At 62.6% G+C, this 115,343-nt stretch carries 70 protein-coding genes, 1 tRNA gene and 5 pseudogenes (2 of these 76 cut by a window edge); 31 read left to right on the top strand and 45 right to left on the bottom strand.

The window, feature by feature from the left end; all coding sequences use genetic code 11:
* The 4 genes from ON753_RS26495 to ON753_RS26480 form a co-directional block, all read left to right on the top strand.
* Positions 1-418: the 3' end of an NAD-dependent epimerase/dehydratase family protein gene (locus tag ON753_RS26495; protein WP_265967021.1), read on the top strand. It extends 482 nt beyond the left edge of the window; only the last 418 of its 900 coding nucleotides appear in the window; its start codon lies off the left edge, out of view; the stop codon is at positions 416-418.
* Between the two features lie 437 nt (positions 419-855).
* Positions 856-1,218 carry a hypothetical protein gene (locus tag ON753_RS26490; RefSeq protein WP_265967020.1) on the top strand — a complete coding sequence of 121 codons (363 nt, stop codon included), beginning with the start codon at positions 856-858 and terminating at the stop codon, positions 1,216-1,218.
* Between the two features lie 72 nt (positions 1,219-1,290).
* Positions 1,291-1,749 carry a MaoC family dehydratase gene (locus ON753_RS26485; protein ID WP_265967019.1) on the top strand — a complete coding sequence of 153 codons (459 nt, stop codon included), beginning with the start codon at positions 1,291-1,293 and terminating at the stop codon, positions 1,747-1,749.
* Positions 1,746-2,225: a MaoC family dehydratase gene (locus ON753_RS26480; protein ID WP_265967017.1), complete on the top strand. Its 480-nt coding sequence runs from the start codon at positions 1,746-1,748 to the stop codon at positions 2,223-2,225. The genes ON753_RS26485 and ON753_RS26480 overlap by 4 nt, the downstream gene beginning before the upstream one ends.
* A gap of 341 nt (positions 2,226-2,566) precedes the next feature.
* Here ON753_RS26480 and ON753_RS26475 read toward each other — a convergent pair whose 3' ends face one another.
* The 14 genes from ON753_RS26475 to ON753_RS26410 all read right to left on the bottom strand — a co-directional run bounded on the left by ON753_RS26475 (position 2,567) and on the right by ON753_RS26410 (position 18,151).
* On the bottom strand, positions 2,567-3,046 hold the full coding sequence (locus tag ON753_RS26475; protein WP_265967015.1) for a GNAT family N-acetyltransferase: 480 nt from the start codon (positions 3,044-3,046) through the stop codon (positions 2,567-2,569).
* A 52-nt stretch (positions 3,047-3,098) separates the two neighbouring features.
* A complete protein-coding gene (gene bluB / locus ON753_RS26470; protein ID WP_265967014.1) occupies positions 3,099-3,761 on the bottom strand; it encodes a 5,6-dimethylbenzimidazole synthase in 663 nt (220 codons plus the stop codon).
* A 5-nt stretch (positions 3,762-3,766) separates the two neighbouring features.
* Entirely contained in the window at positions 3,767-4,315 is a 549-nt protein-coding gene (locus ON753_RS26465) for an adenine phosphoribosyltransferase (protein ID WP_265967012.1), read from the bottom strand.
* 201 nt (positions 4,316-4,516) lie between these two features.
* Positions 4,517-5,392, bottom strand: coding sequence for an S-methyl-5'-thioadenosine phosphorylase (locus tag ON753_RS26460; protein WP_265967010.1), 876 nt, complete (start codon positions 5,390-5,392; stop codon positions 4,517-4,519).
* A gap of 37 nt (positions 5,393-5,429) precedes the next feature.
* A complete protein-coding gene (locus ON753_RS26455; RefSeq protein WP_265967008.1) occupies positions 5,430-5,921 on the bottom strand; it encodes a heme-binding protein in 492 nt (163 codons plus the stop codon).
* Positions 5,922-5,991: 70 nt separating this feature from the next.
* Positions 5,992-6,831 (bottom strand): cytochrome c1, encoded by an 840-nt coding sequence (locus ON753_RS26450; protein ID WP_265967007.1) that lies wholly within the window; start codon positions 6,829-6,831, stop codon positions 5,992-5,994.
* Between the two features lie 29 nt (positions 6,832-6,860).
* A complete protein-coding gene (locus tag ON753_RS26445; protein ID WP_265967006.1) occupies positions 6,861-8,126 on the bottom strand; it encodes a cytochrome b in 1,266 nt (421 codons plus the stop codon).
* Positions 8,127-8,151: 25 nt separating this feature from the next.
* Positions 8,152-8,712: a ubiquinol-cytochrome c reductase iron-sulfur subunit gene (gene petA, locus ON753_RS26440; RefSeq protein WP_265967005.1), complete on the bottom strand. Its 561-nt coding sequence runs from the start codon at positions 8,710-8,712 to the stop codon at positions 8,152-8,154.
* 316 nt (positions 8,713-9,028) lie between these two features.
* The gene (locus tag ON753_RS26435; protein ID WP_265967003.1) at positions 9,029-10,867 is read right to left on the bottom strand and encodes an ABC transporter ATP-binding protein; all 1,839 of its coding nucleotides are present in this window, start codon (positions 10,865-10,867) and stop codon (positions 9,029-9,031) included.
* A gap of 2 nt (positions 10,868-10,869) precedes the next feature.
* Positions 10,870-11,298 carry a hypothetical protein gene (locus tag ON753_RS26430; protein ID WP_265967001.1) on the bottom strand — a complete coding sequence of 143 codons (429 nt, stop codon included), beginning with the start codon at positions 11,296-11,298 and terminating at the stop codon, positions 10,870-10,872.
* A gap of 434 nt (positions 11,299-11,732) precedes the next feature.
* The gene (locus ON753_RS26425) at positions 11,733-13,589 is read right to left on the bottom strand and encodes a putative bifunctional diguanylate cyclase/phosphodiesterase (RefSeq protein ID WP_265966999.1); all 1,857 of its coding nucleotides are present in this window, start codon (positions 13,587-13,589) and stop codon (positions 11,733-11,735) included.
* A 462-nt stretch (positions 13,590-14,051) separates the two neighbouring features.
* The gene (locus tag ON753_RS26420; protein WP_265966998.1) at positions 14,052-15,371 is read right to left on the bottom strand and encodes a methyl-accepting chemotaxis protein; all 1,320 of its coding nucleotides are present in this window, start codon (positions 15,369-15,371) and stop codon (positions 14,052-14,054) included.
* A 192-nt stretch (positions 15,372-15,563) separates the two neighbouring features.
* Positions 15,564-17,351, bottom strand: coding sequence for an ABC transporter ATP-binding protein (locus ON753_RS26415; protein ID WP_377047270.1), 1,788 nt, complete (start codon positions 17,349-17,351; stop codon positions 15,564-15,566).
* Between the two features lie 206 nt (positions 17,352-17,557).
* Positions 17,558-18,151 carry a hypothetical protein gene (locus ON753_RS26410; protein WP_265966996.1) on the bottom strand — a complete coding sequence of 198 codons (594 nt, stop codon included), beginning with the start codon at positions 18,149-18,151 and terminating at the stop codon, positions 17,558-17,560.
* Positions 18,152-18,449: 298 nt separating this feature from the next.
* Here ON753_RS26410 and ON753_RS26405 point away from each other — a divergent pair, with 298 nt between their 5' ends.
* Positions 18,450-18,920 carry a tRNA (cytidine(34)-2'-O)-methyltransferase gene (locus ON753_RS26405; RefSeq protein ID WP_265966994.1) on the top strand — a complete coding sequence of 157 codons (471 nt, stop codon included), beginning with the start codon at positions 18,450-18,452 and terminating at the stop codon, positions 18,918-18,920.
* A 61-nt stretch (positions 18,921-18,981) separates the two neighbouring features.
* The gene (gene hemF / locus ON753_RS26400) at positions 18,982-19,908 is read left to right on the top strand and encodes an oxygen-dependent coproporphyrinogen oxidase (RefSeq protein WP_265966993.1); all 927 of its coding nucleotides are present in this window, start codon (positions 18,982-18,984) and stop codon (positions 19,906-19,908) included.
* Here the strand turns inward: hemF and ON753_RS26395 are convergent.
* The 5 genes from ON753_RS26395 to ON753_RS26375 form a co-directional block, all read right to left on the bottom strand.
* Positions 19,905-20,936 (bottom strand): HD-GYP domain-containing protein, encoded by a 1,032-nt coding sequence (locus ON753_RS26395; RefSeq protein ID WP_265966992.1) that lies wholly within the window; start codon positions 20,934-20,936, stop codon positions 19,905-19,907. The two genes, hemF and ON753_RS26395, sit on opposite strands and share 4 nt — an antisense overlap.
* A gap of 156 nt (positions 20,937-21,092) precedes the next feature.
* Positions 21,093-22,349, bottom strand: a complete 1,257-nt coding sequence (locus tag ON753_RS26390; protein WP_265966991.1) for a CCA tRNA nucleotidyltransferase — start codon at positions 22,347-22,349, stop codon at positions 21,093-21,095.
* 4 nt (positions 22,350-22,353) lie between these two features.
* Positions 22,354-22,614, bottom strand: a complete 261-nt coding sequence (locus ON753_RS26385; protein WP_265966989.1) for a DUF6111 family protein — start codon at positions 22,612-22,614, stop codon at positions 22,354-22,356.
* Entirely contained in the window at positions 22,614-23,264 is a 651-nt protein-coding gene (locus ON753_RS26380; RefSeq protein WP_265966987.1) for a CoA pyrophosphatase, read from the bottom strand. The genes ON753_RS26385 and ON753_RS26380 overlap by 1 nt, the downstream gene beginning before the upstream one ends.
* Before the next feature lie 54 nt (positions 23,265-23,318).
* Positions 23,319-23,939 carry a DUF1285 domain-containing protein gene (locus ON753_RS26375; protein WP_377047227.1) on the bottom strand — a complete coding sequence of 207 codons (621 nt, stop codon included), beginning with the start codon at positions 23,937-23,939 and terminating at the stop codon, positions 23,319-23,321.
* A gap of 281 nt (positions 23,940-24,220) precedes the next feature.
* On the opposite strand from ON753_RS26375, the gene ON753_RS26370 reads away from it, so the two are divergent.
* The 4 genes from ON753_RS26370 to ON753_RS26355 are packed head-to-tail and all read left to right on the top strand — an operon-like array spanning position 24,221 to position 31,088.
* Positions 24,221-25,240, top strand: a complete 1,020-nt coding sequence (locus ON753_RS26370; RefSeq protein WP_265966985.1) for an AAA family ATPase — start codon at positions 24,221-24,223, stop codon at positions 25,238-25,240.
* A gap of 26 nt (positions 25,241-25,266) precedes the next feature.
* A complete protein-coding gene (locus ON753_RS26365) occupies positions 25,267-26,190 on the top strand; it encodes a DUF58 domain-containing protein (RefSeq protein ID WP_265966983.1) in 924 nt (307 codons plus the stop codon).
* Between the two features lie 3 nt (positions 26,191-26,193).
* The gene (locus ON753_RS26360) at positions 26,194-29,004 is read left to right on the top strand and encodes a DUF4159 domain-containing protein (protein WP_265966981.1); all 2,811 of its coding nucleotides are present in this window, start codon (positions 26,194-26,196) and stop codon (positions 29,002-29,004) included.
* Positions 29,005-29,012: 8 nt separating this feature from the next.
* Positions 29,013-31,088 (top strand): hypothetical protein, encoded by a 2,076-nt coding sequence (locus ON753_RS26355; protein ID WP_265966979.1) that lies wholly within the window; start codon positions 29,013-29,015, stop codon positions 31,086-31,088.
* A 58-nt stretch (positions 31,089-31,146) separates the two neighbouring features.
* On the opposite strand, the gene ON753_RS26350 is transcribed toward ON753_RS26355, so the two are convergent.
* Positions 31,147-31,653 carry a GNAT family N-acetyltransferase gene (locus tag ON753_RS26350; protein WP_265966977.1) on the bottom strand — a complete coding sequence of 169 codons (507 nt, stop codon included), beginning with the start codon at positions 31,651-31,653 and terminating at the stop codon, positions 31,147-31,149.
* Positions 31,654-32,025: 372 nt separating this feature from the next.
* Here ON753_RS26350 and ON753_RS26345 point away from each other — a divergent pair, with 372 nt between their 5' ends.
* A complete protein-coding gene (locus tag ON753_RS26345; protein WP_265966975.1) occupies positions 32,026-33,000 on the top strand; it encodes a glutathione S-transferase family protein in 975 nt (324 codons plus the stop codon).
* A 21-nt stretch (positions 33,001-33,021) separates the two neighbouring features.
* Here the strand turns inward: ON753_RS26345 and ON753_RS26340 are convergent, their stop codons facing one another.
* Complete coding sequence (locus tag ON753_RS26340; protein WP_265966973.1) at positions 33,022-33,507, bottom strand: NUDIX domain-containing protein; 486 nt, start codon at positions 33,505-33,507, stop codon at positions 33,022-33,024.
* Between the two features lie 347 nt (positions 33,508-33,854).
* Between ON753_RS26340 and ON753_RS26335 the strand changes: the two genes are divergently transcribed.
* From ON753_RS26335 to ON753_RS26325, 3 genes and pseudogenes are all read left to right on the top strand, one after another.
* Positions 33,855-33,980, top strand: a complete 126-nt coding sequence (locus ON753_RS26335; protein WP_265966971.1) for a hypothetical protein — start codon at positions 33,855-33,857, stop codon at positions 33,978-33,980.
* Positions 33,981-34,062: 82 nt separating this feature from the next.
* A pseudogene (locus tag ON753_RS26330) lies at positions 34,063-34,991 on the top strand (metallophosphoesterase family protein).
* A 41-nt stretch (positions 34,992-35,032) separates the two neighbouring features.
* Entirely contained in the window at positions 35,033-35,437 is a 405-nt protein-coding gene (locus ON753_RS26325) for a hypothetical protein (RefSeq protein ID WP_265966970.1), read from the top strand.
* A 157-nt stretch (positions 35,438-35,594) separates the two neighbouring features.
* Here ON753_RS26325 and ON753_RS26320 read toward each other — a convergent pair whose 3' ends face one another.
* On the bottom strand, positions 35,595-36,176 hold the full coding sequence (locus tag ON753_RS26320; protein ID WP_265966969.1) for a hypothetical protein: 582 nt from the start codon (positions 36,174-36,176) through the stop codon (positions 35,595-35,597).
* A gap of 230 nt (positions 36,177-36,406) precedes the next feature.
* On the opposite strand from ON753_RS26320, the gene mtnA reads away from it, so the two are divergent.
* A complete protein-coding gene (gene mtnA, locus ON753_RS26315) occupies positions 36,407-37,513 on the top strand; it encodes an S-methyl-5-thioribose-1-phosphate isomerase (protein WP_265967286.1) in 1,107 nt (368 codons plus the stop codon).
* A 71-nt stretch (positions 37,514-37,584) separates the two neighbouring features.
* Here the strand turns inward: mtnA and ON753_RS26310 are convergent, their stop codons facing one another.
* A complete protein-coding gene (locus ON753_RS26310; protein WP_265966968.1) occupies positions 37,585-38,196 on the bottom strand; it encodes a GNAT family N-acetyltransferase in 612 nt (203 codons plus the stop codon).
* A 147-nt stretch (positions 38,197-38,343) separates the two neighbouring features.
* Here ON753_RS26310 and ON753_RS26305 point away from each other — a divergent pair, with 147 nt between their 5' ends.
* On the top strand, positions 38,344-38,619 hold the full coding sequence (locus ON753_RS26305) for a flagellar biosynthesis protein (protein WP_265966967.1): 276 nt from the start codon (positions 38,344-38,346) through the stop codon (positions 38,617-38,619).
* Between the two features lie 30 nt (positions 38,620-38,649).
* On the opposite strand, the gene flhA is transcribed toward ON753_RS26305, so the two are convergent.
* The 9 genes and pseudogenes from flhA to ON753_RS26260 all read right to left on the bottom strand — a co-directional run bounded on the left by flhA (position 38,650) and on the right by ON753_RS26260 (position 49,943).
* Positions 38,650-40,833 carry a flagellar biosynthesis protein FlhA gene (gene flhA / locus ON753_RS26300; protein WP_265966966.1) on the bottom strand — a complete coding sequence of 728 codons (2,184 nt, stop codon included), beginning with the start codon at positions 40,831-40,833 and terminating at the stop codon, positions 38,650-38,652.
* A gap of 139 nt (positions 40,834-40,972) precedes the next feature.
* Positions 40,973-42,327 (bottom strand): annotated as a pseudogene (gene flbD / locus ON753_RS26295) (sigma-54-dependent transcriptional regulator FlbD).
* Between the two features lie 12 nt (positions 42,328-42,339).
* Positions 42,340-42,672: a flagellar motor switch protein FliN gene (gene fliN / locus ON753_RS26290; RefSeq protein WP_265966965.1), complete on the bottom strand. Its 333-nt coding sequence runs from the start codon at positions 42,670-42,672 to the stop codon at positions 42,340-42,342.
* Positions 42,669-43,370: a FliH/SctL family protein gene (locus tag ON753_RS26285; RefSeq protein ID WP_265966964.1), complete on the bottom strand. Its 702-nt coding sequence runs from the start codon at positions 43,368-43,370 to the stop codon at positions 42,669-42,671. The genes fliN and ON753_RS26285 overlap by 4 nt, the downstream gene beginning before the upstream one ends.
* Positions 43,371-43,399: 29 nt before the next feature.
* Positions 43,400-44,449, bottom strand: a complete 1,050-nt coding sequence (fliG, locus tag ON753_RS26280; RefSeq protein ID WP_265966963.1) for a flagellar motor switch protein FliG — start codon at positions 44,447-44,449, stop codon at positions 43,400-43,402.
* A pseudogene (gene fliF, locus ON753_RS26275) lies at positions 44,449-46,066 on the bottom strand (flagellar basal-body MS-ring/collar protein FliF). The gene fliG and the pseudogene fliF overlap by 1 nt, the downstream one beginning before the upstream one ends.
* 309 nt (positions 46,067-46,375) lie before the next feature.
* Positions 46,376-46,651, bottom strand: a complete 276-nt coding sequence (sciP, locus tag ON753_RS26270) for a CtrA inhibitor SciP (protein WP_265966962.1) — start codon at positions 46,649-46,651, stop codon at positions 46,376-46,378.
* Between the two features lie 558 nt (positions 46,652-47,209).
* Complete coding sequence (locus tag ON753_RS26265) at positions 47,210-47,869, bottom strand: flagellar hook assembly protein FlgD (RefSeq protein WP_265966961.1); 660 nt, start codon at positions 47,867-47,869, stop codon at positions 47,210-47,212.
* A 31-nt stretch (positions 47,870-47,900) separates the two neighbouring features.
* Positions 47,901-49,943, bottom strand: coding sequence for a flagellar hook-length control protein FliK (locus ON753_RS26260; protein ID WP_265966960.1), 2,043 nt, complete (start codon positions 49,941-49,943; stop codon positions 47,901-47,903).
* 357 nt (positions 49,944-50,300) lie between these two features.
* Between ON753_RS26260 and mnmA the strand changes: the two genes are divergently transcribed.
* The 3 genes from mnmA (at position 50,301) to ON753_RS26245 (ending at position 52,196) form a co-directional block, all read left to right on the top strand.
* A complete protein-coding gene (gene mnmA, locus ON753_RS26255) occupies positions 50,301-51,482 on the top strand; it encodes a tRNA 2-thiouridine(34) synthase MnmA (RefSeq protein WP_265966959.1) in 1,182 nt (393 codons plus the stop codon).
* 114 nt (positions 51,483-51,596) lie between these two features.
* A tRNA-Met gene (locus ON753_RS26250) sits at positions 51,597-51,673 on the top strand.
* A gap of 34 nt (positions 51,674-51,707) precedes the next feature.
* The gene (locus tag ON753_RS26245) at positions 51,708-52,196 is read left to right on the top strand and encodes a hypothetical protein (RefSeq protein ID WP_265966958.1); all 489 of its coding nucleotides are present in this window, start codon (positions 51,708-51,710) and stop codon (positions 52,194-52,196) included.
* Positions 52,197-52,250: 54 nt separating this feature from the next.
* On the opposite strand, the pseudogene ON753_RS26240 reads toward ON753_RS26245, so the two are convergent.
* Positions 52,251-53,039, bottom strand: a pseudogene (locus ON753_RS26240) (recombinase family protein); the annotation flags it as partial.
* Between the two features lie 9 nt (positions 53,040-53,048).
* Between ON753_RS26240 and ON753_RS26235 the strand changes: the two are divergent.
* The gene (locus ON753_RS26235) at positions 53,049-53,942 is read left to right on the top strand and encodes a LysR family transcriptional regulator (protein WP_265966957.1); all 894 of its coding nucleotides are present in this window, start codon (positions 53,049-53,051) and stop codon (positions 53,940-53,942) included.
* An 87-nt stretch (positions 53,943-54,029) separates the two neighbouring features.
* On the opposite strand, the pseudogene ON753_RS26230 reads toward ON753_RS26235, so the two are convergent.
* Positions 54,030-54,200 (bottom strand): annotated as a pseudogene (locus tag ON753_RS26230) (transposase); the annotation flags it as partial.
* A gap of 36 nt (positions 54,201-54,236) precedes the next feature.
* On the opposite strand from ON753_RS26230, the gene ON753_RS26225 reads away from it, so the two are divergent.
* Positions 54,237-54,701, top strand: coding sequence for a RidA family protein (locus ON753_RS26225; protein WP_323054791.1), 465 nt, complete (start codon positions 54,237-54,239; stop codon positions 54,699-54,701).
* 244 nt (positions 54,702-54,945) lie between these two features.
* Here the strand turns inward: ON753_RS26225 and ON753_RS26220 are convergent, their stop codons facing one another.
* Positions 54,946-56,625, bottom strand: coding sequence for an adenylate/guanylate cyclase domain-containing protein (locus ON753_RS26220; protein ID WP_265966955.1), 1,680 nt, complete (start codon positions 56,623-56,625; stop codon positions 54,946-54,948).
* Between the two features lie 1,732 nt (positions 56,626-58,357).
* Between ON753_RS26220 and ON753_RS26215 the strand changes: the two genes are divergently transcribed.
* The 6 genes from ON753_RS26215 to ON753_RS26190 all read left to right on the top strand — a co-directional run bounded on the left by ON753_RS26215 (position 58,358) and on the right by ON753_RS26190 (position 62,606).
* Entirely contained in the window at positions 58,358-59,380 is a 1,023-nt protein-coding gene (locus ON753_RS26215; RefSeq protein ID WP_265966954.1) for a nucleotidyltransferase family protein, read from the top strand.
* 285 nt (positions 59,381-59,665) lie between these two features.
* Positions 59,666-59,932 (top strand): type II toxin-antitoxin system ParD family antitoxin, encoded by a 267-nt coding sequence (locus ON753_RS26210; protein WP_265966953.1) that lies wholly within the window; start codon positions 59,666-59,668, stop codon positions 59,930-59,932.
* On the top strand, positions 59,919-60,152 hold the full coding sequence (locus tag ON753_RS26205; protein WP_265966951.1) for a type II toxin-antitoxin system RelE/ParE family toxin: 234 nt from the start codon (positions 59,919-59,921) through the stop codon (positions 60,150-60,152). The genes ON753_RS26210 and ON753_RS26205 overlap by 14 nt, the downstream gene beginning before the upstream one ends.
* Positions 60,153-60,471: 319 nt before the next feature.
* The gene (locus ON753_RS26200) at positions 60,472-61,233 is read left to right on the top strand and encodes an SDR family oxidoreductase (RefSeq protein WP_265966949.1); all 762 of its coding nucleotides are present in this window, start codon (positions 60,472-60,474) and stop codon (positions 61,231-61,233) included.
* Positions 61,234-61,293: 60 nt separating this feature from the next.
* Positions 61,294-61,527, top strand: coding sequence for an MDR/zinc-dependent alcohol dehydrogenase-like family protein (locus ON753_RS26195; protein WP_265966946.1), 234 nt, complete (start codon positions 61,294-61,296; stop codon positions 61,525-61,527).
* 92 nt (positions 61,528-61,619) lie between these two features.
* Positions 61,620-62,606, top strand: coding sequence for a 2-hydroxyacid dehydrogenase (locus tag ON753_RS26190; protein ID WP_265966944.1), 987 nt, complete (start codon positions 61,620-61,622; stop codon positions 62,604-62,606).
* 567 nt (positions 62,607-63,173) lie between these two features.
* Here ON753_RS26190 and ON753_RS26185 read toward each other — a convergent pair.
* Entirely contained in the window at positions 63,174-64,238 is a 1,065-nt protein-coding gene (locus ON753_RS26185) for a Fic family protein (protein ID WP_265966943.1), read from the bottom strand.
* 70 nt (positions 64,239-64,308) lie between these two features.
* Here ON753_RS26185 and ON753_RS26180 point away from each other — a divergent pair, with 70 nt between their 5' ends.
* The 4 genes from ON753_RS26180 (at position 64,309) to ON753_RS26165 (ending at position 67,172) form a co-directional block, all read left to right on the top strand.
* Positions 64,309-64,932 carry an IS481 family transposase gene (locus ON753_RS26180; protein WP_265966941.1) on the top strand — a complete coding sequence of 208 codons (624 nt, stop codon included), beginning with the start codon at positions 64,309-64,311 and terminating at the stop codon, positions 64,930-64,932.
* 153 nt (positions 64,933-65,085) lie between these two features.
* A complete protein-coding gene (locus tag ON753_RS26175; RefSeq protein WP_265966940.1) occupies positions 65,086-65,742 on the top strand; it encodes a ParA family protein in 657 nt (218 codons plus the stop codon).
* Entirely contained in the window at positions 65,739-66,389 is a 651-nt protein-coding gene (locus tag ON753_RS26170) for a YcjF family protein (protein ID WP_265966939.1), read from the top strand. Before ON753_RS26175 ends, ON753_RS26170 begins: the two co-directional genes overlap by 4 nt.
* 198 nt (positions 66,390-66,587) lie before the next feature.
* Positions 66,588-67,172, top strand: coding sequence for a YcjF family protein (locus ON753_RS26165; RefSeq protein ID WP_265966938.1), 585 nt, complete (start codon positions 66,588-66,590; stop codon positions 67,170-67,172).
* An 87-nt stretch (positions 67,173-67,259) separates the two neighbouring features.
* Here ON753_RS26165 and ON753_RS26160 read toward each other — a convergent pair whose 3' ends face one another.
* From ON753_RS26160 to ON753_RS26120, 9 genes are all read right to left on the bottom strand, one after another.
* On the bottom strand, positions 67,260-67,466 hold the full coding sequence (locus ON753_RS26160; protein WP_265966937.1) for a hypothetical protein: 207 nt from the start codon (positions 67,464-67,466) through the stop codon (positions 67,260-67,262).
* On the bottom strand, positions 67,463-68,863 hold the full coding sequence (locus ON753_RS26155; protein ID WP_265966936.1) for an ABC transporter substrate-binding protein: 1,401 nt from the start codon (positions 68,861-68,863) through the stop codon (positions 67,463-67,465). Before ON753_RS26155 ends, ON753_RS26160 begins: the two co-directional genes overlap by 4 nt.
* A 5-nt stretch (positions 68,864-68,868) precedes the next feature.
* The gene (locus ON753_RS26150; protein WP_265966935.1) at positions 68,869-69,735 is read right to left on the bottom strand and encodes a prohibitin family protein; all 867 of its coding nucleotides are present in this window, start codon (positions 69,733-69,735) and stop codon (positions 68,869-68,871) included.
* A 123-nt stretch (positions 69,736-69,858) separates the two neighbouring features.
* Positions 69,859-75,165: a non-ribosomal peptide synthetase gene (locus ON753_RS26145; RefSeq protein ID WP_265966934.1), complete on the bottom strand. Its 5,307-nt coding sequence runs from the start codon at positions 75,163-75,165 to the stop codon at positions 69,859-69,861.
* Positions 75,159-90,338 (bottom strand): SDR family NAD(P)-dependent oxidoreductase, encoded by a 15,180-nt coding sequence (locus ON753_RS26140; protein WP_265966933.1) that lies wholly within the window; start codon positions 90,336-90,338, stop codon positions 75,159-75,161. Before ON753_RS26140 ends, ON753_RS26145 begins: the two co-directional genes overlap by 7 nt.
* A complete protein-coding gene (locus tag ON753_RS26135; protein ID WP_265966932.1) occupies positions 90,335-91,669 on the bottom strand; it encodes a flavin-containing monooxygenase in 1,335 nt (444 codons plus the stop codon). Before ON753_RS26135 ends, ON753_RS26140 begins: the two co-directional genes overlap by 4 nt.
* Entirely contained in the window at positions 91,666-112,410 is a 20,745-nt protein-coding gene (locus ON753_RS26130; RefSeq protein ID WP_265966931.1) for an SDR family NAD(P)-dependent oxidoreductase, read from the bottom strand. Before ON753_RS26130 ends, ON753_RS26135 begins: the two co-directional genes overlap by 4 nt.
* Positions 112,411-112,420: 10 nt before the next feature.
* A complete protein-coding gene (gene fabD / locus ON753_RS26125) occupies positions 112,421-114,751 on the bottom strand; it encodes an ACP S-malonyltransferase (RefSeq protein ID WP_265966930.1) in 2,331 nt (776 codons plus the stop codon).
* Positions 114,748-115,343 carry the 3' end of an ATP-binding cassette domain-containing protein gene (locus tag ON753_RS26120; RefSeq protein ID WP_265966929.1) on the bottom strand. The gene runs 1,054 nt beyond the window's last position, so the window shows 596 of its 1,650 coding nt (coding positions 1,055-1,650); the start codon falls outside the window, past its right edge; the stop codon is at positions 114,748-114,750. Before ON753_RS26120 ends, fabD begins: the two co-directional genes overlap by 4 nt.

Below are 115,343 nucleotides of genomic sequence, written 5' to 3'. Positions count from 1 at the left end.
TTCCAAGGTGGTCAACGAACAGACGGCCCGCGCTTTCCAGCGCCGCTCCGGGTTCGACATCTACGCCCTGAGGATCGGCAACGTCATGGAACCGCACGAATATGACCGCTTCCCCGACTTCTTCAAGAACCCCGCCCAGAGGCGCAGAAACATCTTCTGCTATATCGATGCGCGCGACCTCGGCCAGATCGTCGATCTATGCCTGGAGAAGGACGGGCTGGGCTATCAGGTCTTCAACGCGGGCAATGACACCAATTCCGTCGACATTCCCAACACGGAGATCCTGAAACGCTTCTTCCCGAACGTCCCGGTCAGCCGCGAGCTCGGCGAGCATGAAGCGCTGTTCTCCAACCGCAAGATCCGCGAGGTCCTGGGTTTCAAGGAGGAGCATGACTGGCGCAAATACGTGAAAATCTAGGCTCCGACGCGCACAGTTCAGAAAGCACCGGAAAAAGGGCTTTCGGCGCTGTTTTCAATTTACTTCCGCACCACCCGGAACCAGAGCGTTTCTCGATCAAATCAAAACATTTGACCGCGGCGATTTTGTTCGCTGACTAGGCGGTTTGCCAGCGGTGGTGTGACCCACCACAATGGCAGACCAACAACGCCAGAGGGCAAAATCGCCCGGCCCGTCTACGTCTGGAATCCGGTATGTTCCACCCTCGCGAAGGTGAAGAAATCCGGCCCATCGGCTTCGTTGCAACGCTTGCCCGATGCACCACATCGGACTGCGCGATACGCCTAGCCGAGTGAGCCGGATTTCCTCATCAAATGCTTTGATTTGATTTGATCGAGAAACGCTCTAACTTCTCACCTTCGCAAACATTCGGGCAGAGCGCTGCCGGGGAAGAGGAAATGCAGGTTTTGAAATCAGCCGCCATCGGCTTGGCTCTGTTGGTATCGGCAACGGCCGCGCTTGCGCAAGGCACCGGTTCGCAAGGGTATTTCCAGGTCTATAACAACACTTCGGAAAACACCGTAGTCGGCTTCTATACGAACGACGGCTCCGGCTGGAGTGACAACTGGCTTTCCGGGCCGCTCGCGCCCGGCGAATCCGTCCAGGCCGAGTTTCTCGCATCCACAGGCAACTGTGCCCAGACCCTTCAGGTCGGCTGGCTGGGAGAAAACGACGACGAAGTTCTGGACGACCCGATCGACATCGATATCTGCGAATCCAGCAACGTCTATCTGGATGACAACGAAATCTATTTCGACTGAGCGGCCCCCGGGCCTTTGCGGAAACGCGGCGCGCCCGCGTTTCCACTACGTCGAAAGCAAGTACCGAGTTTCATGTCCGATCTGTTTCACTTTGAGGATTTCGCCCCCGGCCAGTCGTTCGATCTGGGCTCCCTGACGGTGAGCCGGGAGGAAATCATCGGGTTTGCCTCCGAATTCGACCCGCAGCCCTTTCACCTGAGCGAAGAAGCAGGCAGCGCCTCCCTGCTCGGAGGGCTCGCCGCATCCGGCTGGCACACCGGTTCCCTGGTCATGCGCCTGCTTGCGACCGGGCTCCTGAACAAATCCGCCGGCCGCGGCTCTCCCGGCATGACCAGGCTGCAGTGGAAGCATCCGGTGCGTCCCGGAGACACCCTGACGGCCAGGGCGGATGTCCTGACGACCCGGGACCTGCGCTCCAGACCGGACCTCGGCATCGTCACCGTCCGCGTGACCGCCGCCAACCAGACGGGCACTGGGGTCGTCGAGTGGGAGAACCCGATCCTGTTTGCAAAAAGGGAGCCGGCGGCGTGACGGACTTTTTCGAAGATATCGGGATCGGCGATACGCTCGAGCTCGGCGAGCACACCTTCACCAAAGACGAAATCATCCGGTTTGCCGAAAAATACGATCCCCAGCCCTTTCACCTCAGCGAAGAAGAAGCCGCCAAGACCCATTTCCGGCACCTGTGCGCGTCCGGCTGGCACACGGCCTCGATCTTCATGAAACTGTGGGTCACGGCGCACCAGAAGCAGAACGAGGAAGTGTCAAGACAGGGCCGGACACCCGCCCGGCTCGGCCCCTCGCCCGGCTTTGAGGATCTCAAGTGGCTCAAGCCGGTCTATGTCGCAGACACGCTGCGGTACAAGCGCGTCGTGACCGGCAAGACCGAAAGCCGCAGCCGCCCCGACTGGGGCCTGGTGCATTCGGACATGCTGGCACATAACCAGAAGGACGAACTCGTGTTCTCCTTCAAGGGAACCGTCTTTGTCGAGCGGCGGATGAGATAGCAGGGACTGGTTCAAAACGGTTGGACCGGCTCGACCGTTAAGGTGAGCATGGCTCTCCGTGTCACCCCGGCCAATCGCCAGCGCAGAGCCGGGGCCTACTCATTTCCAGAGACGTCGGAATCGCATGCGGAGGGTCCACCTGCAAATTTCTGCCCCTTCGGCAAGCGGATCAGCGAGTAGGCCCCGAATCTCCGCTTCGCTGCGTCCGCGGTGACCGTGTGAGGTTTTGGCCGGCCGCACATCACATTCCGCGGCAACCCCGCGGCACTGGGCCGCCAAACAGAGTTTACGAGTCAGTGAACGTGCAGCCTTCGCCTGAAGTTCGAAAGAATCGAATTTGCTTACAGCGTTCGCGCGAACAGGATCTCGTCGTGAATTTCGATGCCGTAGTCGCCGCGCAGCGGAATGCCCGGTTTCAGCTCCCGTTCCTCGTCGATAACGCCCCGGCCGACCCGCTCCAGTCGGAATCCGCGGCGCTGATAGAAACGGAAAGCATCCAGATTGTCGTTGGAGGTTCGCACGATGAGACGCGGAATGTTGTTTGCGCGCGCATCGCTTACCACGGCATCAAGGAGCTGGCTTCCCACCCCGCCCCAGCGGTTGAGCGAATCCAGCGTCAGGATTTCCCATTCCTTCTCACGCTTGATCAATGTCACCAGTCCGACAAGATCATCCCCGTCAAAGGCAACATAGCCCGGCAGCCGCGATGCATCGACCATCTGGTGGTCGAGCATGATGTCCGGCCCTGTCCAGCGCTCCGTGAGCATCTGATGCACGACATCATGATCGCCGTCTTCCGTTGGGCGAATGATCACTGCCATGAAGGACCTCCCAGAACAACTTTGCCTTCGATTGGTGCCCCAGCACCTTGATCTAACGGCGGAACAGCCGCGTCTCCAGTGGACTGCGCGCCTGCCAGCGCACACGTTCCAGTTCCGGATCGATATGTTCTTCTTCCGGAAAGCCCACGCATAGATAAGCCACGAGCCGCCAGTCTGCGTCAACCTGCAGTATGCGGGCCACCGCCTCGGGATCGAGGATGGAGACCCAGCCGACACCAATGCCCTCCACCCGGGCCGCCAGCCAGAACGTGTGGATCATGCTGACGGTGGAATAGGCAAGTGTCTCCGGCATCGTGGTCCGTCCGAGCCCGTGCCCCTGCACGGGATCGTCGTCGCTGAACACGGCCAGATGGACGGGCGCTTCCTTCAGTCCCGCCAGCTTGAGCTGCCGGTAATGGGCGGCCTTGTCGTCGTCATACCGCTGCGCGGCCGCTTCGTTTTCCGCCTCGAAGGAAGAAATCACCCGCGCCCGCTTCTCCGGACCGTCAACAATGACGATCCGCCACGGCTGACTGTTGCCGACGGACGGCGCAAGATCGGCCAGGCCCAGGAGGCGTTCGAGCATGCCGGCCGGCAGCGGCTCCGTCTTGAACCGGCGCACGTCCCGGCGCCATTTCAGCAGCGTTTCAAAATCCTGCCGGAACTCCTGCGTGAACCCCGGTGTTGCGATCTCATCCCCGCCTCTTTCAGCCATGCCGATCAGTGACCCGGAAAGTCCACCAGAGTGCGGACCGGCACATTCATCGCTTCCAGCCGTTTGCTTCCGCCAAGGTCCGGCAGGTCGACGATGAAACAGGCTGCCTCGATATTGGCGCCCATGGACCGCAGGAGCCTGCAGGCGGCCTCCGCGGTTCCGCCGGTGGCGATCAGGTCATCGACCACAATGACCCTGTCACCCGGCCGGATGGCGTCCTTGTGCATTTCCATTTCATCGAGGCCGTATTCCAGCGAATAGGCGATGCGCACGGTCTCGTGCGGCAGCTTGCCTTTCTTGCGGATCGGCACAAAACCGGCGGAAAGCTGATGGGCGACAGCCCCGCCCAGGATGAAACCGCGCGCCTCGATGCCGGCAATCTGGTCGACCTTCGATCCCGCCCAAGGCTGGACCAGCGCATCGACGGTCCGTCGGAAGGCCCGTGCGTTGCCAAGAAGCGTGGTGATGTCCCTGAACAGAATACCTTCTTTCGGATAGTCCTTGATCGTCCGGATCGCGGTGATCAATTCATCCTTGATCGTCTGTTCGGTCATCGAGCTCTCTTTCTGATACAGTTCCAGCAAAGTGGAGACCGGTTTTCGCGGGAGTGAACCGCCGCAATACAAATATTCGCACCAGACCGGCATCAACAGACGCAGGAATTGCACTGCGTTTCGTCTTTCCGGCCTGTGCCCCGACCGACGCTTATAACAAGTTTGGTCCGGTGGTCGAAGCGATTTTGCGTCAAGCGCGGGCTATCTGTTGAGGACCCGGCCGGCGACCGCATCCAGCCTGGCGACAAGCTCGGGATCGCGCTTTTCGGCGGCCGTCATCATCGCGAATTCCAAGGCGGTGTCGGAGCCTGCCGGGCAGGACTGGTGTTCGCGCGGCAGATCCCGTGCGACACGGGCAACGAGCCGCTGAGCGTTCTCCGCATTGTCATGCAGAACCTTGATGATCGCCTGGATATCCACTTCGCCGTGATCCGGATGCCAGCTGTCATAGTCGGTGATCATCGCAATTGTGGCGTAGCTGATTTCCGCTTCCCGGGCGAGCTTTGCCTCCGGCATGTTGGTCATGCCGATCACGTCGCATCCCCAGGAGCGGTAGAGGCGGCTTTCGGCGAGGGAGGAGAATTGCGGACCTTCCATCACGAGATAGGTTCCGCCCCTCTTGTAGGCCAGGCTTTCGGCCTCCGCCGCCGCGGCCACGGCGTCGACCAGTTTCGGGCTGACCGGCATGGCCATGGAAACATGGGCGACGCAGCCGGTGCCGAAGAAGCTCTTCTCGCGCGAAAAGGTGCGGTCGATGAACTGATCCACCAGTACGAAAGTGCCCGGCGCCAGTTCCTCCTTCAACGAGCCGCAGGCGGAAACCGACAGAAGGTCGGTGACGCCGCAGCGCTTCATCACATCGATATTGGCGCGGTAATTGATGGTGGTCGGCGAATAGACATGGCCGCGGCCATGACGCGGCAGGAACACGATCTTGAGGCCGTCGATGGTGCCGATGCGCACCTGATCGGAAGGCGTGCCCCAGGGGCTCTCAACGGTTATCCATTCGGAATTTTCCAACCCCGGCAAATCGTAGATGCCGGAACCGCCAATGATGCCCAAGACTGCGTCTGCCATACCCGCTTCCGCCTTTTTTCGAATGAATCTGAACCGGTTATTTCAACTGATCGGCGATGGCGTCAAGGCCGGCCCTGGCGCATTTGGCCTCGGTTTCCCCGCTGCCGCCGCCGGCAACGCCAATCCCTCCCAGGAGCTCGCCCGATTGCGAGACAATCGGCAGCCCGCCCCCGATCGGAACCTCCCGCGGGATGCCGGTGGTTCCGGAAACATCGCCGCCGGTCTCGGTCTCGTCGATTTCCGAAGTCGGCATATTGAAGCTCGCCGCCGTCCATGCCTTGCGCCGCGCTGCCTCGGCCGCATGGGCGCCTGCCATGTTGTTGCGCAGGGTCACCTGCTCGACGCCGAACCGGTCGACAACGGAGGCGGCCGCCTGATGGCCGGCCTCGCTGCACACTTCCACCGCCCGAAGTGCCGCCCTAAGCGCTACCTGCAGATCCAGTACGGATACCGTGTGCACCGCAGCCGATTGCGACAGGGCGGACACGGGGAAAAGGATCACCCCGAGGAAGATCACTATGCGGCGCATCGCTTACCTCTCACGAAAAAGCCGCCGGGCACAACCGGCGGCTTTCATATTGCATTGTGTCAACGTTCAATCAATGCTCAACGTTGCGCCAGATCTTCCGCTTGGTGAAGTAGAGCAGGCCAGCGAAGACGATCAGGAAGACCATTACGCGGAACCCGATCTTCTTCCGCTCTTCCAGATGCGGCTCGGCGGCCCACATCATGAACGCCGAAACATCCCTGGCATACTGGTCGACCGTCATCGGCGTCCCGTCGGTATACTCGACCAGTTCGTCGAAGAGCGGCGGGGCCATGGCAAGGAAGTTGCCGGAGATGAACGAGTGGTTGTAGTACTGCCCGGGCGGCACTTCGATGCCTTGCGGGTCTTCCTCATAGCCGGTCAGCAGCGAGTAGATGTAGTCCGGGCCGTTTTCCTGGTACTGGGTGAAGGCGTCGAAGACGAACCACGGGAAACCGCGATGCGCCGCCCGCGCCTTTGCCAGCAGCGAGAAATCCGGCGGATAAGCGCCGCCGTTAGCGGCACGGGCCGCCTGCTCGTTCGGGAACGGAGACGGGAACTTGTCCGCGAGAATCGCCGGGCGCTCGTACATCTCACCGTCATCGTTCGGACCGTCGATGACGGTGTATTCCGAAGCGATCTGCTTTGCCTGGTCTTCGCTGAAGCTCGGGCCGCCTTCTTCGGCAAGGTTGCGGAAGGCGACCAGGCGCAGGCCGTGACAGGAAGAACAGACTTCGCGGTAGATCTTGAAGCCGCGCTGCAGCTGGCCCCGGTCGTACTGGCCGAACGGACCGGCAAACGACCATTCCTGACGATCGATATGCGGACCTTCGCCTGCCGCGAGAGCCGGGGTTGCGATGGCGAACGCCGCCACCGCTGCGAAGGAACGAACCATTTTGATCATGGTGCTCATTGTTTCAACTACTCCTGATCCGGTTCGCGTTACTTCGTGTCCGGTGCCGCAGTGGCAGCAGCCGGTTTTCCAGATCCGCCCTTCAAGACCGCTTCGGAAATCGAGGCCGGTAGCGGTCGCGGTTTTTCCAGGAAACCGAGCAGCGGCAGGATGACCAGGAAGTGGGCGAAGTAGTAGATGGTGAAGATCCGGGCGAGGATGACGTAGGTTCCCTCGGCAGGCATGGCGCCGAGATAGCCGAGCGCGATGCAGTCCAGCGCGAAGATCCAGAAGAACTGCTTGAACAGCGGCCGGTAGGTGCCCGAACGGACCTTTGAGGTGTCCAGCCAGGGCAGCACGAACAGGATCGCAATCGCGCCGAACATGGCCACGACGCCGCCCAGCTTGTCGGGAACCGCACGCAGGATCGCGTAGAACGGCAGGAAGTACCATTCCGGAACGATATGCGCCGGGGTCACCAGCGGGTTGGCTTCGATGTAGTTGTCCGGGTGGCCCATATAGTTCGGCACATAGAAGGCGAACCAGGCGAACAGGATCAGGAACACGACCATCGCGAACAGATCCTTCATCGTATAATACGGATGGAAGGGGATCGTGTCCTGCTTGGTCTTCGGCTGCACACCGGTCGGGTTGTTGTTGCCCGTCGTGTGGAAGGCCCACACATGCAGGAGTACCACGCCGAAGATCATGAACGGCAGTAGGTAGTGCAGCGAGAAGAACCTGTTCAGCGTCGGGTTATCGACCGCGAAGCCGCCCCACAGCCAGGTCTTGATGGCTTCACCGACCAGCGGGATCGCCGAGAACAGGTTGGTGATGACGGTCGCGCCCCAGAAGGACATCTGGCCCCACGGCAGGACGTAGCCCATGAAGGCGGTGCCCATCATGATGAGGAAGATGATCACGCCGAGGATCCAGGAAATCTCGCGCGGGGCCTTGTAGGACCCGTAGTAGAGACCGCGGAAAATGTGAATGTAAACGGCGATGAAGAACATCGAGGCGCCGTTCGAGTGCAGATAGCGCAGCATCCAGCCGAAGTTCACGTCGCGCATGATGTGTTCGACGCTGTCGAAGGCTGCTCCGGTGCTCGGCGTATAGTGCATGACCAGCACGACGCCCGTCAGGATCTGTGCGATCAGCACCATGAACAGGATCCCGCCGAAGGTCCACCAGTAGTTCAGGTTCTTCGGGGTCGGAAAATCAACGAAAGAGCCGCGTACGAGCGAGATGACCGGAAGGCGGCTCTCAAGCCACTTCGCCGGGGCGCTCTGCGGTACATAGACATTATGTCCAGCCATGGCTGTCTCCTAAAAAATCTTGCCGTTAGCCGATCTTGATCGTCGAGTCGCTGACAAACTCGAGCGGCGGAATCAGCAAATTCTCGGGAGCCGGGCCCTTTCGGATACGGCCGGCAGTGTCATAGTGAGAGCCGTGGCACGGGCAGAACCAGCCGCCGAAGTCACCGGCATCGCCGAGCGGCACGCAGCCAAGGTGGGTACAGATACCGACCTGAACGAGCCAGTTCTCCTTGCCTTCAACGCCGCGGTTGACGTCATCGGCCTCGGCATCAGGCGGCAGGTTGGCGTTGCGGGCCAGCGGATCCGGCAGTTGGGAAACCGGAACGGACTTGGCTTCCTCCACTTCCGTTTCGGTCCGGTTGCGGATGAAGACCGGCTTTCCGCGCCATTTGACTGTAATTGACTGCCCCTCTTCCACGGCAGACACATCCACCTCGATGGAAGCCAGAGCCAATGCGGAGGCATCCGGGTTCATCTGGTCGATGAACGGCCATGCCAGCGCGCCCACGCCAACGACGCCCATGGCGCCGGTCGCAATATAGAGGAAATCGCGGCGGTTCGGTTCCGCCTGATCCGTATGTGCCAAGGTCGCGTCCTCTCGAAACCTGTTCAACCTGTACCGAAAGCCCGTATCACGTCCGAGGACCCTTCCTGACCCGAGGAAGAAGAAGGTCGGAACCATGCCGGGCTTTTTCGGGGACCGGGTACTGCGGTAAGGCCGTACCGGTCAAGCGGCTTGTCTTTTTGCACCCTTCGAATGGCTTGTCCAGTTCAACGAGCCCATCAAAACATATATGTCGCAGGCAAATGGACCCTTGTGCCGCTTTTCTGCCCTTTTTCGGGCAAAGGACGCAAGACCGGAATCCGTATCGGATCCCGGTTCCGCTTCCGCCATGCATGAATCAGGCAGCCTGGACAGGTGTCAGGAAGCCCCCGGACTGGTGTTGCCAGAGCTGCGCGTAGAGGCCCTTCCTGTCGAGCAGCTCCTGATGGGAACCCTCTTCGATGATCTGACCCTTGTCCATGACGATCAGGCGATCCATGGCCGCGATTGTCGACAGCCTGTGCGCGATCGCAATCACGGTTTTGCCCTTCATCAGGTCGAACAGGCTCTCCTGGATAGCGTTCTCCACCTCTGAATCAAGCGCGGAAGTCGCCTCGTCCAGAGCCAGTATCGGCGCGTCCTTCAAGAGCACCCGGGCGATGGCGATGCGCTGGCGCTGGCCGCCGGACAGCTTGACTCCCCGCTCGCCCACATGCGCATCCAGTCCCTTGCGGCCCTCCAGATCCTCAAGCTCCTTCACGAAGTCCAGCGCATGGGCCTTCTCCAGGGCGGCAACCACGTCTTCGCGCGTAGCCTGGGGCTTTCCGTAGGCCACGTTGTCGAATATCGACCGGTGCAGCAGGGACGTGTCCTGGGTCACCACGCCGACATTGGCCCGGATGTCGTCCTGCGCCACGCCGGAGATCTCCTGACCGTCGATCAGGATCCTTCCGCTCTCCAGGTCATAGAAACGCAGCAGCAGGTTGACCAGCGTCGACTTGCCGGCGCCGGAGCGACCGATCAGGCCGATCTTCTCGCCGGGTCGGATTTCCAGGCTGAAGTCGTCGATCACGCCCGATTCCTTGCCATAGTGGAACTGGATGTTCTCGAAGCGGATCTCGCCCTTCGGCACGGAAAGCGTTTTTGCATCCGGGACATCTGTCACCTCCCGCTCCCGCGAAATGGTGCTGATGCCGTCCTGGACCGTGCCGATATTCTCAAACAGGCCCGCAAGCTCCCACAGGATCCAGTGCGACATCCCCTGAAGGCGCAAGACGATGGCGATGGCGATGGTCACATCGCCGATCGTCACGGTACCTGCCTGCCACAGAAGGATCGACAAACCGCCGATCGCGACCAGCAGCAGCATGTTGATGAAGACCAGCACGATATTGAGCCCGGTCACCAGCCGCATCTGCCGGAAGACCGTCCAAAGGAACCCGCTCATGGAGTTCCTTGCATAGGCCTCTTCCCGCTCGGCGTGGGAAAACAGCTTCACCGTCGTTATGTTGGTGTAGGCGTCCACCACATGGCCGGTCATCAGCGAGCGGGCATCCGCCTGCCTTTTGGAGACATCCCGCAGCTTCGGAATGAAGAAGCGGATGGTCACGAAATAGGCGCCGAGCCAGACCAGGAACGGCGAACACAGCCACAAATTGGCGTCCGCCACCACGAACACCGCCGCCGTGAAGTAGACCGAGACATAGACCAGGATATCGGCGATGCGCGAGACCACCTCGCGCACGCCCAGTGCCGTCTGCATCAGCTTGGTCGCGATCCGCCCGGCAAAATCGTTCTGGTAGAACGAAACGCTCTGGCGAAGCAGATAGCGGTGAACCCGCCAGCGAATGGACATGGGATAGTTGCCCATGAGCCCCTGATGGAAAAACAGCTGCCAGATGACCTCGATCAACGGCCGCAGGACGAGCAGTATCGCCAGCATGAACACGAGCCTCGGCCAGTTCTCGTTCAGGAACGTGGACGGATCGGAGTTTTCCAGCCAGGTGACGAGGTCGCCGAGGAACGTGAAGATATACACTTCCACAATGGCGGTCACTGCGCCGAAGAACGACACGCAGGCGAGGATCGGCCACACCGGCTTGGTGTAGTACCAGCAGAAGGCCCAGAACCCCTTGGGGGGCACATCGAGCTGCGTGTTCTCGAACGGATCAACGAGTTTCTCGAACCGGTCAAACATGATCACCTCTCAGGCCCGCTCAATCGCAGGACGGCCAGATGAACCAGGGCATCCTGACGGTCGGGCGATGGATAACGCGGGCGAATTGTACGGCCAGATGCGAACAGCAGAAGGCTGGCAATAAAGCTGGTAAAGGCCAGGGCCAGAATGAACGTGCCCCAGAACAGCGCGCGCAGTTCATCCACGAACGCTCCTGCGGACACGTACCGGCCGGCGATTTCCAGAGCTTCAATCCGGCTCAGGTTGACAACGAGAACCGGCAGGAAAAAGACGACGGCAGTCGCGGACGTGATCGCCAGAAAAAGGCCCACGGCCGCCGCAAAGCGCCGGATGCGGCCGGTGAAGCCCGGGTCGGGCTCTTTTGGCAAAGACACCTCGAAATCCGGACGGTCTGCCAGCGCAGCCAGCTCCGGCGAATATTGAACAGACATCGGATCGACTCCGAACAGGAATTATGAATCTGGTGCCGGCAGACATGCGGGGGACGCATGCAGCAGAAAGGCAACGGCTTAAGCCGGTCACCGCAAAGTCATTGAACTGGAAGAGTGACTGTGCCTCTAGCGGAGGCGGACAGTGATCCTTGCGCAACCTGCGAGGGCGGCAAATGGATGCATCATGCAGAAATCTGTCATCAAAGCCCTCCTTGGAGTTGCGCGGGCCGGGACGGCCGCTAGGGACAGGAAAAGCCAACCACCGGAGGTTGACCGGATGCCTTGGTAGCCTCTTTGGCGAATATTGAAAAGCCAAAATGCGTCAATTTGCAGCACGAAGGGTCGAACTGTTGCCGATCGGACACAGATACTGGCCGTTACCTGCCCTTACTGGCCGTCACCTGCCCTTCACACCTGCCGGTTCGCGACCCTATTCAGTGGGTCTGCAGCACGAATTCCCGCATGTGAATCTCCGCCTCCCTGGGCGAGAGCGGTTGCCCGATCACCCGGCCCTGCACCAGGCTGCAGCCCAACGCCTTCAACAGCGCCGCCTGTTCGGGCGTATCCACTCCGACCGCCGAGACCTGCAGCCCGAGGCTGCCGGCAAGGCCGACGATCGACTGAACAAGCTGTTGCTGTTTCGCGCTGTGGTTCACACCATCGATCAGCACCGGACTGATTTTGACACCGTCGGCCTTCAGATGGAGGAGTTGCCCCGCTCCGCCGTGCCCGCTTCCGAACATGTCCAGCGCAATCCGGCAGCCGATGTCCGAGAACCTGCCGAGATCCCACGCCACGCCGTCGGCATCGTCGAACCGGATGATCCTTTCATCGAGTTCGATGACGATATCTGCGGCCGGCAGATCGTTTTCCTCGCAGAGTTGGGAAATCAGCGCCGGGAAGCCGGGATCCCTGAGGCTTGCCTCCGTCAGGTTGACCGACAGGAAGACGTTGGCATCGGCGGCTTCCCGCAGGCGCTTGACTTCCGCAATGCCGGTGCGCACCGCAAACCGCTCGATCTGGGCAATACTCTTTCCGTCTTCCTGCAGGGACAGCAGCCTGACCGGATCCACCAGACCTTCTGACGGGTGAAGCCACCGTGGCAGAGCTTCGTAGCCGGCGATCTGCTGCCGCTCGAGGCTGTATTGCGGTTCAAACAGCAAGGTCAGGGCTTCGTTTTCAAGGTCCTGGTCCAATTGGGCCATGGTCATTCGCTTGTGTCGATGCGCGGCTCCGAGCGCGTCCGTGTACCAGGCAAACTGACTGCGTCCCGATTTCTTGGCGGCGTAGAGCGCCAGGTCGGCCCGGTGGATCAGTTCCGAAGAACTCGCTTTCGTGCCATCCGCCAGCACCAGCCCAACACTCCCGGCCACCTTCAGGTTCTGATGGTCCACCTTGACCGGTTTGGCCAGGCCATCGAGGATCTTCTTGCCGATGGTTTCCATTTCCTCCGGGCCGAGAGGATCGGATACCACCGCGACGAATTCATCGCCGCCGATGCGCGCCACCAGGCCCTTGTCGCCCATGACCGATTTCAGCACGTCGGCGGTGTGCCGCAGGACCGTATCGCCGGCGCAGTGGCCGTGGCTGTCATTGATATCCTTGAAATGATCAAGATCGACATGAACGATGCCAATCAGGCTCTCCGGCCCGGCTGCGGCCGAAACACGCTCCTGAAGGAATGAGGTAAGTTTCGCCCGGTTGGCGACGCCGGTAAGGTCATCGTGTTCGGCCTGATGCTTCAACCGGCTCCGCACCGCCTCCAGCTCTTTCATGTGTTCGACCTGGCTGGTGACGTCCCGGCAGATGAGGATGATCTTCGTCTCTTCTTCGGTTTTGCCCTCGACCACGGCAAAGGTGAGCTGGTTCCAGAAGAGCTCTCCATTCTTGCGTCTGTTCAGAATCAGTTCCTCGACGCCGGAACGGAATTTCGTCAGGTCGTATTTGAAATTCTCGATTTCTTCGGCAGACAGCTGGTTTTCCGAGACCAGGACGAATTCCTGCGGGCGCCGCCCGCGGACCTCTTCCGCGCTGTAGCCGGTAATGCGGGAGTAGGCGGGATTGGTCCATTCTATGCGCCCATAGATGTCCTGCATGACCAGGCCTTCGTGGGCATGTTCCACGACCAGCTTCAGGATGGCTGCGTCATTTCCGAATTCGGAAGTGTCGTTGCGGCCGGACTGTCCGCCTGCCGCCCTGCCCCGCAGATAGCCGACAGAAAGGAACGTGAGCGCGGTTCCCAGAAAGAATATCAACTGCTGCACAGGCCCCTCAGCCAGGAATTCTGTCATATTCCATCTTTTTGGCAGGAAAAAACATATGGTTACTTATAAACTCAATCCTGAAACAATTCCTAAACAAGTAAATTCGACTGAGGAATATTGGTATTTATATCAATAAGTACTTCAACGGATAGATCTTCGGTTGGTTAACCCGCCCCATCACAGAGCCAGCTGCGATCGTTTCGATCACGTCTCACCCTGGATTTCGTTCACCCGCTGCGCGCCGCAGCGCCAGAACTCTCGGCCGATGTAGCGGGTCGACTTGCCGGCTTTGTCTCGCCGCTCTGGCCGTATTGACGGCGGTGCGTCAGTTTAAGGGGATCGTAACCGCGCTCTGTCCCATAAAATTGGATGCACTGGTCGCTCCAGAGCGATCCGAAGGACGCCGGACGGGCGGCGAGCGGCAGCGTCAAAGCCCTTGGCTGATGCAACGGCATTGGGCGGCGGACTTTTCCGCCACTATGGGGTTCTTCAGGCCGCCCGAACGCTTTGCAGAAACTGGCTCACCTGCGCCTCAAGGCTGCTGGAAAGCTGGCCGAGCTCCGATGAAGCCCGGTGCATCTCGCCTGTCGCCGAGCGGCTGGTCTCCATGACACCGCTCAAGGTGCCGACATTGCTGGTGACCTGATCCGAACTTGCCCGTGCGGTCAGCGCATTGCTGCTGATTTCCTGCGTGGCCGCTGATTGCTCTTCCACGGCCTCGCGGATTTTCCCGGATATCTCGCTGATGCGGCCAATGGTTTCCGTGATCGAGCGAATCGCGGTTTCCGAAAGCTCGGCGACCTCCTGGACGGCGGCGACCTGGGCGGAAATGTCGTCCGTCGCCTTCGTGGTCTGTTCCGCCAGGACCTTGACCTCGTTGGCAACCACAGCAAAGCCGCGTCCTGCCTCCCCCGCCCTGGCCGCTTCGATGGTCGCGTTCAGGGCAAGCAGGTTGGTCTGGCTGGCGATCCGGCTGATGAGTTCGACGATCTCGCCGATTGCCCGACCGGTTTCCGACAGACGTCCGACGATTTCATCCGTCTTGCGCGCCTCCTGAACGGCGGTGCTGGCGATGTCGGTGGCCTGGTCCACATCTTCGCGCACGCGCCTCAGCGATCCGGACAGGCGGTCTGCCGAATTGGTGACGATCTCCACCGAACTGGCAGCTTCCGACGTGGCGATATGGACTTCCTGCACGGCCTGGAGCGAGGAATTCACCGCGCTGCTGAGCTCCATGGAATTGCTTTCGACACTGCCGGCTGCCTTGGTAAGAGCCGCCACCACGCCGAGGACCGATTTTTCAAAATCGTCCGCGACATCCTGCATCAGCGATTTGCGCTCTTCGCTCAAGGCCTCCTGATGCGCCAGTTCCTGGCGCGCCTGTTCCCTGGCCCGTTCGGCAAGATTGCCCCTGAACGCGATCACGGAGCGCGCAATCGCGCCGATTTCATCACTGCGCCCGGCCCCCTCGATCTCAATATCGAAATTCCCGTCCGAGAGTTTATCGAGGCCGGCCTGCAGGCGGTTGAGCGGCCGTGCGATGCCCAACGCCAGAATGATCGCAAGGCCCAGAAAAGCCAGACCGACCGGTGATACCACCAGGCCGATCGTGATCATCTGGTCCATGATGAGACCGTCGATATTGGCCGCGACATTTCCCGACAGAAACTGCTTCGCACCGTCCGCCGTGCCTATTTCCCGCATGAAAGCCTGTCGAAAGGTGTAGAAGGCGAAAGCCGTACCGGCCATCATGATGGCGGCGGCGGTCAGGACCATGGCCACAAAGCGGCCCTTGATTGATAATGTCACGAGAAAACTCCGGCAGTCATTTCAAGCCCGGCAACTGCGGGTGGGGTTTCCCGGATCATCCGCCAAGCAAACGGATCTTTAGCCTGCCGGGCGTAAAGATTCGGTAATCCGCCATGCTCGGGAAAATACTTAGGGTATGGCCACATAAATGCCGGACGCTGAAGAGAACCACCGGCAGAAGCTGCCGCGCGATCAGGCCACGGCCGTCTCCGGCTTCAGGAAACCGCCGGACTGACGTTGCCAGAGCTGCGCATAGAGGCCGTCCTCCTGCAACAGCAGCTCTTCGTGGCTTCCCTGCTGCACGATCCGGCCCTTGTCCATGACGATCAGACGGTCCATGGCGGCGATTGTCGACAGGCGGTGGGCGATGGCGATCACCGTCTTCCCGGTCATCAGCCCCTGCAGGTTCTCCTGGATCGCGGCTTCGACCTCCGAATCCAGCGCAGACGTTGCCTCGTCCAGCACCAGGATCGGCGCGTCCTTCAAGAGCACGCGCGCGATGGCGATACGCTGGCGCTGCCCGCCTGACAGCTTGACCCCGCGTTCCCCGACAAAGGCATCGAACCCGTTCCGGCCCCGCTTGTCTTCAAGCTGCTCGATGAAGTCGAGGGCGTGTGCCTTGCGCGCGGCCTCCAACAGCTCTTCTTCGCTCGCCGATGTCCGTCCATAGCGAATGTTTTCCCGGATCGACCGGTGCAGCAGGGACGGATCCTGCGTCACCATGCCGATGGAACGGCGCAGGGACGCCTGCGTGACGTCCCTCACATCCTGTCCGTCGATGAGGATACGCCCGGCCTCGACGTCGAAGAACCGCAGGAGCAGGCTCGCCAGAGTGGTTTTTCCGGCTCCCGAGGGCCCGACGAGCCCGACGCGTTCCCCCGGCTTGATCGACAGGTTCAGATGATCGATCACACCGCCCGTCTTGCCGTAGTGGAAGCGGATGTTCTCGAACTTGACGGCGCCTTCTGCGACGACCAGATCCCGGGCACCTGGCATGTCCGTCAGAACGATGGGCTTGACGATCGTCTCCATGCTGTCCTGCAGCGAACCGAAATGGCGAAACAGGCCGTTCAGCTGATTGAAGAGCCGGTTGAGGAGAATATTCAGCCGCAGGATCAGGCTGAGTGCGAAGGCGACATGGCCTGTGCTGATGCCGCCATCCTGCCAGATCTTCAGGGCCATGGCCGCAATGGCAACGATCATCACGCCGTTGATCAGGCTCATGATGATGCGGATGGTCGACAGCAGTCGGGTGAATGTCTTCAGTTTCCCGATGAAGTTGTCGAACGCCGCCCCGGCGCCGCGGCTCTCCTCCAGCGCCGACCCGAACAGCTTGACCGACTGGATGTTGGTATAGGTATCGACCAGACGGCCCGTCACCCCCGAATAGGAATTGGCGACCGCCTTGGAGGCGCTGCGCACGCGCGGAACGATGTTCCAGGCCACCACCGCGAAACAGCTCAGCCACAGAGCCACGATCGCCCCGAGCCTAAGGTCCAGATCGGCCACGAGAACCAGGGTCGTGAGCGCGTAGACGATAATGAACCAGGCAACCTGCAGCAGGTTGGACATGAAGTCGCCTGCGGAGAGGCCGGCCTGCATGACCTTTTGTGTCAGACGGCCGGCAAGGTCGTCCTGGAAATAGCCAAGGCTCTGCTTCATCACCCGCTGGTGACTCTGCCAGCGCACGAGGTTGAAGAACCCCGGAACGATCGTCTGCTCCTCGACCAGCGAAATCAGGACGAGCGTGAGCGCCCTGAGCACGAGGACGATAAACGCCATCCCCAGGAGCGTCCATGCATGATCGGCGAAGAAGGTCTCCCGGTTACCGCTGTCCAGAAGATCGACCAGCTTGCCGAGAAAATTGAAGACCGCCACTTCGATGAAGGCCGCGGCCCCGCCCAGCACGAGCATGGCGGCAAACGGCCAGCGAACCTGGCTGACGAAGTAGAGCAGAAAGGCGAAGCCGCCGCGCGGCATGTCCCGGCCGGGAGGCTCCCTGAACGGATCTATCCAGGTTTCGAACAAACGGAAAAGAGGGGACACGGGCGTCTCCATGGGGAGGGGCAGGAGCGAATCTCTCCTATCCTACCCACCTGGCGAAAAAATGGTCCAAGGGTAATTAGGCCAGGGTAAGGATAGTGCAAGCGCGTTGGCGAGCGGGTTGGTGCATCCGGGCAGGCGCATCAGTGCAACAGAGTGTTGCGGGTCTTGAGCCAAGACACAGCGCCCTCGAAAAAGGTCTTGGGGCCGCCATGGCCGTAAAAGCGCATGCCGCCATTCTCCCCCTTTGCCGCTGCATCCGCGCTCAATTTCAGCGCGGTCATCTCATCGCCCATCAGGATGTAGGTTGCTATGCGCGTGATAGCGTGACCGCGTGGCGGCTTCTCGATCTTCTCCAGTAAGGCTACAAACTCCTGGAGTGTCGCATTGCGCATGAATGCCTCGAGCTGTTGGTTCGACCACTCAATTAAACGGATTGCCTCCACGTCAGGGTCTGTCGACACTTCCGGGAAGATCTTCGTGACAACGAGCGGAGCGCATACGCTGCCGAGGATTCTCCACGAAAGAGGCTGTTCATTCCACTCCTCGTGGCCCACAAGGCGCCAGAGGATAGGATCGATAGCCATCGGTTTTGCGTTAAATTGCCAACCTATACTTCCCTTGGGCGGCACATGCATCCAGCTTTCGAAGAACCATCCCTGATGCTCGCGGAACAAGACGCCTTGAATGCAGCGCCAACCTGTCCCGCGCCGATGCGTACGCAGCGATTTTTGCAAGGCGGCCCTCAGGGCGCGCCTGGCACGAGCTTCGGATGTCCTTGACGTCACGCTCACTCCCCCAAGTCCTATCGACAAAGCTTCCCGCTTTTCACACGCTACCGAGTTGAAATACCCGACATTCTGCAAGTAGCTCCCGAGTTTGTCACCGATGATAGCCGAACAGGCAGGATTGGGAAGTCGGGAACCACGTCCTTGGGTCGGACGCCGCGTTCGATCTCGAGCGCTTGCCGTCATGACAAATGCCGGGTCACCTGTTAAGCACGACCGGTCCCTGCCCGACAGCCCCCGAAGCGCCATGCCAGACATCGCCCTCTACCAGCCGGACATTCCGCAAAACACCGGCACCATTCTCCGCCTGGCAGCTTGCCTCGGCATCACCGTGCACCTGATCGAACCGGCAGGCTTTCCGATCTCGGACAGCGCGCTCAAACGGGCCGGCATGGACTATCTGGAACGCGCGGCGATGATCCGTCACACATCCTTTGCCGCCTTCGAAGCCTGGTGCCGGGAGCAGGACCGCCGGCTTATCCTCTTGACGACCAAATCCGCCGGCCCCTACACGGACTTCTCATTCCGGGCCGACGACATCCTGCTTATGGGCCGGGAGAGTTCGGGCGTACCGGAGGGCGTTCACCAACGTGCCGACGCGCGGCTGACCATTCCCATGGCCGAAGGCATGCGATCGATCAATGTTGCGGTCTGCGCGGGCATGGTACTCGGCGAAGCCTTGCGGCAAACTGCGCGATTTCCTAAGAACCTGAAATGAATTCCAATTCCGTCCGCTGATCCGTCCCAGGTACGGACACCAACCAGTCTAGGCCAATCCCATGAATGCACCTTCTCCGGAAAACCGCGGCGGTCCGATCCCGGACGGTATCGAGGACAAGAAAGTCACCGCCTCGACCTGGTTTCAGGAGCTCAGAGACCGGATCTGCAAGGCATTTGAAGACCTGGAGGACGAGATCGGATCCCTGCCAGGCCCTCTCGCCGAGCAGCCCGCCGGCCGGTTCGAGCGCACTCCGTGGGAGCGGACCGACGGCACGGGCGCCAAGGGCGGCGGCGGTGTCATGTCCCTGATGCATGGCCGCGTCTTTGAGAAAGTGGGTGTTCACATCTCGACGGTCCATGGCGAATTCTCTCCGGAATTCCGCGGCCAGATCCCTGGCGCCAGCGAGGATCCGCGCTTCTGGGCCTCCGGCATCAGCCTGATCGCCCATCCGCAAAATCCCCATGTGCCTGCCGTTCACATGAACACGCGCATGGTGGTGACCACCCGCCAGTGGTTCGGCGGAGGCGCCGATCTGACCCCGGTCCTGGACGCCCGGAGGGCGCAGGAAGACCCGGACACGCAAACCTTTCACGAGGCGATGAAGATGGCATGCGACGCCCATGACGTCGCCGACTATGCGGCCTACAAGGCCTGGTGCGACGACTATTTCTTCCTCAAGCACCGCAACGAACCTCGCGGTGTCGGCGGCATCTTCTATGACTATCTCCATAGCGGCGACTGGAGCGACGATTTTGCCTTCACCCGGGACGTCGGGCTGGCTTTCCTGAACGTCTATCCGGAGCTCGTCCGCCGGAACTTCGAAAAGACCTGGAGCGATGCGGAGCGGGAAGAACAGCTCGTCCGCCGGGGCAGATACGTGGAATACAACCTGCTCTATGACCGGGGCACGATCTTCGGCCTGAAGACCGGCGGCAACGTCGCCTCGATCCTGTCCTCCATGCCGCCTGTGGTGAAGTGGCCCTAGCGGGCGGATTTTGCTGAGCGCTTGACCGCGCAGAACCGGTCTTCAAGGACCATGCGCGCAAACTGGGAAAGCATGTCCTGGTCCAGTTTCGGCCCCATCTGCTTCATGATGCTGACGGCGACCCGGGGCGGCGCCCCGTCCTTGTAGGCGCGCCGCTCCGTCAGCGCGGCAAAGATGTCGCAGATCGTCATCAACCGAACATCCTGGGAAATCCGCTCGCCCGTCAGTCCGTCCGGATACCCCGATCCATCAAGATATTCGTGATGCTGCACCGCCATCTTCTTGATGGCGACGGACAATTCGTGTCTCGGCTTGAGGATCACGCGGCCGATGTCCGGGTGCCGATTGATGATCTCGCGCTCCTTTTCCGTAAGTTTTCCCGGCTTGTCGAGAATGGCGAGGGGAATGCGCGTCTTGCCGATGTCATGCACCAGACCGCCGGCTATCATCTCCAGACAGGCCTCCTCCGGCCAGCCCAGATGCCTGGCAAACATGCCCGCAAGACCGGCCACCATCAGCGAATGGCAGTAGGTGCCGCTGTGATGGGTGTGAACCGCGTTGAGCCAGACCGAAAGGCCGTCGAGCGACAGTGCGGTCAGCATTTCCGCTGCGCTTTCGCTCATGAGATTGACCTCGATATCCGCGCCCTCGATCGCCGAAAGCGTGAGGCTTTCCAGAAAGGCATTGCTTTTCCGGTAGGCCTCGGTGGTTTGCCTGGAAAGCCCCGGCGGCAGCGCCTTGCAGATATCGTTTCCAGTGAGCGCGCGAATCCTGGTCAAAAGGACCGCAACCGGCTCACTGCGGTCAAGCGCCTCGAACTTTCCCAAAGCCCCGGCCTGGATGAGTTCCCGGCGGTTTTTCCGGTCGAAAAGGCAGATCACCGGAATGCCGGCGACGCCTTCCCAGGCCTTCAGCGCCACCAGGCCCGCCTGCCCGGCGTCCTGCAAGTCGACAAGGGCAACCTGCGCATCTCCGACCGTTTCCCGTGACAGTCCGGCCATGGCAGCCCGGCGTGCCTTAAAGAACAACGGCAAGCTTGCTGCGGGTGAGGGGCTGGGGAGAGGCCCGTCCGAGATCAGGACAATTTCCATTCTTCGCCTTATCGGTCTCGCGGCAACGCGGCAGCTAAAAAAGCATCTTCCGTATACAACCACGAAGATGGCGCAGTTTTCCTTTAGAAACTTCTAATTGTTGTCGGCCAATTCGGCCGACAACCTCATTAAGTCCTGTTTGCTCAACGAATAGCCGCTGTCGCGCCATGCGGCTTCCAGCCGGCTCAGGAGATTGCCGAGCTCCGGTCCCCGCTCGTGGCCGGACGCGATCAGATCGGCTCCCTTGAGAGGGAATTCCGGCACGGGCTCTGTCCGCAAGGCAGACAACATGGCGGCAAACCTATCGTCGTCGCCCTGGTGCTTCTGGGCACGCATACCTGCCCAAAAAGCAAGAAGCCCGTCGATCGCCCCTTGCCGGCCGAACTCGTAAACGAGGGATGCGGGTGTCGGGAATGCCGGCGACTTCTTCAGCCGCTTCATCGCCGCCCAGGCGGCTCTCATTCTCTTGCGGTTCGCATTGGAAAGGCGGAAGCGGTCGCAGATCCGTTCCAGGTCTTCACGGACAAAGCCGGCCAGAACGACGAGCCCCAGTTCGTGATCCCGCGTTTCGGGTGCGACTTCCTCCAGGCTCCGCAAGGCTTCAAAATCGTCGATACGTGCCAGGCCGCCGGTGGCGATTTCCCACAATCCGCAATCATTCATCATGCGCAGGGCGGGCGCCGCCAGCGGAGCCCGCAACAGCCGGCGCATTTCGTGGCCGATCCGCTCGGCGGACAGTTGCCTGAGGCCGTCCCGCTGGCGCAGGCACGCTCCGAGCCCGTCCTCATTCATCTTGCCGGCGCCATAGGCTGCATAGATGCGGAAGAACCGGAGGATGCGCAGATAGTCCTCCCGGATACGCGTGTCCGGGTCTCCGATGAAGCGGACGCGGCGGGAGAGGCAGTCTTCCAGTCCGCCCAGCGGATCGTGCACGTGTCCCAGCCGGTCCGCATAGAGCGCGTTCATCGTGAAATCGCGGCGCTCGGCGTCCCGCGTCCAGTCCCTTCCGAAAACCACCCGCGCCTGACGGCCGAAGGTTTCGACATCCTCGCGCAATGTAGTGACTTCGTAGGGAACACCGCCGCTTACGACCGTCACCGTGCCATGATCGATGCCGGTGCCGATCGCCTTCAGTCCGGCTTCGGCCGCGCGCCTCATGACGTCTTCGGGCAGAGCGGTCGTGGCGATGTCGACGTCGGGAACATCGTGCCCCAACAGCGTGTTGCGCACCGCGCCGCCAACGACGCGGGCCTGGTCTCCATCCTGTTCAATCGCGGCAAACAGGGCCTGAATGCCCGCGGACCGCAACCAGTCCGCCTGCCGGATTATGTCATCTGCCTTGGCTGTCATCGCGTCATTCGAACCGGCCGGGAACAAAAACGCCGTCGCGCATCTCCGAAGGCCGGAAGTTCTTGCCCTCCGGGCTGGTGTCGGTGACCGCCATCACGACCAGGCCGGCGATGACCAGGACAAGACCGGCGAGGGTCAGCCAGGCAATCGGCCCCTTCGTCCAACTGTCGGGATGCTTGCTCCTTTTGCTGAGCCACAGCCAGATGGCGTAGCAGAAGAACGGCAGAAGGAACAAGATAATGTGAATGACAACAAAGCGCAGCATCAGCGGATAACCGTTTCATAAAAGGATCGGATGATGCCGGCCGTCACCCCCCAGATGTACCGCTCGCCGAAAGGCATGGCGTAAAAATAGCGGCGGTGGCCCTGCCATTCCCGGCTCAGTTTCTGATGGTTGGCAGGGTTCATGAGAAAATCGAGCGGGACTTCGAAAACCGCCTCGACCTCGTCCGGATTGGGACGGTAGGGTGTTGCTTCCCGGACAGCGCCGACGATCGGAACGACCCGGTAGCCCGAGCCGGTCAGATAGGTTGGCAGATTGCCCAGAAGCTCGACGCGCTCGCGAGCGAGCCCGATCTCCTCTTCCGCTTCTCTCAGAGCCGCCTCCGCAGGTCCGCTGTCGGTCGGATCGATCTTGCCGCCGGGTAAGGCGACCTGACCCGCATGGGAGGTGAGGTGCCCGGTCCGTTGGGTCAGGATGAGGTTCGGCCCCCCGTCGCGCTGCACGATACCGATCAGCACCGCGGCATCGCGCGGCGGGCCGTTCCATCTGGCATAGGGTCCGAGCTCCGGGTTGAGAGTGTGGTCGCCGGTTTCGCGCCCGCCTTGCCGCCGGCCTGCGTCGGCCAGGCGGCGCTGCAGTTGGCGGGCCCAGTCCGGACCGGCAAATGTGTCGTTCATCAGCGATACAGTCATCAAGTTCGGCCGTTCGATAGCGGATCCAGGGACAGGGGTTGCTGTCGCAAGCCCTCAGTCCTCCGCAGTCAGCAGCTCGGGCGCGACTGCAAAAAACCGTCCTGCGCTCCAGATCCCCGTTTCGGTCCTGTCCCCGTCTCCACGCTCTTCCATCAGATCGGCAAGCTGAAACATCAGCGCACGCGTAAACAGCGCTTCCAGCCTGCCTCTGACATGAACATAGGGTTTCAGGCCGCCACTGTCCGGTTCTTTTTCAAACCTCAGGGGATGATCGGGGCCGACCCTGACGAGATCACCAAGATTTGTCCGCAGCGTCAGGGCCTGATCCTCGCCCTTGCCTTCCACGGCCAGCTCCACGGCCAGGAGCGGTGCGTCTTCGACGGTGATGCCGATCTTTTCGACCGGCGTGACCAGATAGTGCCTGCCGTCCTCGTCCCTGCGCAGAACGGATGCAAACAGCTTGACGAGCGCTTCGCGGCCGATCGGCGAGCCGAGATAGAACCAGGTGCCGTCGCGGGCGATGCGGATGTCGAGATCCCCGCAAAATGGCGGATTCCACTTTTCCACCGGAGGTGGCGTCTTGTCCTTGGAATCGGCCCGGCTCATCAGGGCCCTGAGCCCTTGCGGCATCGACTTGTCCAACTTGACGGATCCGTCGGGCATCGGCCTGTTCATCTCCTGCTCGTCAGATAATGACACCCGGATTTTTAGCAATTCCGGGCCTCGCGTGTTTGTCACACTCCAGGATCCGACAACTTCAGGCCGGTCCTTATCCCCAAGCCGTGGCAAGAAACTTGGAGCTTTCCACTGTATGGCGCACAATTACGCCTTATCTACTAATTCATATGGTGTCAGACTGCCAGAGTCGCAGCAACAGTCGCAGCAACTCGAACCGAGAAATATACAATCCGGGCAGCACCGGCGGCCGGGACAATAAATTACGGGAAAGGTGATTCATGAGCGTTGTTTCTCCCTCTAGCCCTTCCGACGAAGATCTCGCTGCCGTGGCAGAGCAGGCAGAACGGGCGGTCAATCGTATCGGCGATGCCAAGGCCGACATTGCCCGGATCATCTTCGGGCAGGAAGCCGTGGTCGAACAGACCCTCGTCACCATTCTCTCCGGCGGCCACGGGCTTCTGGTCGGGGTTCCCGGCCTTGCCAAGACCAAGCTGGTGGAAACGCTCGGCACGGTGCTCGGGCTTGACGCACGCCGCATCCAGTTCACACCGGACCTGATGCCGTCCGATATTCTGGGGGCGGAGGTGATGGAGCAAAGCGTCGAGGGCAGCCGCTCCTTCCGTTTCATTCCGGGACCGGTCTTTTCCCAGCTCCTGATGGCCGACGAAATCAACCGCGCCAGCCCGCGCACGCAGTCGGCGCTGCTTCAGGCCATGCAGGAATATCACGTCACCGTTGCCGGGCATCCTCACGACCTGCCGCGCCCGTTCCACGTGCTGGCCACGCAGAACCCCCTCGAGCAGGAAGGCACCTATCCGCTACCCGAAGCCCAGCTCGACCGCTTCCTGATGCAGATCGATGTTCATTATCCCGATCTGGAAGCCGAACGCCGGATCCTCCTGGAAACAACCGGTGCCGATCAGGCCAGGGCGCGGGTCGCCATATCCGCGGAGGAGCTGATGGAGTACCAGCAGCTCGTGCGCCGCATGCCCGTCGGCGAGTCCGTCGTGGAGGCGATCCTGAATCTCGTGCGCTCGGCACGGCCGGATCCGGATGCGCCGCCTTCCGACGTCACCAGGCTGATCGCCTGGGGCCCGGGACCGCGCGCCAGCCAGGCGCTGATGCTGACCGTGCGCGCCCGCGCGCTGGTCGACGGCCGGCTGGCGCCTTCCATTGACGACGTGCTGGCGCTTGCCGAACCGGTCCTGCAGCATCGTATGGCGCTGACATTTGCCGCCCGGGCGGACGGCCACACGGTACAGAATGTCATCCGCAAGGTGAAAGAAGCGCTCGCCTGATCCAACCCTTCCAGGAGCCACACAGGATGGACCCCAGCAACAAGACGGCAGGCATCGACGAGAGCACGTGGCCGAACGTGATCGGCGAGGCGCGCTCGGTCGCCGATGCCCTGCCTGATCTGCTGGTTGAAGCCAGCCACGTGGCCAGCTCCGTCATTGCCGGCTGGCATGGCCGCCGCCGGGCAGGCCCCGGGGAAAGCTTCTGGCAGTTCAGGCCGTTCAACGTCGGCGAACCGGCAAAACGCATCGACTGGCGACGGTCCGCCCGGGACGACCACCTCTACGTCCGCGAGCGGGAATGGGAAGCCGCGCACACGGTCTGGCTCTGGGCGGATCTGTCACCGTCCATGGTGTTCCGCTCACGCCTGTCGGAAGCCAACAAACGCGACCGGGCTATCGTCCTGATGCTGGCCATGGCGGACATGCTTGCCGAAACCGGCGAGCGTATCGGCCTTCCGGGCCTCACGCGGCCGTTCTCCGACCGGCGCGCGGCCGAAAAGCTGGCGGACGCCCTGGCGCATCTGTCCAAGCCGCTCGCCTTTCCCGACACGACGTCGGTCAAGCGCTTTGCCGATGTGGTCCTGATCTCCGATTTTCTCGACCCCATCGATGAAATCGCCGCCTGGATCGCCCGCGTCGCCGGGACGGGAGCCCGCGGGCATCTGGTTCAGGTCATGGACCCGATCGAGGAAACCTTCCCCTTTGGCGGGCGCATCGAATTCACCGATCCGGAAAAAGGCATCCGCCTGACCACCGGCCGGGCGGAAAACTGGCGTCAGGAGTACCAGAACAAGCTGGAAGCCCACCGCGAGGAGATCAGGAGCATGACCCGGCGGGCGGGATGGACCTATGTTCTCCACCACACCGACCGGCCGGCGGCGGAACCCTTGCTGGTCTTGCACAGCGCGCTTTCCGGCACCCTGGACATGATGCACAGAGGAGGCGTCTGACCCATGCTTCCGCTGACCTTTACCGCGCCCTGGATACTGGCCGCACTCGCCCTTCTGCCGGTCATATGGTGGCTGCTGCGTCTGACCCCGCCGCGCCCGCGCAGCGTTCAATTTCCGCCGACGCGCCTGCTGCTCGACATCGACCAGCACGAGGAAACGCCGCAGCGCAGTCCCTGGTGGCTGACGCTGCTGCGCCTCCTCCTGGCCGCCCTGCTGATCATCGCTCTGGCCGGTCCTGTCTGGCGCACCGCCGACCCCGTCCAAACAGGCGATGGCGTCCTTTGGCTGATCGTCGACAACGGCTGGACCTCCGCCAGGGACTGGGAGGCGCAGAAAGGTGCGGCCGAACAGATCCTCACCACCGCCGAACAGGCGGGCCAGCCCGTCCTTTTTGCGGCGACCGCCGAAGGTCCCGGCCAGAACATGACGCCGGAATCGGCGGCTGTTGCGCTTGAAAAACTGCGCGCGCTCGAACCCCGTCCCTATCCCCCACCCCGCGCCGAACTGAGCGCCGGCCTGGCCGAAGCGGCAGCTTCAGCGCCGCCCGGCGCCATTGTCTGGCTGTCGGACAACACCGGCACCGCGGACAGCTTCACGGCCGATCTCGACCGGATCGCCGGCGATGCCCCGGTCACGGTGATGACCGGCCTTGAAACACCCATGGGCTTGAAGGATCTGGCGAACGATGCCGAAGCGCTTTCGCTCACCGTCGTCAGGCACCCGGCGCGCAACGCCAGTACCGCAACCGTACAGGCCCTCGACCTGAAGGGTCTCGTCCTTGGCGAAGTCCAGAGCCGCTTCGCTGCCGGCGAAACCGAGACGGCGGTCCGCTTCGAATTGCCGACCGAGTTGCGCAACGACATCGCGCGCGTCGAAATATCGGGCGAAGCCGCGGCCGGCGCCGTGCAACTGGTCGACGACAGCTGGCGGCGCCGCACGGTGGGCCTGATTTCCGGCCAGTCCGGCGACCTGGATCAGCCCCTTCTCTCGCCCATCTACTATCTGGAGCGGGCCCTGGCGCCGTTCTCCGACATCCGCCAGCCGCGCGAGGCCGACATCGCCCGCGCCGTTCCTTCGCTCATCGACCAGGGCATCTCCGTTCTGGTGCTCGCCGATGTCGGCCGGTTGCCGGACACCACGGTCGAGACCCTGCGTGAATGGGTGCAAAACGGCGGCACGCTCGTCCGGTTTGCCGGCCCCAGGACCGCCGGCGGCAGCGACGAACTGATACCGGTGACCCTCAGGGACGGCGACCGGTCCTTCGGCGGCTCGCTGACATGGAAGCAACCCCAGCAATTGGCCGACTTTCCGAAAAATTCGCCCTTCTCCGGCCTGAAGACACACGACGAGGTGACCGTCACACGGCAGGTTCTGGCCGAACCCACGGCAGACCTGCCCGACCGGACCTGGGCGATGCTGGAAGACGGCACGCCGCTCGTCACTGCCGATACGCTGGGTGCCGGAAACATGGTTCTTTTCCATGTCACGGCGGACTCCACCTGGTCCAACCTGCCGCTCTCCGGCGTTTTCCTGAACATGCTGCGCCGGATCCTGGCGGTCTCCAATGTCGCGGCCGCGTCTGAGACGCCGGACGACAGCACGCCGTCCCAGAGCGTCCTGCCGCCCCTGCGCCTGCTTGACGGCTATGGCCGTTTTCAGTCGCCGCCGGTCGAGGTCACGCCAGTCAACGCGGCCGTGTTCCGCGACGCAGCCGCCAGCCGCAGGACGCCGCCCGGCCTTTACGGCACGGAGGACGGCTTCCGCGCCCTGAACCTGATGCAGAGGGAGGACGAGCTGTTGCCGCTCGACCTGTCGCCACTTGGCGGCGATGCCGTTGAAACCGCTTATCCGGAATCCGATCCGTTCGATCTGCGTTCCGTGTTTTTCACGCTCGCATTCCTGTTGCTGGTCCTCGACGCGATCGCCGTGTTCCTGCTGGCCGGCGGGCTGAGCCGCGTCCGCCTGCGCACAAGGACCGCCGGCATCGCCGTTGCACTCGCCCTCGGCACCACCGCCCTGGCCGTCTCCGGCCCGGACGCTGCCCGCGCCCAGTCGGATTCCGGCGACCTCAGGGCTCTGGAATCGACCCTAGAGACCCGGCTGGCCTACGTGATTACCGGCAACCCGGAAATCGACGACACCAGCGCCGCCGGTCTTGCGGGCCTCTCCCGCTTTCTGGCCGAACGCACGGCCCTGGAGCCGGGAGATCCGATCGCAATCGATATCGCCCGGGACGAACTGTCATTCTATTCCCTGCTCTATTGGCCGATCGATCCGGCGGTCGACAAGCCGGACGGGCGCACTATTGCCCGCATCGACACGTTCATGCGCAACGGCGGCACGATCCTGTTCGATACGCGCGACCACATCAACACGGCGGCCAATGGTTTCTCAACCACGCCGGCGACCCTGAAACTGCGGGAAATCCTGGAGGACCTGGACGTTCCGCCCCTGGAACCGGTTCCGCCCGACCATGTGCTGACAAAGGCATTCTATCTTCTGGAAACCTTCCCGGGCCGCTATTCGACCAGTCCCTTGTGGGTTGAAAGCCTCGAGGAGATTTCCGCGCGCGGCGACCGTCCGGTGCGGGCGGGCGACGGAGTATCGCCGCTCCTGATCACCGGAAACGACTTTGCGGCGGCCTGGGCGATCGCCCCGTCGGGTGACTTCATGTATCCGACCGTGCCCAACGATCGCTCGCAACGCGATTACGCCTTCCGCTCGGGCGTCAACATCGTCATGTACAGCCTGACCGGCAACTACAAGGCCGATCAGGTGCACATTCCCGCCTTGCTCGAACGGCTCGGACAATAGGAACGCAGATGGTCTGGTCTCTCTCCTTTGCCCCGTTGCTTCCTCTCTGGGCGCTCTACACCGGCCTCGGCATCGCCCTGGTGCTGTCGATCCTTGCCGCATTTCTCAGTTTGCGCGGCTGGCTGCTGAGAGCCCTCAGCATGGCTCTCCTGCTTCTGGCACTGGCCAATCCGGCCGTCGAGCGGGAAGACCGCGAACCGTTGTCGAGCATCGTCGCCCTTGTCGTCGACAAGAGCCAGAGCCAGCGCCTGCGCGACCGCGAGGCGACAACGGACCAGACCGCCGAGGCCATACAGGAGCGGATCGAGGCGCTGGAAGGCTTCGAGGTGCGGGTCATGGAAGGACGCAACACCGGATCCGGCGATGGAACGGAGCTCTTTCAGACCCTTACGAATGGCCTTGCGGACGTGCCGCCGGAGCGGGTCGGTGGGGCGATCATCATCAGCGATGGCCAGATTCACGACACGCCGAACAATGCGGGATCCCTCGGCTTCGACGCGCCGGTCCACGGACTGATTACAGGAACCGCCGACGAGCGCGACCGCCGCATCGTTCTGGACAAGGCACCGAGATTCGGCCTCGTCGGATCCGAACAGACCGTCAGCCTGACCGTCGTCGACCAGGGCCGGGCAACCGGCCCGGGCGACCAGGTGCGCCTCACCGTCAAACGCGACGGGAACGTGGTCACCGAACGGACCGCACGCACGGGCGAGAAGATCGACATTCCAGTGGAAATCAACCATGGCGGCGACAATATCTTCGAATTCGAGGCCGAGCCTCTCCAGGACGAGTTGACCACCCTCAACAACCGGGCCGTGGTCACGATCGACGGCATCCGCGAAAATCTTCGCGTTCTTCTGGTCTCCGGCTCGCCCCACGCGGGCGAGCGCACGTGGCGCAATCTCCTCAAGTCCGATGCCTCGGTCGACCTGGTGCATTTCACCATCCTGCGCCCGCCCGAGAAGCAGGACGGCACGCCGATCAACGAGTTGTCGCTGATCGCCTTTCCGACGCGGGAATTGTTCTCGGTCAAGATCGACCAGTTCGACCTGATCATCTTCGACCGCTATGTGCGGCGCGGCGTTCTGCCGATGCTCTATTTCGACAACATCGCCCGCTATGTGCGCGAGGGCGGCGCCGTTCTGCTTGCCGGCGGACCGGATTACGCGGAAAGCGGCAGCCTCTACCGCACGCCGCTCGCGCCCATCCTGCCGGCGCGGCCGACCGGCACCGTCCTGGAACAGCCTTATCATGCAAGGCTTGCCGAACTTGGCGAGCGGCATCCGGTGACCAGAGGCCTGCCGGGGGCGGAACAGGACCCGCCCGCCTGGAGCCGCTGGTTCCGCCTGGTCGATACCGAACTGGATGCGGGCCAGACCTTGATGTCCGGCCCGAGCGACGCGCCGCTTCTGGTCCTGAACCGGGAGGGCGAAGGCCGGGTGGCCATGCTGCTGTCCGACCACGTGTGGCTCTGGGCGCGCGGATATGAAGGCGGCGGACCGCATGTTCCGCTGTTGCGCCGCCTCGCCCACTGGCTGATGCAGGAGCCGGATCTGGAGGAAGAGGCGCTGAACGTGTCGCTGCGTGGCACGGACCTTGTCATCGAGCGCCAGACCCTTGGCGACAGCGTCGGCGACATCACCGTTGTCGCACCCACAGGCGACCGCAGGCAGGTCCCCGTGAAGGAAGAGGAGCCGGGCCTGTGGCGCGGCAGCCTGAAGCCCAATGAAACGGGTCTTTACTCCGTCACCGACGGCGAAATGAACGCGCTCATTCACGTCGGTCCGCAAAACCCGCGGGAATACACCGACGTGCTGTCCACCACGGAAGTGCTGAGCCCGATCAGTGAAGCCACCGGCGCTTCGTCGCGGCGCTTGAGAGACGTGGGCGGCGACCTCAGCCTGCCGCGCGTCGTGTCCATGCGCCAGTCGGCGAGCTATGCCGGCAACGGCTGGATCGGTCTCAAGGAGACCGGTGCAAGCGTTCTGAACGGCGTCGACCGCTATCCGCTGATAATCGGCTTCCTGGGCCTCGCCCTGCTGCTCGGCGCCCTGTCCCTGACCTGGTACCGCGAGGGGCGTTAACGCCCCGTCAGGACGGCTCTAGGTCCTGGTCAGGAATTAAGAATTACCTGATCAGAACCTAGGACTCGTGCATCCAACCCGGATGCACGGCACCGCTCGGCATGTCGCCCCCGTCAAGCAGTGCAATCAACAGGCGGGCGGGGTCGACCGGTCCCGGCAGGGTAATCCGGCCGAACGGCACCTGCGTGAAGCCGAAGGGGCTGTAATAGGGCGCATCGCCGACGAGCAGCACGACCTTGTCGCCGGCCCCGGCAGCGGCGTCCATGGCCGTGCGCATCAGGGCCTTGCCGAGCCCCCGGTTCTTGAAATCCGGAGAGACGGTCAGCGGCCCCAGCAGCAGGGCTACGGTTTCCCCGATCGTGATCGGTGTCAGACGGATGGACCCGGCAACACGGGAGCCCGCAACGCCGACAAAGGAAAGATCCGGCCGGTGCGGCACACCTTCCCGGATGCGGAAGGCCGTGCGGGCGAACCTTCCCGGTCCGAAGGCTTCGGCCTGGAGGTCTTCGATTGCAGTCGTGTCGGAGGCGTCTTCCGGCCGGATGACCCAGGTGGTCTGTTTCATGTGGCTTTTCCCAGCAAGCAGTCTTGTAACAAGCGCGCCTGCCTCCAGCCCAGATGAAATAAATCGGGAAACTCCGGGATCAGGTCAGCCGCGACGGTGCGAACGAGAGGCTTCTCGTCGGCTGGTTCGTCGTCGGAGCATCAGACCTGCGGTCATTGATCCCAGTCTCGTCAGTGATGCCGCATGCGTTTTCGCTCAGCGGCGGATCTTTTGTGAAGAAAAGCGGTTACCACCAACGGGCGGACCGGTCCAGCGCTTTTTGCAATGCTGACCCGCATGTCCATTGTTCACGCGTGCGAAACACAGCATTCAGTTGATTGATTTTCCCGGCCCGGACACAACCTGAGAGGAGAGAAACGAGAGGAGCACGCTATGGGATTGCTGGTTGACGGCGTCTGGAAGGACCAGGGATACGACACGAAGTCTACCGGGGGGCGGTTTGTCCGCAAGGATTCCACCTTCCGGAACTGGATCACCGCCGACGGCTCCGCCGGACCGAGCGGCAAGGGCGGCTTCAAGGCTGAAGCAGGCCGTTACCATCTGTTCGTCTCCTACGCCTGTCCGTGGGCACACCGCACGCTGATCTTTCGCAAGCTGAAAGGTCTGGAAGACCTCATCTCCGTTTCCGCAGCCCGGCCGCTCATGCTGGAAAACGGCTGGGAGTTTCCCGAAACGGGTCCTGTCGCAGACGCAGACTATGCCTGGCACATCTATGTGAAGGCCGACCCGCAATTTACCGGCCGCGCGACCGTGCCGATCCTCTGGGACAAACATCACAACACGATCGTCAGCAACGAATCCGCCGAGATCATCCGCATGTTCAATTCGGCCTTCGACGGCCTGACCGGCTCGACGCTGGACTTCTATCCGAAGGACTTGCGTCCGGAGATCGACGCGATCAACGAGCGGGTCTATCACACGGTCAACAACGGTGTTTACAAGGCGGGCTTTGCCACCGCCCAGGACGCCCATGAGGAGGCCGTCACCGCCCTGTTCGACACACTGGACTTCCTGGAAGACCGGCTCTCGCAGCAGCGCTATCTCGCTGGAGACCGGCTGACGGAAGCCGATTGGCGCCTGTGCACCACGTTGCTGCGCTTCGACGCGGTCTATGTCGGCCATTTCAAATGCAACATCCGCCGGATCGCGGACTATCCGAACCTGTCGAACTACCTGCGCGAGCTCTACCAGGTTCCGGGCGTTGCCGACACGCTCGACATGGAGACGATCAAGAACCACTATTACGGCTCGCACGAGTCCATCAATCCGCACCGCATCGTCCCGGTCGGCCCGGTCCTCGACTTCACGAGCCCGCATAACCGGGACCGGCTGAAAGCAGCGGCCTGACGCCTTTTCCTGTGCCGGCGCTCACCATCTGCCGCCGGTTGAAAAATCACCAGACCGGAATTCCCTCAGCCGCCGCTGCGTCGCGGGGCTGAGACCGTCCGGCAGTTGCTTCAGCGGAAAGAACGCGGCTTCGACAATTTCCGTGTTCGGCCGCAGGAAGGTCTCGGTCCCGGACCACAGGTGAATGTGGAACAGCCCGACATGGTCCCGTCCCGTTGCGTCCTCGTTGAGGTAGATGTTGAGCAGGGCCGGCTTGCAGTCCGCGGCGATGCCGACCTCCTCGAAGACCTCCCGGCAGGCGGCCTCCTCGAGCGTCTCTCCCCTGTCCACGCCGCCGCCCGGCAAATACCAGCCCGGAATATAGCTGTGGCGGACCAGCAGAACGCGCTCGTGCTCATCGGCAATGATGACCCTGACGCCAAGGGTGTAGGGATTGCGGAACAGCCCGGCTCCCTGGATCAGGCGCCGCGTCCATCCTTGCGGCAGAATTGAGAGAATCTTCAGCATTTTTCCCAAGATACCGGATCAAATCATGAACCAGGAATTAATCGACCCATGCGGCCACTGCAGGGCAGCCAAGTCAGAATAACGCTGCTCGACGGAACGGCGAATGCCTATATATCGGGCAAGATGACAAATTTGAAGGCAGCCTCCCCTGCCTGACTCACACGTTAAGGAAGAACCGATGTTCAACTCCCTGTTCGCCAAGCGCCGCCAGAACCGCTTCCACTGGAAGCCGTCCGTCGATCTCAGCAATCCGCGGATTGCTGCGTCCCTGTCCACCTTCCCGACCAACTAAGGTCGCCTTTCTGCTGTCTCCCCCGGACAGCAGAGAGATCCAACGGAGAAGCCCGATGTTCGGATTCGTAAATGTCGTAGAAGCGGCGCTGCGCGAAACCACCCGCACCGCGGACACCAGCCTGGCAAAGCCCCGCAAGCCGGTTCCGGCTGAGACCAAACCGGTCAAGTCGGCGTCCTGATCGGCGGCAAATCGTTGTTTCATATAGAGCGCCGCGTCATTTTTCCTTGACGTGGCGCTCTATGCTTTGAAGATGCGCTTCCATGTTCAAGCTCGCGCATCTCTCGGATCCTCACCTCGGTCCCCTGCCGGATCCAAACCTTCTGCAACTGTTTTCAAAGCGCATTCTCGGCTACCTCAACTGGCGGCGCAATCGCTCCAGGTTCATGGGCGGGAATTACCTTGAACAGCTGGTCGAGGACATGAAGGCGAGAGAGCCGGATCATATCGCGGTGACCGGCGACCTGGTCAATATCGCGCTCCCGCTCGAAATCAGCGGCGCCAGGACCTGGCTTGAGGATATCGGCGATCCGCACAACGTCTCCGTCGTTCCCGGCAATCACGATGCCTATGTGCCCGGGGCCATCAGGAAAGCCCGTGGCGCCTGGTGGCCCTACATGTCCGGTGACGATGCCGAGGAGGCCCCTGCCAGGGAAACGAAGCACGAAGCGACGTTCCCCTATGTCCGCAGGCGCGACGGCGTTGCCCTGGTCGGAGTGACCACGGGGCGCGCCAGTGGTCCCTGGTTTGCGACTGGGCGGGTCGGCAGCAAGCAGAGCCGGCGCCTGATAAAGATACTCGAGGGCCTGGGCGAGGAAGGCCTCTTCCGGGTCGTCATGCTTCACCACCCCCTTTCCGGCAAGCAACGCGCTGGCACAAGCGGCTTTCGGATGCCTCAAGAGTGCGCGCCGTGGTCAAGCGCGCGGGCGCGGAACTGGTTCTGCACGGGCACACGCATATCGAAAGCTATGAGACGATCGAGGGGCCGGCCGGCCCGGTCCCGGTCGTCGGCGTGCCCTCGGCGACCAGCGCGCCCGGAGGCAGCAAACCCGCCGCCCGCTACAATTTCTTCCGGATCGAAAAGAACGGTTCCGGCTGGACCTGCCACATGGAGGAACACGGCTTCGACGAACCGAACGAACCGGTCACGCTCCTGGCATCGCGGCAGGTGGAAATTCCGAACGGTGGCTGAGAAACAAAGTTCGATATTACCCAATTCCATGGCGCAAAAAGATGGTCAAACAGATCACTGTGACAGCTTTGTTTTTCCTGTTTGCAATCGAAGCTTTCGCAAACATATTTCCGATGGATGAAAAGTCTCAGAAACACCTGTCCCTGTTTTACTTCACTGACCGCTATATATTTGACGACACATTCAGGGAATGCGCGTTTTCTTGGCCGTCGGAACCGCCGGACAGGCAGTGTGCGCATTATTTCCAGGAGGCACGCGTCAATTTGGAAGGTTGGGGTATAGACTACGATCGCCGCATTGAGCAGATGATCCACGTTTACGTAGCGATCTCCAGTTCACTTCCTGGCCACTGCCTGGCCAAGTATAAGCAGAACAAAGAAATGTGCCTAATAGAGTACAAGACTGAAAAAGAAAAATTCGTGAAGGAAATAAACAGCGGCAACTGAAGGGAAACTCCCCGCGATCCACAGTATTAATAACCACGAGATCGTTTGAGCAAATGCGAGAATTGCGTCCCGATCATCAGGATCAGGTAAATCCGATAATTGCGGACAATCGACTGACATCTGACTCCATTAGGTAGCGCAGAAGCCAAGTCGATCGTTAAAACGGATTGGCGAACCAGGCAAAGGCGATCAGGCCGACGACGCCGGCGGCGATGCCGACACCGAAGGCACCTGCAACGGCCAGCCACGGCGTCCGGCTTTCCTTGACGCGGACCACCTTGGAGTCCTGCGCAACCTGGCGCAGGCGGTTGTTGAGCCAGTCGCCTTCCAGCGCCTTTTCGCGCTCCAGGACCCGTTCGGCGATGTATTCGGTGAGGCAGTCCGCCATATCGTCGATATTGGCGGTTTCCAGGATGACCACACGGCCGAGGCGGGTATCCTTGAGGAACCGGTACGTCCTGCGGTCGCCGCCGACGGCGACGTGACTGGTTGCATCGATCCACAGGCGCGGTGTCGAGCCGGAGACGATCTGCAGCGAGAACTGGTCATCGTCTTCGGGGATCTCCTTGAAGACGTCCTTCAGTTCGTCTGCAAGCATGTCCAGACGGGCGCGCTCGGTTTCCTGCAGTTCGACAACCACATCCGAGCGCTCAACCTCACCCAGCTGAACCTTGCGGATCGCATCGCGCAAGGAGCGCATGCGCGTATGTGGAACAACGTTATCCTGCATTTCAGACATGAGGTGCCTGACTCCGTTTTATGCCTTTGGTCAATAGAGTCTTAACCGACTCTCCTTGGCGAGAAACGGGCAAGAGACCCATTTGTGCCCTGTTTCCACTGGCATTGATCCAATCATGGTTAACGCAGCTTAGGAGATTTTTAACCGTGAAGCCAGTGACACCGGCTCTGGCCGGGAGCCTAATCATGGTTTATTCAGAGACAAATCGCGGATTTTCGGGAGATTTCGACATGAATGTCGACGGGAAGAAGTATCGCACGATCTGGCTTGCGGCCGACGGCGCGTCTGTCGAGATCATCGACCAGACCAAGTTTCCGTATGCGTTCGAGATCGCAAAGCTGCACACGATGGAAGATGCCGCGCATGCGATTCGCGTGATGCAGGTGCGCGGAGCCCCGCTGATCGGGGCAACCGCCGCCTATGGCGTCGCCTTGGCAATGCGCGCCGATCCTTCTGATGCCTCTCTCGATGCGGCCTGCTCGGCCCTGCTGCAGACCCGGCCAACCGCCGTGAACCTCTACTGGGCGCTGGACCGCGCCCGCAAGACACTCATCCAGGTCGCGCCGGAAGGCCGGGCGGACGCGGCCTTCGTGCTGGCCAACGATATCTGCGACGAAGACATCGCGATCAATATGGCCATCGGCATGCACGGCATGGACATCATCACCGCGATCGCGCGCACCAAGCGCGAGGGCGAGCCGGTGAACATTCTCACCCACTGCAATGCCGGCTGGCTGGCAACGGTCGACTGGGGCACGGCGACCGCGCCGGTCTACATGGCGCACGACAGCGGCATTCAGGTCCATGTCTGGGTGGACGAAACCCGGCCGCGCAACCAGGGGGCCTTCCTGACGGCCTGGGAACTGGGGCACCACGGCGTGCCGCACACCGTGATCGCCGACAATGCCGGCGGCCATCTGATGCAGCATGGCGAGGTGGACATGGTGATCACCGGTACGGACCGCACGACGGCAACCGGCGATGTCTGCAACAAGATCGGCACGTATCTGAAGGCCCTGGCCGCCAGGGACTGCGACCTGCCGTTCTACGTCGCCCTTCCCTCGCCGACCATCGATTTTTCCCTCTCCGACGGTATCCGGGAAATCCCGATCGAGGAGCGCAGCGGCACCGAAGTCAGCCGCATGACGGGCCGGACCGACAGCGGCGCAATCGAAACGATCAATATTGTCGCGGACGGCTCGCCGGTCGGAAACCCGGCCTTCGACGTGACCCCGGCCCGGCTGGTGACCGGCCTGATCACCGAACGCGGCGTCCTTGGCGCCAACCGGCAGTCCCTTGCCGAAGCCTTCCCGGAACGTGTGAGGGTCAGTGCCTAGGCCGGGTGCCACAGGTCGCTCAGCGCGTCTTGCCAGCAAGTGCCGATGCGCGCCGAAGCCGGGCGGGACCGCTACTCGATCACCGGCACGTGCGGCGCCTTGTCCCTGGGGTAGATTCCCAGGAGCCGTGGGTCGTCCGCGATTTCGACGGCCCGCTTGTAGGGCCTGAAGCCGCAGGACTGGTAGAAGCCGAGCGCCTGCGGACTGTCGCCGGTGCAGGTGTGCAGCCATAGCCGCTTCGTCTCAGGGCGGCCCCAGGCCATGGCGACAGCCTGGGCCATCAGCCAGCGCCCCACACCGCCGCCGATCGCCTCCGGGGTCAGCCCGAAATAGGAAACCACGGGTTCGGCCGGGTCCGCATAATCGAGTTCCAGCATGCCGACTGGCTTGCCGTTCCTGACGGCCCGGAAATTCTCCCGCGTCTGCTCGGCCAGCATTTTTTCAAGAGTTTCCTCGGCAAGCGCCAGGCGCCCGAACCAGATCCAGTCCGCACCGATCTCCCGGAACAGCGCGCGATACTCATCCACATCCGGCCGTTGCCAGCGCTCCAGCCTCAGGTCGTCCCTGGCAGGCGCGAGGGGCTTTTCAGGGGCCTCTCGCATTTCGAGGAACGTGACCACAAAGGCGATCTTTCCCGCCGGGACATCCGTATAGCCATTCAGATCGAGCACCCGCTCAGACATGTCACCTCCGATGGACAATCCTAAACTGGACGTGCCTTAGCAGTTGGAGGCACGGCCTCCAAGTGGCCAAATCGCGTATTGCGAGCTGTTTACCGGTTGTTAACGAGGATCTGGGAAAGTCGGAATGTATCCAGGAAAGATGCAACCATGGCCAAAGTCGGAAACTACGTTCAGCGCGAATATCACAGCCGCTTCGGTTCGCAGCGGAAAAAGACCTGGTCCGACTATAACAAGGGCTGGACCACGCGGCGCGCCAATGCTCTCAAGCAGACCCAGCAGCTCCGCAACATCGCGAACAACTTCAGCAACATCTCCATCCACTCGTCGCAGGCCAACACCGTCTTCGTGATGCAGAACCAGAGCCAGCTCGGGGCCTATGCAAGCCCGACGGCCGTCATGTCGCGTATCAACGTGGTCGTTTGAAATCCTGCCGGAAATCCGCACCAACCGCGATCAGATCGAGCCGATCGTCTTCAGCTTGATGCGCGGGTGAACCTCTCCCTGGCTCATGACCGTCGTATGGGCCCGGAAGCGTTCGACGATCGAGCGGACGAAAGGCCGCGTCTGCGGTGACGTCAGCAGCACCGGCACTTCGCCCTGCTGGGCGGCTTCCTCGAAGGCGTCCCTCACCCTGCCGACGAATTCCTGCAGCTTGCTCGGCTGCATGGCGAGCTGGCGGTCGTCCCCGTCGCCGATGATCGATTCCAGGAAGGCCTGTTCCCATTGCGGCGACATCGCGATCAGCGGCAGGTAACCGCCCGGCGCTAGATTGGCGGCGCAGATCTGCCGTCCGAGGCGCGTGCGGACATGTTCGGCGATCGTGTCGGTGTTGCGGGTCATGCCGGTTGCTTCCGAAACGCCTTCCAGGATGGTGCCGAGATCGCGGATGGAAATCCGCTCGGTAAGCAGCGCCTGCAGGACCCGCTGGACACCCGATACGGTGATCTGCGAGGGAATGAGATCCTCGACCAGCTTGGCCTGCTCGCCCTGCAGCTCCTTCAGAAGCTTCTGGACGTCGCCATAGGTGAGAAGTTCGCTGATATTGGCCTTGATCGTTTCCGTCAGATGCGTGGACAGGACGGTTGCCGGATCGACCACGGTATAACCGCGCAGGGACGCGTCCTCGCGGTACTGCGCCTCCACCCAGGTGGCCGGAAGGCCGAAGGTCGGTTCCGTCGTATGCGTGCCCGGCAGTTTCACCTGCCCGCCCGCCGGGTCCATGACCATGAAGTGGTTCGGATAGAGCACGCCCCGCCCGGCCTCCACTTCCTTGACCTTGATGACATAGTCGTTGGCGCCGAGCTGGATATTGTCGAGAATGCGCACGGGCGGCATGATGACGCCCATGTCGCCGGCAATCTGGCGGCGCAGTGCCTTGATCTGTTCGGTCAGAACGTCGGTTCCGCCCTGCGCCTTGCCGTTGATCAGCGGCAGCAGCGCGTAGCCGAGCTCGATCCGCAGCTCGTCCATCTTGAGCGCATCGGTGATCGGCGGCTCCGGCGTCGGCTTGGGAGCCTCATCGACCGCCTTCTTCTGGGCGACCTGGGCCGCTTCGCGCTTCTTCCTGGCCCCGATCTGGAAGGCAAGGTAGCCGGCCAGTCCTGCGAGAGACAGGAACGGCACCATCGGCATGCCCGGCAGCAGCGCGAGGATCACCATGACCGCCGCGGACATGCCGAGCGCCTTGGGATACCCGGTGAACTGGCTTGTCAGCGCCTTGTCGGCGGCGCCGTGAACGCCTGCCTTGGAAACGAGAAGGCCGGCGGAGGTCGAGACGATCAGCGCCGGGATCTGTGAAACCAGGCCGTCGCCGATCGTCAGCAGGGTGTAGTTGTTGGCCGCCTCGGAGAACGTGAGTTCCATCTGGGCGACACCGATGAAGATGCCGCCGAGGATGTTGATGAACGTGATCAGCAGGCCGGCGATTGCGTCGCCGCGCACGAATTTCGACGCACCGTCCATGGCCCCGAAAAACGAGCTCTCGTCTTCAAGCGCCTTGCGGCGGCTCTTTGCTTCGGCTTCGTCGATCAGGCCGGCGGAAAGGTCCGCATCGATGGCCATCTGCTTGCCGGGCATTGCGTCCAGCGTGAAGCGGGCGGCCACTTCCGCGATACGGCCGGAGCCTTTTGTGATGACGACGAAGTTCACGATCACCAGGATCGAGAAGACGATGATCCCGATGACGAAATTCCCGCCCATGACGAGATTGCCGAAGGACTGGATGACGTTTCCGGCCGCCGCCGTGCCCTCATGGCCATTTGCCAGGATCAGCCGCGTGGAAGCGATGTTGAGCCCGAGCCGCAGCATGGTCGCAATCAGGAGAACGGTCGGAAAGGACGAGAATTCCAGAGGCTTCTGGATGAACAGGCCGGTCATGAGGATCATGACCGAGAAGATGATGGAAACCGCCAGGAACATGTCCAGCATCATCGGCGGCATTGGCAGGATCAGCAGGGTCAGGATGACCAGGATACCGGTGGCAAGGCCGACATCGCCCTTGCGCAGGGTATCGATCAGCTCCCGTATGCCGGGCACGATGGCGGAGCCCGCGCCAGGCTGCGCCACAACCGGCTGCGGTTGCTTTTCCTGTCCGGATCCGCCCGACCCGCCCTGTTCGCCTGCTGCCGTGTCCGACATGCCGTTATCCGGTTCCCAATGCGCGCTTTTTCTAAGGATCTTCAGCGCCTTTAATTTAGATCAGTGTCCGTTTGCCCGCCGGCCGTCAGATCAACCTGCAATCAGATTCAAGACCCTGACTGCGGACAGTTGACCGGATTCAGAATGCCCTGGCTTCCCCCGGCCCCGGGACGCTGAGTCCTTCATCAGTATATTGATTCAGCTTGTTGCGCAGGGTGCGAATGGAGATACCCAGAATTTTCGCGGCATGGGTCCGGTTGCCCAGGCAGTGATCCAGCGTATCCAGGATGAGGTCGCGTTCCACGTCGGCGACGGTGCGCCCGACAAAGGCACGGGTGACGGCCTCGGCCGTCTGGGCCGCCCGTTCGGCCGCCCCCGGGAAACGGTCAGCGGGGTGCCGTCCGGCATCCGGATCGCCTCGACGCTGATGTCCTCGCCCGAAGCCAGCAGCACGGCCCGGTGCATGGTGTTTTCCAGTTCCCTGACGTTGCCGGGCCACGGGTTGCTCATCAGCGCCTGGCGCGCCTCGGCGGAGAGCGTGCGGACCGCAACGCCGTTTGCTTCCGAATAGTGTTTGATGAAGAACTGCGCGAGTTCCATGATATCGGCCGGGCGTTCCCGCAATGGCGGCAGCTTCAGGTTCACCACGTTCAGGCGGAACAGCAGGTCTTCCCGGAACAGTCCCTGGCGCACGCTGTCGGCAAGGTCCCGGTTGGACGTTGCCAGGATACGGATATTGACCGGCACGGGACGGGTGCCGCCGACACGGTCGATCACCCGTTCCTGGATGGCGCGCAGGAGCTTGGCCTGCAGGCGCACGTCCATCTCGGAAATCTCGTCCAGCAGCAGCGTTCCGCCGTCGGCTTCCTCGAACTTGCCGATCCTGCGGGCCACCGCACCGGTGAAGGCGCCCTTCTCGTGGCCGAACAGCTCCGATTCCAGGAGATGTTCGGGAATGGCGGCGCAGTTGATGGAAATGAAGGGTTTCGACGCCCGGTTGGAGCATCTGTGCACATGGCGCGCGATGACTTCCTTACCGGTTCCGGATTCACCTGTGATCAGAACGGATGCGTCCGAAGGCGCGATCTGTTCGGCCAGCTTGACCACCGTGGCCATGGCAGCGTCGCGATAGATCAGGTCGCCCCGTTCCCGCGCGACGGCGGCCAGAACGGCCGCGATCAGTTCCGGATCGGGCGGCAGCGGAATATATTCCTTCGCCCCGGCCCGTATGGCGGAGACCGCCGCCTGGGCGTCCGTCTCGACGCCGCAGGCAACGACCGGGACATGGACCCGCTCGGCCTGAAGCTTGGCGATCAGGCCGGCAATGTCGAGATGGACTTCCACCATCAGGAGATCCGCGCCGCGCCCGGATCTGAGGATTTTTAGGGCCCCCTCGACGTCGTCGGCATGCGTTACCTGCGCACCGCCCTGCATCGCGATTTTCGAAGCCGTTGTCAGCTGGCCGCCCAGGGTTCCGACAATTAACAGCCGCATCCGCTACTTCCCCTACCGGTCCGTTTTGATCATTTCCGTCATGGTCACGCCCAGCTTGTCCTCCACCAGGACAACTTCGCCGCGGGCGACCAGACGGTCGTTCACGTAAATATCGATGGCCTCACCGACCTTGCGGTCGAGTTCGAGAACCGTGCCGGACGCCAGTTTCAACAGGTCCGAAACATGCATTCTCGAGTGTCCGAGAACGGCCGAGATCCGGACCGGAACATCGAACACCGCTTCCAGGTCGGCAGCCGACTGAGGCGTGTGCAGATCGTCGCTGCTGCTGCGCTGCGGCGCTTCCAGCTCGTCGAGCGGGATGTTGGTATCTTGCTCGTCACTCATACGTCAGTATCCTTCTGCGCCGATGCGCCGGAGGTCTTTGCCTGCCTGGCTGGGCCACGGGTCCGCAAATACGCGCGGATGCTCGCATCGATCTCGCTTTCAAGCACCTTCCGGTCGCGCCTGATGCCGCCGTCGGCCCATTCTATGTGGCAATCGCCCCGGCTGATGTCGGGTTCTCCGAGGATCACGAGCCGGCCTTCGAAGCCTTTCTCATGAATGATCGGATCCACCTGGGCTTTCAGCGCCTCGACATCCTTCTCCGCGACTCGGATCACCAGATGGGGCGCCTTGCGCAGCGGTCCCAGACACTCTGACACCAAAGCCACGGTTTCCGCCAGCGGCTGGCGGGCAATCAGATGGGCACAGAGCCGTCTAGCCACAAGAAATGCAAGGCCGATGGCGTCCTTCTCACGCGCAGACTGCATTTCGTCCAGCGACTGCAGCACCTCGCCCACGGACTGCGCCAGGTTCTGCACCTCCGCCGTCAGCAGCGTTTCCTGCTTTGTCTGCAGGTCCTGCAGGGCCTTGACCCGGCCTTCCTCGAAGGCCTTGGCCCTGGCCTTCTCCAACAGCTTTTCATGTTCGGCGACCGGGATCATCGGGATCTCCGGCTCAGGCGGCGCAACCACTTCCGGCTCCTCCGGTTCGGAGAAGTCGACGTTGAACAGAAATTTCGACGGGTTGGTCATAGTTCCCATTCTGTTGTAAGCACCTGCCGAGTGGCTCATCAGTAGATAATCTCATCTTCGCCCTTGGACTTGGAGATCAGGATCTCACCTTTAGCAGCCAGGTCCTTGGCCTTGTTCACCATGCCCGTCTGGGCGTCGTCCACATCGCGCAGACGGACCGGTCCGAGCGCGTCCATGTCGTCCTTCAGCATGCGGGCCGCCCGCTGGGACATATTGCCGAAGAAGAATTCCCGCGCGGCCTCCGTCGAGCCCTTGAGGGCGATCGCCAGGCTGTCCTTCTCCACGTGCCGCAGCAGGGTCTGCGCGCTGGCGGCATCCAGCTTGAGCAGGTCGTCGAAGGTGAACATCAGCGTCTTGATGCGGTCGGCGGCTTCGCGGTTGTCCTCTTCCAGCGCAGCCAGGAAACGGGCCTCCGTCTGCCGGTCAAAATTGTTGAAGATCTCCGCCATCATCTCATGGCTGTCCCGGCGCGACGTGTTGGTCAGGTTGGACATGAACTCCACACGCAGGGTCTGCTCGACCTTTTCCAGAACTTCCTTCTGGACCGCATCCATGCGCAGCATGCGGCTGACGACTTCGAGCGCCAGTTCCTCCGGCAGGATGCCGAGCACGCGTGCCGCATGGTCCGACTTGATCTTCGACAGCACCACGGCGACGGTCTGCGGATACTCGTTCTTCAGGTAGTTGGCGAGCACGTTCTCCTGAACGTTGGAGAGCTTCTCCCACATGTTGCGGCCGGCCGGACCGCGGATTTCCTCCATAATGATCGACACTTTGTCGCCCGGCAGGAAGCTTGCGAGCAGACGCTCGGTGGCATCGACGTTGCCCGTCAGCGCGCCGTTGGAGCTGACCCGGCGGACGAAATCCTTGAACAGGTCCTCGAGCATCTTGGGCGTCACCGGCCCGAGATTGGCCATGGCCGCGGAGACCTGGCGCACCTCGATCTCGTCGAGCTTTTCCCAGATCGGCGAGCCGTGACTTTCGCCGAGGGCCAGCAGGAGAACCGCCGCCCGCTCGGCGCCCTTCAGCTCGCGCTCTTCCTCGTCGGCGCTGACCTGCAGCTGTTTCTGGAGTTGATCGCTTGCCATCAGGCTGCCTGCTCATCCAGCCAGCCGCGGACGATCGTTACCGCTTCTGTCGGATGATCCTTGATCATTTCGCCCACTTTTGAAATCGAACTCGCCTGCATCGCACCTTCCTGCTTTGCCTGCTCAAGCCATTCGATCACGAATTCGTCCTCAGGCTCCACCTCCTGCGGCACTTCCGTTTCGATCACCAGCGTGCCATCCGGGCCGATCATGAGTTCCTGAGGCTGTTTTTCCTCCGGTGTCACGATCCGGCGCAGCAGCGGCCGGACGACGAAGAGCAGCAGCAGGACGGCGATCAGGAAGAGAACGCCCAGTTCTGCAAAGCGGATGATGTCGTCCTTGGTGAAGTCTAACAGGCTGTCGCTTTCGACCAGGAGATCGTCCTGGGGCGGCAGCGCGAATTGAAGATTGACGACTTCGACCACATCGCCCCGGCCTTCGTTGAACCCGACCGCGGAGCGGACGAGAACGGCGATTCTGTCCAGGGTCTCCTGCTCGCGCGGGGTATAGACCACATTGCCGTCAGCGTCCGGCTGATAGGTGCCGTCGACAAGAACCGCGACGCTCAGGCGGTTGATCTGCCCGGCTTCGACGACTTCCGTCCGGGTGGAGCGCGAGATTTCGTAATTGACGACTTCCTCGACAAGGCTCGAGGTGTCCCGTTCCCCCTCGCCCTGCTGCGCGTCCCCCGCATTGGGCAACTGGTTGGCAACGGTCACCTGGCCGTTCCGGCTGACGGCGGACGACGCTTCTTCCTTGGTCTGGGTCGAGCGAACGACCTGTCCGTCCGGATCGAACGTCTCGGTCGTCTCGGTCAGGCGGTTGTGATCGATTTCCGCGTTGACGCGAACCCTGGCACGGCCGGGGCCAACGACCGAATTCAGGATTTCCTCGACCTGATTGCGCAGACGGCTTTCGACGGTCACCGTGCGTTCCTGCAGCGTGGCGGACATCATGCCCTCTTCATCGCTGCCGACACCGGACGCAAGCAGGCGGCCGGTCTCGTCGACGATCGATACCCGGTCGGGATCGAGACCATCGACCGCGGTTGCCACCAGATGCTGCACGGCCCGCACTTCGCCCGGCCCGAGAGCGCCCCTGACGTCGAGAACGATGGATGCGGAGGGCGGACGGCGGTCACGCTGGAACAGCCGCCGCTCGGGAATGACCAGATGAACCCGCGCCGCGCGAGATCCGGTCCAGCGAGCCGATGGTGCGCGCCAGTTCGCCTTCCATTGCCCGCAGGTGGTTGACGTTCTGGACAAAGCTGGTCGCACCCAGCGTGTCCGTCCGGTCAAAGATCTCGTAGCCGATCGACCCGCCGGTCGGCAGGCCTTCCGCGGCAAGCTGCATGCGCAGACGGGCAACCTGCTCGCTCGGCACCAGGATGCTCGAGCCGTCGCGCTTCAGCGTGAACTGAACGCCCTGGCTCTCCAGTTGGGAAACGATGGCCGCCGAATCCTCGAGCGCCAGCTCGCTATAGAGCGTCGTCATCTGCGGTGCCGTGACGCGCATGATGATGAACGCAAAGACCCCGATCAGGATCGCGGCCACTGCCCCCATCGCAGCAATGCGTGGCGCTCCCAGCGTTCTAATAAATTCAACCAGCCCGTTCACGAATGCCCGCCCACGTCTGAAACATACCAAGCCGTTATTATTTATGTCGGCTCGGCACGCCACACCTTCGATGGGCAAAATTTGCCGCCCAGATGGTTAACAGGAGGTTAACGAAACTCCTGCCCACAGGGCGAAGCGGCTGATATCTGCGGGTTTTTTAATTGCAATACGCAATAGAAGTGGGGAAAAACTGCCTACTTCATTAATTTTTGGATAAGTTTTATGACACGAACAAGACGTAAAAAAGGCCGGCACCGCCGACCCTTTCAGGCGCAACTGATTTGCGCCGTTTAGCATCCTTGCCGCGGATCAGCCTCGATATTGCTGAATCCGCGTCGCCCTTAACCCGGCGAGGCCATGCCTTTCGATCGAACTTTGCCAGGAGAGGAACTCCTCCACCGTCAAAGTGTATCGCTGGCAAGCTTCCTCAAGGGACAGCAGCCCTCCTCGGACCGCAGCCACCACTTCCGCCTTGCGGCGGATCACCCACCGCTTCGTCGAAGTCGGCGGCAGGTCTGCAATGGTGAGCGGACTTCCGTCCGGCCCGATGACATATTTTACACGCGAACGAATCTGTTCGGTCATTGTACTCTCACACTAACCATGACCAAGGTTCGACAGAGATTACAGAACGACGCTTAACAAACGCCTAAAGCAAAATTGCGGTTTTATTAACTATAAAATCTAAATTTAGTGAATGATAATTAGGAATTTACGATGAATAACATCTAAAAGTTTAACCGCGTTACATGAATTCGTTAACCATGAATACCCTGCATGCAATTTGCAATGCATAACGGGCTGCGAATGCCGGAACGAATCGAGACCGACATCTGCGTGTGATTTAAATTATTGAGTCGGAAAGACAAATCGGCGCCATCGCAATAGCTCCCGCGCCCGCGGCGAAGCGGTGCCGTAGCCATGTCTCAGGCGCATCGGTGTGTGGCGTGTCGAATGGCAGGTGATGAAGGCCAGGCTGCGCCAGCAGGCGCTCTACAGCGTGGAAACCGGCCGCGGTAACCGGCAAAGCCGCATGCCGGCACGAGGCGTTGTCGCCCCGCGCGGTACCCGCCCCCTATACGGGCTAAGGCGCCCCTCCGGGAGGCCGCCTTCAGGCAGGGCATGAGGCATGAAGACGAAGCGTCAGCTCGGCCGCGACACGGAAATCACGGAACTGACCGGGATGCTCTTGCCATCCACGGACAGGACGGCCTCGCCGGTCGACATGTCGACGGCGTCGACGATACCGGAGATCTCGGTCATGACTTTCTCCCGGCGCCCGCCAGCATCCTTCACATCAAAGGAGATGGTATAAATGCCTTCGACGGCATCGGCGCCGACATCCGTCTGCCCGGCCCAGACGAAGGACTGCGAACCTGCCGTCAGGTCGACGTCACCGCTATAGACGACCGCCCCGCTGGAATTGCGGATTTCGAACGTGCCCGACGCATCTTCCTTCAATTCGTAGTCCCAGCTCGCCTGACCGCCGGACAGCACCGTGGAGGACGCATCTGCGGAGACCTTGTTGCCGATGTAACTGACGTAACTCAGGCTCTGATTGCTTTTGAGCGTCGCGATGATGTTTTCCAGGTTCTTGTTCTGCTGAATGGCCTGCTCCACGCTCGAATACTGAACCAGCTGAGTGGTGAATTCGGCGGAGTCCATCGGGTCGAGAGGATCCTGGTTCTGGATCTGCGTCGTCAGGATGCTCAGGAACAGATCGTAGTTCGCCATCAGCCCCGACTGGCTGGCGGCGCTCTCCGATTGAGCGGTGGTCGACGTAGCTGGTGAAACAGTTGTCATTTCTCACTCCTGAGACGGTTGCCGTCCCGTTCTAAACCTTCATGTCCAGGCCGCCGCGCTGCTGCGCGAGCGTCATCCTGACAATCTCTTCCAGCACGGGGTCGGCTTCCGCGCCTGCCTCCGCTCCGTCGGGTCCTCCCGCAAGGCCCTGCTCCGGCTGATCGCCGCCGGACCCGAACTGACGCCCGCTATCCTGCCTCAAGGAGAACTGCAGATTGTCCGGATCCGCATTTAGGCCCGCGGCCTCGAGCGCCCTTTCCAGGCCGCGCTGATCCCTCATGAACATGTCCAGCGTTTCCGGCCGTTCCACGATCAGGTGCGCATGGACACTGCCGTCGGAACTGACCTTCATGTTGACCTCGACGCGCCCGAGCTCGGGCGGATCGAAGCGCATCTGGAAACGGGTATGACCGTTCTTCAGGTTACGGGCGATCTCCGCGGCGACCTGGCTTGCAAGATGCGCCGACTGGGTCTGGTTCGGCGTTTGCAGGCTGTCCGTGCGCATGCTTGCGCCGATTTCGCCGCCGCGCACGGTGGTCGTGCCGATCTCACCGGACAGCGTCAGATCCGAGATGGAAGACGGCAGGTCCGCATCCTCATCGATCACCTGAGAGGCGGCGATTGCGGAAGCTGCCAGCGGCACTGCGCCGGCAGGCTTGTCCGCAAGAGCGGCGTCCGGCCGTGCCGCCATCCCTGCCGGAACCGGACGGTTGGCGTCAATGCCGGGCGTCTTGGTGCCCGGCCGGTCCCGCGGTGCGTCGTCCGCAGCTTCGATGGCATCGCCGTCTGCCGCGAGATCCGCCCGCAAGGCGTCATCCTGAACCGGCATACTCGCGCCATCGCCAAAACCGACCGGAGCGGCGGACGCTCCGACCGGCTTCACAAGACCGTTGCCGGCCTGTTTTGCCGCAAGGCCCGCAGCAACATCGCCGCCAGCCTGATCAGGCTGAGCTGCCGCCTGCCGCTGGCCGCGGGCAGGATCGGCCGGACCGCCCTTTTCCCTGGTCAGGGCCGCAATCGCCGCATCGGAAGCCTGCGACGCCGCAAGCAGGGCGCGCTCGATTCCCGTGACGGGCTTCTGCGTTTCCGGCGGACTGCCTTGCGCCTGGCCTTCGGCCGTCTTCATTGCGCCGACTTCGCCATCTCCGGCACCAGAGCCACTGGCGGCCGCAGAAAGCGTCAATTCAGGTGCCCGCAACTCCTTGGGTAACTCGCTCTTCCAGCGGCGTTCATTGTTCATCACCGGCTGAGGAGCTGCCTCCGCCGCAGCTCGCTGCGTGGAAGCTGAGGCGAGCAGCTCTTCGCCGCTCACCTGTGGAGCCGGGGTCAAAAGCGGATCGGGGGGCGCATCGACGGGAGGAACGGCAGGCGCCGGCGGCATAGCGGCATCGGATGCCTGTCCGGCAACCAGCTGCGGATCCAGCGGCGCCACCACCTGCTCCGGTCCTTCTTCACTGCCGCCCGAGGAGACGGCACCGTCAGCCGGGGCCGCAGGATCGACGCTCCCGGGCGCTTCGCCCATTACCGGACCGGGAACGGGAAGCTGGACGACGCCGTCATCGACCGGCAGGTCCACCGGAAGTTCCGTTTCGCCTTCCTGCCCAGCCAATTCGCCCGCCGCCCCGTCGGCAGGAATGTCCCCGCCTTCGCCGAGGTCGGGAACCGGCAGCTCTTCACCGGCTTCCGCATCTGGCGGCGCAGAGCCGGAGAGACCCAGGCTGGCGAGAAGATCGGCAAGCGAGCCGTCCTGCACGCTTGCGGTCGCAAACTTGGTGCCCGGCACCGGCCCGCCGGCCTGGAACACCTGGCCGGGGCTGATATCGGTGATCATTGGCAGAAGAGCCGCGAGCGGCATCTCGTCCTTCTTGAGCAGGGCTTCCAGAGACTTGCCGCTGCGGGCCGCCGGAGCGTCCGCGGGAGGTGTCTCGGGGGCCGGGACGTCGGCAAGAGCATCCAGCTCCTGCGCAAAGTCGGTCGAGGTGCTCGCCCCCTGCCCGGCGACAGCCGCTCCCTGGCCTGCACCTTGCAAAGCTCCGCTTCCGGCGGCAAGAGCCCCCGCGGAAACGTCGGTCATCAATCCTAATGGCAGCACGTGCGCCCCCGATTTTCCCTGCCCGCAAGCGCGGACACATTTCGTCACCACAAGGGAAAGCAAGCATCGGGCCAGTTTCGAAACCGGCGGCAAACGGCTGGTTTGCCTGCATATCTGAGCCGAGCTGCTGGTGACCGCGTCCTGGAAACGCGGCAAGCTTTGCCGGGGCGGCAATGCGTGCCTGCCATGCGCAAGCGGCAATTGGCATCGCCGGTGCATATCTGTATAGTGCCGCCAACTTTGAAAAAGGCATGGATCGGCACGCGCCCTTGGAGGCGCGGTTGCGAGACCGCATATGAGGTCCGCTCCGCCGATCGGACAAGACTTCTGGAAGTGTAATTGATGCGAAACAGTCTGGATCTTCCTGGCCGCCCAGAAGACACGCGCGTTGTCGTGGCCATGTCCGGCGGCGTCGACAGCTCCGTGGTCGCCGCGCTGATGAAGGCGGAAGGATACGACGTCATCGGCGTCACGCTGCAGCTGTATGATCACGGCGCGGCCGTTGCCAAGGCAAAGTCCTGCTGCGCGGGCGTCGACATTCACGATGCCCGGCGGGCGGCGGAGAAAATCGGCATTCCGCATTACGTGCTGGATTATGAAAGCCGCTTCAAGGAACAGGTCATGGACCGTTTCGCCGACAGCTACATTGCCGGCGAAACGCCGATCCCGTGCGTTTCCTGCAATCAGACGGTCAAGTTTACCGATCTCCTGAAGACGGCCAGGGACCTGGGCGCGGACGCCCTGGCAACGGGCCACTACGTGCGCTCGGCCACCGCGGGCAACAAGCGCGCGCTCTACCGGCCGGCCGATCTCGACCGGGACCAGAGCTATTTCCTGTTCGCCACCACGCAGGAACAGCTGGACTTCGTCCGCTTTCCGCTCGGCGGCATGCCGAAGGCGAAGGTGCGCGAACTTGCCGCCGAATTCGGCCTCTCCGTTGCCAACAAGCCGGACAGCCAGGACATCTGCTTCGTGCCGGGCGGCGACTATGCGGCCGTCATCCGCAAGCTGCGTCCCAATGCAGCCGAGCCCGGCGAGATCGTGCACATGGACGGGCGCGTGCTGGGCCGGCATGACGGCATCATCCACTTCACCATCGGCCAGCGCCGCGGCATCGGCGTTGCCACCGGCGAGCCGCTTTACGTGGTCCGTCTCGACCCGGACACCCGCCGGGTCGTGGTCGGCCCGCGCGAAGCCCTGGCGACCCGCACCATTCTCCTCAGGGAAATGAACTGGATCGGCGACCAGCCGCTCGACGAAGGCGACGAGATCGAGGTCTTTGCGAAGGTCCGCTCCACGCGGCCGCCGGCGCCGGCAACGCTGAAGATCCTGGGCGGCAAGGCCTTCGTCGATCTGGCCAACGGCGAAACGGGCGTCGCCCCGGGACAGGCCTGCGTCTTCTTCGACAGCGACGACGAAACCGCCCGCGTTCTGGGCGGCGGCTGGATCCACAAAACCGAGCGTTCCGGCGCCTGGGCGATCGATTTTCCACAGGCCGAAAGCCCCGTTTCCGCGGCCTGAACGGTCGGCAAAAAGAATGCGCGGCAGGCGCTATTCAGCGCTTGACGCCCGCCCCGCGCCTCACTATAAGCACCCCACGTCGCGCGGGCCTTCCCGGGCCCCGTCCGCACGGATGGCGGAGTAGCTCAGCAGGTTAGAGCAGCGGAATCATAATCCGCGTGTCGGGGGTTCGAGTCCCTCCTCCGCTACCACCGATCCCCACACCCCTTTTACGCCGTTGGGATAGTGCCGGTCGCCCAGGAGGGCGGACAGGCGCCCCTTCACTTCGATCTCGACTGCGCCTGGCGCCGACGGGTCACGATGGACAGTCACGGCTTCCACCAGTTCGCGCATGGCCTCCGCGCATTCGCTGTCTCCCGAGCGGATCCCCTTCGCCAAACTTTCGTTAAGAAATTCGAGCTGCTGCTCATATCGTTTCAGGATCCCGGGGTGCAGCGATACGGCCTCGTACACCGGTGGGGCTTCCGCGAGCTGTGCGAGAATGTCTTCGCGCTCATAATGAAGTTCGGTGGAGCGCGGGCCAATCACACACGGATCTCCGATGCCCTTCGCCAATTGATCGACCAGTCGATCGATCTCACGTTTGAGCTGACCGGCGCGGCGCTCCAACCGAGCTCGTTTTGCGTCCGCATCGGCCGCGAGACGTTTGCGCTCCTCATGATAGGCCTTCACATATTCAGCCAGCACCCTCGGATCTTTCATTTCTTTCCGTAGTCCAGACAGAACAGCCGACTCGACCGTGTCCAAATAAAAGGTCTTCGGGTCAGGGCACGTGCCACTTTCTCTTGCTGACGAACACCTGATACGGATCCGACCGGATTTGTCCTTACCGCTCGTGGACATACCCGAACCACAGGCGCCACACCTGAGTAGACCTGAAAGCATGTGCCGAGGTCTACGCTGGTGATGTGGCGCAACGAGGCGTCTTTCGCGCTTTCGCGCCTGAGCTTTGTCGAAGAGCTCCCGCTGGACGATTGCGAGTTCGGGCACCTCGACCGACTGCCATTCGTCTTTTGGGTTTGGACGTGAGAGCCGGCGACCGGTATCCGGATCTTTCACCATGTGCACTTTGTTCCAGACGAGGCGACCACCGTAGAGCTCGTTCTGTAACAGTCCGGTCCCACGCTGCACATTGCCGTTGATGGTCGATGCGTTCCACTTAGTGCCGCGCGGCGCCGGAATGCCGTCGCGGTTCAAGTCATGGGCAATATCTCGCGGTGTCCGGCCAGCAACATATTCCTCAAATATGCGGCGGATCACCTCGGCCTCCTCCTCTACGATCTGCCGCTTGCCAGGATCTCCTGGAACGGGGGTATAGCCATAGGTAAGACCTCCAGCATTGAGCCCACAACCTACGCGTCCTGCCTGGCCACGACGGATCTTGTGCGCCCGCTGTCTTGCGCGCTGCGTGTCACTCCGACACTTAGGCCGGCGGTCATAGTTTGGATATCGGATCTCTCGTGCATGTCTGTCTCCATTGCCAGTGGCGGGAAGACTAGCGCTTGGCTCGCAAGCGCGGCAGCAGCGTCTCTGGTAAAGTGCTCCGCAAAAGCGCATAACCTCAGGATGTTCAACTGGGACGATCTGCGCCACCTCATCGCCGTCTCCCGCCAGGGGAGTACCCTTGCGGCGGCCCGGACGCTTGGCGTGAACCAGTCAACGGTTCATCGCCGATTGACGGAACTGGAAAAGTGCATCGGCCTGACGCTACTGAAACGACATCCAAGCGGCTATCGCCTGTCGGAACTGGGCGAGGCGTTGATCGACGATGTCCTCGCCGTCGAGACAGCGGTTATGAGCCTCGAACAAAGAATACGGACACTGAAGCTCGATCTTAAAGGCGTCATTCGCCTGACTTGCCCTGAACCGACCGTGCCGCGCCTCGTCGCGACCGGCCTGTTTGACCGGTTCCACGCGCGATATCCCGAACTGCAGGTCGAGTTCGTGACCAGCGACCAATATCTCGACCTGAGCAAGGGCGAAGCAGATGTCGCCTTCCGCTCCGGTGAGCCTGTGGACGAAAGCCTCGTGGGTCGCAAGATCTGCGACTCGATCTGGGCAATCTACGCCAGCAAGAGCTACATCCAGAAAAATGGCCGCCCCGGCAGCGTTGCAGATCTGGCCGATCATGCATTGATCGGCTTCAACGGCATCATGCAAAACCACCGCGTGGCGAAATGGCTGCCGATAGCAGTTCCCGACGCAAGGATCGTCAGCCGAAGCAACAGCATGCTCGGAACGGTGTCGGCCGTGAAGGCGGGGCTCGGAATCGCGCCACTGCCGATCACCCTGGGCGACGCCGAGGACGTGCTCATCCAGGTTCTTCCCCCGGTCGCCGAACTCACCCGTAGCTGGTACCTGCTGACCCCTGCTGATCTGAGGAAGACGCCACGCGTTGCTGCCTTTGTCGATCAAGTGCTCGATGACATTCCGGCATTGCGGCAGGCATTGATCGGATAATCGAAGCGGGAGGGCAGGATCGTGAATCCAGCGCCTCAGCTAATGTCTGAAAAGTCCCGCAATGCGGTCATAGACCGAGTTCCATTAGCCATATCGCTCATGCATGTCGCGCCAGGGACAACCCACTCGAAGCACATGAAACATACCGTTGAGGTAGCGCCGATTGTCTTGAGCGGGCCGCGCCCAACGCCCTCGTTCAGGCCGCAGAAACGCTTGAATAACAGCCCATTCTTCGTCGGTCAGGTCTCCACGCGCCAAGAACGCCTCCCGCAAAAAGCATTCTTGAATCAGACGATGGCTGATTTGTCACTGTTGAACTACGATCAACTTAGAAGTCGTGCGAGGCAACTGATCATGAAGTTCGATAGAGAGCTGATTTCCAATGGAAATCCAATGGAAGCGGTCGTCGGTTTTAGCCGAGCGGTCAGGGTTGGTCCGTTCATCTCAATCGGCGGAACGGCACCAGTTGGGCCGGACGGCAAGACCGTTGGCGTGGGCGATGTTGCGGCCCAAACCCGACAGTGCATTGAAATCATCAAGGCTGCGCTCGAACAAGCCGGTTCTGGCCTTCATGATGTGGTGCGAACGCGTGTGATACTCACGGACATAGACAATTGGAAAGCCGCCATCGACGTGCGGAAGGAATACTTCAGAGACGTTCGGCCTGTGGACACAATCATGGCGATAGACCGATTTGTGAACTCTGAATGGCTCGTCGAATTCGAGGCCGACGCTGTAATCTCAAATTGGGGTGATTAACGGCAGCTTGATCTGCGCGCGACTTTTGTCAACAGGACCTAGCACGCCGAAAAAGAAGACCGTTCGGGTTTCTACTGTAGCTACCGACAAAACACTTGCGCCAATACCACTGAAGAAGAAGCGCAAGCTTGGCGCTGGCAAGGCGCATTACACGATCCCCGAAAAATTGTTCAAGGGGAACTTACCCTATCGCCATCGTGTTGCGCAGTACGCGACAGCGACAGACAGATCACCGCTCGCCCCGCTAGTTGGGGAGGGCCAGGCCGTCGAAGCCCTTTCGGAATTGCAGAAGCTGCTCCTTGGTCTCAACCACTACGCCATGCTCCAGGAAATCACTGATAGTGAAATCTGAATGGGCGGCAAGGAGTAGTCGGGCTTCGTCGGCTGCCTCCTCTGTCCTTCCGGCTAGATTGAGGCACGCGACTATCCGCGCCCGAGTATACTTTCCTGGGTTGGGAAGCTGCCGTAGCGCGACTAACGCCTCATCATGAGAATCCTTCAAATACATCGCATTTCCTACGACTGCGAAATACCATGGCGGCGGGAACGGATTGAGCCGCATACCATCTTCGATCCATTTGACTGCTTCCTCGATCCTGTTACGCCGTGCCAGAAGCCCTCCCAGTTGAACAGCGGCGTTGGCGTCGCTTGGGTTGAGGGCACACGCGCGTCGAAACTCCCGTTCCGCTCCATCAAAATCCTTTGAATATAAAAGGGCGAGCGCGAGCACGCGGTGTGAGCCTGACTCTGCTTCATCCAGGAGAACTGCCTTTCTCGCAAGGGAAGTGCAATCCCGAAGCACATTGGGTGGCGCCTTGGCGTATCCGTGCGCTGCGATTTCCGAAAGTGCAAGATAAGCGTGGGCGATAGCAAACCCATTGTCGCGATGGACGGCAGCTTCGAACATCGCGCAGGCCTTGAAATTGTCATCGGGTTCATATCCTCGGAGATGCGCGAGGCCACGCAGATAAAATTCGTAAGCCGCGAGATTGTCTGGTGCCTTACGGAACGACTCCTGGTAATCGACATTGTGAATTTGGCCGACGAGGCTGGAGACAACCATTCTGACGATTTCGTCCTGAATATTGAAGATATCACCGGCGCCGCGGTCATATTTCTCCGACCAGATGAGCCGAGCGTTAGCTGCCTCAATCAAGCGGACGGTTACTCTGATCACACCTCCAGCACGCCCGAGATCGCCCGTGACGAGATAGGTCGCGCCCAATTTCCGGGCTATCTCTCTCGTATCTTCGGACAAGTCCTGGGCCGCGAACGATGAAGTCGCTGCGATGACCGATAAGTTTCGAAAGCGGGCCAGACCTCCTATGATGTCTTCGGTGAAACCAGTGGCAAGAAATGGCTGGTCATCTGCTTCCCTCAGGTTTCGGAAGGGCAATACCGCAACGACCGGTCGCCCGGAGACTTGCGGGACGGGAGCCTGAGGCCAGTGCCAAACATGCACCTGTTTGGCAATATTCTTCAGGCGAATATTTCCCCCGTCCTTGAACATTGAATGAGCAATTCTTTTGATCTGAGCGTATGCAGCATCGCTGATGCAGATGCCGCCTGAGCTCGCCTCTCGCTCAAGGCGAGAGGTGACGTTCACCCCTTCGCCGAATATGTCACCCTCAATCACGGTAACTTCGGCGACATTGATGCCAATCCTCAAACGGATTTGTTCTTGGCCTACCGTAAGCCCGGCGTCGCTCCCGAGAAGCTTCTGGATGCTCATGGCACATGACACCGCATCGCTCGCAGTATCAAATACCGACAGAACGCCATCGCCGATAAGCTTGACGATCCGCCCTCCGCACGAGCCGATTTCAGTTGCTAGGATGGTTCCGTGCAATAGTGCGAGAGCGGCAAGCATTTGTTCTTCGTCGACTTCCATCAGCCGCGAGTATCCGACAATGTCGGTAGCCATGATTGCCTGCAATCGCCTCTGGGTCATCCGCCACCATTGCTGAACGGCTACGCCGCAACACTACTATATCTCCACAGGCGAAGCACCGTAAGCGCTCATTTCCCTGCACGTAGACGCCGGCGAGTTCGACGGATGTGGACCCGGGTCTCTCGACAACGGCTGCCGAAGCCATCGAATGGCATGACCGGCATCTTGGGCAATAGCTCAAGCGGATCGAGTTCGCTTGCCAGAAACTCACCTATCCGCCATGTCGGGACAGGCAGCGCGAAGGTCGCCAGCGCCAGTACGCTCGCGCAGCATAGCCAAAACGCCACCTGCGACAGCCGCTTTCCGATACTTCGCGCCATGGGCCGGCCCGCACGCAGGAACAGCGACCAACGACTAAGCCGCGACGCTGCCTCCAACTGCCGGCAGCCGCTGCCATACTGCCGCACGGAGCATTGCCTTCAAGCGTCCAAGAAGTCGTCCTACACTAGTTGTGAAGTGTATCGAGGGCAGGACTGGTGTAGGAAATCCGCGGTTGCACTTTGGAATACCAGCACCAGGTACATTTAATCAGCCGTTGAAGTGGAAGTCCTAGAAAGCTCGAGCGCTCATTTTGGGGATGCCTTACGGGTCGACTAGTGAAATGACAGCCAATCCCCGGAACAGTTCTGCCGCCCTATCTTTACAGATATTAACTTCAGCCGATCGTGACCTTAACGAAAGTGAACCTTGCAGGCGCTTCATGGTCCGAACCAGTCAATTTGGGACTCGATAATCTAATTTCACAGCGTCATAACCTTAACTTATGTATGCCCTATGTTAACGCGAAAATGGCCTTTTCGGCCGCGCGCCCGCAGAAACCTGCGGAGGAGATGTGAACCGAATGCATCAAAACGCGTATCGGGTTAGGGCGCACAGCAGCCGTTCGGAAGGCGATATGTGAAAAATCGGATTGTGCTCAGCACAATTACTTTTTCACTAGATATGAATTCGTCCAAGAGAGTAGATTCTGCAAGATTGAAAGTTCCCACCTTGGCGAGTGGTGCAATCAGCTCCAAAATCTGAAATGCTGCAGAATTCAGCGTTTCGTGCCAAGGTGGGAACTCGTTTCAAAAAACGTGTTTCAGTTCCCACCTTGAACTTGCGCAGAGCTCGACGTCGCAGGAGAAACAGTTGCTAGCATGGATGCCGGGCCGACCTGTACAAACTTGCTCGAAACGGCAGAACGCTGGCCTTTTCTCGAGGTGGAAACTCGCTTCGAAATCCAAGTTTCAGTTGCGACCTTGAGCTTGCGCGGCACTTGTATTCATTGCGTAATTTCGGATGGCACAAATCAGGTCAGCTCAGGTTGCCACGTTTTCTGCCAAGTGAAGTTGCGCGCCCGATTTCATTGAGCACTCCCAAAAACAGCAGAAAACCGCCAAAAATCGTTTGATGATCATGCATCGCGTATTTACCGAAAGGACTTCATAGACCAAGAGTTGAAAATATATCACCAATGTCGAAAATCGCTCACGAAGAGATATGGGCGTCGATAACGTGGCTAAGTATGCCTGTGAACCGGCGAGGCGTCCCGACTCCGATCGGCGCCGCAAGTTATGGAATTCGATTCTGCGGCGGGGTCGCTCGGTAGCGACGAGCCGCACCGTCCCCCGCTGCCCGCAATTCTACTACCCCACAAAAAAATTTGTGTGGGGTATTCTCTGTGTTACCATTACCCCACAAGAGAAAACATGTGGGGTAAATCGTGACCGTCGACTACCACAGCGCCATAGGGACGGCTGCCTGGACGGATCTGCGGCGTTCCTTGATAGAGAGCGCTGTTTCAGACCTGCGCGGCACGCCGCGAGCGAAAGCGGTTGGCACAAAAACCTATTGGTACGATCACTTTCGGCTCGGAAACAAAACCATCGATCGCTATATCGGTGAAGACACTCCGGAGCTGCGGATGCAACTGGACCGGCAGTCGGAGATCGCCAGGGCAGCAAAACAAGCACAGCGTGACCGTGCAAGACTGATGCGGGTGCTCAGGGCCGAAGGATACTTGTTCGCAGATGTCGCATCCGGTCAGGTCGTCTCGGCAATGGCCAAAGCCGGCGTCTTTCGGCTCGGCGGAACGATCGTCGGCACACAGGCCTTCCGGTGCTATGAAGGCGAACTCGGGGTACGGATCGGATTCGATCAATCGGCAGCAACAGATGATATCGACATTGCGAGTTTTGAACGCTTGTCACTCGCCCTCGCAGACACGGTCGAGCCGCCGCTTGCGGAGGTCTTTGCCGAACTCCAATTCGATCCTCTGCCAACGATCGACCACGGAAAAACCTGGCGCTGGCGACAAACAAATCGCCAGGCACTGGTGGAGTTCCTGACACCATCATTCGAACAAGACGAGGCAATCCGTGACCTACCCGCGCTTGGCGTCAACGCGCAAAGCCTGCATTTTCTCAATTATCTCATTGCCGAGCCGATACGCGTCCCATTCCTCTATCGGTCGGGAGTGCTTGTACAGATCCCACGGCCGGAACGATATGCGGTGCATAAGCTAATTGTTGCGGACCGAAGACAGGGTGGACCGGACGCTCTCAAAGCACACAAGGACCGTGCACAAGCGGCATTCCTGATCGAAGCATTGGCCGAAACACGGCCGGATGACATTGCTGAAGCTTACCAGCTTGCAATAGAGACCGGTCCTGCATGGCGACAGCGAATTGCGGCAAGTCTACTGCACATGCCGGCCACCGCGGAATTGCTCAAGCGTTTGCCCTGACTGGCACACCAACTGTGAACCGGCAATGGGTTCCGATGCTGGTCGGCGTCGCAAGTTGTTGAATTTCTGAACTCTGATCAGGTCATCTGTTGGCGCCGATCCACAGCCGAGCGCGTGCAGTTCGAGCTTTCACCTGACATACAGCTTGTCAATCAGGCTCAAAAAGTTCCTGAGCCCCTGCCACTTGGGCCTTGGCATTCGTTCAGTCGTACGGCTCCTTTGTTGATCCTCAATTTGCATTGATAGATAAGAACTATTATGAGCAGGTAAGCGACGAGGTATGATATGTCTAGAATTACCATTTCGATGCCCGACCAAATGAACGAATGGGTGGAGGCACAAGTCCATGCGGGCCGGTACGGGAATGTGAGTGAATACTTCCGTGATTTGGTGCGTCGCGATCAAGATCGCAGGGAGGCTGCAATCCAGGAGCTACGTGATGTGCTCGCCCGCGCGGAAGCTAGCGGCATTAGCGAGCGCGCGTTGCCTGGAATAATGGAAGCCGCGCGGGAAGAAGCGCGTCAGAAGGGCTTGCCGCGTGATCAGGATTGAAATCACTGGTGATGCGGAGCCCGACCTAATTGACATCTATCTCTATGGCATCGAGCGTTTCGGCCAGGTGCAGGCCGAACACAATGCCCAGATGCTTCATAGCAAGATCGAAATGGTTGCGGAGAATCCGAGTATCGGTTCGGACTACAGCTTCCGTGCGCGAAGGACTGCGGCGCTACGAAAGCATCTCGCATTCCATCTACTATCAACGAATAACTGAAGGCATCCGTGTCCTCCGTGTTCTGCATGGGCACATGGATCCGGGCCGTCATCTTGCGTGACAAACACACGTCTTTTCGTCGTCCTTCAGGTGTCCACCGACTAGGGGCTCGACGCCGATCGGCGCCGCAAGTAGTTGAACTTGCATGTGCCAACGCGGTGAGATTGTGGAGCCGATCCACAACCAATCTCTTTCGACCGTGCGAAAGCACATACTCGACTAATTGAAAGTCAACGCCCGACTGATTTAAAACTCAAGCCCGGATCTAAGCGGGCGTTCCCTTTGATCAGCCTTCGCCGAACCAGAACCGGAAACAGCCATGAATATCTTTGACCTGACAGGACGCACCGCCCTTGTAACCGGTTCCTCGCGCGGCCTCGGGCTCGCCATCGCAACCGGCCTTGCAGAGGCAGGCGCTACGCTGGTTCTGAACGGAGTTGATGCAACCCGCCTTGAGGCCACCGCGCAAGACCTGCGGGACAAAGGGTTTTCCGTCCGCGTTGCCGCCTTCGATGTCACGGATGAAGCCGCCGTCGTTGCCGCTTTCGAGACGTTCGACAAGGACGGGACAGCAATTGACATCCTCGTCAACAACGCGGGCATTCAGCTGCGCAAGCCGCTGGTCGACCTGTCCACGCCCGAATGGCAGCGGGTGATGGACACCAATCTCACAAGCGCCTTTGTGGTTGGCCGGGAGGCCGCGAAACGGATGATCCCGCGCAAGAACGGCAAGATCATTAACATCGGCTCCCTGACCAGTGAGCTCGCCCGGGCAACGGTCGCGCCCTATACGGTGGCCAAGGGCGGCATCAAGATGCTGACACGGTCGATGACGGCGGAATGGGCGGAACACGGCATTCAGATCAACGCCATCGGCCCCGGCTACATGATCACAGACATGAACAAAGCGCTGATCGACAATCCGCAGTTTGACGCATGGGTGAAGGGCCGCACTCCCGCGAAACGCTGGGGTAAGCCGGAAGAACTGGCCGGGACTGCGGTCTATCTCGCCTCCTCAGCCTCAAACTACGTCAGCGGTCAAATGATTTATGTCGACGGCGGCATGATTTCCGTCCTTTGATCCATCAGAACGGCACCCCGTTGCGTACGATTGTTGCTCCTCAGCCTCACGACCTTCGTATTGTACGACATTCCCCGTCCACTTAAGCTCGTTCTGGCCAAGGAATTCATTCTGCGAGGCAGCTTCCGCTTCGGTGCGGAATTCGAATGGGCCGTTGAACTCCTCTCCAGCGGTGCGATCGATCTGTCTTCAGTGATCTTGGCAATGCTTCCCGCTGAACGGGCCAATGAAGCTTTCGGCCTGGCCTCGGATCGCTGCCTGACCAGGAACGTCCAGCTTGCCTTCAACGGCTAGATCAGCGAGCATTCAACCCGAAGCTGTTGAAGCCCAAAAGTTTTTCGAATATTGGCGTTGTAGACAGAACCCTCTTCAGAACGGGGCGTCCCATGAAAATCGTGTTTCACGGCCAGAATGCCTGCAGTTTCGTGCAAGGCTTTGCCGGCCTGCTTTCCCAAAATCATGAGATCATCGAACTGCCGGACACACTGACGACGGAAGAAGACCGCCGTGCCTATGAGGCCGCTGACGTGATCGTCGGCGTTCGGCTTGCTGCAGGAATGCCGGTCCCGGTTACACTGAAGCTCTATCAGCTTCCAGGTGCAGGCTATGACGGGATCGATCTGGGCCTTGTTCCCGAAGGCGCCGCCCTCTGCAATTGCTTCGGCCATGAGGCGGCCATTGCGGAATATGTGATGGCATCCCTTTTGCTGCGTCATGTTCCGCTTGCCGATGCTGACAAGCGCCTGCGCCAAGGCGACTGGTCCTACCGTTCCGGTGGCGCAGATGCACTTCGCACCGAACTCGGCGAACAGACCATCGGCCTGATCGGATTCGGCCATATCGGTAAGACGATCGCGGCAAGGGCAAGGGTCTTTGGCATGAAAGTCATCGTGGCAAACCGATCAGCACCGGAAGACACTTCCGTGTTTGAACAGCACTATTTCCTGTCTGACCTCGACAGCTTTGCAGGTGAGGCGGATGTGATCGTCAACACCCTCCCCTTTACGCCCCAGACGGCCGGCCTGGTCGATGCCAACGTCATTGCCGCGATGAAACCGGAAGCTATCCTCGTGAACGTCGGCCGCGGTCCGGTCATCGACGAAAAGGCCCTTTATGAGGCGCTTTCGCAAAAGCGGATCGGCGGCGCGATCATCGACACTTGGTATGTCTATCCGGATGGCACAAACCCGGCGCCGCACCCCTCAGTCTATCCGTTCCACGAGCTGGATAACATCGTGATGACGCCGCACATGTCCGGCTGGACCCACGGCACGGTGAACCGTCGCCGGCAAGCAATGGCAGACAACATCAACCGTCTTGTATCCAACCAACCACTGGAGAGTGTAGTCAAAAGGGAAGAACACGGGCCTTGATTGGCTATGGCACTCCATCCTCCCCATTTCATTCAACCCGACTTGCTTCGACCTTTCGCACCAACCCTTGTCGGGGCTGTTCGCACCGGAAGAGCACAACACAGGTTCAGCTTGAGCCTTAATGTGTGGGCGATCGTGAATCGGCGGGGGTCTCGACGCCGATCGGCATCGGAAGTTGTTGATTTTACATCTACGACGGGGCGCCAAATCACAGTTTCCAGCAGATGGCAGCCGTCCTAGTTCAACCTGCCGATTCCAACCGCCGTCCCAGGAGAAGCAACCCCGAAAGGCCTCTCTAAACGGCGGAACCTCTAGTGGAAATCCGAAGAGTGTAGCGAATGATAGGTAAGTGTGGGGTCCGGCGGCAGCAGTCCGTCGCCGCCAAGTATTGAACAATCGCGCCAATCGCTTCCGGGTCAGTCAGGCGCGTTTGGAAGCGTCATCAATCGCTTCGGATTTGTGGGATGCTCAACTGCTGAACAAGATGGAGGTCATAGGCAAAGCTCCAGGCACGTTTTTCCGTCAGCCGCGCGCTGCATTGGGACGGTTCTCCTGAAGGCTGTCAGGCTAGCCATTTGATGCCTTTGTGTACCATGTCGCCCTGGCCTTGCCGTGTTGGGCGATGCGCCCTGAAGACACTAGCTCGCGCATACGCACTTTGAGGGTATTGCGGTTCGCGCCGGTTAATTCCTCGATCTGAGAGAGGGTTAACCGCTCGCGGGTTTTGAAGAGAGCCAGTATTTGACCGGAGATTTCCGGCAATTCAGCTTCACCTGTTTGCTCGATGCGCTCCCGGTCAAGCCGAATGGCGAGCGTGTCCTTTTGTTTCTTTAATGCTCGAAGGAAAAAGCCGATCCAAGGCAGCCAGTCGGGCTTGTCGTTCTTCAGCGTCGTCTGCGTGCGGCGGAGGGCCTTGTAATAGAGGTCTTTGTTTTCCTCAATCACACGCTCAAGCGAAGCGTAAGGAGCATAGACGTAGCCCGCCCGCAAAAGCAGCAGCGTTGTGAGAACACGTGACAATCTGCCGTTACCGTCCTGGAATGGATGGAATGCAAGGAACTGCACCACAAAGACCGAGATAATGAGAAGTGGATGAAGGCTCTCTTCTTCGATGGCTTTGCGTGTCCACGTAACCAGAGATTCCATCTCGCGCGGCGTATCGAACGGTGGCGCGGTTTCAAACACGACGCCGATCTGGTTGCCGTCGGTATCCATTGCGACAACATCATTACGAAGAGTTTTATACGAACCCCGGTGGCGCTCGTCTTTTACGCTGTGGCGAAGCAATGTTTTGTGAAGCTGGCCGATATGGTTCTCAGTCAGCCGCAGATCATCATAGGCCTGAAACACGAGATCCATCGCCTCGGCGTAGCCCGCAACTTCCTGCTCGTCGCGCGTATTGAAGGATTGGATCTTGATGGTAGAAAGAAGCGTCTCAACCTGTGCGTCGGAAAGCTTCGCGCCTTCAATGCGAGTTGACGAGCCGATACTCTCGACTGTTGCCACCTTACGAAGGGCATCAAGGCGATCAGGCGACAACATTTTGAGGGCGTCCCATCGTCCCTTGAACTCGTCGATTTCCGCGATGAGCTTGACGAGATCCTGACCCAGTATGATGTTTGGCTCTCTCATGATCAGCTCGCCCGCATATCCGATTCCATACCCGATTATACCACTTCTTCTCGATTTTCCGAGCTCCACCGTGGCCCATGCTCTCAAGGCGTGGGGCCTGAACCGACTCAGCCGCCTCACCCCTCCAGAGCCAGCACGCCGCTACGAACGAGACGCTCCGGGCGACCTGCTGCACCTGGATATCAAGAAACTCGGACGCTTCAACAAGACCGGGCATCGCATCACCGGGCACCACAGGCGCAAGCGCTCCAGAGGCGTGGGCTATGACTATGTGCATGTGGCCATCGACGATCACAGCCGCGTTGCCTATGTCGAGGTGCTGCCGGACGAGCGCGGCTACACCTGCGCCGTGTTCCTTGTCAGGGCCACCAGATGGTTCGCCTCCAGGGGTGTCACCATCAAGCGGGTCATGACGTACAACGGCGTGGGCTACAGGTCGAACCTCTTCGCCACGACACTCCAGCAGATCGGCGCGAGACATGTCCGCACAAGGCCCTACACTCCGCAGACCACCGGAAAGGCGGAGCGCTTCATCAAAACCCTTCAGGAGGAGTGGGCTTACAGAGTTCCGTACAAGACCTCAGAACAAAGAAATGCCGCCTTGCCACGATGGCTCGACATCTACAATTGCCAACGCCCGCACGGCGGCATTAACTTCAAGACTCCAATCAGTCGCCTGAACCTCAATCGCTGAACAACCTCATTGGAAAGCACATGTAGGGTACGCACCGCGGCAGCGTCGCTCCTGCCCGGTGGATAATTGCGAGCCATCGACCACTCCTGAATGTTATCACCGTTAATCTTTGTTAAGCTTTCCGCGTCGAGGGCTGATAAAGGGCGGGGATACATGAGTGGACCGATTGTCACCATCGCGTCGCTAAAGGGTGGCAGCGGGAAGACGACATTGGCGTGCTGCCTCGCCGTCCACTGGCATATCAAGGGTTTCAAGCCCCTTCTGATCGACGCCGATCCTCAGAGATCGGTTGTCCGCCTTGGCGAACGCGAGAGAAGGCTGGGCGGGATCGACATTCTGGAGAAGCCTGACAAGGACGTCTGGAAGATCTCCCGGCAGGCCACCGCCGACCACGGCATCACGATCGTCGACACGCCCGGCTTTGACAGCGATATCACGGTGGCGGCTCTTGCCGTTGCGGACCTGGTCCTGATCCCGGTCAAGGCATCCCCCCTCGATGTGGACCGGATGATGGACACCGTGAAGACGCTGATGGGCGGCGTGAAGGGCTGGGCACCGACATTTCGCCTTGTCCTGACCCAGACGACGCGGGGCAGCGTGATATCGCGGCATGTGCGCGGCGAACTGGAGGAAGGCGGATTTCCCCTGCTATCGAGCGACATGCCCAATCGCGTCGCCTACGCGGAGGCGGGTCTCTACGGCGCAACGCCTAGTCTCACGGCGCCTGACGGTCCCGCCGCCCAGGACATCGCGGCGATTGCAGGGGAAACCGAAGCCTTGCTGGAGACCAAGAAGGCGCTGACGGCATGAGCAAGAAGCTGCCCAGAACCTCCAACCGCACACTGGATGACCTCCGCGAAGCAGCAAAATCGACGCTCCAAAGCGAGCAGGAGAGCCTTCACCCTGCCGGTCCGCCGGCCACTGATCCCTCCTCTGATGGCGCTGCAGGCCTGGAAGCGGATGCTCCCGCAGGCAGCCGAGAGCGCGGTGGCGGGGACACGCGCCGGGCACAAGACCCATCAGCCGCCCGAGACAAGAACGCGCGCCTCGAGCTTCGCAGCCCTCCACCCGACCGGCATGCATTCCTGAAGAATTCCGGCAAGCTCATCATCGAACGGCATGCAAAGCTTGCCGCCGTGGCCGGGCTCGTGCCGATGCCCTGGGTGGATCTGGCGGCGATCGCCGTAGTCGTCGAGCGGATGTTGCGGCGGCTTGCCCGTCTCTACGGCCAACCCCTGGAAACCCACCGCAGCAAACGTCTGGCGGCGGCCCTGCTGACTGGAATGGCCGCGCCCGGGATCGCAAGCTTCACCACGACAGGGCTGCTGCGCATGATGCCGGGCCCGCATCTGGCCGGCATGGCGATCACATCGGTCGCTGCGGCGGTGCTCGTCAGCATCATCGGAGAGGTCTATCTCGGCCAGTTGACATCGGAGGCGTTGGAGGTGTCGGCGTGACCTGCAATTCGGAAATACTGCCTCATCGCGCTGCTTTTCTCCGAAACGCTTGTCGTTAAACGCGAAAAAGCGGGCGGCCGACGCAGCGTCCCCCTTTTCAATCGGCATTTGAGAGAGTAACGTTCAAGCGGTTATTAGCGCCTGATCCATACCACCGGTTGCGTTTCAAAAGCCCGGCAGACGCTTAGGAGATTTTCAATGGCGACAAAGACGACCGAGAGCAAAGCAGAACAGCCCGAAGAGCCCGCGACAGAAGACGTTGGCGTCGATACCGATGCGGACTTCACGCTGAACCGCGAACTGACCGCGGACAATCTGATCAAGGACTATGTGATTGCATCCGTTGCCGCAAGCATCGTCCCGGTCGCCTTTTTCGACATCGCCGCCGTCGTCGCAATCCAGTTGCGGATGATCCAGAAGCTCTCCCAGCTCTATGGCAAGCCGTTCTCCGAGCGCCTCGGCCGCAAGGTGATCTACGCGCTGGCCGGCGGTGTCCTGGGTTATGGCGCCGGCTATGTGGTTGCCGCGAGCGCGACGAAACTCATCCCCGGAATTGGCTGGATGGTCGGCATGGTGTCCCTGCCGGTGGTCGCCGGCGGCGCAACCTATGCCGTGGGCCGGTCAATCGTACAACACTACGAAGAGGGCGGCACCCTGATGGACTTCAACGCCAACAAGATGCGGGATTTCTACAAGGAGCAGTTTGAAAAGGGCAAGGACCTCGCCCGCAAGGCAAAGTCCAAGGTGAAATCCGAAGGCATTGCGGAAGAATCAGCCTCCTGAATTCCTTTTCGTCCGTCGCAAATCAAGCCGCCCCGGAAATTTCCCGGGCGGCTTTTTCATGACGTCGGTCGTCCTCGGGGGAGCGCTCTAGGCTTTGAAATCCCGGCGGCGGGGCGGAAGGCGTCGCTTGCGCTCGGAGGCCAGCAAAACGATGATGCCGACGAGCGGACTGAACAGGAACGACACCAGAAAGTTGCCGGCAAAACCAAATCGCGTATCCCGGCCCAGCATGCCGATTATCCAGCTGCCGACGACCCAGAAGAGAAATATCCAGGGATTGACGAATAAGGTCATTGGTCCGCTTGCTCCTCAGCCGGTGCGGTCACGCCGGTTGGCAAAGTGTCCAACGTGCCTTCATCTTCCAACTTGTTCTGTGAGACCTTAGCCCAATCAGTGGGTATCTGATAGGTTTCCACCGTATGGAATTCCTTCCCGTCGTGCTGGACGATAAATACCTCGGTATCGGTGATCAGGCCGTTCCGGTCGAAGATCAGCGGTCCCGTGACCCCTTTGAACGGCGTCTTGTAACGCGCGATCTTCAGCGTGTCGGCGACTTTATCTGGTTCGGTGGTGCCCGCCTTGTTGGCGACGTCTCGAACCAGCATGATGGCGTCATAGCCAAGCGCTGCATCCAGATCGGGCATCTGTCCGTAAAGACCCGAAAAATCGGACACGAAAGCCTGCGCATCCTTGGAGATGTCATCCCGGTCGAAGAGTGACACGCCGGCAACGTTCTTCATATTTTTCTTCCCGGCGAGACGCTCCAACGTCGAGGAAAACATGTACTCCATGCCGAGGATCGGCACATCGAGCCCGAGTTCGCGCGCGCTCTTTATGAAATCCCCGGTCGCGTCCAGGGACGAAGACACGATGAATAACGCGTCGAAATCCGTCCTCTTGAACAGCTGATTATCGAGAATGAACATCAGCAGCTGCTCGGTCGACTGCCGGTTGCTGGACAGGTATCCGCGGTACACGATGTCGGCTCCGGCCGTCGTGGTGGATGCCATGAAGAAATTCGCGCTTTCCATGCCGTAATCCGTCTTGTCGGACAGGACAATGAACCGGCGCAGACCCGATTTCAGGGCATAGGTGGCAACCACGCCGGAATTGGTCGAGTTGTCGGGCTGCAGCGCGAAGACCGTGTCGAAGCTGTGGTTGGTCAGCGAGTCCGCTGTCGCGTGGGTGGCGAAATAGAGCACGTCGTTCAAGTTGTAGATCGAGCTGGCGGTCACCGCGGTGTCCGACCATTCGTGACCGACCACGGCGAGCAGGTTTTTTGTCTTGGCGATCCGGCCCGACAGTTTCAGCGTGTCCTCGACAGCCGTCTCGAGGCCGCGATCCTCCAGATAGACGGGCTCCGATATGGTCTTCAGGTTCAGCTTCCGGCCGAGCACACCCTGATCGTTCTCGTTGACACGACTGACCGCCATCTCCGCGCCCCGGAGGAAATTGCTCTGTTGCCCGTCCTCGGAATAGACGGCGACAATCGTGAGGCTGTCATCCTCGTCCTTGAACAAGGCCGTGACAGATCCGGTCAACCGGTTCAGCATCGACGTGACACCTGCGGCTTCCAGGACGGCGACCACCAGAACAATGACCGCCGCTGAGAGCAGGACTGCGATCCAGACCTTGCGCCTCGATTTGACGGTGCCGTTTTCAGGCTCGTTCTGCGCGATGCTCTCCTGCATGAGCGTTATCTGTCGCTGCCGAGGATAAGCGGCAGGCCGTCCCTGCCGCCGCCGATGACGACGGTCTTGGAGTTGGGCGAGGTTGCCAGGTCACGCGTTGCCTGCACGCCCTGCCATCTCAGCAGGTCTTCGTTCAGGCTCTGCTTTATTGTGTTCTGGTACCGCATGATGCCATCGGCCTCGATCGCCTTGCGTTCGGCCTCCTTGCGCTCGATGCCGAGACGATAGTCATAGGCCTTCTGCTCCTCGGAGAGGGTCAGCTTGCGTTCGACGGCAAGGCGGACCGCGGGCGGCAGTTCGACGCTGCGGACCAGGACGTCATCGACGATGACATATCGATCTTCGACATTGGTCAGGCTGCTGACGACAATCGACTCCAGAAAGCCGCGCTTGCTGGTATAGACCTGCTCCGGCGTGTACTGGCCGACCTCGCGGCGCAGAACCGCCTCCGTCTCCGGGAAAACGATCTTGTTGAGATATTCAGGCCCCACCGTCACGTGCAGAAGAGGCAGGAGCCTCAGGTCCGGCTGGTAGCGGACCGCAATCTGCAGGTCGATCGGCAGCCCGCCCTGGGTCAGCATCGTGTAGCCGCGTTCCTGGGTCTGAAGCCGGACGTTGTAGACATACATCCTGTTCCACGGCCAGATGATGTGCAGGCCCTCGCCATAGATCCGGTTCATCTCCGTTCCGGACACCCAGCGGTAGAGAACACCGGCCTCGCCCGATTGAACTGTGATGACGATCCTGTTCCACAACAGGGCCAGAGCAACACCGAAAGCCAGCAGAAAAATGAGGCCATAGAGCTGAAAGCGGCGCCTGCGCTCGCCCTTCAGCGCCTCTTCATAGTCGTCGAATTCATCATCAAAAGCCATTCGGCCGACTCATCTCTTGCTGGTCACTGGCACAAGGGACTATACGCGTTGCCCCTGCGGCTTTCCAGTGCGTAACCGTCTTGTATCAAACCGTTTTTGCGGGTCCGCTCCACCGCATTTCGGTCACGTGCCGGCGGCCGACGGCGCCGGCTCGCAAAGCAGCGAGACCCATTCACTCAGAGCCGGTTCGCGCAGAACCGAATAATGATCCGCTGCCACGTGGCACACCCTGAAAGGTCCGACGGCAAGTTCGCTCCAATGCTCCGCCTGCGCGCCGGCGCGCCCTTCCGTTGCCCGCACAAGAATGACGGGAACTTCGCTGGGTTCAGGCCGATATCCGCGGAATGCATGGAAGTTTGCGCGGAACACATCGAAAAGCCGCTCCATGCCTTCAGCACCGACGCCGGGCAGCACCGATGCAACCTGTGGCAGAGACATTGCCTTGCCGATGACGTCTTCATCGGGCGACAGCTCGACGTGGATGCCGAACAGGTCTCGCAGGAATGCCCTTCTGCAGTGGTGTTCGGCTTCCGACGCCCCCGCTTCGCCCTCCATCGCGTCCAGCTCCGCCGGCGTATAGCTGTCGATCAGCCCCAGCGAGGCAATCTCGTGCCCTTCCGCGTGCAGGATCCTCGCGACTTCAAAGGCGATGGCACCCCCCAGCGACCAGCCCCACAGGGTATAGGAGCCCTCGGACTGCACCGTCTGGATCTGCCGGCAGTAGTCGGCGGCAAGACCTTCCAGGGACTGAGCGGACATGTCCTCGCCGGGTTCCAGGCCCCGCGCCCTGATGCCCATGACAGGCCGATCCGCGGTCAGCCGTTCGACCAGTTTCTGATAGCAGCCCAACGTTCCGCCGATCGGGTGGAAAAAGAACACGGGCGGCGCGGATTTCGTGCCGGGATCCGGTTGAGCGAGAGACACGAGGAGGTCGGCGGCTCCGCTCTGCGCCCGCTTTCCGGCGCTGTCGATATGACCGGCCTCAACACCCCGGCCTCGCAGCAGGCGCGCTTGCGCGGCGATGGTGTTTGAGCGGATCAGGTCCCTTGCCGAAAGCCCGACCCCGAAGCCCTGTTCGATCCGGTTCAGCAGCCGAAGGGTCAGAAGGCTGTGACCGCCGGCATCGGCAAAGTCGTCATCAATGCCGAGGCTTTCCTCGCCGGACTCGCTGCCCAGCACCTCGCGCCAGATCGCAAGCAGGTCCTGTTCCAGGCGGTCCCGCGGTCCCCGAACCTCGCCCCTGGCCCCTCCGAAGGCAGCCGGCCTTGAGCTGAGCGCCCTGCGGTCGATCTTGCCGCCGGGCGTTTTGGGCAGAAGGTCCGAACGCGTCCAGCGGGACGGCATCATGTGCGCGGGAAGGGACGCGGCAATGTGCCGGCGCAATTGCTCCTCGTCACATGTGTCCCATGGGTCGCCCACATGGGCGGTCAGAAAGGTCTCGCCATCCCTGTTCCGGTCGATGACGACCGCGGCCTCGGCGACGCCGCAGGCGAGGATAGCCGCTTCGATTTCGCCGAGTTCCACTCTGTGTCCGCGGATTTTCACCTGATCGTCGATCCGTCCCCGGAACTCGATGACACCGCCGCTGTTGGGCCGGAAGCAGGCGAGATCGCCCGTTGCATAGAGGCGTATAACCTTTGGACCGACAGCATGGTCGCGGAACTTGGCCGCGGTAACGTCTTCGCAGCCGTGGTAGCCGATCGCCAGCCGGTCTCCGCCGAGATGAAGTTCGCCGACGACCCCGTCCGGCACGAGATTTCCCTCGCGGTCCAGAATATAGACTTCGGTTCCCGGCAGCGGCCTGCCGATGGGGATGTTGCGCTCCTTCATGCCCGGTTTAACCGTGTGCACCAGGGCGGTCACCGTTGCTTCGGTCGGGCCATAGGCGTTCACCAGCCTGATCCGGCTCAGGCCGCACCGGCTCCACGCCTCCACGACTTCCGGAGCAAGAACCTCTCCGCCGGCGATCATCAGCCGCAGCCCAAGGCCGGAAAGGTCCGCATTGCCGCGGTCCCATGACCTCAAGACATCATGGAGATAGGCCGGCGGGAGATCGGCGACAGTGATCGCCTTTTCCTTCAGGAACGAAAGGAAGTCCGCTGCCTGGAGGAGCTCCTGCGGCCGCAGGACCAGCCTGCCGCCTTGAACGAGAACGGGAAGGATCTGCTCGATCGCGGTGTCCACGACCATGGAGGCGAACTGCAGCACCACGTCTTGCGCACCGAGACCGTATTCCCTGGCAATGACCCCGCAATGGCCGGAAAGCGCCCCGTGAGACACCACCACGCCTTTCGGCGTGCCCGTCGAGCCGGACGTATAGATGATATAGGCCGGGTCGTCCGCATGAATTGCCGCCCTCGGATACCGTGCAAAGCGGCCCGGCAGGCCGGTTTTCAGCCGATCCAGATCTATGATCTTCGCCGTATGGCCGCAGAGCCCGCGAAGCCTGGCGGCAAACGCCCCGCGTGTGAGAAGCGCAACGCTCCCCGAATCCTTCAGGATGGAGGCGATCCGATCGTCCGGAAAATCCGGTTCCACCGGCACCCAGACCGCACCGACGCTCATCACGGCGAGCATGGCGGCAATCGCGCCGGCCTCCCGGTTGAGGAGAACGGCCACGCGGTCGCCCTTTTGCACACCCGCCTTTTCAAGAGACCGGGCAATGCGCTTGCTCCTTGCGAACAGCTCCCTGTAGCTGACGGTCCTGTCGCCGTCAGTGATCGCAATTGCGCTTGGTCTGTTCCGGGCGCTTGCCAGGACCTGGTCATGGACCGGTTCGCCTGCCGGGCTGCCCCGGCCGGAGATACTCCAGTGATAGAGGGCCCGGTTCGTTTCCGCCTTTGTCAGCAGCGGCAGGGCGGAGACGGGAACCTCGTCGTCGTCCAGAGCGGCCTCGAGCATCTGCCGGAAATGGCCGAACATGCGCTCGATCCTGTCGCGGGAGAACCGGTTGCCGTCATAGTTGAGAATGACCAGAGCGCCGCCCGGCTCGTGCTGGACCTCCATGCCGAGGTCTTCGCCGCCCAGTTGGCGGATCTGCGGCATGAGAACGACCTGTCCGCCTGAAAAAATCTCCAGGTCACCGGCATCCAGGGCAAAATTCTGATAGGCGAAGGTGACCTGGTAGGGCGCCGTGCCGATGTCCGCACCGCCCCACTCGCGCGCGATTGCCGCGAAGGGAAAATCGCTCCGCTTCAAGCCTTCGGAGAGTTCCAGGCCGATTTCGGCTGACAGGGCCGCAAAGGTCCGGGCGGGATCGACGTCGATCCGTAGCGCGATCATGTTGGCGCAATAGCCGAGCGTCTGGGCAAATCTGCGCGCGGGACGCCGTGCCGTCGGTACACCGATGACGATATCTTGCGTCCCGGAATAGCGGTACAACAGTGTGGTGAAGATGCCGAGATAGAAGGCCGCCGGGCTGATGCCCTTCGCCCTGGCGGTTTCCCGGACCCTGTTGCTGAGCGCCTCAGGCAGCCGCTGTTCCGCAGTCTGCCCGTTCGCCGGACCTTCCTGCTCCAAACCGGCTTCCATCGGCAACGCCAGGTCGGGACGGTAGTGGCGAAGTTTTTCGAGCCAGTAGCGTTTTTGCGCCTGTCCGTCCGCCGATCGCACGTGTTCCGTTTCCCACGCCGCAAATTCCGCATAATCTGCGCCGCTCTCGCCGGACGGGAGCGGTCCCGAGCCGGCAAAGTGGCTGTAGGCTTCCCAGAACTTGCAGGTCATTACGGCCGAGGACACGCCGTCGGTGACAATATGATGTGCCACCAGCAGAAGGATACTTTCGTCCTGTTCAAGCTGTCCGCCGGTAAAATGCTCGACGCGGAACCCGCCGTCTTTCAGGTCGAATGGCGCGCGCGCGCACTGGCTGACGAATTCCGCGGCCTCGATTTCCTTCGGCAAGGGCGAGGATTGAAACGAAATCCCCTCCCCGCTTGCCACCAGCCAGGGGTCCCCGTCGTTCTCCATCACTCGCGTAGCGAGGATCGGATAGGCTGACGCCAGCCATTCTGCAGCCTCTTTCAGGGCGCGGCTGTCCATGTTCCGGCATTTGAAGGCCAGGGGCACGTTGTAGTCGCTCGATTGTGGAAACAGCGACTGGAGCACCCAAAGCCCCTTCTGGGAGTCTGCAAGCGGCATCTGGAAGGAACCGGCCCTGGCGGGCGCCTGGCGGATGTGACCGGCCTTGGACCCGGCACTCCCGGAAAGCAGGTTTTCCACCAGCGAGCGGGCGGTTTGCGGGGGTTCGAACGCTTCCGGCTCAAGAGCAACGCCGAAGCTTTCCTCGATCGCATAGCCGAGCCGCATACGGCCCATGGAATCCAGACCGACATCGGCCAGGGGCGCATCGACGTCGACATTTTCCGTCCTGCAGCCAAGCTCGGCAGCAAGGGTTCGGGTGATCTGCCGAAGGGCGTCCCGATCCGGTGATACCGCCACTTCCGCGGTTTCCTCGGCCCGTGGCATCGTCAAGGTTTCGGCCTGCGGGATTTCAGCGGCCGGGCCGGAGCCGGGTCCCTGCGGCAACCAGTGCCTTTCACGTGCGAACGGATAGCCCGGCAGAACCAGCATGGGCCCGCTTGCCTCATCCTGATCTGCGGCCGAGGCAAGGGTTCGGGGGTCTTCCCGATATGCGGGATCGTCCAGCTTTGCCGCCAGCTCTTCCGGGGTGGTGGCAACAAACGCGATGCAGCAGTCGAACCGCTCGCGGCCGTGGCGCAAGGTGCGCGAAACGGCGGCCATGGATACCTGTTCGGTACTGCGGAGAAAGACCGCCAGCTGCCGGCGGAGCTCGGCAAGCTGCCCGGGCGTCCTGGCGGAGACCGGGAACGGTCGCGGCCGGATTTCCTCCTCGATGATCGCCGGAACAGCGGGCGGCTCTTCCAGGATCAGATGGACATTGGATCCGCCCGCTCCGAAGGAACTGATCGCCGCCCGCCTCGGAACCGGTTCGCCGCCAACGATCGGCGGTGACCATGGCGTCAGGCTTGTCTGCGGCCGGAAGGGCGCAGTCTTCAAAAGGTCAGACGCTTCGAACCCCGTTGAGGGAAACAGCATCCGCGCCTCGAACTGCAGCAGCACCTTGGTGAGCTGCGCCAGACCGGAGGCGGCCTCGGCATGGCCGATCTGGGTCTTGACCGATCCGATGGCAATCGGCCCACCATCGCCTGCTCGACCTGAATAGACCTGACCGAGGGCTCTCAGTTCAACGGCATCGCCGATTTGCGAGCCCGTCGCTGCCGCCTCGACAAAACCGATGGTCGTGGGATCGATGCCGGCGCTGGAAAAAGCGTCCTCAAGAAGTCGGACCTGCGCTTCCGCATTGGGCACGCCATAGCCGGCAGAATGGCCGGCATGGTTTGCAAGACTGCCCCTCACCACGCCAAGGATCGTGTCGCCGTCCGCCAGGGCCCGGGCAAGGGGCTTCAGCAATACGGCGCCGACGGCCTCGGCCGGAAGATAGCCGTCCCCCCTGAGAACGCCCGGCTGCCGGGATGACTTCCGACGAGCCCGGCCCGGCTCAGGGCTTCGAATTTCGCCGGGTGGATCGTCAGGTTGACCCCTCCGGCGATGGCAAGGCGGCATTCGCCCGATTTCAGGCTCTGGCAGGCCTGATGGACCGCCTGCAGACCGGAGGAACACATGCTGTCGACGGCAACACTCGGGCCCTGCAGATCGAGGAAGAAGGATACCCGGTTCGCAATGCCCGAATAGGAGGACAGCGCCAGGAGTTTCCGGGTCTCCACGTCGTTGCGGACGCCGGAATATTGCTGATACATCGATCCGACGAAGACGCCGACGCGCTTGTCGTACTGTTCCGCCAGACGTTTGCGGGTAATTCCGGCACGCTCCAGCAGGTGCCAGCTCGTTTCCAGGAACAACCGCTCCTGCGGGTCGGCAAGATCGGCTGCGCGCGGGGTGTAGCCGAAGAACTCCGCGTCGAACCGGTCGACATCGGCGAGAAAACCGCCCCACTTGCAATAGCTGCTGTCCGGCTCTCCCTTCCGCTCGGAAAAGCGCGGCAGCAGATGCGCGCGGTCCGGTGGGATTTCCGTGATCGCGTCGCGCCCTTCCCGAAGCAGCGCCGAAAACGCCTCGATCGTCGCCGCGCCCGGGTAGCGGCCTTCAACCGCGATGATCGCGATGCCGTCGATCTCCGGGTTCCGCCGCTCGCCGCCGGACGTGGCGGAAAGTCGGACCGAAGCCGGCTCTTGTTCACTTGGCGCGCTTCGCGGCCTGTACGATGCCGGGGCCACACCCCGCGCGATCAGCTCATCCGCCAGCTGGCCGATTGTCGGAACCTCGAACAGGATCGTCTGGGGCAACGGTCCGAAGATCTCCTCGAGCGCTTCGACGATCTCCAGTGCCGAAACGGAATCCACGCCGAACCGGTCGATCGTGTCGTCCATGCCCAGCTTGTCCTGCGGAATGCCGAGGCAGCGCGAGAAACACGACCTGATCAGGGCGACCAGCTCATCGCGGTCCGCGGGCAAAGCTTCGGGTTCGGACCGCCTGACTTCGTCAACCCGCCGCGCGGCCGGTGTCGGTCGCAGCAATGGATCGGGACGGACCGGCTGCAAGATCCGGCGCAGCCGGTCCCGATCGCCTTCCAGAACCAGAACCTGGTCTTCGTTTCCGGCCAGCACTGCCTCCAGCGCGGCAAGTCCCGGCCCTGTTTCCAGCGGCCGCACGCCCGCTTCGCGCTCCATGGCTTCCATGGTGCGCGCATCCATCTTCATCCCGCCCTCACGCCAGTAGGGCCAGTCGATGGAGACGGTCCTGCCCTGGCGTGTCCCGGCCCCGACCCGGGTATTTCTTTCCAGGGCATAGCGGTCAAGGAACGCATTTGCCGCTGCATAATCGGACTGGCCCGGATTTCCGAGCGCCCCCGCAGCCGAGGCGAACAGCACGAAGAATTCAAGCGCTCGGTCGCCCAGTGCATCGTCGAGAACGCGCAACCCTGTCACCTTGGGTGCAAGCACCTCGCGCAGCGTTGCGTCATCCTTGTTGAGGAGCAATCCGTCGCGGGTCAGCCCAGCGCCATGTATGACGCCCGTGAGCTGCCCATCCGTCCGTTCGATTTCCTCAAGGAGCGCCATGACCCCCGCCGGATCGGTCACGTCGACCTGCCGGTACCGGATCCGGGCCCCCAGGGCTTCGACTTCGGCGAGACGTTCGGTTACCTCACCCGTCATGAGGGAGCGGCCGGTCAGCCAGAGCCGCGGACGATTGCCGGTTTCCGCAATATGCCGCGCCACACTGAGGCCAATCCCCCCTGCCCCGCCGGTCAGAAGATAGACACCGTTTTCCTTCCAGGGCGACCAGCCGGCCGGGACCGCGGGATCAAGGTCCCGCCAGCGCCGGACATGGCGCCGGCCGTCGCAATATCGGATCATCTCCCGGTCGCGCGCATGCGCCGCGTCGGCCGTAAGATTGCCGGCAAGAGCCTCGCGCGTCCCCTTGACCGCGATCAGCTGACAGGAGAGCTTGCTCTGCTCCAGGGCGGCACAACGCAGCATTCCGCCGAGACCTTCAAGCAGCCCATCGCCGCCGTCGCCGGGAACCACAACCTGCAGCACCCGGTTCTGAGCCCTCTGGACGCCGGGCTTCTTGAGGAGGTCAAGCAGCTTGGACGCATGGAATTCGTAGCGCTTGTCGATCGGGCCGGAGGAGCCATCGAGTTGCACGACCTCGGCGCCCGTATCCCTCAAGGCATCGGCAAGCTCCCGGTCCTTGGCAAGGTCGCCGCAAAGCACGACGGTGCGAAAGCTCGCGGCAGCCGGTTCCGAGCCTGGATCCGGCTGCTCCTGCCAAAGGGGCGCGAACAACATGGGCAGCGGGGCCTGCGGGCGAGCCGCATGTTCGGCCAGCATCTCGAGCTCGGGCAGCCAGCAATAGTCTTCGGCAAAGGGATAGGTCGGCAGGCTGACCGGTCTCGGCTTCGGTCCCGGGCGCAATTCCGGCCAATCGATCCGGGCACCGCGCACCCACTCCCCGGCAAGGATCTCCAACGGCAGCGTGTGGTCCGGCGCGGCACGTTCGCGAGCAGAGGTGCCGCGGTAAACGCCTGCAGCGTCCGTCTCGCCGGCAAGTACACGATCGAGCCTTGCGGCAAGATCCGCCTTGCCTTCTGCGACAATCGCCAGCCTTTCTTCAAAGGCCTCCCGGCCCTCCTGAAGCACGTATGCCGCCGACGGCAGTTGCGTTTCCTCCAGGTTGTCCAGTGCGGCCCGGAAACGTGCGACCAGGACCTCCAGGCGGCAGGCATCGCGGGCGGAGAACGGATAGATCGCCGGGCCGGGAGCCTGACGGTTCTGGACCTCGTCAACATACTCGGCAACGACGAAATGCGCGTTCGACCCGCCTGCCCCGAAGGACGAAAGCCCTGCGATCCGCGGGCCTTCGTCCCGCTGCCAGTCATCGAGCCGCTGTTGAACCCGGAAGGGCGTCGCCGCGAAATCGATGTTCGGATTGAGGTGCTGCGAATGGAGCGAAGGCACCAGGCGGCCATGCTTCAACTGAAGAAGGATTTTCGTCAGTCCGGCTATGCCCGCCGCACTCTCCGCGTGGCCGATATTCGATTTTACCGAACCGATGGCGACGGTTTGATCGCCATCCCGTCCATTGCCGAAAACCTTCGAGAGCGATGCGATTTCGATCGGATCGCCAAGGCTGGTTCCCGTTCCATGGGCTTCGACATAACTGATGTCCCCGGCGGAAACGCCGGATCGCCGCAGGGCCTTTTCGATGACGGCGGCCTGCGCGCCCGGATTGGGCACGGTGTAGCCGTTGGTTTTGCCGCCGTGATTGAGCGCGGATCCGAGGATCACGCCATGGATCCTGTCGCCGTCGGCTTCTGCCCGACTCAGCGGTTTCAGGAGAACCGCACCAACGCCCTCGGCCGGCACGTAGCCGTCGCCGCCTTCGCCAAAGCTCTCGCAGCGCCCCTTGGACGACAGGAACCGGCTCTGCGACAGGGCAAGATACTTATTGGGATGGGGGGTGAGATTGACGCCGCCGGCAAGCGCCACGGAACAGTCGCCGGTCCGCAGGCTTTCGCAGGCGAGGTGAATGGCCGTCAGCGATGACGAGCACATTGAATCGACCGCGATGCTCGGCCCGTGGAAATTAAGGAAGTAGGAAACCCTGTTGGCGATCGACGCCGGACTCCCCGGGATCGCAAGTGGTTGCCCCAGAGCGCTTCGCTCCGCGCCGTAGAGCTGGTATTCCTCCCACATCACGCCTGCGAAGACGCCGACATCGCCGCCGGCCAGCCCGTCCCTGCCGGGCGCCACCGTCGCGCGGGTGTAGCCGGCATCTTCCAGCACTTCCCACGCGCACTGCAGGAAAAGCCGCTCCTGGGGATCCATGAACTGCGCGTCGCGCGGGGCAATGTTAAAGAACATCGGGTCGAAGCGGTCATGCCCCTCGATGAAGCCGCCCCACTTGCTGGTCGTCTTGCCTGCCTTGCGCTCCGGATCGAAATAGAGACTGTGGTCCCACCGGCCGGCGGGTATTTCGGTGATGTTGTCACGGCCGCCGGCGAGGTTCTGCCAGAACTCGTGGAGCGTCCGCGCCCCCGGATAGCGGCCCCCCAAACCGATGATGGCAACCGGCTCCTCCGTGCCCGGTTTCTGCGCTTTTTGCACAACGGCCGCCCGGGACGGCACAGCGCCGCGAGGCTCGTTCTCCGCCGCACCAAGCAGCCCGGCGAGCCGTGCCGCATGGGCATTGAGAAAATGATCGACGAGCGCGCCGAGGGTCTGGTGCTCGAAGAACAGGGTTTTCGACAACGGTCCGAAATCGCGTTCCAGTTCGTCGGTCAAGCGGGTGATGAGGATGGAATCGATGCCGTAGTCTTCCAGCGGAGCCGAAAGCGTGATGGCGGCGGCGTCAATCAGGGTTTCGCGCGCCACCAGAGCGGCGAAATAGCGCTCCGTCGCCTCTCGCAGAGACGGCGTTCTTGCCGGGAGCGTCTCCGCAGGGGTGTCAGGCTTCGGCCCCGTCTGCTTCAAGAGCCGCAGGGTGAACCCCTCGATACGGACGAGGACCCGGCCGGCTCCGTCGGCAAGATCGATGTCCAGCTTGCGAATGCCGCCGGCGACCTTGCGTGCCTGCAGATGGGCCCACATCGTCTCGGTGGTCAAACCGAAAACAGACATCCTGTCAATGCCATAGGGAAGCGCAAGGACCTCCTCTCCGTCGCCGGCAAACAGCGCCAGAGCGGAATGGAAGGCGGCGTCGACGATAACGGGATGCAGGCCGTAGGTCCCCCCGGCACGCCGGGCGGCTTCAGGAAGGCGCAGCCGGGCCAGAACTGTGTTCTTTCCGGATTTCAACCCGGTAACCGCGCGAAAGGCCGGGCCATAATCGATGCCAAGCGAGGCATAGCAGGCATAAAGCCAGTCCGGATCGTGTTCCCTGTCGCAAGCCCGGGCCAGATCATCAAGCGCCAGATGAGGCGGCGGCTCCGGCAGGTCTGTCGTGCGGACTTCTGCACGCATGTATTCGTTGCTGACCTGCCCGGGCTGAACCATGCTCACGGACCAGGCGTCGTCCCCGGTTTGTTTCAATGGCAGCAGGACATCTGCCTGCCGGGTTTCAAGTTCCACCGGCCGGCGCCAGGATATGTTCGAGAATGCCAGCGGCTGTCCGTGCGACCCGGTTTTCACCTCGACTGCCTTGCGCGCAAATTCAATGCTCATGGCGCCCGGCAGGATGCTCCAGCCGTTGATCCGGTGATCCTGCAGATAGAAGTCCCCGGCATCGAGCCGTACCGAAAGATCCGCTTCGCCGGAAACGTTTGCGGGGCGTTCGCCCACTGCGGAGATCCTCCGGCTGTTATGGATGTCCCGGGCAAAGGGATAGGTGGGCAGCCTCAGGCGCCGGTGCGGCCGGGTCGCAAAGCTGAGCCAGTCCACCGATCCGCCATCGACCCAATGGCGAGCGATTTCAGTCAGGCCCGCGGACCGTGACAGCGTGCCTTCGCTCCGGGTCGCTTCTGCCGTGGTCCAGAGCCCGGACGCCGTTCCTTCCGACAGATACGTCTTCAGGATTCCGGCCAGCTCTTCGACACTGCCGGCAACGATCGCCAGGCGCTCGCGGAGCGCGGCGCGGCCGACCTGGAGCGTGTGGGCCAGATCTGCCGGGTCCAGATCCCGGGCGCGGTCCCTCTCAAGGAAATCGAGAAGGTTGGTGACTATTTCTGCCAGGCGTTCCTTGTCCCGTGCAGATATGACAAAGAGGAACGGTCCCACGGAGCTGTCGGCCGATGCAGGCGGTTCCGGCCGGTATTCTTCCAGCACCGAATGCGCATTGACCCCGCCGAATCCGAAGCTGCTGACCCCGGCCCGCAGGGGCAGGGCAAAACCCTTGCCGTCGGTGACCGGTGTCCAGGCCGAAGCTTCGCGAACGATCCGGAACGGTGTGCCTTCCAGATCGATGAAGGGGTTGATTTCGCTGCAATGAAGGCTCGGGGCGAGGCGCCGGTGCTCGAACTGCTTCAAGACCTTGATGACGCCGGCAACACCTGCAGCGAGCTCCAGATGGCCGATATTGGTCTTGACCGATCCGAGAGCGATGCCCTCGCCGGTCAGCTCGTGTCCGGTTCCGCAGAAGGAGGAGAACGCGGATTTCAGGGCATTGATCTCGACCGGATCTCCGAGAGCCGTTCCGGTGCCATGGGCTTCGATATAGCCGACGGTCCGCGGGTCGATACCCGCCTTGCCATAGGCAGCTTTCAGCAGTTCCGCCTGCGCCTGGGTGTTGGGCGCCGTCAGGGAATTGGCATGACCGCCGTGATTGATCGCCGTGGAGAGCACGGTGGCGAGGATCGGATCGCCATCCCGCTGCGCGTCCGAGCGGCGGCGCAGGAACAGCATTCCAACGCCTTCGCCGCGCACATAACCGTTCGCTGCGGCGGAAAAGGTCTTGCAGCGCCCGTCCGGCGACAGCATTCCGGCCTTGGCAAAATTGATATGCGCGTCCGGCGTGACGATCGTGTTCACGCCGCCGACCAGGGCCATGTCGCAGTCGCCGGCCTCGATCGCCTGCACCGCCCTATGCAGGGCGACCAGCGAGCTCGAGCAGGCCGTTTCGACGGGCTCGCTCGGACCGTGCAGATCGAGGAAATAGCTGATCCGGTTCGGGCCGACGGAGGGAACGGAGCCGGTTGCGACGTAGCCTTCGCCGCCCGCATCGTCCTCGACGGCATCGCTGTAACCGCTCGAGGACGTTCCAACGAACACGCCAACCTTCCGGCCGGCAAGGCTTTTCGGCGAGTGGCCGGCATCCTCGATGGCCTTCCAGGCATGGATCAGCATCAACCGTTGCTGCGGATCCATGAGCTTGGCTTCGCGCGGCGAGATATTGAAGAACAACGGATCGAACTCGAAGACGCCGTCCGTGAAGCCGCCCCAATGGATGTCCGTCTTGCCGGGCTGGAGCTTCGGGTCGCCGTCGACGGCCCGCCAGTCCCAACGATCTTCCGGGATCCGGGAGATGCAGTCGCGCCCGGCAATCAGGTTGCTCCAGAATTCGTCCGTATCCCGGGCCATCGGAAATGCACCGCTCTGGCCGACGATGACGACAGGATCTCCTCCCCCGCGCTCTCCTTGTTCGGGACCAGCATCGAAAGCTGCCGGGAACGCAGGGCTATCGTCCGGTATTGCAGCACTCCCGTCATTCCAGGAAGCGGCTGCCGCGCCGGACGTTTCACCGTCCAGACCAAGCTGTCCGTCGCTGAGGTCGCCTGCGATATGCTCGCCCAGCCGGGCAAGTGTCGCGAATTCGAAAAAATCGGCGGGGGTCAGGGAGAGGCCAAGCTCGGCGTTGATGCGCGAGGCAAAGGCGGTCATCGTGATGGAATCGAAGCCGAAGTCGCCAAGTTCGGCGTCGACGTCAAGCACTTCCGGCTCGACCTCCAACGTGCGCGCGGCAATTTCCGTGACAAGTGCAAGCGCCCTCGCCTGCCGGTCCGCTGTACGCACCGGTTGGCTGCCGGATGGTTCGTTCCCGGACGCGGCAGGCCGGACGGTAAAGTCCCGCAGGCTGATCGCCACCTTGCCGCTGTCGTCACAGATATCGATGGAAGCGCCGCCGATCCCCGGGCGGATAATCGCCCACATTCGGGGCTCCGTTTCGGCGAAAACCTGGACGCTGCGCACCGAATAGGGCAGAGCCAGCCCGTCGGAGCGCTCGTCCTCCAGTCCCAGGACCGCCTGCAGGGCACCATCGAGAATGGCAGGGTTCAGCTTCGGCGTGCGGTCCGCGGCGGCAGGCAGCTCGAGCCTTGCGAGGACTGTTTCCGCCCCTTTCCAGAGGCCGGTGACCGCCCGTTGCGCCGGACCGTATTGCAGCCCCATATCCGCAAAGCGCCGGTAGAGGGCTTCAACATCGACTTCCTGACCTGCCGCCTTTCTCGCGCCCTCAAGATCGGCTTGCGGGGCCGCGACGTGCTTCAAGAGCCGCGCGACGCCCCGGGCAATGTGCCGCCGGCCGCCGGATGCGGTGACCGCATATTGCAGGTCGCCCGACCCGCCCCGATCAAGGCTCACCTCGATGCGCTCCGGACCGCTTTCGACCGGCAGCGGTTCGGTCCAGCTGTGTCCGATCAGCTCGAAGCCGCCTGTGCCTTCGCCTTGCCGCGACAGCGCCGCGCGCACGAGTTCGAAGCACATGACGCCGGGCAGCACCCTGGCGCCGAGGACGAGATGATCCCGCACGAAGCTTTCCGATCCGTCGAGCGACAGTTCATAGCCGGGTACCTGCTGTTGCCGGGAAGCAGCAGGTGGGGCTGCCTTGCCGACCCAGTAGGACGTCCTGGCGAAGGGATAGCCGGGGAGCGCAATGCGCCTGCCGGGGCGAGCCTTGCGGATAGATGTCCAGTCGACGGAGAACCCGCCGACCCAGAGTGCAAGCAGATCATCCGCCCGCCCCCTGTCGGCAAGGCTCGACGCGGCTTCACGCAGGGGCCCGTCCGTTGCCAGAACCGAAGTGGCCTTGCGGTTCGCCGCGAGCCGTCCGGTATGGACGGGCGAACCGGCGTTACCCTGGATAAATGCTCCAAGCCTGTCGCGGATCTCGTCCTTCGACGCAGCCAGGAAGCCGAGGCGGAACTCCATTGGCTCGCGGGCGACCTGCAGGGTGTGGGCGATATCGCACAGCTCTGCCGCCCGGCCCGGGCCGGACAGGAAAGCCTCCAGGAGAACGGCGCTCTCCGTCAGCTGGCTTTCGGATCTGGCGGAAAGGACGATCAGCTCCGGAGACGAGACCAGCACAGGTGCGCGCTCGTTCTCGCCGGTGGCGGCATATTCCTCCAGCACAACATGGGCGTTGCTGCCGCCGAACCCAAAACTGCTGACTCCCGCCCGCAGGGGCAGCGCCCTGCTCTCGATGTCCAGCGGGCGCTGCCACGCGCTGGCGTGCCGGGCGACACGGAACGGGCTTCTCTCCAGCTTCAGATGCGGGTTCAGTACCTCTGAATGCAGGCTTGCGGCGATTTCGCCGTGGCGCATCTGAAGCAGGACCTTGATCAGCCCGGCAACACCGGCGGCCAGTTCCAGGTGGCCGATATTGGACTTGACCGATCCGAGCGTGCAGACTTGGTCCGGCGCCGGTCCGTGGTCCGCCTCGGCCTGCCGGGCCAGATCCGTGAAGGCCGCCGTCAGGGCTTCCACCTCGATCGGATCGCCGAGCGGCGTCCCGGTGCCGTGCGCTTCGATGTAACTGACCGTGCGCGGATCAAAGCCGGCGCGGGCATAAGCCGTGCGCAGCAGGTCCGCCTGGGCCCTGGGGTTGGGCGCGGTCAGCGACGCGGCATGGCCGCCATGGTTCTCCGCGCTGGCTCGAATGACGGCCAGGATCCGGTCTCCGTCCCGCTCGGCATCGGCGAGCGGCTTCAAGAACACCAGCCCGACGCCCTCGCCGCGCGCATATCCGTCCGCATTTGCCGAGAACGGTTTGCACTTGCCGCCCGGCGAAAGCATCCCGGCCTTGGAGAAGCCCACGAAGGCTTCCGGATTGAGCAGAGCATTGATGCCACCCGCGATGGCAGCCGTGCAATGCCCGGACCGGATGGCTTCGACGGCGCGGTGAATGGCGATCAACGCGCTGGAACAGGCCGTTTCGACGGCAATGCTCGGTCCGTGGAAATCATAATAGTAGCTGATCCGGTTCGGTCCGAGCGAAGGCGCGAGACCGGCCATTGCGTAGCCTTCGATGGCACTCCCGGAGCCGGCGACCAGACGGGCGTAACCCGTATCGGCGGTGCCGATGAAAACACCGGTCTGCGATCCCTTGAGGGACGCGGGCGCATAGCCGGCATCTTCCATCAGCCGCCAGGCCTGTGTCAGCAGCAGCCGTTGCTGGGGATCCATCATCCGCGCTTCGGGAGCGGATATGCCGAAGAACGGCGCGTCGAATTCCGCCATGCCTTCGATGAAGCCACCCCATTTGACGTTTCCGCGTCCCGGCTCCGACAGCGGATCGCCCCAGTAGTCGCGCCAGTCCCACCGATCCGGCGGGATCTCCTCGATACAGTCCCGCCCCTGTCGCAGCACCTCCCAGAAGGCGGCGACATCCGGCGCGCCGGGGAAACAACAGCTCATGCCGATGATCGCGATTGCCCCGTCCGCTCGTTGCTCCGAAGCCGCCTCCCGGCGCGGCGCCGCCGGAGCAACGGCACTACGATCGTCCGCCTGCGTCTCCAGGGCTCGTGGAGCCTCAAGCTCCCCGCCCCGCTCATCGGCCGGTTCGGGCGCAATCCCGAGCGCTGCGACCATCGCCTCCGGCCACTCGCTGCCCAGATGCTCCGCCAGCCCTCCCAGGGTCGGGTATTCGAAGAAAAGTGTCGGGGTGATTTCGAGGTCGAACCGGTCGTTCAGCCGGTTTGCGAACTGGGTGAAACCGATGGAGTCGAACCCGTATTCGGCAAGTTCCTCGTCCGGGTCGAGATCGTCAGGCGATACCTTGAGCTGGGCGCCCGTCTCCTCGGTCAGGCATGCAAGCACCCGCCTGCGGAGGTTCTCCGCATTGACGGACGGGCGCATTCGCGCCGTGTCGGCCTCTGCCGATGGGGCCGACACGCGCGCCTCGAACGTGCCGGCAACGAAGTCGCGGATCTTCGCCGTATTTCCGGCGGCAATCAGGACACGCGCGGCGGTGTCGTTCAGCGCTCCATGGAAGGCTTCGAGACCGGTCCGCGTTTCCAGCGGGACGAGCCCCGTGGACCGGCGCATGAGATTCTGCTGCGCCGCATCGAGCCCCATGCCGCCCTCCCGCCACAGCGGCCAGGCGATCGAGACGGTCCGGCCCCGGCAAAGTCCGTTCCGGCGGCGCTGTTCGCGGTCCTCGGCAAAGCCGTCGAGGAAGGCGTTGGCCGCCGCATAATCGGCCTGCCCCGCATTGCCGACGATGCCGGAGATCGAAGAGAACAGGACAAGGAAATCCAGCGGCGCGTCGGCGATCGCCTTGTCGAGCGCGACGGCCCCTGTCACCTTCGGACCAAGGACGGTACCGAGCTGGTCCGGCGTCTTGCCGGCCAAGGCGCCGTCCTGGACGACACCGGCAGCATGGATGACCCCGTCCAGGCCGCCATGTTCTTCGCGGATGGCGGCGACCATCGCCGTGAGGGCGTTTTCGTCCGCCAGATCGACAAATCTATGATGAAGACCGGGCGTCTCCTCTATCCAGGCCGCAAGTTCGGGGCTGGGTGCGTTGCGGCTTGCAAGGACCACGGTCGCATTCGGCTGGCGCTCCAGGATGTCGGACGCGAGCAACCGGCCGAGTTTGCCGGTCCCGCCGGTAATCAGATAGACACCCTCCGGCCGCCACGGAGGGTCGACCTTTTCAGGACCTGCGCCCGTCTGCTGCCAGACCTCGGCGGCCAGTCCGTCCGGGCGCAGCCTGAGCAGCGCTCCGGAGGCAGCCATTGCCGCCTGGCGCAAAGTCCCGGCCAGTTCATTTTCCGGGACTTCTTCGCTCAGGAATAGAACCTGACCAGTGATTTTCGGATGTTCCCGGGAGATGCTGCGCAGCATGGCGGCGAGACCGCCAAGCGGCAAATCGCGCGCTTGGGGGCCAAACACCAATTGGATGAGGCCCGAGCCGTCCTTGAGCAGATCCTGCGCAACCGCCATCAGTTGTCGCGCGAGGTGCGCGTAACGCTCGGCGAGGGACGCATCCGGATTGTCGTCAAGCCGCCGGCATTCCCATCCCGCAAGACCGGAACTCAGTTTTTGAAGGTCGATCTCGGGTGAGACCACAAGAACGATCTTCCTGCGCCCATCCTCGACGGCCGGCGCGGTCGGCAGCGGTTTCCAGACAGGTTTGAAACGGAGAATGTCCTGATTGCCGGACCTTGCCAGAAGCCGCGTCGCAAAGCCCGACAGCGCCACCCTGACGCTGCCATTGTCGGCGACAAGATCGATATCCATCTTGCGCTGGCTGGCGCTGCCGCTCGTCTGCTGGCGCACATGTGCCCACATCTGCGCCTTGCAGGGACCTGAAACCTCAACCGTGTCGATGGAAAACGGCAAGGCCGTCTGCCCTGATCCGTCGTCCTTCGGCACGAGACCGATCGCGGCCTGGAGCGCGCCGTCGAGAAGGCTCGGATGAAGCTGGAAATCATCCTGGGACTTCAACAGATCATCCGGCAGTTCGATGCGCGCAAGCACTTCGCCGCCATTTTCCGCCTCCGACAAGACGGACAGTTTTGTCAGGACCCGGTGGGCGGGTCCATAGGCCAGCCCCATGGCGTCAAAGACGCTGTAGATGTCAGCAGAATCCAGGTGGCGGGCCGGTGCGGATTGGAGAGACGCCAGATCGGCGGTCCTGCCTTTGGACTGTTCGCCAGAGCTGACACGCATCTGCGCGTGAACGATCCGCTCGCCCGAGCCCGGCCGGCTTGAAATCTCGATCCGCGCACCGCCCTCCGGCGTTCGGCTGAATTCGCAGGTCACATCGACCGGCGCGTCGACGGCGAGCGGCGTCATCCAGACCACCTGCCGCAGAACCGGACGGACGAACCCCTCCTCTTCGGCCGCTCGCCGGGCAAGCTCCAGATAGGCAACGCCCGGCAAGGTCGGCCTGCCCGCGACCCTGTGGTCGGCAAGGAAGTGTTCCGCTCCCGTGAATCTCACCTGATAGCAGCCATCTCCTTGCCGAACGGGCCGCAGAGATATCGCTTTCACCGGCGCGCACATGGCATCTTCGGGCAGCCAGAAGCGCTTGCGCTGGAACGCATAGCCCGGCAGGGACACTCTGCGCGGGCGGATGTCGCCGTAAAGCGCCAGCCAGTCGACGTCATCGCCGGCGGCCCAACGGGCGGCAACGGTTTCCGCAGGAACCGTGCTGGGGTCCAGCGGGTCCTTTCGCTCGCGCCGACCCGCGGGGACTTCGCCGACGGCCGCGCGGGTTTCGTCTCCTGCAAGAAAGGCATCGATCCGCTCCACCAGCTCGCCGGTATCGGCAGCGACAAAGGCCACGCGGTGGCGCATGGCGTCCCGTCCGGTCTGCAGCGTATAGGCGAATTCCGCCAACCCGGTGCTCCCGGCAACCTCTCTCAGCCAGGCAATCATGTCGTTGAGCGCAGCTTTCGACCTGGCCGAAACCGGCACGACGACTGGCTGCGGAAGAGGTGCGGATGGCGTCTCTCTTCCTTGCGGATAGTCCTCGATCACCAGATGCACATTGGCGCCGCCTGCGCCAAAGGAACTGAGACCGGCGCGGCGCGGCTGCCTCACGCCGTCGACCACCGGCTGGTCCCACGGCTCTGCGTCCTGCAGCAGGAAGAACAGACCGCCCTCCAGTTCCAGAAGCGGGTTGGGATCGGCGCAGTGCAGCGTGCGGTAGCGGGTGCGACTGCGTATGGCGAGAAGCACCTTGATCAGCCCCGCAACGCCTGCCGCCGTTTCGGCATGCCCGATGTTGGATTTCACCGAGCCGAGGCCGATGGTCGCCGCCTCGGGTATCTCAATGCCGCGATCCTTGAAAAGCTCCGTAAAGGCCAGCCGAAGTCCCTCGACCTCGATCGGGTCCCCGAGCGGCGTTCCCGTTCCGTGGCACTCGATCAGTCCGATGCTGCGCGGGTCGACGCCCGCCTGCCGGTGAGCCTCGATGATCAGCCGCGCCTGGGCCTTCGGGTTGGGAGCGGTAAGCGAGGTCGCCCCGCCGCCATGGTGCTCGGCGGACCCCCGGATTACGCCGAGAATGGGATCGCCGTCGCGCTCGGCGAGATCCAGTCGTTTCAAAAGCACCGCGCCGACGCCGTCCGCCCGGGCATAGCCATTGGCCTGGCTGGAAAAGGTCTTGCAGCGGCCGTCCGGCGTGATCATGCCCACCTTGGAGAACATGATGTGCTGGGTCGGCGACAGCATCAGGTTGGAGCCGCCCGCGATGGCCATTTCGCAGCCCTCGTGGCGAATGCTCATGACCGCCCGGTGGACGGCGACCAGCGAACTGGAGCAGGCGGTGTCGATCACTTCGCTCGGCCCGTGGATGTCCAGGAGGAAAGACAGGCGGTTCGGGCAGAAGGCATGGCCGATCCCCGTCAGCTGCTGCGCCTCCATGATCCCGGCCTGGTTGACCATATTGGTGTAGTCGAGCAGGTTGATGCCGAGGAACAGGCCGATCTTCTTGCCTGAAAGCGATCCCGGCGCATGACCGGCCCGTTCGATCAGGTGCCACACGCATTCCATAAACAGCCGGTGCTGAGGATCCATCAGCTCGGCCTCGCGCGGCGAGATGTTGAAGAAGGCGGCGTCGAACCGGTCCACGTCCGGGACGAAGCCGCCATATTTCACATCCGTGAAGGAACCCTTTTTCGGATCGCCATGAACGGATCGCCAGTCCCAGCGGTCGCCCGGTATTTCCTCGATGCAATCGTCGCCCGCCGCCAGATGGGCCTCGAAGGTGTCGAGATCCGGGCTTTGCGGAAACATGCCCTCCATGGAGATGATGGCAATCGGGACGGCGGCCGGGGCCGTGTCGGAAACGGCGGCGGGCGATGCCGGCTTCTGCCTTCCCGGCGTCTTCGCGGCCGGTTTTCTCGAGCCTGCCGCGGCTTTCATGTGCCGGGCGATCCAGCTGACTTCCAGGTTTTGTGCGGGGGCCGGGATTTCCCGGCGGTCTTCGTTCTGATCCGGCAGTGCGGCAGGTTCTGGCACGTCGGGTTCGCCGGTTTCCGCAGCATCGGCCTTCGCGTAGTGACCGGTGATCGCGGCGCCATGGCGGGCAAAGAGGATCGCGCTCAGGTCCTCGACATGCCTGGCCTCGAAGAACGTGGTCGGAGCAACGGAAATGCCGAAGTGCCTGGAAATCTGCACCATGACTTCGGTAATGGCGATGGAATCGATGCCGAGATTGGCGAGGTTCTCCTGCGGATCGAGCTGGTCCTCGGGCATGCGCAGGGCAGCGGCGGCGATCTTCCAGACGTCGCGCGCCAGCCGGTCTTCGGCGGAGAGCTCCGTTTCGCCTGCGGCGGCGCCCTTTAGGCTCCGGGCGTCCTGGCGTTCCGCATCAAGGCGCAAACGGGCCCGCTCGACAAGTTCCTTGTCGATAAGTCCCGCCATGCGGTCGCGCAGATCGCCGCCGCCTCCGGAAGTCATTCCGCCGGCTCCTCCTGTTTGACTGGCGCATTCTCGGCCAGCATATCCCGGTAGCGCCGCATATGGCCAAGCAGTTTCCAGAGATCCGCTTCCCACTGATGGCGGTAGGACTCGATGAAATAGGCCTGGCCGAGATCCGGCGTGTCGGCTGTCTTCGCCTTCAGGAAACGCTCAAGGCCCGATGTCCTGCCGAAAAAGGCTCTCGCATAGTTCAGCACGAACAGGCCCTGCGTCTTCAGGCCGTCGCCAAGGCCGCCCGCGGCGTTGATGAAGCCCATGAACAGGATGTTGTCATGGTTTCTCGGCGTGGAATGCAGGAAGAGATCCGGGATGTCCCCCTTCCATTCCAGAAGGCTGTTATCGAGGAACGGAAAGTCCCGCCGGTAGCCCGTCGCATAGAGCACGGTATCGACCTCTGCGGAACTGCCGTCCTGGAAATGCACCGTCTTGCCTTCAAATCGCTCGACATCACCCTTGGGCGCGATGTCGCCATGGCCGATATGGTAGAGCAGCAGCGAGTTCATCACCGGATGGGCGGCGTCGAGCGGATAATCCGGGCGGGGTAAGCCGTAGTCGGTGCCGTCATAGCCCGCGAACTTGAAGACCTCGGCGATATAGGCGAGCGTTTCCTCCCGGGTGCCGAACTTGTTGCCGAGCTCCATCATCCATTGCGGTGTCGGTTTGCCGTTGATGAATTTCGGCTGGTAATAGTAACCACGCCGGGTGCTGTGCAGAACCTCATCGGCCGCCCGCACGGCATCGACCGCGATGTCGCAACCCGAATTGCCGCCGCCGACCACCAGGACGCGCTGACCGGACAGCTGATCGGCCGACTTGTAGTCGCGGGCATGCAGCACCTTGCCGCCAAACGCCCCGGGATAGGCCGGCTCGGGGTAGCGCGGCACGCGCTGCAGGCCGTTGCAGACCACCACTAGCTCATAGTGGGCGTCGTGGCCCGCGCTGGTCCTCAGCCGCCAGCCCTCGCCTTCCGGTGCCAGTTCCTCCACCGCGGCATTGAAATGCGTCCGCTCGTAAAGACCGAATGCCCTGGCGTATGAGCGGATATAGGCCAGCATCTGACGATGATTGGGATAGGTCGGATAGTCTTCCGGCATCGGGAAGTCCGGCACCTGCGTGTTGAATTTCGGCGAAATGAGGTGGAGCGATCTGTATGTCCGCCCGCTTTCGGCTTCCGCATTCCAGACGCCGCCGAAATCCGCCTCCGCTTCGAAGATCTCGACCGGTATGCCGCCCTCGATGAGTTCGCGCGCAACGCCGATGCCGGTCGGTCCGCCGCCGATAATCGCAACGGTTTTCTGCCTGGAGTTCATGAACGGGCCTCCTCGCCGGAACCGAAGACGATCTCCCGGCTCTGCTCCTGTCTTGCCAGCCTGACGCCGTCCAGACGCAGGCATTCGCGCCCATCCTCATTGAAGAGCCCGACATTCAGCGTGCTTGATCCTTCACCGCGCGCAGTCTCCGATATCCTGACCAGAACCTTGTCCCCCACCGGTGCAAAGCTTCGGATCGCCTCAAGGCTGAGCGGGAAGGCCAGCGCATTGGCCGGTCCCGCATCAGCGACCCAGCCCGCAAAGCGGAAGGTCGTCAGACGCCAGACGGTGTCCAGCACGTATGGATCGAACACCATGCCATGCCGGTCCTTGTCGGGCCCAGGTGGCGGTGCCAGACGCGCAAGCAGCACATCTCCATCCCGGTGAACGGCGGTGACCGCTGCCATCTCCGGGGCGGACTGGCCGGAATGGACGGCGCAGCGCTCCGCAAAAGCGCGGAATGTCTGCGAGACGTCGTGCCCCGATAGCGCCCCGGCGGAAGCGTCGAACCTGCCGCCCTCCCCCGGCTCAGGTCCGACGGACCCCAGATGGCACGGCGCATCCTCTTCACCGTCCGCCTCGAGGCGGTAGAGCAGGCCTTCCGGATCGGCCATGGCCGTGATCCGAATATCGCGCGGCTTGCCGTTGATCCTGACGGGCCGCCCCCACAGAAGCTGTTCGAGGGCGCGCACGGGTATTCCGGAGAGCCGTTCCAGGGCGGCCCTTGCCAACTCGGGCAGTAACAGGCCGGTGACCAGTCGCTCCTCTCCGCTCGTGTGGGTGGTGAGATAGGGTTCGTCTCCCCGCAGACGCACGGTCAAGCTGCCGAATTCGCCGTCCGAGGGAAGGGAGGAAAGGATCCGGTTTTCTGGCCGGACCACCGGGGCGACGGGCAATGCGGTTTTCACGACGGGAGCCTGGACCCAATAGCGGGTCTTGGCAAACGGATATCCGGGAATGTGGATGCGCCGCGCGGTTGCCTGCGGCCAGGCAACATCAAGCCCCTTGGCCCAAAGCCCGGCGGCCTTGTCCATCCGGGCCGGATTGCCCGACCGGAGCCAGTTCCCGATCAGGGCCGTTGCCTCGTCATCCGTACCGAAAACCGCCACGGCGTTCGGGTCTCTCGAAGACTGGTGAACGCCCGGGACCGGACTTCCGGCAACCACCGAGGCCAGTTTGCGCAGGAGATCGCCCCGGCCTTCGAAGACAAAGGCAAGACGCTCGCTGAAGCCGGGCCGGCCATGCTGGAGCGTTGCGGCGAGCGCCGCAAGGTCGAGATCCGGCTCGCAGCTCACGAACCGCTCCATGGCTGCGGCATAGTCGGAGAGGCGACCGGCATCGCGTGCGGACAGCGTGAACACCAGGGGCTCTTGGGCCGGTGCGACGGCGTGCCGGGGGGTCGCGTATTCCTCCAGAACGACGTGGGCGTTGGTGCCGCTGAACCCGAAGGAGCTGACGCCGGCGCGGCGCGGCGTGCCGGACGGTTTCTGCCAGTCCTGCAGGGACCGGCTGACAACGAAGGGAGTGCGGTCGAACGGAATGTGGCTGTTGAGGCTTTCCACGTTGATGGATGGCGGGATCTGGCGGTGCGCGAGGGCGAGCATCGCCTTCAGCGCTCCGGCGATCCCGGCGGAGGCAAGCAGATGACCGACATTGCTCTTCACCGAGCCGATGGCACAGGGCGTCGCCGGCGAAACGCCGCTGAACGCATCCGTCAGTCCCTCTACTTCGATCGGGTCTCCGAGCGCCGTTCCCGTTCCATGGCATTCGACCAGGCCGATGGTCGTCGGGTCGATGCCGAACCGCTGGTGGACCTCCCTGACAAGTGCGGTCTGGGCCTGCGGATTGGGCGCCGTGATGCCATTGGTGCGGCCGTCCTGGTTGACGCCCCAGCCACGGATGACCGCGTGGACGGGATCGCCGTCGCGCTCGGCATCGGACAGGCGTTTCAGGAGGACGGCACCGACGCCTTCCCCGGGAACAAAACCGTTGGCACGCTCGTCAAAGGAGAAGCAGCGGCCATCGGCGGACAGCATGCCGACCTTCGCCGTGTCGATGAACATGTCCGGCCCGACCAGTACGCAGGCGCCACCGGCAAGGGCCATGTCGCAGTTGCCGGTCAGCAGGCTTTCGCAGGCCTGTGCCAGCGCGACGAGGGAGCTGGAGCAAGCCGTATCGATCGAAAGGCATGGCCCGCGCAGATCGAGCAGATAGGAAATGCGCGCGGCGAGGATCGAACCGGAACTGCCCAGCAGGCTGTAGGTGTTGCGCTCCTCGATGAGATCCTGGTAGCCGCTCGGTCCTGAGGAAACATAGACGCCGCAACGGCTTCCGGAGAGCCTCAGCGGATCGATCCCGGCATCCTCGATGGCATGCCAGGCAGTTTCCAGGAAGAGACGCTGCTGCGGGTCCATCAGCTCCGCCTCGCGCGGCGTGATGTTGAAGAAGCGGGCATCGAAAGCGTCGGCTTCGTCCAGCGCGCCCATCCACTTGCAATAGGTCTTGCCCGGGGCCTGGGGATCGGGATCGTAGTAGCGCTCAACATCCCACCGGGAGGCCGGCACTTCATCGATACAGTCCCGGCCGGAGCGGATGTTCTCCCAGAATTCGCCCAGGGACCCCGCCTTGGGAAACTTTCCCGCCGCCCCGATGATCGCGATGGCTTCTGCCGTGTTTTGTCCGGAAGCCGGCTCCGGTGCCGACGGCGCGGCGACGTGGTTTCCTGCGGGACGGACCGGATTGCTCTCCCTTGCAGGTTCCACAGGTGTCGCGTCGCCTGTCTGCCCCGCGATGTGATCCACCAATGCGCCGACGGTCGGATGGGCGTAGACGGCGGTCGCGGCAAGATTGATGGCGAATTTCCGATTGAGAGTGCGGATCCAGGTCACGGCGAGAATGGAATCCAGCCCCAGCTCAAGGAAGCTGTTGCCGTCATGGATGTCCGCCGTGTCGATCATCAGATCCTGCGCCAGCGATGCCACGATCTGCGCCCTGAGCACCTCCGTTCCGGCTTTCTTTTCCGGAAGCGCGGGCTGTGCCGCAACCGCTTCGGTCGATGTCGTTCCGGGGTCGACCGGCTTCGCCAGCTGCGCGACATGAGCGGCCAGCGCGCCGACCGTCGGATGCGCATAGACCGCCGTTGCGGGCAGGTCGATGTTGAACTTCCGGTTCAGATTGCGGATCCAGGTCACGGCCAGAATGGAATCGAGACCCAGGTCCAGGAAACTGTCGCCCTCTCGGATATCCGCCACATCGATCATCAGGTCGTCGGCCAGCGAGGAGATGACCTGCCTGCGGATCGCGTCGCTTGCGGCAGGTTTTGCTTCCGCCGCAGGCCGCTCCGTGCCGAACCTGTCGGCGATCCGGTCGCGCACCGTGTCGTTGCCGACGAAGGTCTTCTCATGCATGGCGAGCTCCCTGCTCAGAACCGCATCGAGATGCGACCGCAAAGGGGTCGCGAGGGCCGACTTCAATGCCAGAAGTTCATCGCGCGGTTGTTCTGCAAGCCTGTGTGCCGCGGCCAGCGCGGCGGGCAACACATCGCGTGCGGGCATCACAGCAAGATCGGGCGACCGCTCTCCCAGCTCCCGGCCGCGATATTCGCGCGCGGTGAACAGCACTTCCCGGCCGAGGGGATCGCGGAGCCGGTGCGGGAAGATCATCGTGGCACCGGCTCCGGGGGTGAAGCCGTACCACAGATAGTTGCTGTGATAGATGCCTTCGGCCGCGAAGATCGCCCGGTCGCAATACATGCCAAGCGACCAGCCCGCGCCGATACCGTGCCCCTGCATGGCTGCGATCACGGGCAGCGGACAGGTCAGGGGCAGCGAATAGATCCGCCGGTCCGTGAACCGCCCCTCACCGCGCTGCAACTCCGACAGGCCGTCCGCTGTGCCGCCGCAGGCGAAATAGGACGCATGACCGGTCAAGACGACGACCCTGGTCTCTCTCAGCTCGCTGATCCTTGCGAACGCTTCCTCAAGCCCGTCCATGAAGGCGGGCGTGAACATGTTCCGCCCGTCCCGCTCGTTCATGGTCAGGACGACGACGCCATCCTCATGGAGGTCCAGTTCCATGACCGGCGTCTTGAGGGCGAGCCTGCGCGGTTCACCGAAACGAGCCGCCTGCGGCGCCAGGTCAAGGCTGAGTTCCGCCGGTTTCAGATCTCTCAAGAGCCTTGGCAGATCCCGGCGCATATGCGCTTTCAGGAGTACCAGCGCCTCGCGCGGCGCCTTGGCGATCTGCGCGGCGAGCTCCATCGCAGCAGCGGTCTGCCGGCCTTCCTGAACCGGTATTGCGCCTGCCGGACGACCTCTCTCGTCCGCCGTTTCGGAGGCAACCACGAAATCCGCCGAACTGGCTAACCCGCATGCAGATACCGGCAGATCTGCACCAGCAGAAACAACCACGGGCAGCGCACAGTTTCTGAGCGCCTCCGGCTCAAGCTCGGCCCAGGCGTGATCGGGGCTCACCGCGTCGAGCGAAATGACGATGGCCCGGACGGTCTCGTCCCGTCCCGCAGCCGCAAGCGCGCCGGCCAGTTCGCCGGCAAGGCCGCCGTCCATGGGCCCGGCAAGTTTCAGCGTCCGGACACCGTCCCCATCGGGCTCAAGGCTCAGGCTGCCTTTGCGCACGACCGGTTCCCGCGCTTGCAGCGGCAGCAGGCGGACCTTGTGAGAGCGGACGACATTGCGCCGTGCAACGAAGGTCGTCATGGCGGCAGGCGCGGCGAGCGTGACCTTCCCGCGGGGCGCTGTGACACCTGCTCCGGATTCGCCTTGCGCCAACGCCTTTTCCTGCTCGCGCGGCTGCTCGATCCGCCTTTCCTCCGGCCGGGAAGGACCGACCCAGTAGCTCTTGCGCGCAAACGGATAGGCCGGAAGCGGCACTCTTCTGCGGGGTGTCGCAAAAAGATCATTCGGATCAAGACGCTGGTCCGACAGGTAGGCCCGTCCAAGCTGTGCCAGGGCCGAAGCTCTCTCGGGCTCGTTGAGGCCGGTGGCACGCAGGCGAAGGTCTCCACTGTCAGCCTCGGCGCCCGCCGTCACCTGTCCGGTTTCGACACCGCTCGCCGCTTTCCCGGCAAGCCAGGCCCTCAGCGCCGCCTGCAGTTCGCCGAGTTCCCCGGCGACGACGGCCAGCCTGCAGGCGAGATGGCGGCGCCCCGCGATCAAGGTGAAGGCGACGTCTTCGGCATGCAGGTCCGGCCGTTTGTCCAGATGATCGATCAGCCGTTCGGCCTGATTGCGGAGCTGCTCTTGCGTGCGCGCCGACAGCACAAACAGCTGCCCACGCTCCGGCTCCCGCAGGGTTTGCGTTTCCGGAGCTTCCTCGATCACGACATGGGCGTTGGTACCGCTGAACCCGAACGAACTGATCGCCGCACGGCGTCTCGACCCTGAGCGCGGCGGCCACGCTACAGTCCCGCCGTTGATGCTGAACGGTCCACCGGCGAAATCGATTGCCGGATTGCCGCCCGCAAAATGCAGCGTTGGGGGGATCGCGCGGTGCTGCAGGCCGAGGAGCACCTTTGCAAGGCCCGCGATCCCGGCCGCGGTGGTGGCATGGCCGATGTTCGACTTCACGGAACCGAGATAGATGGGGCCGTCCTTCGGGTCCGCGCCGGAAAAGGCACGCACCAAGGCCGCGTGCTCGATCGGATCCCCGAGGGCGGTTCCCGTTCCGTGGGCTTCCACTAAGCCGATGGTTGCCGGATCGATGCCGGCCGCCTGATAGACCTCCCGGATCAATCGTTCCTGGGATGTCGCGCTCGGCGCGGTGATGCCGTTGGTGGTGCCGTCCTGGTTGGTCCCGCTTGCCGCTATCACGCCAAGGATCGTGTCGCCGTCGGCGCGTGCGTCGGCAAGTGGCCGCAGGAGAACGGCCCCGACGGCTTCACCTGGAACGATACCGTCCGCCCCCTTGCCGAAGGCGGCACAGCGGCCGGACGGTGACAGCATTCCCGCCGCATTGGCGTATCGGAAGAAGCGCGGTGAACACTGGACAAACACACCGCCCGCCAGCGCCATATCGCATTCGCCGCTGCGAATGCTTTGGCAGGCCATGTGAAGCGCAACGAGCGAACTGGAGCAGGCCGTATCGACTGCGACGGCCGGCCCTTTCAGGTCGAGCCAGTAAGAGATGCGTGCGGGGATCAGCGACGTGGTGTTGCCCCAGAAGGCCTGGCCGGGCGGTTGCTCGGCAAACAGTTCCTGATAGTCGCCATGGGCGCAACCGACAAAGACCCCGCACCGGCGGCCGATCATGTCTTCTCCGGCATGACCCGCGTTTTCCAGCGTCTTCCAGGCTTCTTCCAGGAAGAGCCGCTGCTGGGGATCCATATAAGTTGCTTCCGTGCCCGAGATGCCGAAGAAGACCGGGTCGAACCGGTCGATCCCGTCCAGGAAGCTGCCGTGACGCCCGTAGCTGCCCTGCTCCGCATCCTTGTAGAAAGGCGCAAGATCGAACCGGTTCACCGGTTCAACCAGATCCCGGGCCGCGATCAGATGCTGCCAGAGGTCGTCCAGCGTTTCCGAACGGGCAAAACGCCCGCTGGCACCGACGATGGCGATGGGTTCGCGATCGGCCCTGCCCGGCCGCGCCGGTCTGCCTTCGGCCTCCGGCGCTGAGCGCAGCGGGGATCCGGACAGGTCATCGCCTGCCGGTGCCGTCTCGCTCGCTCGCGGAAGTCTCGACAGAATGTACGCCTCGAGGCTTCGCGCGTTGGTGAAATCGTAGAGCGCGGTCTGCTCCAGATCGATCCCGAAGGCCTTGCGCAGGCGATGCACAAACTCGGCGCCGAGGATCGAGTCCAGGCCATAATCGGCAAAGCTGCAATGGTCATCGATGGCCGCAGCCGGAACATTCAGCGTGGCGCCGAGTGCCTGGCGCAGAACCGTCTGCACGCTGGAAACCCCGGCCGGCGCGGCGCCGGAAGCCTCATCAGCGGCGGCACGCGGGGCGGTATCCGCCGGAGAGGCCGGGGCCGCAGATGACCGGCTGTCTGCCGGTGACACTCCGGCCGCCTCGACCCTTGCCGCGATAATCTGCTGGCCCAGCTCCTGCTCCCCCGTCGGCGAGGAGGAAACCCACTCGAAACCGGCTTCGCTTAGCGCCTTGCGCCAGTTTTCCGAAGTCAGCGACGGCGTGCCCGGAATACGGCGCTCAGGATCGGTAAACCGCCACCAGCCATCCAGTAGGCCGAAGGTGATATGTGTGAAGAGCGTCGGCTTGCTGGTTTCGTTCATGAGCAAGACCCCGCCGCGAGCCATCGTGAGGCGCACGTTTTCAAGCGTCGTCCGGATATCGGCGGTTGCGTGCAAAACGTTGGCGGCGATCACCAGATCATAGCCGCCGACATCGACGTCCTGTCCGGATATGGGCTTTTCCACGTCGAAGAGCGCGGTTCTGAGGCCTGGAACGAGGTGTGAATAGGACCGCTCGGCATGGATCAGGAAGGCTCGCGAAACATCAGTGTAAAGATATTCGCCGATCCTGTCGGCATAGGGCCTCAACGCTTCGAGCACGGGTTCCGTGGTCCCACCGGTTCCCGCGCCCATTTCCAGGATCCGCAGACCGGCTCGTGCCGGGTCGTGATGTCTGACCACCTGAGCGGCGGCGTCCGCCGTGGAGCGGTTGAACCGTGCGGCGACCGGATTGTCCTTGTAGACCGCCTCGACCAGCGTCTGGCGTCCGTCAGGGAAGAGAACGGCGGTCGCCTTTTTCCGGCCAGTCAGGATGTCCGGCAGTGCACGCAAGGCTGTTTCCGCGAGCTGCATCTGGGCCGATGTGCGGCCGGTTCCCTTCTCCTGCTCCCAAAGGTCCCAGCCCCTGCCGTTGCGTGAAATCGTACCCATACCGTGGGCAGCTGTCAGGGCCTTGGCCGCCTCAAGCCAGGGTCGGAAGGACGTCTCGATCCGTTCTTGCGGGAGCTCCTCAAGGATTTCGGTAAAAACAGCGGCAATCGCCGTTTCCAGCCCGTCCTGCGCCGCCGCCAACTGCGCGTCGCCCGATCCGGACTGAATGGTCTCGCGGAGCGCGGTGATGCTCGCAGCCTCATCCACCCGAGGAGGAACGGCCCCTTGCGCGGCCGGTATCCAGAAGCGCTGGCGCTCGAAAGGATAGGTCGGCAGAGAAACGATCCGCGCCGGCGTCTCCTTGCGAAGCTCCGGCCAGGGAACATCCAGGCCCTCCACCCACAGCCGCAGGACAACCTCAAGGCGCCCCGTCTGCCATGCCCTGGAGATCACTTCGTTGACGACCTCGTCTCCCCCGAGCGCCGAGAGATTGCCGCGCTTGCGGTGATCCTCCGCCTCGAACACGGCGCCGTCCCCATCGCGGCCGGCGAGCCATGCCTCCAGCGCCGCAATCAGCTCCGCCGGGTCCCGCACCAGGAACGCAAGGCGCGCCTCCATGCTTTCGCGGCCGATCTGCAGCGTATAGGCGATGTCACGAAGCGCCGGGCCGGTGCTCCGGCCTGCCGCCGGCGCGGATCCGAGAAGCTCCACCAGCGCGTCGACGGAACCCGCCGTTTCAAGGTCGACGATCGTGAGGGAAGTTCTGTAGGTCTCCCGCAGCCAGGCGATCAGATGATGGGCATGAGCAATTTCCAGGCCGAGCGCATCGAAGCTTTCCGCAGGATCGATGTCATCCGGGCTCACATCGCGCAGCATTGCCAGTTGCTTGCACAGATCCGCCGAGACCCGGGTCCGGTCAGGGGATGCGCCAGGCGTTGCTTCAGACCTTGCCTCCCGCAGGAAGGCAAGCAGCCGCTCCGCCTGTTCTGCGAGACGGTTCCTGTCCCTCGCGGACAGGATGACCGCTTCGGGTCTGGCATCCGCGATGGCCCCGAGAGGAATTGCCGTCTCGTCCGGCCATTCCTCGACGATCACATGAGCATTCGCCCCTCCGGCTCCGAACGATGAAATGCCCGCAATCCGCGTCCCGGGTGCCTGCCAGGTACCCGCTTGCCGCTGAACGGCAAAGGGCGAGCGGGCGAAATCGATGTTCCGGTTGAGCTTGTCGGCATTGAGGCTCGGCGCGAGCTGCCGGTGCTTCATCTGCAGCACCACCTTGGTCAACCCTGCGATACCGGCGGCGGCCTCCAGATGGCCGATATTGGACTTGACCGATCCGAGCGCGCAGAAACCGGCTGCCTCCGTGTCCTGCGCAAACACCTGCGTGAGGCCGTCGACTTCGATCGGATCGCCGAGATCGGTACCGGTGCCGTGGGCCTCGATATAGCTTACGTCGGAGGCCTCCAGTCCCGCCTGTTCCAGCGCGGCGCGCACCACATCCCGTTGGGCATCCGGGTTCGGCACCGTGAACCCGTTGGTCCGCCCGCCGTGATTCACGGCGCTGCCGCGGATGACCGCATGAATGCGGTCCCGGTCGGCGATGGCCCTTGCGAGCGGCTTGAGGATGACGCAGCCCACGCCTTCTCCGGGAACGAAGCCGTCGGCACCTTCGCCGAAGCTGCGGCAACGGCCGGACGGGCTGAGCATGTGCGAGGCCGAAAGATCGACGTAATTGGACGGGTGCAGATAAAGATTGACGCCGCCCGCGATCGCCACGGAACAGCTTCCCGACCGCAGGCCCATGCAGGCCTCGTGAACGGCGGTCAGCGAAGAGGAGCACATCGTATCGACCGGCAGGCTCGGGCCGGAAAGATCGAGGAAATGCGACACCCGGTTGGCCATGCCGGCGAATGAGGTTGTCGGGCGGACCGTCGCGCCGCCGTCCGTCCGGAACGGGCCATGCATGGCGAAGCCCGTCTTGGTCACGCCGGCATAGACCCCGACCCGCGCACCGCCGTGGCTGGTGCCGGCAACGGATTTCAGCCGTTCGCGCGTATACCCGGCATCTTCCAGCGCCTGCCAGACGCTCATCAGGAACAGCCGCTCCTGCGGATCCAATGCAGCAGCCTCGCGCGGGGAAAGCCTGAAGAACATCGGATCGAAATCCGCGAACCCTTTCAGGAAAGCGCCCCATTTCGAATAGCTCTTGCCTTCGGCGACGGCTTCGTCTGGATCGGCCTCGAAAAATCCGTCGAGCGGCCAGCGGTCCGGAGGAATTTCGCCGACCGCGTCATGGCCGCCCAGCAGATTGTGCCAGAAGGTTTCGAGATCCGGCGCATCGGGATAGGTGCCGCTTATCCCGACAATGGCTATCGGCTCATCCGGCGGGGCGGTCCTGCCCGAACGCGCTGCCGGCTCCGTGCCGCGTGAGGGAGAAGTAAATCCAGCGGCGCGCGCGGAGATTTCAGTCTTCGGAGAACCGGATATCCCGGTCCAGCGCCTGCAGGCGTCAACCTGGGCTTCTAGCAGGTAATCCCGAACGGCCGCCAGCGTGCGGTAGCGAAAGAACAGCGTCTTCGGCAGGTCTTCGAAAATATCGCCAAGCCCGTTATTGAGCCGGGTGATCATCAGCGAGTCGATGCCGTAATCTTCAAGTGGTGCGTTCGGGTCGATGACCTGCTCGGCGAGGCCGCTGATGTCGGCAAACAGCGCGAGCAGCCTGGAGCCGGTTTCAGCCTCCAGCGTCGAGTCTGCCGGCTGATTTGCCGCCAAGGAAGCGGTACGCGTCTCCCCGGCGGGTTCACCGGACAGAGCCGCAGATCCTGCCTCGAAAAACGCCCGGATCCTGTCCGCATCGCCCGCAGCGACGGCGAACCGGACCTCCTCGCAAGCAAGGCACTGACGCAGGGCCCGCAATCCGGCTGCGGTTCCAAGCGGGCGTTGCCCCATCCGCCGGAAGAGCGCTTCTTTCGTCGCCCCATCAACGGACATGCCGCCTTCCTGCCACAGCGGCCAGTTGATCGACCTGATCTTCCCGCCCGACGTTTCCGAAAGGGCGTCCAGGAATCCGTTTGCCGCCGCGTAGTCCGCCTGGCCCGGGTTCCCGAACGGCGCCCCGAGCGAGGAAAACAGAACGAACCTGTCGAGCTCGATATCAGCACAGGCATTGCGCAGGACCAGCACGCCTTGAACCTTGGGCGCGAGCACCGCCTCAAGGTCGGCCGCCGATTTCGTCGCAATGAAACCGTCCCTCAGGACGCCGGCGCAATGGATCACGCCGTCAAGGCGTCCATGGACCTCGCGGATATGCGCCACGAGCCGCCGCACGGCGTTGGCATCGGTGACATCCACCTGGCGATAGGCTGCGACGGCGCCATGCTTTCGCAGATTTTCGAGAAGCTCCGTCCGGTCGGGGTTCAACGGTCGAGAGCCGACCAGCACCAGAACGGCGCCCCTGGCGAAACGCGCGATATCCTCGGCGACCAGCCGCCCGAGCCCGCCCGTGCCGCCGGTAATCAGGTAAACGCCGCCTTCCTTCCAGCCGTGGCCATCGGCCTGGTGGCCGAGTTCCCGCCAATGGCGCACATGCCTGCAGCCATTCAGATACCGGCACTGCCGGTCGGGTGTTGCGCGGGCCTCATCGGCAAGCCAGTCCGCGGCCCGGTCAGCAGCCGTTCCGGCAGGAACTTCGACGACCTGTCCTTTGAGACGGGGATCTTCCGCCGTTGCGGTTCTCAGCATCCCGCCAAGACCGGCCAGGAGAGCGGTTGCGCCCTCCGCAGCCACGGCGAGCTGGATCAGTACCGGTTCATGACCGGGCGCATTCAGCTCGCTGCGCAGAAGCTCCAGCAACTGGCGGGCGGCGCTTGAATAGGTCTCCGCGATATCCCTGCCGCTCAGGTCGAGCGCTTGAATGTCGGCGCACCGGCCCAGGGCAATTTCGACGCCGCAGGCCACTACGATCCGCCGTCCCGGGAATGGAGCTCCTTTCGCCGGCGCCTCCCGCCATTCGGGCGAAAAAATCAGGGCTTGCTGGTCTTCAAGCGTTTCAATGGCGCCAGGTTTGCCGACGGCTGGTATCCAGAAGCGTGTATCGGCGAACGGACGAAGCGGCAGCGGGTGGCGGGAGTGCCCGCCCTGCCGGTCGTAGCTCTCCAGGACGACATGCGCATTGGCGCCGCCAAAACCGAAACTGCTGACACCCGCACGGCGCGGCGTGCCCGCCGCATCCGGCTTCCAGGCCTGCCGCTCTCTCAGGATGCTGAACGGCGGGCCGTCCAGATCGATATGCGGATTGAGCGGCTCGCTGTGCAGCGTCGGCGGCAGCTCGTTGCGCTGCATTGCCATGAGCACCTTGATGACCCCCGCGAGGCCCGCCGCGGCTTCCAGGTGCCCGATGTTGGATTTGACGGCCCCCAGCCCGATGCGCGAAGCAGGCCCCGAGCCCCCCAGCTCGGCAAAGGCCGCTTTGAGCCCGTTGATTTCAACCGGATCGCCGAGTTCCGTTCCGGTGCCGTGGGCTTCGATATAGGAGACCGTTTGCGGATCGATGCCGCGCATCGCATCGACGATCAGCCGCGCCTGCACCTTGGCGTTCGGTGCCGTCAGGGCGCCGGAGTGGCCGCCGTGGTTCTCCGCACCTCCGGCAATGACGCCAAGGATGCGGTCGCCGTCCCGTTCGGCTTCGGCAAGCCGTTTCAAAAGGAGAGCGGCGACCCCTTCGCCGCGCGCATATCCGTTCGCAGACCTGCCGAAGGTGTGGCAGTGGCCGGTCGGCGACAGCATGCCCGCCCGATGCGGACCTTCGAAACCTTCCCGGGACAGGCAGAGATTGACCCCGCCGACAATCGCCGCCGAACACTGGCCCATGCGCAGGGCGTCGCGGGCTCGCAACAGGGCGATGAGGGAACTGGAGCAAGCCGTATCGATCGCCTGGCTCGGTCCGTTCAGGTTGAAGAGATGCGAGAGACGGTTGGCGGCCATGGCGAGCGAATTGCCCGTTGCCACGTGGCCATCGGCCTCCAGTCCTTCCGCACGCCACAGCGCCGCATAGTCCAGCGACGTGATGCCGACGAAGACGCCCGTATCTCGCGGCAGCTCATCCGGCCCGTAACCCGAATTTTCCAGCGTGCGCCAGGCGGTTTCCAGCAGCAGGCGCTGCTGCGGGTCCATACGCTCGGCCTCGACGGGAGAGACCTTGAAGAACGCCGCATCGAAGCGGTCGATATTGTCGAGAAACCCGCCGTTGCCGGAGAACCCGGCGGCGCGGATCCGCGCCGCATAGTCCGCAGAATAGCGCTCCAGCGGAATAGAAGACGTCAGGTCTCGTCCGGCCAGGAGATTGTCGAAATACGTCTCGACATCCGGACTTTGCGGGAACCGGCCCGCCATGCCGATGATGGCGATCCGCTCGTCACGCGATGCCGGCGAACGAGGCGTCGCAGAGTTTCGTGCGTCGTCCGGGATGCTGGCGGAGGCGACGGTTGCCGCGGAAGGTGTTGCCGCCGCAAGGCGCGCTGGCGCCGCGGGGCTGCTGTCCATCGGCTGCGACAGAGCGCCGTGCCGCTGCACCAGATGCCCGGCCAGCGCCTCGATATGCTCGCATTCGAAAAAGAGCGCCGGGGAGAGGTCGATGCCGAACGCATCGCTGATGTCGCTCGCATAGCGCGTCAGCGAGATCGAATCGAAGCCGAGATCGTGGAAGGCTTCGCGCGGTCCCAGTTCCGAGGGGCTGAACTTCAGAATCGCCGCCGCAATGTCCCGAAGCTGCTGCTGCAGGATCGCAGACGAACTTTCCGCTACTGCTGCTGCGTCATAGGCGGGTTCGACCCGCGTCCCGACCGGCGTGGCAGCCTGCTCCAGGGAAACGCCGGACAGTGTCGCGCGGACGCGGCTATCCGCGCCCAGGAACTGGAAACCAAATCTGCCGTCCGGGTCTGGCCGGCAGAGGATATTTGCAATGTCGCCGCTTCCCGGCTGCGCGCTTTCGATCTGGCGGATCTTCGGATTGGCGCCGGGTACGGAAAGCAGCAGCAGCTCGAATGCCGCCCCGAGCGCCGGAGCGGAAACGGCTACGTTCTTCTTGAAGAAATCCTGTTGCGGCTGGTCGTCCCGCAGACGGCAGAGCAGCCCGCCCTCGTTGAGCTGCCAGACCTTGCCGATGCTTTCCAGATAGGGACCGAAATCGAGCCGGCGCCGGCGCAGCTCGGTGTAGACCTCGCCGGTCTCAAGAACCGCGTTCGCCTTACGGCGCAGGGCATCGAGGTCAAATGCTTGCCGGGTCTCCGGCGAAGCTTCTTCGACTTCCGCGCGGATCCACCCACGGCGCTCTTCGGCGCGCGTCACCACATCAACACGGACGGAGCTTGCCTTGGAGCCGATTGCCGGCAGGACTTCGATGTCGAGATCGCCGACATCCCGCCACTCCGCCGGACTCTCGATAGAGAGGTTCCGGACGAGGGGATGCACCGCGACACCGGCAATGCGCGCGGCCGCGGCCACGATATCGACGGCCACGGTCGGAAGGACGGTCTCCCGCCCGGCGCTCGCGAAGATGTAGTCGCGCAGTTCCTTGAGGTGAAGCGCGGTCGTATAGCGCAGGCCCTTCGCGTCGGAGCGGTTGATCCCGATGAAGGGATGCAGCTTGGAGCGGGCACCGATCGGATTGACGACGGAAGGCGCATCCGGTTCGGACTGATACCAGCAGCGGATCTTCTCGAACGGATAGGCGGGAAGTGAGACCCGCCGGACATCCCGGCCTGCGTTCAGGATATCCCAGTCGATCGCCGCTCCCGCGCACCAGGCGGCGGCAACTTTTGCGAGGCGCCGCGCAGCACAATCCGCCCGGATCGCTTCGGCATCCGATGGAGGATCGCAGTCGAGGATCGACGGCGTGTAGACGGCGCCCGGCCCGAACTGCCCGTTCTCCAGGAAGGTCTCGATGGCGGCAATTGCGCTTGGTCGGTCATCCGCAACGACGGCGAGACGGCAGGTCAGCTCGTTCTTGCCGGTCTGAAGCGTGTAGGCGATGTCGCGGAGCGGGGCGTTGTTTTCCTTGCGCAGATAAGCGCACGCCCTTTGCAGCACGGCCCGCAGCCGGTCCGGGCCGAGTGCGGAGAAAACCAGAAGGTCCGGACCATCGGCCTCCGAACGACCCGGTGTCTCGGGACCCTCCTCGATGATGATGTGGGAGTTCATGCCCCCGGCACCGATGGAGGTCACCCCGGCCCGACGCGGGATGTCCCGGCCTGCCCCGTCCGTCACGCGCCGCCAGGGTGCCAGCTCCCGCTGGACATAGAACGGCGAGACCTCGAACGGGATGTCCGGATTGAGCTCTTCGGCGTGCAGGGACGGCGCCAGTTGCCCGTGCTTCAACTGCGCCAGCACCTTGGCGATCCCGGCAAGGCCGGATGCTCCCAGCAGATGGGCGACGTTGCTCTTGACCGTGCCGATCGGGCAGACCTGCACCGCATCGGTGTGTTTGCGGAACACCTGCGTCAGCGCCTTGACTTCGATCGGGTCGCCAAGGGCGGTGCCCGAGCCGTGCCCTTCGATGTAGGTCATGGTGTCCGGAGTGATGGCGGCATCGTCCAGGGCCCGCTCGATGGCAGCCGCCTGCTGTGTGGGGCTCGGCACGGTAAAGCCGTTGCGCACGCCCGCATTGCTGATGCCCGATCCGATGATCACGCCGTAGATGTGATCGCCGTCCCGCCTGGCTTCCGCCAGCGGTTTGAGTACCACCGCCCCGACGCCTTCTCCCAGGATCGTGCCTTCCGCGCCGAGTCCGTAGCCGCGGATCACGTCGGCCGATTTGCTGGTGAAATGCTCCTGCGACGTCGCGATCAGTTTCTGCGGATGAAGCAGGAGGCTGACGCCGCCGGCCAGCGCGATCCGGCAACGCCCGGCCCGCAGCATATGCACGGCCTCGTGGACACAGGTCGACGCGGCGGAGCACATGGTGTCGAGGAAATAGGAGGGACCCGTAAAGCCGTAGTAATAGGACACCATGTTCGGCACGGTGCCGGTATAGCTGCCGCTGGCGAGCGCACCGCGCACCAGCATGTTCTGGAAACCGTAAAGGTCGTACTCGTTGGTCATCGAGCCGACGATCACGGCGACGTCGCTGTCATACTTGCGCGCCATGGTCTCGCGCGAATAGCCGGCATCCTCGAAGGCTTCGACGCTTGCCTGCAGGAAGAGGCGGACTTCCGGCGACATCAGCTCCGCTTCGGCCTGGGAGATGCGGAAATAGCGCGGGTCGAACTTGTCGATATCAGGCAGGAATGCGCCGGTCTTGACGACGGTCTTGCCCAGAACGTCCCGTTCCGGGTGATGCAGGGCACCGTTGTCCCAGCGATCGGCCGGCACCGGCTCGAAACCGTGAATGCCTTCGGACAGCATCTTCCAAAAGGCTTCCTGCGTCTCTGCCCCGGAGACATGAAGGGAGAGGCCGACGATGGCGATGTCATGCCGGTCGCCGCCAGTTTCCCGGTCGGCAGCCCGGGCCGGGGTCGTCTCCACTGGTTCGGATGCAACGATCCCGGCAAGCGGAGCATCAGCCGCAACGGCCCTTTGCACCGGCGGCGACGCCTCGGCTCCGGCCGCCATCTCATCGGCAAAGAGCGTCAGGAGCGCCGCACGGTGCTCGCCGACGAGATGACGGGCAACGCCTTCAATGTCGACAAATTCGAAGAACAGGGTTTTAGACAGCGGGCCGAGCGCTTCTTCCAGCCGGTCGGTGCCTTCCACGATGGCAATGGAATCGAGACCGTATTCCTCCAGCTTGCGATTGGGCCTGATGCGGCCGGGTTCCAGTTTAAGGACGTCGGCCAGCGTATCGCGGATGAAATCGATCGTCTTGCGAAGCAGGCTTTCGTCGTCGATGCCGGCAGGATCCGCCGTCTCGGCAGCATCGGATCCGGACGAAGGTTCACTCTCCGTGCCAGCCGCCTGTCCGAACTCGGCAAGGACCGTATCGATCCGGTCAAGCTCCCCATGCAGGACGGTGCAGCGCGCAGATCCAGTTCCGGAGAGGATCGTTTCAAGCGCCGCCACACCGGCTTTCGCCGACAGGGGCGTCAGACCGAGGCGGCGTTTCAGGACGGCCTGCGTGGCGGCATCCGCCGTCATGCCGCCATCGGCCCACAGCGGCCAGGCGATGGCCGCGGTCCTCCCGTGGCGCTCGCCCCTTTCGACTTGTGCCGCGCGCTCTTCTGCAAACGCATCCATGAAGGCGTTGGCGGCGGCATATCCCGCCTGCCCCGGGTTGCCGAAGACCGAGGCGATCGATGAGCACAGCAAGAAGAAATCGATCGGCAGGTCCCGCGTCGCCATGTCGAGATTGACAGTTCCCGCCACCTTCGGCGCGAAGACCCCGGCCGCGCGTTGCGCGTCCTGGGCCAGAATATAACCGTCGTCCAGGAGACCGGCGGCATGGAGGATACCCTTGAGCCCGCCGCCCATCTCCGCGATCCGGGCAACGACCCGTTGCACATCGTCGAGGCTCGCCATGTCGCAGGGTGCATAGACCACCTGCGCGCCGCGCTTGCGCAGCGCCGTGAGGATGTTCCCGGCGCTTGCGTCAGGCTCCACCCTACGTCCGGTCAGGACGAGTTTGCGGGCCCCTTTCAGGATCAGCCAGTCCGCAAAGATGCGCCCGAGCCCGCCGAGGCCACCGGTAATCCAATAGACGCCCTCCGGATCGATCGTCAGCGTTTGCGCCTCGCCGAGTTCCGTTTCGCAAACCGGCAGCCATGCCCGACGCAGCCCTTCAGGATCGTAACTGACTTCGCAAAGCACATCGTCCGCGGCAGCCTCAGTGCCGCCAATCGCGGCGAGCCGGTCCACGCTCCAATCGCCGTCCACTGCAATGACGCGCCCGGCAATCTTCGGGTTTTCCATTGCCGCCGTCTTCAGGAGACCGGCCAGCGGCGCGGTCACCGCGGCGGGTATCGTTCCGGGCGCGACGACGAGCAGGTTTGCGGGAAGAGCAGTCCGGGTTTGCAGGACTTCGCGGACAATCCCGTGTCCCGCCGTGAAAAGCCGCTCTGCGGCTTCCGCGGTGCCAAGCTCGGACGGATCGGGCAGGAGGTCGACCTGCCAGCCGGTCCGCGCTTTCAGTTCGGACGCGAGCCCTGCGTCGCCACTCACAAGCAGGATCCGGGTATTTGCAGTCGGGCCGCCCGACCGCAGCTGAAGGGGGGCCGGATTCCATCCGCCATCCGTCACCACGAGCGGCAGGTCTGCCATGCCATCCGAAAGGGATTCCAGGTCCGCATCCTCTATGGCGCCACGTTCCTGCGGTTTGACAACACGCAGCACCAGGTCCCTGAACGAGACTTTCAGCACCCCGTCCCGATCGGCAACGTCGATGTCGAGATGGCGGACGGGTGAAGCGGGGTTCTGCGACGGCCGCAAACGCACATGTGCCCACATGGCGGGTTCGCAGGCTCCGAAAACCTCGATCCGGCCGCAGGAAAACGGAACCGCCGCGCCTTCCGGTGCATCTCCACCAATCGCGATCCAGGCCTGGATCGCAGCATCGAGGAGCACCGGGTGGAGTGGCATCGCGTCCAGCGAGGGCAACAGGCGCCGCGGCAGCTTAAGAAGCGCCAGACTTTCCGACTGTCCCCGGTAGACCTGGGACATCGCCCTGAAGGCGGAACCGTGGTCCACTCCGCTGCCGACCAGGCGTTCGTAGCAGGCCTGCGGGGCGACCCGTTGCACGCAGCGACGCTTGATGGTTTCCAGATCGAGAAGATTCACTTCCCGCTCTCCGCACGGTTCAATGGCGCCCTTCATGTTCGCGGCCCGATCCGCTCCATCGTCACAGGATGCATCACTGGTGCGGATCGAAAAGCCGATGCGGTCCCCTGCCAGGCGGACGGCCTGTGTTTCGACGGTGATGGATTGCCGGCCCTTCAGCCGGACGGGACTGCTCCAGACCACATCGGTCAGCGCAAACCTGTTGTCCGGCAGTCCGCCCGCCTCTTCGGCTGCTGCCCTGCCCATTTCCAGACCGGCGACCCCCGGCAGCACCATGGCACCCGCGACGTGATGGTCGGACAGCACGAACTCATCGCCGGTGAACCGCGTCTCGAACCGGCATCCGTCGAACCGGGAGGTATTCCTGTGCAGCAGCGGATGCGGCACCGGCGCCTGATCCTTGGCACCGAGCGACAGGTCCATCCAATGGCGTTCCCGCGCGAAAGGATAAAGCGGTGCGCGGATGGCTTGCCGCTTGGAATTCCGGCCCTCTGGCCAGGAAACGTCCTCTCCGCCGACCCACCGGAGCGCAAGCTCGACGTCCTTCTTGATCTTCCCGCTTTCCGGCCTGCCGGCGTCCAGGGGCAGAACGAGGCCGGCGCGGTCCGTTCCTTCCAGGAAGGTTTGCAGGCTGCCGGTCAGCTCATCCAGCGACTGGAAGATGAAGGCGCAGCGCACTTCCCTGGGCTCGCGGCCGGTCTGGAACGTATGGGCCAGATCCGCCGGCGGCACGTCCGCCTCGTCGGCGCCTTCAAGGAAATAGAGCAGGCTTTCGGCATAGTCGGACAGGCGCTCTTCACTGTCGGCGGAGAGCGGCAGAACGTAGGGCACCGCCTTCTTTCGCGAAGACGCGGCGGCTTGCTCCGGCGTTTCCTCCAGAAGCACATGGGCATTGCTGCCGCCAAAGCCGAAGGAGCTGACGCAGGCCCGCCGGGGCGTATCCGCGGCGCGCGGCCACTGCGTCAACGTGTTCTGGATCCGGAATGGCGAGCCGGCAAGGTCGATCAGCCGGTTGAGCTGCCGGAATCCCACATTGGCGGGGATCTGCCCGTGCTTCAGCGCGGCAAGCACCTTGACGATGCCCGCAACCCCGGCAGCGCCTTCCAGATGGCCGATATTGGTCTTGACCGAACCGATGCCGCAGGTCGCCTCGTCAAAGGTGACGCCGTGTTCTTCCCCCAGCTCCGCGAAGGCCTGCTTCAGGCCGGAAATCTCGATCGGATCTCCCAGCGGCGTGCCCGGACCATGCGCCTCGATGTAGCTGATCGTCTCCGGCCCGACGCGGGCTTCCCGCTGCACCTGGCAGATCAGCTCAGCCTGGGCACTGGGATTGGTGACCGTCAGCGAATTGGTCCGCCCGCCGTGATTGATGCCGATGCCGCGAATGACCGCGTGGACCGGGTCGCCGTCCTCCAGCGCCCTGGCCAGCGGCTTCAGGAGAAGCACCGCACCGCCTTCGCCGCGAACATAGCCGTCGGCGGCGTCATCGAAGGCTTTCCCGCGGCCGTCCTTGGACAGCATGCCGGCTTTCGAGAAAGAGATGAAGTGATTGGGTGACCAGATGAGATTGACCCCGCCGGCCAGCGCCGTGTTGCAGGTTCCGTCCTGAAGGGCCCGGACGGCTTCGTAAACGGAGGTCATCGACGCGGCGCAGGCCGTGTCGTTGGTTATGCTGGGGCCGCGAAAGTCGAAGAAATGCGAGATCCGGTTGGCGATGATCGAAAACGCGATGCCCGTCGGCATATAGGCATCGAGCTGCCCGAGATGCTTTTCCAGAAGCTCGGCATAGTCCCAGTGGCACACGCCCATGAAGACGCCAGTGCGGCTGCCCGCGAGCTGAGAGGCGCGGTACCCGGCATCCTCGATCGCGTGCCAGCTCATTTCCAGCGCGAAGCGCTGCTGCGGATCCATCCACGCGGCTTCTCTGGGCGAGATGCCGAAGAAACCGGCGTCGAAGCAATCGGCATCCTGGAGGAATCCGCCCCAGATGCTGTTCGTCTTGTTGCCTTTGGCCGGATCGCCCTTGAGGGCACTTGCGTCCCAGCGGTCCGCCGGCACTTCGCAAATCAACGAGCGCTCCGAAACCAGATGATCCCAGAACGCATCCAGGCTGTCGGTCCCGGGGAGCCTGAGGCCGACCCCGATAATCGCAACCGGTTCGCGCTGGTTTGCCTGTGCCATGATCCGGTCCCTATCCCATCATGACCGAGAGGCGGCGATTGAGGAGATCCGCCGTCTGCTCCAGCAAGGCAAGGCCGATCTCGTCCGCATGCCGCTGGCGCCAAGAGGGAAACTCACGGCCCAGAGCGGACTGGTTGAAAGCCCCCTGCGCCGGGCCGCAGTGGATCTGGAAATCCACCTTGTAATTCATGTCGCCGGCAAGGGCCCAGTTGGTCGTATCCTTAAAATAGCGCTTGAACACCAGGGCCATGCGGTGCTTGGGCATGCGTCCGGCTCGCTCGATTTCGGAGGCCGGATAGCTTTTGGCAACATCGGCGAACACCTCGTCGAAGCTGCGGCGGAAATAACGCTCCTCGATCTGTGCCTTCAGCTTCGCGTCGATGCCGTCCAGGCTGTCATGCTGGCGATAGAGGCCGACGAGCTTCTCGGCGCGGGCCGGGAAAAAGACGCCCTTCTTCAGCACCTGGACCTTTGATCCAAGCTCGAACATCTCGCCGGATGGCGCATAGGCGGTGTCGTAGACATTGATGCCTTCCAGGAGATCCTTGACGGCATCGCTGGTGCCGGCTTCCACCGTGCACTGGTTGATCGATCCGGTGACGATGAAGTCCGCTCCCAGCACCAGGACGGCCGCGGCGGCCTCCGCCGTGCCGATACCGCCGCCCGCTCCGACGAAAATCGGTCCGAACGAGGCAAATCGCGCTTCCGCCTCGTCGCGCAAACCGAGGACCGGAGGAATGAGCGCGAAGGGCATGCCCTGGTCGGTGTGGCCGCCGGAATCCGATTCCACGCAAATCGCATCGGCCATCGGCACTTCGCGCAAGAGGGCGGCCTCCTCGCCGGTGATTGCGCCGGAGGCGAGCAGCGATGCGACGACCCGCTCCGGCGCCGGCGCCAGGAACTGCGCCGCGACATCCGGGCGGGAAATCTTCGCGATGATCCGGTTCGAGGCCCGCACCGCGCCGCTTTCCCTTTTCAAGCCCTTCGCCCGGTAACGCACCAGCGCGGGTGTGACTTCCATGAAAGCCGAAGCCTCGGCGACCGTCACGCCTTCGTCCAGGAGAACGTCGGTCAATTCGTCTTCCAGATAGGGGCGGTTCACATGGGCAATGAAATTGACGCCAAACGGCGCTTCCTGCGGGATGGCCGCCTTGATTCTGGCAATCGCCGCCCTGATCTCGGCAGTCGGCAGACCGGCCGCTCCGAAAAACCCGAGAAGACCGGAGCGCGCCATGCGGATGACGAGGTCCGCCGAAGCAATGCCCTGATACATGGCGCCGGAGACGTAGGGATAGCGCGCACCGAAACGGTCGCAGAACGGGCGGGAGCCGAGTTTTTCCATGGAGAACCGGCCGAAGTTAGACGCCGCGCCGTTCATTCTGGCGGGGCGCTCGGGTGAAGCCGCCGGGGCATCGGTAGTGGCCGGCTCGTCGCCTTCGGTCACGGCTTCTTCCGCTGCATGCTCCGCCGCATCGAGCGGGTCGGCTTCCAGTTCGGTCCGCTTGAACATCGGCCGGACAACCGGCGGGCCGTCCGGCCCGAGCTCAACCGTATCGGAAAACGCCACGCCCCTCGCCATGAGATACCGCAGACTTTCGCTCCAGCGGACCGGCGAGGTGATCTGTTCGATCATCCGCTCGCGGATACGGCCGTCCACATGGGGCCGGGCAGTGACGTTGGAAATGACCGGCACCTGCTGCGTCCCGAACGGGACATCTGCCGCAAATTCGGCAAAGCGGTCCCGGGCCTCGTTCATGAAAGGCGTATGAAAGGCCCCGCTGACCGGCAGGACCTTGTAGTGCGACGCGCCCGCCTCCAGGAACATCTGCTCCGCCTCGACGATGGTTTCCCTGCGGCCGGAAAGCACGGTCTGTTTCGGCGTGTTGAAATTGGCGGGGAAGATGTCGGCGATTGCCTTTTCCTTCAGCAGCTCCTCGATTGCCGCCGCTTCAAGACCGAGGACCGCCGCCATGCCGCCGCCGCGCGCCTCGGCCATCAGCGCACCGCGTTTGGCAACGAGGCGCAGACCGGCGGCGAAATCGAGCACGCCCGAGGCAAAGAGGGCGACATATTCCGATACGCTGTGTCCCAGGAGTATATCCGGAGGTGTTTCGCCTTCCGCCAGGTAGCTGAGATACTTGAGTGAATTCACCACGTAGAGCGCCGGCTGGGTGTATTCCGTCTGGCTCAGCTTTTCCATCGGCCCGTCCTGGACGAGCGCCGTAATACTGTAGCCCAGGATATCGTCCGCCTGGCTTACCTCTTCCTGGAACCGGGAGAACAGGCCTTCGCCCATGCCGATCCGCTGAGCGCCCTGTCCCGGAAACATGCAGGCCTTCATCGATCCTCCCACTCGGACCCGCTCTTGATCCATTCGATCCTGCCGAGATCGAGCTTGACTATTCGGTCCGCCACTTTCCAGTACTTTTCGTCGTGGCTCGTCGCGATAACGAGTTTCCCGTCCCTTCTTAGATTTGGAATGAAGGAATTGTAAAAGAATTCGCGAAAATGCACGTCTTGTTCGGCCGACCATTCGTCAAAGATATAGACGGGCCGGTCCTCAAGGACAGCGGCGATAAGGGCGAGGCGCTTGCGCTGGCCGGTGGACAGATGAAGCTGGTTGAACTTGCCGTCCTCGAACGAGACCTTGTCCGCCAGTCCCATCTCGGCAATGAGCCGGTTGACCCTGCCTGGATCGATATCTTCCAGGCCGTAAAGCCGGTCGAACAGATGGAAGTCGACGAAGACCGAGGAGAACAGCTCGCGATAGCCGGCCACTGCCTTGCCGGCGACGGCGGCATCATCAACGCCGATCCAGCCGGAGTGCAGCGGATAGAGCCCGGTCATCATCCTGAGCGCAGTGGATTTGCCGCTGCCGTTGCCGCCGACCAGAAAGACGACCTCTCCCCTCGAGACGGTCAGATTGAGAGGCC

It is taken from the genome of Roseibium salinum, from assembly GCF_026240905.1.
Taxonomy (GTDB): Bacteria; Pseudomonadota; Alphaproteobacteria; order Rhizobiales; family Stappiaceae; genus Roseibium; species Roseibium salinum.
This window is presented reverse-complemented; position numbering and strand designations above follow the sequence as displayed.

Excerpts from the sequence above, each read along its gene's own strand:
- fliG (WP_265966963.1), bottom strand. The coding sequence starts at position 44,449 with ATGGCAAGCGATCAACTCCAGAAACAGCTGCAGGTCAGCGCCGACGAG.
- ON753_RS26370 (WP_265966985.1), top strand. The coding sequence starts at position 24,221 with ATGAGCGTTGTTTCTCCCTCTAGCCCTTCCGACGAAGATCTCGCTGCC.
- ON753_RS26285 (WP_265966964.1), bottom strand. The coding sequence starts at position 43,370 with ATGGGAACTATGACCAACCCGTCGAAATTTCTGTTCAACGTCGACTTC.
- ON753_RS26140 (WP_265966933.1), bottom strand. The coding sequence starts at position 90,338 with ATGACTTCCGGAGGCGGCGGCGATCTGCGCGACCGCATGGCGGGACTT.
- ON753_RS26235 (WP_265966957.1), top strand. The coding sequence starts at position 53,049 with ATGTTCAACTGGGACGATCTGCGCCACCTCATCGCCGTCTCCCGCCAG.
- ON753_RS26355 (WP_265966979.1), top strand. The coding sequence starts at position 29,013 with ATGGTCTGGTCTCTCTCCTTTGCCCCGTTGCTTCCTCTCTGGGCGCTC.
- ON753_RS26155 (WP_265966936.1), bottom strand. The coding sequence starts at position 68,863 with ATGCAGGAGAGCATCGCGCAGAACGAGCCTGAAAACGGCACCGTCAAA.
- ON753_RS26260 (WP_265966960.1), bottom strand. The coding sequence starts at position 49,943 with ATGACCGACGTTTCCGCGGGGGCTCTTGCCGCCGGAAGCGGAGCTTTG.
- ON753_RS26225 (WP_323054791.1), top strand. The coding sequence starts at position 54,237 with ATGGCTGATTTGTCACTGTTGAACTACGATCAACTTAGAAGTCGTGCG.
- ON753_RS26185 (WP_265966943.1), bottom strand. The coding sequence starts at position 64,238 with ATGAGAGAGCCAAACATCATACTGGGTCAGGATCTCGTCAAGCTCATC.
- ON753_RS26170 (WP_265966939.1), top strand. The coding sequence starts at position 65,739 with ATGAGCAAGAAGCTGCCCAGAACCTCCAACCGCACACTGGATGACCTC.
- ON753_RS26265 (WP_265966961.1), bottom strand. The coding sequence starts at position 47,869 with ATGACAACTGTTTCACCAGCTACGTCGACCACCGCTCAATCGGAGAGC.
- ON753_RS26475 (WP_265967015.1), bottom strand. The coding sequence starts at position 3,046 with ATGGCAGTGATCATTCGCCCAACGGAAGACGGCGATCATGATGTCGTG.
- fliN (WP_265966965.1), bottom strand. The coding sequence starts at position 42,672 with ATGAGTGACGAGCAAGATACCAACATCCCGCTCGACGAGCTGGAAGCG.
- ON753_RS26415 (WP_377047270.1), bottom strand. The coding sequence starts at position 17,351 with ATGCCGCGCGGCGGCTTCGCCTTTCTGCTCTACTTCGTCAGCCAGGTT.
- ON753_RS26435 (WP_265967003.1), bottom strand. The coding sequence starts at position 10,867 with ATGTTTGACCGGTTCGAGAAACTCGTTGATCCGTTCGAGAACACGCAG.
- ON753_RS26150 (WP_265966935.1), bottom strand. The coding sequence starts at position 69,735 with ATGGCTTTTGATGATGAATTCGACGACTATGAAGAGGCGCTGAAGGGC.
- flhA (WP_265966966.1), bottom strand. The coding sequence starts at position 40,833 with ATGTCGGACACGGCAGCAGGCGAACAGGGCGGGTCGGGCGGATCCGGA.
- ON753_RS26445 (WP_265967006.1), bottom strand. The coding sequence starts at position 8,126 with ATGGCTGGACATAATGTCTATGTACCGCAGAGCGCCCCGGCGAAGTGG.
- ON753_RS26305 (WP_265966967.1), top strand. The coding sequence starts at position 38,344 with ATGGCCAAAGTCGGAAACTACGTTCAGCGCGAATATCACAGCCGCTTC.
- ON753_RS26160 (WP_265966937.1), bottom strand. The coding sequence starts at position 67,466 with ATGACCTTATTCGTCAATCCCTGGATATTTCTCTTCTGGGTCGTCGGC.
- ON753_RS26345 (WP_265966975.1), top strand. The coding sequence starts at position 32,026 with ATGGGATTGCTGGTTGACGGCGTCTGGAAGGACCAGGGATACGACACG.
- ON753_RS26460 (WP_265967010.1), bottom strand. The coding sequence starts at position 5,392 with ATGGCAGACGCAGTCTTGGGCATCATTGGCGGTTCCGGCATCTACGAT.
- ON753_RS26430 (WP_265967001.1), bottom strand. The coding sequence starts at position 11,298 with ATGTCTGTTCAATATTCGCCGGAGCTGGCTGCGCTGGCAGACCGTCCG.
- ON753_RS26385 (WP_265966989.1), bottom strand. The coding sequence starts at position 22,614 with ATGCTGCGCTTTGTTGTCATTCACATTATCTTGTTCCTTCTGCCGTTC.
- ON753_RS26310 (WP_265966968.1), bottom strand. The coding sequence starts at position 38,196 with ATGTCTGAGCGGGTGCTCGATCTGAATGGCTATACGGATGTCCCGGCG.
- ON753_RS26220 (WP_265966955.1), bottom strand. The coding sequence starts at position 56,625 with ATGGCTACCGACATTGTCGGATACTCGCGGCTGATGGAAGTCGACGAA.
- bluB (WP_265967014.1), bottom strand. The coding sequence starts at position 3,761 with ATGGCTGAAAGAGGCGGGGATGAGATCGCAACACCGGGGTTCACGCAG.
- sciP (WP_265966962.1), bottom strand. The coding sequence starts at position 46,651 with ATGACCGAACAGATTCGTTCGCGTGTAAAATATGTCATCGGGCCGGAC.
- ON753_RS26165 (WP_265966938.1), top strand. The coding sequence starts at position 66,588 with ATGGCGACAAAGACGACCGAGAGCAAAGCAGAACAGCCCGAAGAGCCC.
- ON753_RS26405 (WP_265966994.1), top strand. The coding sequence starts at position 18,450 with ATGCCAGACATCGCCCTCTACCAGCCGGACATTCCGCAAAACACCGGC.
- ON753_RS26455 (WP_265967008.1), bottom strand. The coding sequence starts at position 5,921 with ATGCGCCGCATAGTGATCTTCCTCGGGGTGATCCTTTTCCCCGTGTCC.
- ON753_RS26325 (WP_265966970.1), top strand. The coding sequence starts at position 35,033 with ATGGTCAAACAGATCACTGTGACAGCTTTGTTTTTCCTGTTTGCAATC.
- ON753_RS26135 (WP_265966932.1), bottom strand. The coding sequence starts at position 91,669 with ATGAACTCCAGGCAGAAAACCGTTGCGATTATCGGCGGCGGACCGACC.
- ON753_RS26380 (WP_265966987.1), bottom strand. The coding sequence starts at position 23,264 with ATGACTGTATCGCTGATGAACGACACATTTGCCGGTCCGGACTGGGCC.
- mtnA (WP_265967286.1), top strand. The coding sequence starts at position 36,407 with ATGAATGTCGACGGGAAGAAGTATCGCACGATCTGGCTTGCGGCCGAC.
- ON753_RS26320 (WP_265966969.1), bottom strand. The coding sequence starts at position 36,176 with ATGTCTGAAATGCAGGATAACGTTGTTCCACATACGCGCATGCGCTCC.
- ON753_RS26210 (WP_265966953.1), top strand. The coding sequence starts at position 59,666 with ATGTCTAGAATTACCATTTCGATGCCCGACCAAATGAACGAATGGGTG.
- ON753_RS26175 (WP_265966940.1), top strand. The coding sequence starts at position 65,086 with ATGAGTGGACCGATTGTCACCATCGCGTCGCTAAAGGGTGGCAGCGGG.
- ON753_RS26465 (WP_265967012.1), bottom strand. The coding sequence starts at position 4,315 with ATGACCGAACAGACGATCAAGGATGAATTGATCACCGCGATCCGGACG.
- ON753_RS26200 (WP_265966949.1), top strand. The coding sequence starts at position 60,472 with ATGAATATCTTTGACCTGACAGGACGCACCGCCCTTGTAACCGGTTCC.
- ON753_RS26375 (WP_377047227.1), bottom strand. The coding sequence starts at position 23,939 with ATGAACAGGCCGATGCCCGACGGATCCGTCAAGTTGGACAAGTCGATG.
- hemF (WP_265966993.1), top strand. The coding sequence starts at position 18,982 with ATGAATGCACCTTCTCCGGAAAACCGCGGCGGTCCGATCCCGGACGGT.
- ON753_RS26490 (WP_265967020.1), top strand. The coding sequence starts at position 856 with ATGCAGGTTTTGAAATCAGCCGCCATCGGCTTGGCTCTGTTGGTATCG.
- ON753_RS26130 (WP_265966931.1), bottom strand. The coding sequence starts at position 112,410 with ATGGCACAGGCAAACCAGCGCGAACCGGTTGCGATTATCGGGGTCGGC.
- ON753_RS26190 (WP_265966944.1), top strand. The coding sequence starts at position 61,620 with ATGAAAATCGTGTTTCACGGCCAGAATGCCTGCAGTTTCGTGCAAGGC.
- ON753_RS26350 (WP_265966977.1), bottom strand. The coding sequence starts at position 31,653 with ATGAAACAGACCACCTGGGTCATCCGGCCGGAAGACGCCTCCGACACG.
- ON753_RS26335 (WP_265966971.1), top strand. The coding sequence starts at position 33,855 with ATGTTCGGATTCGTAAATGTCGTAGAAGCGGCGCTGCGCGAAACCACC.
- ON753_RS26485 (WP_265967019.1), top strand. The coding sequence starts at position 1,291 with ATGTCCGATCTGTTTCACTTTGAGGATTTCGCCCCCGGCCAGTCGTTC.
- ON753_RS26390 (WP_265966991.1), bottom strand. The coding sequence starts at position 22,349 with ATGACAGCCAAGGCAGATGACATAATCCGGCAGGCGGACTGGTTGCGG.
- fabD (WP_265966930.1), bottom strand. The coding sequence starts at position 114,751 with ATGAAGGCCTGCATGTTTCCGGGACAGGGCGCTCAGCGGATCGGCATG.
- ON753_RS26450 (WP_265967007.1), bottom strand. The coding sequence starts at position 6,831 with ATGAGCACCATGATCAAAATGGTTCGTTCCTTCGCAGCGGTGGCGGCG.
- ON753_RS26360 (WP_265966981.1), top strand. The coding sequence starts at position 26,194 with ATGCTTCCGCTGACCTTTACCGCGCCCTGGATACTGGCCGCACTCGCC.
- ON753_RS26340 (WP_265966973.1), bottom strand. The coding sequence starts at position 33,507 with ATGCTGAAGATTCTCTCAATTCTGCCGCAAGGATGGACGCGGCGCCTG.
- ON753_RS26425 (WP_265966999.1), bottom strand. The coding sequence starts at position 13,589 with ATGACAGAATTCCTGGCTGAGGGGCCTGTGCAGCAGTTGATATTCTTT.
- ON753_RS26365 (WP_265966983.1), top strand. The coding sequence starts at position 25,267 with ATGGACCCCAGCAACAAGACGGCAGGCATCGACGAGAGCACGTGGCCG.